Origin of the sequence: Parasphingorhabdus sp., assembly GCF_036568145.1 — a bacterium.
Classification (GTDB): Bacteria; Pseudomonadota; Alphaproteobacteria; order Sphingomonadales; family Sphingomonadaceae; genus Parasphingorhabdus.
Map to the genome: position 1 here is coordinate 1 of NZ_DATCTC010000013.1, position 101,148 is coordinate 101,148.

The following is a 101,148-nucleotide window of genomic DNA, read 5'->3' on the forward strand; positions in this document are numbered from 1 at the left end:
GGGGGGGGGGGCAGACGCTAAACGCCGCTATACCAGGCTGTGCCGTCCTTCATTTCATGCTTCGCCCGGCCGGTATATTCCAGATGCCGGAGCGTCGCCATGGCTTCACCTGTCGCCATGCCAATCACATCCGGACCAATCGGGCGAGAGAATAAAAGCGGGAAGCTGTCCACCACGCGCATCGGTTCCCTGGCCAGCGCGTCGGCAACGTCGTCCAGCGCTTCATTATGCCGTCGCGCCAATGTGTCCAGCCGCTGATGCGCGCCCTTGAAAGGACGGCCATGCGCGGGGAGCACCAGCAAATCGGGATCGATTTCGGCGCGGAAACGGTCGATACTGGCCAGCCATTCGCCCAGCGGATCGGCGGTAGGTTCACTGAGCATGACCGAGATATTGGAAGTGATACGTGGCAATATCTGGTCGCCGGAAATCATCACGCCGTTCCTGTCATCGATCAAACAGGCATGTTCCGGCGTATGGCCGCGCCCGATCATCACGCGCCAGTCATTATCGCCGATGGTCAGGTGATCGCCCTCGTCCATGCGGATATGCCCGATGGGCAGCCGTGACACGGCGCGGGCAAACCGCCCCCAGCCCCCTTTGGATCTTTCCTCGATCAGCGCCTCGTCCCAGCCCGCAAAGCGCCATTCCTCAATCGCTTCGGCCGGCACATCGGCACTGGTATCCGCTATCAACATGCGCGCCAACAGCCATTCGGTGCGGTTCATGTGGACAGGAGCCTTGAACCGGTTGGCAAGCCAGCCTGCACAGCCGACATGGTCGGGATGGTAATGGGTCACGACAATCTTTGTCGCGGTTTTGCCATTGAGGCCGGTTTCAAACAGTTGTTTCCAGGACTCAATGACGGCTGGCATGAAAAGGCCGGTATCGACAATCGCAAAGCCCGGCTCACCCTTATTGGGGCCATCGGTGTGCACATCGTCCAGCACCCAGTTGTTAATATGACCCAGCGGCCCCGGAACCGGCGTGCGGGTCCAGCCGATACCGGGCATCAATTCAAAATATTCGCCATATTTGGGCTCATAATCGCCCAGCGGATAGGTCAAGCCTTCCGCGATTATGGGTTCAAAGCCATGATCGGCCAGCGTTTCATCATAGGTGGTGGTTTTTATCGGTGCATCCATAAAGCGTTCATAGCCCCAGGCGGAGAAGCGGCGCAACCATATTTAACCGTGTAATTAACGCGCGCGTATATAATGTCGGTGGCCAAAGAAACACCGTTAATGCTGAGCCTGTCGAAGCATGTCTCTAACCCAGGCACGGTGCCCGGCCCATGAACGTCCTTCGACAGGCTCAGGACTGACGGTTTTCTCTCTGTAAAAGAGACCGCCAGCCCGGTAGAAAGTCAGCTATCCTTGAACAGGGTTTCCGCTGTCAGGTCTTGAGACGCGATCTTTTCTTCACCGGATTCGGCAGCCAGTGCCGCTTCGGCATCCCGTTCGGCTTTTGCCCGCTCTTCATGCAATTCGGCAATAAGAGCTTCGCGATCGCCGCCCAGTTTCTTGTCTTCCTGCACTTCCGGTTCAATGCCTGCTTTCTTGGCAGCCTTGGCAACAACGGCGTCCAGCTCGCGCTGGGAACACAGGCCCAGTGTGACAGGATCTTTGGCAACGATATTGGCGATATTCCAATGCTCCCGGTCACGGATCGCGTTGATCGTGGTGCGGGTCGTGCCGATCAGCTTGCCGATCTGGGCATCGGAAATTTCCGGATGGTTACGCAGCAACCATGCGATGCCGTCCGGCTTGTCCTGACGCTTGGAAACCGGCGTATAGCGCGGTCCTTTTGTACGGCGCACCTGATCGGGACCTTTTCGCAGCTTCATGCGATATTCCGGATCGGCTTCTGCCTTGGCAATTTCCTCGTTGGTCAGCTCATGCGCTTGCACGGGATCACGGCCAGTATATTTGGAACCGGCGAGGTCATCCGCCATCGCGTTCACTTCCAGAATATGGATGCCGCAAAAATCGGCAATCTGCTCAAAGCTCAAGCCGGTATTGTCAACCAGCCAACTTGCGGTTGCATGCGGCATCAGCGGGGTCGGTTTGTCTTGGGCCACGGCGGCGTCCTTTTCACTACAGCTTTTCAAAAATACAGTTTTCAAAAAACAAAAAATAAGGGCCGCCCCTTGCGGGAGCGGCCTGTTGAACCATTCATTGTAGGGGATAACGAAAGAGTCGGCAAGATATTTGGTTCGGCTCGGGTTTTTTAGGAAATTAAGCCAGATTCCCGCCTTCGCGGGAATGACTGTGGGGTGGCGAAGGGCGTGGACGAACCCCTCACTCGACTTTCAAAATAATCTTCCCGATATGGTCGCCCGCTTCCATGTGGGCGTGCGCTTTGGCGGCATCTTTCAGGGCGAAGACCTCGTCCATGACCGGTTTTACCTTGCCCGCTTCGACATCGGGCCAGATATAGCGATAGATTTCATCCGCCAGTAACGCCTTGCGCTCGGCCGATTGCGGGCGAAGGGTTGATCCGGTCAGGGTCAGCCGCCGCATCATGATCTGCGCCATGTTCAGGGTCGCTTTGGCCCCGCCCTGCACAGCTATTGTCACGTGCCGTCCATCTTCTTTCAGGCATTTGAGATTGCGCGCCACATAGTCGCCCGCAACCATGTCGAGCACCAGTTCGACCCCCTGCCCGTCGGTGATTTTCTTGATTTCCTCGACAAAATCCTGCGTTTTATAGTTGATCGCGTGATCGGCGCCGATGGATTTGGCGGCGGTGCATTTCTGATCGGTGCCGCAGGTCACGATGACCTTCAAACCGAACAGCTTACCCAGCGTGATCGCCATCGTGCCAATCCCGCTGGTTCCGCCGTGGATCAAAACCGTTTCGTCTTCCCGCGCAAAGCCGCGATTGAACAGGTTGCTCCACACGGTGAACAGCGTTTCGGGCAAGGCCGCAGCTTCCTCCATCGTCAGGCTTTCCGGAACGGGTAGGCATTGCCCGACCGGAGCCACGCAATATTCGGCATAGCCGCCGCCATTTGTCAGCGCACATATTTTGCGCCCCATCCATTCCGGCTCTACGCCAGAGCCCAGGGCGACAACCGTGCCCGATACTTCCAGACCGGGAAGCGGGGATGCGCCGGGCGGCGCGGGGTAAAGCCCCTTGCGCTGGACCACATCGGGGCGGTTCACCCCGGCGGCGGCCACCTTGATAAGCACTTCCCCCGCCTCGGGTTGTGGAACCGGCACCGTTTCGGGTTTCAGGACATCCGGCCCACCCGGCTCGCTGATCGCGATGGCTGTCATTTCCGACTGCAAAATCTGTGAAACTGTCATGGCGTGCCCAACCTCTTAAAAGTGCGTGAATATTGTGCGCTTTTTCCTGTCGGCCTTATTGACAGCAAACGGGCGGCGGTCAACATTACCGGTGAAAATGGCCGAAAAAGACAGGAACATGACATGGATGACGACGATAATTTACCGCGGAGCGCCAATGACCCGCTCAACCTGCTCGTCAAACAGGATCTCGACCCGTTATCCGTTGATGAACTGGACAAGCGGATCGCGGTTCTGAAGAATGAAATAAGCCGCTGTGAGGCAAAGAAAAACTTCGCTGTCTCCCACCGCGCCAGCGCCGACAGCCTGTTCAAAAAAACATAGCCGGAAAGCATGGCCAGAAATCAGGGACGATAAATAGTGTCATGCGCCGCGAAGCTAAGCTTTTGTTAACCCTCTTCCTTAATAGTTAGGCTTCAGTTGCCCCTGACCGGGCTGGAAAGGACGACAGGAGAAAAAATACGCTTATTTTGGGCACAATACTTGCAGTTCATGGTATATGCCCTTGATGTTTTGCGCCTTACGCATAAATTGATAGTGACGCCGAACAGTTAAGGTCGGAGAAATAAGAGGCTCCATAGGCTTTTGGCGAACGGGACTACCCCTGTCCCATCAAGGAGTTAAGTACATGCCTTCATTCGCAGAATCACTGGAAAAGACCCTTCATCAGGCGCTGACAAATGCGGCTGACCGGTCACATGAATATGCGACGCTGGAACATTTGTTGCTGGCGTTGATTGACGACAGTGATGCCGCACAGGTGATGAATGCCTGCGGAGTTGATCTGGGCGAGCTGGAAGATGCGGTTGTGCTGTATCTCGATAGCGAGCTGGATTCTCTGAAAGTGCAGAAATCCATCGACCCATCCCCGACATCCGGCTTTCAACGGGTGGTTCAGCGGGCCATCCTGCACGTCCAGTCTTCGGGCAAGGACGAAGTCACCGGAGCCAATGTGCTGGTCGCCCTGTTCTCTGAACGGGAAAGCTATGCGGTCTATTTCCTCCAGCAACAGGATATGAGCCGCCTTGATGCGGTCAGCTATATCAGCCACGGCGTCGGCAAGGCCGGGCACACGGTTGATCCTGTCGAGCTGTCCGGCAGCGAGGAAGCCGAAGAGAAAAAAGACGCGAAAAGCAAAAAGGAAACCGCGCTTGACCAGTTTACCGTCAATTTGAACGAGAAAGCCAAGGAAGGCCGGATCGATCCCCTGATCGGGCGGCAGGCAGAGGTTGACCGCACGGTGCAGATCCTGTGCCGCCGTTCCAAGAATAACCCGCTTTATGTGGGCGAACCGGGCGTCGGCAAAACCGCGATTGCCGAAGGACTGGCGCTGCGCATTGTCGAAGGCAATGTTCCCGAGGTCCTGAAACCGGCGGTGATCTATTCGCTCGACATGGGCTCGCTGCTCGCCGGAACACGCTATCGCGGCGATTTTGAGGAGCGGCTGAAACAGGTTGTTTCCGAGCTTGAGAAAATGCCGGACGCGATTTTGTTCATCGACGAGATCCACACCGTCATCGGTGCCGGTGCGACCAGCGGCGGCGCGATGGATGCGTCCAACCTGCTGAAACCGGCCTTGTCGGGCGGCGTCATTCGCTGCATCGGATCGACCACCTATAAAGAGTTTCGCAATCATTTCGAAAAAGACCGGGCACTGCTGCGCCGGTTCCAGAAAATCGATGTGAACGAACCCAGTGTCGAGGATACGATAAAGATCCTTGCCGGGCTGCGCGGTGCGTTTGAGGAGCATCACAAGGTGCGTTATGCGCCCGATGCCCTGAAATCCGCAGTCGAGCTTTCCACGCGCTATATCAATGACCGTAAATTGCCGGACAAGGCGATTGACGTGATTGACGAAGTTGGCGCCATGCAAATGCTGTTGCCGCCATCGCGCCGCAAGAAGATGATCACGACCAAGGATATTGAAGCGGTTATCGCGACAATGGCGCGTATCCCGCCCAAATCCGTGTCGAAGGATGACAAGAAAACGCTCGAAAATCTTGATCGGGATCTGAAGCGCGTTGTCTTTGGCCAGAATGCGGCGATCGAAAAACTGTCAAGCGCGATCAAATTGTCGCGGGCTGGCCTTCGTGAGCCGAACAAGCCGATCGGCAACTACCTGTTTTCCGGCCCCACCGGCGTCGGCAAGACCGAGGTTGCTCGCCAGCTATCTTCGATCATGGGCATCCCGCTCCAGCGGTTTGACATGTCCGAATATATGGAGCGCCACAGCGTATCACGCCTGATCGGTGCGCCTCCGGGCTATGTCGGCTATGACCAGGGCGGTCTGCTCACCGATGCGGTGGATCAGAACCCGCATTGCGTGCTGCTGCTCGACGAGATCGAGAAGGCCCATCCGGACCTTTTCAACATCCTGTTGCAGGTAATGGACAACGGCAAGTTGACGGATCATCATGGCAAGACGGTCGATTTCCGCAATGTCATATTGATCATGACCACCAACGCCGGTGCGTCCGACATGGCGAAGGAAGGCATTGGCTTTGGCAATGTGTCCAAGGAAGATGCCAGCGACGAAGCGGTGAAGAAAATGTTCTCGCCGGAATTCCGCAACCGTCTGGACGCGATTGTGCCCTTTGCTTACCTGCCGCCCGAAGTTGTGGCGCGGGTTGTCGAGAAGTTCATCCTTGAGCTTGAACTGCAACTGGCGGAACAGAATGTTCACATCACGCTGGACGATGACGCAAGCAAATGGCTGACCGACCGCGGCTATGACAAGCTCTATGGCGCGCGCCCGATGGGCCGTTTGATCCAGGAGAAGATCAAGCAGCCGCTTGCCGAGGAACTGTTGTTCGGCAAGCTGGTCAATGGCGGTGAGGTCAAGGTGCATCTGAAAGACAACGAACTGACGTTCGAGGTCACTCCGGCAGCGCCAGCAGGCAAGTCGAAAAAATCGGACCCGAAGAAAAAGGCCCCGACGAAAACCAAATAGTCTGGCGGGGTGAAAGCTTCGCTTTGAAAACAAAACGGCGTGACTAATCCTCACGCCGTTTTTTTGTTTCTCGCTTCGAGATACCTTGGCTCGGCGGTTGGTAGGAACGCGAGCGCAAATTTCTAAAACACTACTGACAATATGCTGTCAGTAGGCTTATGACATAACGTGCATGTACCCAAAGCAGAAAGGCACAAGTACATGATCGAAGCAAAGCGGAGACGGCTTTACTGGACCGAGATTCCGGTTACCGATTTGAACCGGGCAAACGCATTTTATGAAATGCTGCTCGAAGCGCCGTTAACTGAAGATGATGGCGGATCACAGAGAATCCTGCTTTTGCCTGATCTTGGCAGCGAAGCTTTTATTGGCCACCTGTACGAGGGAAAACCGGTATCAGAGGGTGACGGGATAACCGTGCATCTTGCAGTGGACGGCAATTTGGAAAATGTAATGGAACGCATTAAAAAAGCGGGCGGTGAGGTTATTTCCCCGGTGATCACGATCCCGTCTGGCTCTTTCTTTTATGCGAAAGATCCGGATGGCAATTCCCTTGGTATCTTCAAATAGTCAATCATGCGTAGAGCCGACCGCCTGTTCCAGATCGTTCAATATCTGCGCGGTGGCAGGCTTGTAACTGCGACTATGCTCGCCGAGCGTCTGGAGGTTTCCGAGCGCACCATCTATCGTGATATGGCGGACCTGCAATCTACCGGCGTGCCAATCGACGGTGAAGCGGGAATCGGTTATATTATGCGTAGCGGCTTTGATCTGCCCCCGCTGATGTTCACGCGCGAGGAGATTGTGGCTCTGGTGACCGGCGCACGGATGGTCAAGGCCTGGGGCGGCACCGCCATGATTGCGGCGGCTGAGGAAGCCTTGGTCAAGATCGAGACGGTATTGCCGGACGAGGAACGCTGGCGTGTTGGTAACACGAAAATTTTTGCGCCCCGTACAGGATTGGCTGGGCAAGCGAGAGAGTTGATTGACGCTTGCGAAACCGCGGTTGAAAATCGTGAGATATTATCCCTCGAATATAATGACGGGGATGGTGCCATTACGAAGCGCGATGTTCATCCGCTGGGCCTCTGGTTCTGGGGAAAGGTCTGGACGCTGGTCGGCTGGTGCGAACTGCGTGGTGATTTTCGCATGTTCCGGCTGGATCGCATTTCCACTATGGTTCCGACCGGGCAGACTTACCGGCCGGACTCCGAACGCTCTCTCGATATGTTCATGGAGCAGTCCAGAGCGAAATATGAGCAAAGATTGTCAGAAATCGAACCAAAATGAAGGAGAAAAACATTATGTCCCTGACATTCTACACAAACCCCATGTCACGCGGCCAGATTGCCCGCTGGGCACTGCATGAAGCGGGCGCACAGTACGATCAGGTTCTGCTTGATTATGACACGACGATGAAGGGGGAGGATTATCTGGCGATAAACCCGATGGGGAAAGTCCCTGCCATTGTGCATGACGGGCGCATCGTAACCGAATGTGCCGCGATCTGTGCCTATCTGGCCGATACATTTCCTGATTCCGGCCTTGCCCCGACCGAAGATGAACGCGCTGACTATTATCGCTGGATGTTCTTTGCCGCAGGTCCGGTTGAAGCTGCGGTGATGCACAAAACACTGGAACTGGAAGTCGATCCGGAAAAAGAAAGGATGCTCGGTTATGGCAATTTCGATCGGGTTATAGATGTGCTCGACCAGAAACTGTCGGATAGCGATTATATCTGCGGAGACCGTTTTACCATGGCAGATGTATATGTCGGCTCACATGTGGATTGGGGCCAGCAATTCGGCTCCATGCCCGAACGTGATAGCTTTCAAGCCTATGCACAGCGCCTGAGAGACAGGGAAACCTATAAAGCATCAAAAGCCGTGGATGCCGCTTTGATGCCCGAACAAGCGGCAAGCTAGATCTGCCCTACTCCCTCTCCCTTTCAAGGGAGGGGGATATTATCTGAGCTATAGCTTTACTCGCCCGTAGGAGGCTCAATAACTTCAGTGGGCGTGCCTTGCGTCGCCGGAGGCACAGGCGCGGGGTTTGTAGCCGTCGGCGCGGCATTACTGGCGGGAAGTTGCTTGTCCACAAGCGGCGCGTTTGCAGGAGGCGCGTCGGGATCAACCAGTCCGCCTGTCAGGCCGGTCGTGTTGATAGTCTCGTCAACCGCATCGCGTGCCTGTTCCGGCGCATATTGCACGCGCCAGGCATCAAGCGCCTTTTCATATTCCTCATAGGCCAGATAGAAATCCACAAACGGTTTCTCCAGCTCCATCAGTGCCTCCGCACCGAACGCTTCCATTTCCTCCGTGGGCGTTACAATCGCACGCTGGCTGATCTGGACCGCCTGATCACAGAATGGACGGCGCAGGGGCGAGAATGACCAGAAATTATACAGGTTTGTCTGGTGACGGTCATGGACTTGCCGATAGCCGTTACCCTCTTCGCGGCGGTATTTGCTGATGATGGCATTATTCGCGTTACGCAGATATTTTTCATTCTTGGCAAGGAACGTATTATAATCGCTGACAAGGCGCGCATATTGCGGGGCAGTGCAGCTAAGCGCAGCGACATTCAGCGCGGCACGGACATGCCATACCGTTTCCAATGGCCCCAGATCACGGTTAATCGTCTGGCGCAAACCATCCACACCCAGCGGCGGTATGATCGTAAGGCTGCTTGCGCCAAAGGGCGGCGTTGGTGCTCGCGGGGTATATTGCGGGACAACCACCGGCGGCGGCGGAGGGGGAGGAGGGGTTTGACAAGCGGCAAGCGCTGCAACGGCCACAGTGACTACCAATACACGTAGATTCATTATACCGCGGAACACTTCATTCTCCCTAAGATACTGGAGATTACTTATGCGCCGACCGTTCTCTTGTCCAGCGATAGAAATCCAAAAGGCGACAGAATGCCTAAAGAAAAAGCCCAGCAATTTCTTGCCGGGCTTTTTCGTAAAATAGTTTGTCTGAATAGACCTTATTCCTGGTTGCCCATGAAGGCGAGCAGGAACTGGAACATGTTGATAAAGTCCAGATACAGGTTCAGCGCGCTCATGATGACCACTTTGCCGACCATATCGGTTCCGGCAACATAGGCATACATGCTCTTGATCCGCTGCGTATCATAGGCCGTCAGACCAGCGAAGATCAGAACACCGATCGCGCTAATCACGAAATGCATCATCGTCGATTGCAGGAAGATGTTGATCACCATCGCAACCAGCAGACCGATGACACCCATGATCAGGAAGCTACCCCATGCCGACAGGTCTTTCTTGGTCGTGTAACCATAAAGGCTAAGTCCCAGGAAAGCCGCCGCCGTGGCGAAGAAGGTCTGGGCAATCGAAACGCCGGTATAGACCAGGAAAATCGTCGACATGGAAAGGCCCATCAGGGTCGCAAAGGCCCAGAACATCGCCTGTATCGTGAATGTCGAAAATTTATTCTGTCCAAAGCTCATCGCAAAAACAATGGCCAGCGGGGAAAGAATGATTACCCATTTCAGCGGTCCACCGCCCAGCATGATGTCTGCCGCCATGCCGGAACTGGCAAAGAGCATCGCAACAATACCGGTAAGCAGTACGCCGCTTGCCATGTAGTTATAAACTTTCAGCATGTAGGACCGCAATCCGGCGTCATACGCGACATCGGTTTGCGCCGTCGTGCCAACTTGTGTCCGCGACATTGCCGCTCGTGGGTCAGGCCAAGCCATGATTATTTAAACTCCTCAATGTTTAAGCTGCAAAGCATCTGCCTTGCAAAGCTGTCTTCATCAATATCGGTTGAAAGCGTGAAGAATTCAAGAAAAACCGCGTATTGAATCGATAAATTATATGCCCACGCCAATAGATAGTATCTATCAATCGGCTGTGAATCGCTAAAAAGTCACGCGCCCGTTCCCGGCAAGCGGTTCAGGACAGTTTAGCGACAATCGCTTTCGCCCCGGCCACCACGTCCACCCATGTCGTATCAAATGCTGAATCGGTGTCATAATAGGGGTCGGCGACATCCTGCCCGGCCCGGCCCTCGACCAGATCGAACAATAGCGACAATGTTGCCAATCCATCAGGGGGCTGTATCGCCGCCAAATTCTCCAGATTGGCATTATCGAGCGCGATGATATGGTCAAACGCATGGAAATCCGCCGCGCTGACCGGGCGAGCGCGCAAATGGTCAATCGGCGCGCCATTGCGAAGCGCCACAGCCTGCGCACGCTCATCCGGAGGCTTGCCGGTGTGCCAGTCATGCGTTCCCGCAGAATCGATAACCATTGTCAGACCGGCGCTCTCGCACTCCTGACGCAAAGCGGCTTCGGCCATGGGCGATCGGCAGATATTACCCATGCACACAAACAGAACAGAAACAGCCATGCGGCCTCCGGAAAATTACGAACTCAACGCAGTTGCCTGACTAAGTAAGGCTGCTCAATCCACAGGTTTAAACTGCTGCATTTCAAAAACGCCGCAGGCAATCCGACCACCGCTTTCACCGGAGGGATCGGTTTTCTGGTCATCCGGTCCCGCGTGGATCACAAAGGCAGCGCCATCAGCATCCATCAAGGCGTTCGCGCCCTCTTTCAAGCTGGCCCCCTCAATCCGTGCCTCAACCGATCCCTTTCCATCTTCGCCGATCTCAAGGTTGAAGAAGTCACCCATATGGGCGCCATTCGGATTTTCCAGTCCATGCTCGTTCTCGGTCGGGTTCCAATGCCCGCCGGCGGATGTGAAATCCGGGCCTTCGCACTGTCCCACTTCATGGATATGCACGCCGCGCGGTCCCGGCTCCAGGTTTTCTGCGTCTATTTTCACTAACAGGCCGCCGTCGCCCTCGCCAATTATCACTTCGCCATAGCGGGTGCCATCCGCACCGGTCAGCGTCGCGCGGGCAATATCCTCTACCGGCTCAACCGCAGTTTCGGTTTCGGCAGTTTCGTTGCTGCCACAGGAAGCCAGAGAAAGGGCCAATCCAGCCAACAATATGCTTGCCCCGCTTTTACCAATATTATGACGGCCCATAAACTATCTCCTCAATTATCCTTGGTTTGCCTTACGTGTGTTCCATGGTAGCAGCGCTTTTCGGGTGTTGGAACCGTAAGTTTCCAATGTTTTGCAACAAATATATGAAAAAGACAGAGAAAAGCCCCTCGTGCCGGAAACCCGCTTCCTGATCGCCCTAGGCTCCAACCAGCGCCACGTCCGTCATGGTTCGCCGCGCAAGGTCATTTCCGCCGCGCTGACCACGCTGGACCAAAAGGGGCTGAATATCATCAAATTCTCCGCAACCCTGTTGTCACGGCCGGTCGGACCTTCAAACCGCACCTATGCCAATGCCGCCGCCATCATTGAAACAGGCCTTGCCCCCGGCGATCTGTTGACGCTTTTAAAGTCCATCGAATCGGATTTTGGCGACAGGCGCGGACAGCCATGGTCGCGAAGAGTGCTCGATCTCGACATTATTTTATGGAGCGAAGGCCCCTATGCCGGAGATAATCCGCCGCTCACAATCCCGCACGCCATGATGCGCGAACGCGCCTTTGTCCTGCGCCCCGCCGCGGAAATAGCGCCCAAGTGGCGCGATCCGGTAAGCGGATTGACCATCACACAAATGGCCGCAATATTGGCATCACACAAAGGATGACCAGAAATTCCTGTTAAAACATCGGAAAGCCGCTTGACCCCAAAGCCAAGCCCCACTAGGGAGGCGCTTCTCACGGGCATTATGCAATGCATTCGATGTCAGAGGGCCCTTAGCTCAGTCGGTAGAGCAACTGACTTTTAATCAGTAGGTCGCTGGTTCGAATCCAGCAGGGCTCACCATTGTTTTCAATAACTTATGGATGATTGAGGCCGTGCGGGGCGCTGGAACGCTCCGTTAGGGTACCAATGGGGGAACAGATTTGCATTGGAGGGCCATGCAACATGTTGGCCGGGGCAGGACCAATGGCTCGTCGCTGTGATTCCCGAAGATTCATTCCTGAACTGCAGTTACGATGTTTTGATCATTGATGTAGACATAAACATTGTCATCGTAAACCAACTGAGATGAGTATGCGTTTTTCGTATTAGTTTCGTTAAAATCTCTTGGATTACCCTTCGATAGAAGTACCTGCTCAAGCGTCATTCCTACTACAACGCGCTCCAGCTCGATATTCCTCCACACAGCCTCTGACCAATTATGCTGCAAGCGCGGATTATCTAGAAGAAATATCTCGTCGAATCCACACATCGTTGCCCGTGTCTTCCGGTAATTTGTGATCATATCAGCAGATACGTTACTAACGCTAACTGACGATGGAACGAGAACCGTTTCATGGTCGTTAGTTTCTATAACGAAGTCAACGGGATCATACTGAAATGTCCCAGGAACCACATCTACGACCTTTACAGCAGAGAATTTTCTAATCTTTGTACCATCATAGGTTTCAGTATCTTGACTCTCACGGACTGAGCGAGTTTTTATCCAAAGTGTCTTTCCAACGTAGCGGGATTTTGCAAAATCGATATCGTTTAGCAAGACAACATCACTTATCGTGTCGTGAAGAGCTCGCGTCGTTACAAGCCTGCCATTGTCGTCCATCTTAACAATGACGTCCTTGAACATTGCGTCAGCACCGTTGGACATATCAATGGCAATGATGGTCCCTATCTTCCCCGCTAGGGCTTGGTAATTTGGAGAATTAAAGCGATCTTCTTGATAGTGCCAAGACGAATAACCAAAGCGCTGAAACTGCAAAGTTTTGGCAAGAAAGGCTACCTTCATTCCTACGAAGTTGCTAAACTGCATTGTTGCATTACAGTTAGGGCTTTTCTGAGGGTCGGCCTCGGCCTGCGCGGCAGTTGAAGGCTTATACAACAACGACTGAGAATGTGCGGCGCCACTTCCAAAGAGGATGCTGGCAGCGCCGACAATTGGCAAAACGTGTTTCATGAAATTCCCCCCGGAAGCGACATGCGGTACGCCCCCGCTGTCGACTTCACACCTGATCCTTGGTGATCGGGGAGTTAGTAAACCGACATAACTCGGCCCTGTGGCCTTTAGTTCGGGTGAACCTGTTGCATACGCCACAGGCTCCCCGACCATAAGGACAAGGAGTGTGACGCTGTTGCGGTCAGCATCAACCGGTTATGTCGGGGTTACTAATCCCCAATGCCGTGCGTAGCGGCATCAAGAAGCTGTATGGGATAGGTACCGCTTTAAGGCAATAAAAAGCTGTATAGCCGGGGTTTAACCTGATCTTCGCCAGACTATTTCGTATAATCACCCAGTATCAGCATCACAGAGAGGCCATCATGGGCGGTAGCAATTCTGGACGGCGGCGCAGCGTCCATCGCGGGGCAGTCGAACAATTTCCATGTATCGACTTGCGCATATTGCGGCGCGCTGGGCTAGTTAGGCACGGTGAATACACGTATGACACGTTGTGCTGGCGAAATCAGGGCCTAGAGGCGCTTAAGGTAAGAATTTTCATCAATTTGAGCGACGTTGACGATGCATCAGTGCGCATTGCCGGTGATGTCAACGACCAGCGCGTATCGATTGAGTGCGTCCACTGCCACTACGGTGGCTATCGCTACTACTTTCTCTGCCCACTGATTGGTACTCGATGCGAGCAGCTTTTTCTCGTCGATGGCATTTTCGCGTCGCGCAAAGCTCATAAGCTAACCTATGCCAGCCAGAGCGAGGATGAATTGTCCCGCGCACAGCGCAAAGTCCGCAAGCTGCATAGACAGGTCGAAGGTGATAGCCGCTATGTCCGCCCTCGTGGCCGCAAAAGATACGCCAGGGTCCAAATGCACAAACGGGCGACACGCGTCGTCCAAGAACTCTATCGTGCACGGCTATACGGCATGGTCGGCGACACGGAATGTGATCCCAATCAAAGTAGACTATTCCGCGATCCAGTCTCGCAGGACGGTTAGATGAATGGCGAGTTGGCGTCCTTCTTTCGGTCCGCCCTTATGGACGATTCCTATTCTCGTTTGCTGCGGGTCGATGCCATCCGTGACATCACGGAGGATGGCGATCGCTTCGGTTCTTGCTTTGTAAAGGGAGGTTATGGGATAGATACCGATCGCCGCTGATTGATGCCGTAGCGATAGGAGACGAAAAGGTCTTACGACCATTGGGTGAAATCCGAACCCCAAAAACGGGACAATAGATATCCATAGCAGCACCTCCTTGACGCCACCCCTGAATCACAAATTATATGTTTTGGGAATCCCTTTAATAGGTCCTGACCCTAGATAACTTGGAACCGCTGCCTAAGAAAACATAAAGGAGCAACAGCTTAGTACCACCGTTGCTTATGTATCGGAAACACCCAACAGGGCGGTGAGTGTCATGACTAGTTTTTAGCACGATTTTCTTTTATTACCGCAGATTGGGGGTTCCGGTCAGCCGGACTCGATGCCATTGACTCTCCAACAGGGAGTGAAAAAATGGCAGAGATAGCAACTACGGCTGAAGTAATTGAAGTAGCCACAGAACATCTTAATGACTTGTCGGGACACATCTTCGACCTCCTCACCGTGTCGAAACCGATCACTTCCGACGCTGCGGTTAATCTGTCTAAGGTCGTTTCAAAACTGTCGCCTATATTGGGAAATTTGATTGAGTTTAACGCGGTAGAATTTTTGAATGACAAGGAGGAGTTTCACGGCGTAGGTGAGTGGGAGCGGCAAGATCCAGGATTCCCTGACACCGTTTTTCGAGGCATTGAACCAACACCCGGTTTTGAGATCAAGGCATGGTTTCCTTTGGCAACTGAAATTACGGCAAGGTTCAAGGATTCGCAAAACCATTTTGCAGACGATAATACCTATGTCTGCCTTCTCGCTTGGTTACCTGAGTTCTTGATTTACGGAAAACCATATATCCTGGACGTTGTGGTTATGTCGGGTGCTTCTGTTGCTAAGTCACGAGACGATCACTACCATAACCCACCGGACTATATAGTTCTTGAACCCGAGGACACAACCGCTCGAACCGCCAATCTTCAACAGACCAATACAAGTGGGCATAAATTGCAAGAAACTGATCCTGCGCGTATCGCAGCAGCAGAAGCGTTGGTCAGAAGTTGGGGACCGCAAGGGAGAGCCTATCAACCGACTCCTGACTATCAGCTCAAACTAAGAGTCTTACAGGGTCAGTTTAATTATAGGCTCGACACCAACTATGCGAAGATGGACCGGATTGTTCACCAAGGATTGGAAGCGTTTAAGACTAAAGTGATGGCAACTCAAGTGCACGGACTGAAGGTACGCCAATGGGAAAGACTTTTTCGGTCGCCGGATACAGATCTTATTAAACAGACTCTCCGCGATCATTTGAACATAACAGAAGGTGATCCTGACGACATAATCGAGTAAGCCTCTCAACACCGTAGTGGTAATAGGTTGGATCAATCTCGGCACCATACGATTTAAGTCCCAAGTTTCGGGCCGCGACTGACGCGGAGAACAAGCCGCCAAACGGTTCCCAGACAACACCGTCCGAAGTTGTTGAAGCTTGAATAATAGTCTCCATCAGATCGAGAGGTTTCTGATTAAGGTGAACAGCCTTGCTTGTACTACCGACCGTTTTGATCCTTTCTGCACCTCGGAGTGGCGGGCGTTGCCATACGTTGGTGACGCCGTGCGGACAGTTGAACGTTGAACGTGTTTGGGCCCAGTCGTCGCCTGTCATTGGTCGCTTTCCGTCCCGTGAAAAATAAGGCCGTCCTTCTGGGCTACCAAATTCGTTTGCATAACTGACCATCTTTTCGAACATTTCTATCGGCATCCAATACCAGAGATGGCCTTGATCGAGATACTTACGCACCGCAGCATCTGCTACACCACATGCTTTGTTAGCCTCACGTACTGGCATTCCTGTCCGCTTCCACTCTTTTAGAAGCCAGTGCTTCAAAATCTGTCCATCAATTCGAGGTTCAAAAACGTACTGAACACACAATTCCGAAACAACAGGGAAGCGTCTAATCCTCTTGGTGTTTACGTTTCCGGCAATATGTCTAAGACCTTTATCCCAGACGTTAGCATTGATGTATCGCCAGCCATATTTTTCGAGAACCGGATGCACTGTCGCCCAACCAATTTCTGAGTTCCAAAACCAAAGAGTTGTTTTCGGTGTTGCACGTTTGGACCAAGCTTCGATGTGGGGTTCGTACCATTCAGGCATACCAATGTGATCCGATGTATCGCCTTCAAATCCCAAAACGCCATATGCCCCATCAGAAACGATGCAGGTTGGAGTTTCCCAATCGTCGTAACAATCCAGACTATCGGAAAGTGAAACGTTTGTTGGTCCGTCGGCAAACGATCCTTCGGTTGGGACATACAATAGGGTTACGGGCTTCTTACGTCCGACCGTTGACGTCGACTCTCGTTTCCTTGGCTTGACATCAACTAGTTCGCTCATGCGTATACTCCGGTTCAATTTGAAAATTAGCGAAGGGTTCACTGATTGTTCCCGTACGTAACGAAAGGCTGATTCCTATGTCAACAAGCATCCGCATTTTATAGACTATCGTCGATGCGATTAGTGGTTACCAAGGTAAGGTTGCCTTTCTTAAATATTCCAAACGCCGCTAGCTTCCCAGTATCGGATTGCGGCCACAATATCGACCATGTCTTTCTTATCAACCATTCCACTCTGGATGTCCGGAATAATTACTGTATCGACAATGGCAAATTCAGAGACCAAGCACTGATTGCATTTCTAGCAAATACTCGTTCTGGTACCCGTCAGATTCCCGAACTGGGTCGAGGGTAGCAAATAAAGGCGGAATAGTCAGCTTGAACGGCCATCGATAGCCTCATTTAATATCAGTGGGTCGCTAGGCTGCTTTTCAAGCCAGAAGCTGCCCTTCGAGTTCAGCGTACTCCTCGATCGATAGAAGGGCGCGATGGACGTCTTGGTGTGACAATTCGAAAACCGAAACCAAATGCCATGCCGCCTCGAATAGCAGACCCATCCGTTGGTCGGGGTGGTTGCGCCATCGGGACTCCGCGGCTCCTAATGTGATCCCGTACTGACTATCTCGGCGGTCGCCCCGTGCCAAAACTACGACTTCTTCAATCTTGCCGTCAGACTTCTTGTTTGCCGCGATCACGGCGTTTGCGATTGGAATTCTATTCATCTTTGCCTCCATTTCTCACCAAATATGACATGAAATTCTGAAGAGAAATCGCGGAAGAGCTGGGATTTTTCCTGACATGCCTCTCGGAAGAACCTTAATGGAAATGTCGGTCCCAACCGAAGGAGATGACCGACATGACTACTGCCAAAACCACGAAACCCGCTGCGACTCCAACCAACGCAAACAAAGCCGACAGCGGCGAGCCTGAATTGGTCACGCTCGACCAGCTTGCCCGCGAAATGAAGATGGCACCCCGTGACGCCCGAATGCTGCTTCGCCTTGCCGCAAAGCAGACGAGGCAATATCCTAACCTTGGCAACGACCATGTCGCCCGCCAGCGGTGGCAATGGGAACCGGGTTCGAAGGCGCTGGAAGAGGCAAAGAAGGCGCTGATCGCACCAGTGGAAAGCTGACGGAGATCGAGAAAGAGCGCCAGCAATTGATATATACATCGTTGGCGCTCTTTTGCCCTTCTGAAGTAAATTGCCCCCAAAGAACGCCAGCGATGCATGTACGTGTCACTGGCGATCTTTCGACCGTCGGATCGTCCATGTGGCCCCTGGCCCTCGACCGGCCTTGACCTCAGCCAAATCCTTGGCGCGATCGATCGTGCGCTTGGCAAAGCCCATCTTGATCAGCTGATCTAAAGCGTCCCGCGCCCTTATCGGACCCCGAACCAAAAGTTCTCCGATCTTTTCCGCGCAAACCTCGACCACCTTCTCTTTGCTTGCCCCCTTTAACAGCTGATCGGCCGATTCCTCGATCTCGGCCAGCCAGGAAATCGTTGGCACCGATGCATCTGATTTCGACTCCAGTTCGAATGTTAGAGAGGGTCCGTTCTTTGCCCAGTTCGATTTGGGGTGTGAGAAAACTCTAGTTTGGTCGTCGACTGGATGGCGGAAGATCATCAGCCCGGATCGAACTGCCGCGATAAAGTCCATCGAGCCTTGTCCTGCCTCGATCGCAGTGTCCGAACCTCCCTTACGCAAATGTCGTACGATAAGGATTGCGATATCCAGTTCGCGAGCGAGCATCGCTAGCGGCTGCATGAACCCGCGAACTTCAGTTGCCCGATAGGTATTTGTCTCGGGCGATACGAAGGCTGGAATTGGGTCGATAGCGACCAGCTCTACGGGGTGTTCGATGATTTCATTGCGTAGCTTCAACCGCCCATACTCATCGAGATATTCCGGGCGCGCCATGAAGCGAATTCGATCGATGTCAGCTCCTTGAGCTTCCAGGCGCGGCCTGAGCACACGATCCGGATCATCCTCTGGAGACATGAAGAGCACATTGCCTTTAGACATTTTGTACTTGTCGGCAAAGCGCCCTCCGGTCGTGATTGCAGCTGCAAGGTGGTTGGTAATCAAGGATTTTCCTTGGCCGGGATGCCCGTCCAAGATCGTCAGTGCTCCGCGTGGGATGTAGGGATTGATCAGGAACTCCGCCTCACGGCTTTCAACCTTTGACAGATCGCAAAAGGTCTCTACCTTGCTATCAGCTTTGACGATTGCCCATGCTTTCTTAAAGACGTGTTCGAATTCGTCCTCGACAAGCTGTGGTGAGTTGAACTCGGCGTTTTGTGCCTCTGCCAGCTCCCGCGCTTGCACTCTGGTCGCGCCGCGTGCACCCCATGTTCTGATGGATGCGGTCAATTCCCGGCTTCGCGCAATTCCCTTGAATACCAAACCACGCTGTTTCTTGGAGCGACTCATTGATCGTCTCCCATCTTGGCACGGATAGTCAGGATTTCGCGTTCGGCCATTGCGATGTTGGAACCATGCTTTTCGAGGAAGTGTGGATTGCTGATTAGAATACATCCGATTTCGTCGTTTTCGGCCTTTGCAATTACTAGGTCTGAGACGATTACATATATGGCTGCTGACCGGTCGGGATAGATGACACGGTTCGCTTCCATGAGCGTTCGGGCAAAGAGCGATACCTTGCGACGGTAGCGCCTTATCAATACAGTAGCTTCAAAGCGCGTTGGGTCAAATTTGCCAGTTTTGGTATCAACTAACGTATCGGCCAGCCCGATTGGGAAATCCGGAACCGGCTGTGATCGTTCATCGAACCGCAAAAGGCGAACACGGTCGCGATTGCGCTCGGGCTTGTGATTGATCGTGCCGGGTACCCGCAAATATTTGGTAACCGACCACCCGCCTTTGTCGCCACCGTACCGAAGTAGCCCTTTCGAGATCTGCTCGGCGGTGTAAGGGTCAAGTGTTTCGTTCCAAATCCAAATACTTTGATATCGACCAGCAGATGTCTCCCAGAGGATATTGGGGCGAGGCCTGAACGCCTTTGGGTCGTCGTCATCCACGTCGCACCAACCGAGGCATGTGCTCATCGCGAATCGAGATTTGCGCAACTGTCCTTCAAAACCGTTCGCACAAAAGTATGTGTCCCAAGAGAATGGGGGATGGTCGTCGAGTATCCTCAACGCTGCTGCCTTGCGATCACCTGAAATCGCATGCTCGATCCAGCGCGACCCTTGGCGAGAAGCCATAAAGGTTGTAGCATTGGGGGATAGGTGTCCCCATAGCTGCGCGACAAACTTAGCGGCAGCTTTAGGCATGTGTGGGTGGTTCGCCTCCGCGGCAAGCGGAGCGAAGCGATCAGAAATTCGCATGATGTCTACTCACTTTATATGGTGAAATAAAATTGCCCCAGTGCCCTCATGTCATTCTGGCACTTTGCAATGGCGCATTATCGCGCATCGCATGCGAAGAGATTGCTCAGAGGAAAATGCGTTGGTACCGGGGCAAATCGACGACTAACTTCTCTTACGCCTCGATTTCGTGTGCTCTTGGGCACTCAATCTGCGCTCGTCATCTTCTAAATCCACTCGCCTGTCGAAGGCTTTCCATCCGACTTCAACTGAGAACAATCTTTCGATAGTCTCTTCAAAAACCCAGGGATTGAGGTATTTATCCATCCGATCCTGCGACCAAGGGACATGTAATTCAAGGTAGCCCTCATCATCCGGTGTCACGAAATCGAGGATCACCTTTTTGTCCATTATCTTGAGATAAAGATGCGCATGAGTTTCTGTCTCATCGCGGCTTGTAAATTTATCGCTGACGCTTGTTTTAGGAGTGCTCATTCCTTGTCTCCCCGGCTAGCAGCCAATTCGGCAATGTGACTATCCACTTCGCTTTTGAGCCAAGCTACAGAATGGTCGCTGATGCGAATGCGCTTAGGCCAACGATTCTTTGCCTCAAGCCTCAATAACGTGCTTGCCGACTGGGTAACACCGAGCCGGTACAGGTGCTCTCGAGTATAGAGAACACGCGTTTGTTCAATGTTCGAATTGCCTTGCTTCATAATTCTGTCCTTCTGCTGATTAGGAAGGTGGCCACCTTGCATCTTACCTCCGAGCAAACTTGGGCTACTCAGCGGCTTTTTGATATATATGGTGAAGAATGAAGCGCTAGTAGTGCAACAAAGCATCCAAACTTGGATTGTCTCTTGGCACCTGAAATCTTCGGCAAGCCGCTACGATTGCTTTCCGGTTCGGTCGTTTGAATGGGCCAAAGGGCTGTCCAATGGCCTTGTAGGCCGAATCAAACGCATCTCCCAATTCATGAAGCATGCGCTGGAAGGGTCCGGCGCCAGCTCCACCAAAGGCTGGCTTCCTATCCGTCAATTCCCAGTAGATGCGCGCCATGCGGTAAGCGAATGCGGTTTCTGCCCACGTTCCTGGGTTTTCAATCCGATCCGTCGAGAATCCTTTGATCGACAGCTTTACTATCTTGTCTCCGATTGGGGCGAACTCAGCAATGCTTTGAATTATCTGCTCAAGTTTGCCTACGGAATCGACCAAGTTGTCGTAGTCCTCCTGAAACCACGACGACTCTGGTCCGCGCGCCCCATAAAAGAAGGCTTCGTAGTGCATGGACATCAGGAATGGCTGATAAGCTTCGAGCTCCGGTCGCAGGCGTTCTAGATTTCGGAGCATTTTTTCTATGCTTTTACGACGCTTAGAGCGATCTAGACGTGTTGGGTCGCCCTTCATAGTGCGAAGGTGGTCTTGGAATTCAAACGCAAGTTTCAAGCGCAGATCAACCAGAATACGCGCCTCTACGCCGCCTAAGGCATCACCTATGGCTCGCATTTTGGCGGAGGTGAGATGCTCGAGAACATCGGCCATGCAATGGGACGCGCGAAGCTCTGCCTTTGCGTCAATCCGATTGGAGGAAGCTACCTGTCCGAAATAAAGTCTCAAGATGCTTCCCCCATTTGTCCAGCGCAGCGCGTTTTTCGGCATCGTAACCGTATCGGTTGTATACCGCAGCAACACCCGAAATCGTACCCGAAATATGATTGAGCACCTTTTCGATCACGTGAGGCGGGACGCTGGCACGCGCCATTCCCGAAGCCGCGGTTCGGCGTAAATCGTGAAGCCGCCAATTTGCGGTCTCGGACCCATCCTGAAGCCGCCCCAGGAATTTGCTGAAGCCGTTAATGGGCGAGGTTCCATTCGTCGTGAAGATGAGATCGCTGCCCTCAAACCTTGGCATCTCTTCGAGCATCTGCAATGCCATCTCATTGAGCGGCACCGCGTTTTCTTCGCCATTCTTCGATCGCTCGGCTGGGAGTGTCCAAGTCTTGGTTTTGAGATCGATCTCGCTCCAACGCATATTGGCCACTTCGCTGCGACGCTGCGCGGTTGCAAGCAGCATTGGCACAACATAGCGATAAGGGAAGGCAAGATTGATACTGGCGGCCAAGACCCGTGTGATTTCATCATCTGTAAGAATGCGGCGGCGCTTGGTCTCTACCGATGGCGCGCTAACTCCATTCAATGGCGATAGGTCGATAATACTGCGCTCCACGCACCAATTCATAAGCTTGCGCAGATGAGCATGAATACGGTTTGCCTGATATTTCGAGCCGCGAGCAACAGCAGCATCCATCAACGCCAATAGATCGCAGCGCTTGATCTTTCTGATGTCCATTTCGCCATACGCTGAGACAAACTCGCGCTGGAGAATGCGCTCTGCTTCCCGATAGCTGCGATTGCGCGGCTTGGCGTATTGCTCGATGAATTGAGCGCAGACTTCGCATACCCGCATATCGAGTTGTCTTCGCGTCGTAGCAGGATCAATTCCTTCATCGACCAACCGCAAAACCTCGATTGCTTTGTTACGGGCTTCGGCAAGCGAAATGCGTGGGTAGACGCCTAGTTTGTGGCGACCCTGCTTGAGACCAAGCCGGAACTTTTGTGTGAAGGTTCTTTGTCCATTGGTGCTCACCCTGACAGCAAATCCAGGTAGCGAGGCATCGCGCACTTCATAGCGCTTCTCACGCGGTTTGAGCGCGTCGATTGTTTTGGCTGTAAGTACCTTGCGCATATGCGACTTCCTTTCGTCGCATCTTCATAAGAGAGTTGGATTGCCTATCTCAAATAAAAGCCTAGCTCGTGCGGCGGCCTGCAGCAGAAAAGTTGTCCCTGCTTCGATCTGCAAATGACCCGCCCGGCCCAAAGAACCAAAGCTTAGGTGCGATTCACGAATCAAGTGCCTTGATACTGAGCTTGGAAATTGGGGTCTCATTCGATCGCGTGTTAGTCTACCTCGGCAAGCGATATTCTATCGTCAATGAGGCTCCAAAATCCTTCATGGGTTTCTCGACAATCCGATCACCATGTGTTTGCTCTTCATACATCGCTTTGCAGCACATCGGCATTCGATTGAAGGGAGTTGGATATCCCCCAACCAATCGATGTAATTTGCCCGCGTTAATGACCACGCTAGAGATGCCTTCAGACCGAGCTTCCAATAGGTAGTCTTTCAAAGCTGCTCTAAAATCGTCCATTTTTGGTGCGCTCAAACGGTCTTGGTTTTCATTGCTTGGCATTTCGGTCGCTCCTTCTTCGGTGTGCTTTTTGAAAGTCAAAGTCGCATCGTCCATGTCGACCGAGGAGGATTTCCAACCAGCTAGTGTCCAGGACATTGATTGACTGTGAGCCGCTCCCCGATCGTTTGCCCACCAAGGGCGATACATGTGTGCGCTGTTTGGCAGGGAAAACCCGAGTATATTCTCCAGTTCGCTAAATGTAGTTTGCCACTCGGTGCCATCGCGAGTGAGGAGATGCCTATAGAGTGGAGCATATTTACCCCGCTCGACGGCTTCTAAAAGCAATTCGCGTCTCGACATCAAAACCTCCAAGTGGACAAGTTAGTTAGTACCTTTTGTCTTTTTGGTTTTAGTTAGTCAAGCTCTGCTCACCGAATCTCACTCATGACCTGAAGTATCAGGCCTTTAGCGACCGCTTGGGATAGTCAATTAGCCGAGAGACCTTAGCGATAACGGCCTTGCGAAACGAATCACGATCTTCCGCATGATGCAAACGGCGATGGCAATTTGGACACCCAGCAATAGCATTGTCTGGGGTATCGGGCCCGCCCTCCGCTAAGAGGCGAATATGATGGACCTCAAGATACGGGGAACCATCGGCGCGATTGAACGGAGCGACTTCTTCGCAGGCATCGCAATGGCCATCTGCTTCATCGCAAACCCAAGCTATCACATTTGGATCGCGGACAAATTGATTTGAGCTTGAAGTTGTGCGGGCCGGAGCTTTTGACCCGGATGGTTGTGGCAATTTGCCTTTTTCAAACTTTTGGGTTGCCGATTCAACTCTCGTCGCAAGCTCGTCAGGATCAGAGGTTGGCGCCTCAGGCTCTGCAGTCCGATCCCAGTGCTCATTTATCAATTCGATTATTCGGTCTTTGGCAGCGCCAACGTTTCTCAGCGGCAAATAGCCCTGAACGTAGCCCAAACCCAATTCGTCGATGACGGCGGAGATGTTTTGCATTCGGAATTCATAAGCGCTTTCGCCGCGTGCTTGCAGAGCAGCTTTGACGACTGCCCTCCTTAAAGCAGACTTGTTTACCTTGGTGCCAGCTTCTTGGGCCAGCCACAGCTCTCTGTAAGCCGCGACACACGCCGCCAATTCTTGGTCAGTCCAACCCTCGCCTTTGGATGAGGCGATTGGCTTGGTACGTACGCCTTCGGCTAAGAATTCTCCCGTCTCCGGATTGAAATCCAACAGGGTCATGGTCAAATTATCGTCAGGCCAGCGTTCCTTTGCAGACCTAGTCTTGGCGTCCACATCCTTCGCTTTGAGCATGACAACTTTGAAAGTCTTGTCTCCCTCCCAAATGTTTTGGAGATGACGCTTTCTACCTTTGTTGTTTGGCTGCTTCACCCAGTGCTCTAGCTTAGGATGATTAAAGAAGTCGGCTCGAACTTTGGTACCATCATCCTCAATCTCATCCTGCCATAAGGTGATGACAGTCGTTGCCCCATCTGCGCTTTGCGCCGACCACGCATAAGAATTGTTCGTTTCCGCACCAAAATGGGCGAACGCATCGATAACTTTCCACTTCGGCATTCAAACACCTCATAACTAGCAAAAAATTACGCCATATCGGCGCACAGCATAGCCACCCTCAATTTGCGCGCAGGAAAGATCTGTCTCGCCTGTTTTGCAGCGCGCAACAACTCGACCATAAACGTCCGTGTCAGTTTGACGGCATTCCAGAATGCCCGAGTTTGCGAGATCGCGAAGGTTCTGAGTGCTCGCGTAGGGGTCGCCAGGTGTGCACTCTCGGCCAGGTCGACAATGGCCAGGAAGCTCCGGTGCATCGATCCCGCCAAGTCGCACGCGCTGCACGCCGCAATCAATGGTGTCACCATCCAGCACGCTAGGGGACGGGCAGGCAAAAGTATTTTCTGCGTTCCCGTCCGCCATCCAGCTAAAACCGGCTAAGCCAACCAAAACACCGACGCTAATTCCAATTATCGCCAGCTTGAGTTGCTTGTATCCCCACCAGCGGCGAGATTTGGATCGACGCTTTGCGTGAAATTGCGACGCAGATTTACGCCCACGAAACTGCCCGGTATTTTTAGGGCGCCGCTTAAACTTGTGAACCGATCCCATTTCTCAACCAATCGCCTAATTCTTTAATCTCGACAATCTATAAGACGGTCTGCACACTACGATTAGTACTAGAAAAATTGAGGAATTACAAAAGATGAGCAATCATCTCGAACAACTAACCGCAGAATGGCTCGAATATCGAGGCTACTTTGTCAGAAAATCTGTTTTAGTCGGGCCGAGACAGAATGGCGGCTATGAAGGCGAACTTGATATCGTTGCTCTCAAACCCTCCACGGGGCACCTTCTCCATGTTGAGTGCTCATTAGATGCACTTTCTTGGGCCAATCGAGAGGACCGCTTTTCCGCGAAGTTTGAGCGTGGGCGTAAGTATATTCCAGACCTGTTCGACGGACTACTAATCCCCGAAAGTCTCGATCAGGTCGCTTTGCTCCTGATGGCTGGCACCGAAAAAAACTCAGTTGGCGGAGGCCGCGTAATCCGTGTGGCAGATTTCGTTTCACAAATTTGCTCGTTCTTAAAACGATACCGTCCTGAAAAATCGGCCGTCCCATCAAACCTCCCACTGCTTCGGACGATGCAACTTGCATCGCATTTTGCGGATATCAAACCGAACTGCTTGCCATTAATTCCTCGCGAGGAACCTGAATGATGACGGGGGTTATAAGCAGACGTTAGATGCGTCCATGACCTACGGCCGGAATTGGGCCGATGGCGGACTGTCCGGTTCTGGGTAGCTGACCCAATTAGCGGACATTAAACGGGGAGCGAATGCAATGTCCGCTTCCGCCGGGTGATTTCAACTGATCGACGCAACACTTTAATCTTTTCAGATAAGATGGAGTGTTGGATATGAAGCAGAGGAAGCGAATATATTTCAGTGCTGTGCAGAAGCGAGAGATATGGGATCGCTGGCAGCGAGGGGAGTCGATGAGCAGTATCGGGCGTAGTTTTGAAAGAGACTCGTCCTCAATACATCCGTTGATATCTCGAACGGGTGGCATCCGTCCTTTGGAACGTAAGCGATCCCGCCTGGCACTGACATTGGCGGAGCGAGAAGAGATATCTCGCGGCCTTTAGACCGGAGTGTCATTGCGCTCGATCGCACGGCAGTTGCAGCGCTCGGCATCAACGATCAGCCGTGAAGTTAGACGCGGTAGCGGGGCAGCTCGAATCCGAGCTGCAGCATCTGACAAGGCGGCTTGGAACCGGGCACACCGCCCCAAGCTGTGTAAGCTGGCTGGCAATCCGGTTTTACGGCGGACTGTTGCCATCAAGCTAAAGCGGCTTTGGTCGCCGCAGCAGATTGCAGGATGGCTCAAAAGACAATATCCCGGCCAAGTGTCCAATCAGATATCCCATGAGACAATCTACCGAAGCCTGTTCGTGCAAACACGCGGTGTGCTCAAGAAAGAGCTGCTGGTTTATCTTCGATCTCCACGTTCTATGCGTCGTTCGCGGCATTCCAGCCTGAAGGGCAATGGCTTGGGCCAGATCAAGAATATGGTCTCTATCCGCGAACGACCCGCGTCTGTTGAGGATCGAGCTGTGCCAGGCCATTGGGAAGGTAATCTGATAGCTGGGCCGAAGAACAGCTATATCGCTACATTGGTTGAACGGCACTCGCGTTATGTGATGCTGGTCAAAGTGAAAAACAGAGATACGCAAAGCGTTGTCTCGGCCCTCATCAAACATGCCGGCAAATTACCAAGTGAACTCTATAAATCTCTGACGTGGGATAGAGGCAAGGAGTTGTCCGATCACGAGCGCTTCAAGATGGCGACGAATATCGATGTTTACTTCTGTGATCCCAAAAGCCCGTGGCAGCGAGGCTCTAATGAGAATACCAACAGGCTGCTGCGCCAGTACTTCCCAAAAGGAACCGATCTATCGGTTCATAGCCAAACAAAGCTAAATGCTGTAGCCAGACAGCTTAACGAGCGTCCCAGAAAGACCCTCGACTATGAAACACCGGCCCAGCGGTTCGGTGCTTGTGTTGCGTCGACCGGTTGAAATCACCCCGCAATTCCAGACGTTTACGAATTAGTTGGTAACGCTTCAAACCGGTCGTTTGTTCGGCATTGGCTCGAACGGCCGTTATCGTTAGCGATTTCAACCGTTCCCAAGCCAGTCTACGGTAAGTTGTATGCGCGCCGCACCATCAGACTTCTTTTGGCTTTGATAAAATTGATCATAGAATTCCCCTGAAATCTAGCCGATTGTCACTTGCTCTCCAGGGCCAGGTATCGTGACTTCGCTGCTCAGGATGCTACGGATGCCCCCGCTCAACGCAATTGATGCATCTGGTTCGCCATGGGTGACAAATATCTGTTTTGGCGCCTTTTTGAACGCTGACACCCATGCAAGAAGCGCAGTGCGATCCGCATGTGCAGAAAAGCCGCCAATGGAACGGATTTCTGCACGCACCGGTATCTCGTCACCGAAAATCCGGACTTTGGCAGCACCTTCAACAAGCCGCCGTCCCAGAGTTCCTTGAGCCTGATAGCCAGCGATCAAGACGGTATTATTGCTGTTTGGCAAGCCGTGACGAAGATGATGGAGAATTCTTCCTGCTGTGCACATTCCGCTTGCTGATATTATTATTGCGCCGGATTTTATGGTGTTTAACGCAATCGATTCTTGCACGCTTTCGGTATATTTGAGCAAAATCGATGAAGGTGATTTGCTATGCCACTTGACGAGTTTTGTCGCCTCTTCATCAAATATTTTCATATATCGTTTCGTTAGGTCAGTTGCCTTCTGTGCCATCGGAGAATCAAGGAAAATACTGAGATTATTCAGGCGACCTTCACAGGTCAGATGGTGAAAATAATATATCAGTTCCTGCGTTCGTCCCACAGCAAATGCGGGAATAATAAGATTTCCCTTTTTGCGCGCCAGCGTGTCGTTGGTAATTTCAACCAGTTCATCGAGGGATGGTACTAGCGCCTTGTGCTCGCGATCTCCGTAAGTTGATTCGATGATCAGATAATCTGCGTCTTCGACGGTATATGGATCGCGAATTATCGGGCGACCAGGTTGGCCAAGATCCCCAGAAAACACCAGCTTCCTTTTTCCGCCACTCGTGTTGATCCAAATCTCGAGGATCGCCGATCCCAAAATATGTCCTGCATCACGCAGGCACAGTTCGATTTCCGGGTGCAGGGAAATGACTTCATCATAGCTATATGGCACAACCTGAGAAAGGGCCTTCTCGGCGTCAATCATTTTGTACAGAGGCTCCAGATCTTCTTTGGCATGATTACGTTTTTTTGCTGCCCGTTCTGCTGCGCTTTCATGAATGTGAGCGCTATCACGGAGCATTATCTCCAATAGTTCAGCGGTGGCGTTTGTGGTGTATATTGCCCCATCAAACCCATCCCGACATAGTTTGGGCAATAGCCCGCTATGGTCAATATGCGCATGAGACAGAATTACGAAGTCGAGAGAGGACGGATCAAACGCAAATGGTTTACGGTTCTTGGGTCCGGCATCGCTCCCGCCCTGAAACATCCCGCAATCGACGAGAAACCGAAAGCCATTTCCTTCGACCAGATAGCAGGAACCGGTAACTTCCCCGGCAGCACCCAAAAACGTAATCTTCATAATATTCTCTCCGTTTGAAATTACGCCAATGCCTATTCGGGCGGTATTTCGTTATAAAACTGGCAAATCAGATGTACCGCTTCGCGCGCATTATCCACGATCTGAAAAAGATTGAGGTCTTCCCGGTCAATATATCCTTCATCGACGAGAAATTCGAAGTTGATCGCCTGGGCCCAATATTCGCTGCCAAGCAGAATGATGGGAATAGCAACGATTTTGCGGGTCTGGACAAGCGTCAACACTTCCAGAACTTCGTCCAGCGTTCCAAATCCGCCCGGGAAAGCGACAAGAGCTTTTGCCCGCATCAGAAAGTGCATCTTGCGAATACCAAAATAGCGAAACTGGAAACATAATGCCGGCGTGATGTAGGGGTTAGGATTCTGCTCTTTAGGCAGATTGATATTGAGGCCGATAGAGCGCGCACCAACATCGTTGGCTCCCCGGTTGGCCGCCTCCATGATCCCGGGGCCACCACCGGTAACGACCAGGAAGTCTGATCGCCCCTCCTGCTGAAATCTCCGTGAAACTATGGCCGCAAACTCACGGGCTTCCTCATAATAGCGGGATTTTTCGCAAGAGCCTGCCGCTGCCACCCGCGCGCTGCCAAAAACGACAACGGTCGAATTGACTCCTTCTTTCTTCATGATCAGGTCCGACTTCAGAAATTCCAGTTGCAGCCGGGCAGAACGTAGATCGTTAAGATTCAGGAATGCCGGATCGTCGGTTGCGGGCCTATATGCTTCGCTTTCGAGCAGAGCCTGAACCATTGCTCGTCTTGATGAGGTATCGCTTTCCGGCTTGTCAGTCATTTCTAGTCGATCCTTCCATCGATGTGTTGCTGAATGGTCATCAAAACCAGTTGAAGATTATGTCCCGTATGTGGGACTTGACGAAAATGCGTATTTTCCTCGGTCAGCCTTTCGATATTGCTATGTAATCGATTCATTATCTTTCCTCTCTTGCATGACAATCAAAGATGCTTCGCTTGTTGCGCTACAAGCCAATCAGTTTGATCAGAAATCAACTCTCTGACACAAAGTTAGTGACTGGTTACTATCTTTTATGTAAGGCTGCAATATGAATCGCAAAAACCTCACAGCAGATCAACGTCGCAGCGCAACCGTCGAGGCAGTGGTGGCGCTCGCGGCATCGTCGAACCCGGCCGATATCACGACCGCACAAATCGGTGCGCATATGGATGTGACGCAAGGCGCCTTGTTTCGTCACTTTGCGAGCAAGGAGGAAATCTGGACTGCTGTTATGGACTGGACGGCCAAAAACTTGCTGGCTCGGCTGGACCAGATTGAAACCGATAATCCAATTGACGGGCTCAAGGCCATGTTCACCGCACATGTTGAATTTGTCATCGCCCATCCGGGCATCCCCCCTATTCTCTTCGGTGAACTGCAGCGCAGCGGCGAAACGCAGGCAAAAGCGCGGTTACAGGAATTGATGGCGGAATATGGTGCCCGGCTGGCAGCGAGACTCACAGCGGCGAAAGCGGCGGGGATGGTTGCGGATGACATAGACATACCGGCAGCGGCCATACTTTTCCTCGGTATCATCCAGGGCCTGGTGATGCAGGTCATGATGACCGGCGACTTTGGCGCTATGCGCGAAATGTCGGGACGGATATTCGACATTTATTTGAACGGGATCGGAGCTAAGAGATGAGTCTTGCCGCTGCCTTCAACCACCAAAACCCGCGGATTGATGATAATTCCGCTCAATCGCCACCACTCTTCCGCTATGTGGTGCTGCGCGCGCATGTTAACACATCAACCTCGGAGAATGCCCAGTGAACCGGAAACGTTTGATTGTCATCGCGGCAATAGCTGCCCTGCTGATCGCCGCCGTCGCCACGCGCGGCTTTGGACTGTTTGGCAATGACGACGACGGATCGCTCACACTCTATGGCAATGTCGATATCCGCGAGGTCGATCTGGGCTTCAGGGTCGGTGGACGGATAGAGAGCATCGTAGTCGAGGAAGGCGAAAAAGTAAAAGTTGGTGAATTGCTGGCGACACTGGACAGTGCGAGCCTCGAAAGTCGAGCCAGTCTGGCCGATGCCGAAATCTCTGCAGCCCAAGCCAATTTGACCAAGCTGCGCAATGGCAATCGCGCGCAGGATATTGCCCAGGCCCGGGCAAGGCTCGCCGCAGCCCGGATCAGTGTCACTGAGGCGGAAAAAGACTATCGCCGTCGTGCGCGGCTGGTTGAACCGGGCGCGATCAGCCGTGATTTGTGGGATCAAACCGTTGCCGCGCGCCACCGTGCAAGAGCGCAAGCGGCAGAGGCGGGTGCGGCTTTATCCCTGCTGCAGGCTGGCGCGCGGCGCGAGGATATTGCGGCCGCAGCGGCGCAGGTAGAGGCGGCCAAGGCGCAGCGGACCGGCGCCGAGGTTGATCTTTCCGATACCCGACTATTTGCCCAGACCAGCGGAACGGTGGTGACGCGCGCGCAGGAACCGGGCGCGATTGTGCAGCCGGGTGCAACGATCCTGACCTTGTCCATAAACAAACCCATGCGCGTGCGTGCTTATATTGGTGAACCGGATCTCACCCGGATCAGCCCGGGAATGGCGGTCGAAGTGCTGGTTGACGGCAATCCCCGCACCTACAAGGGCACGATAGGCTATATTTCACCGCAAGCTGAATTTACGCCGAAGTCGGTGGAGACACAGGATTTGCGTACCGATCTGGTTTACCGCCTGCGGATCATCGTGGCAGATCCCGACGATGCGCTGCGTCAGGGTCAGCCGGTTACAGTGCGTGTTCCCGATGCTCGTTTGTCCAGAGCGCAGTGATGCGCGATCAACAGCAAATTGCTGTGGCTGACGGCCTGACCAAAATATTTGGTGACGCGCCGCCCGCTCTGAATAATGTGAATATCGAAATCAAGGCTGGAGCCATGACCGGGCTGGTCGGCCCGGATGGTGCGGGAAAGACGACCCTGATCCGCATATTGGCAGGGTTGATGAAACCCACCGCTGGCACCGTCCAGATATTTGGCGGGCTTCCCGGTATCGCGCTGGAAGATATTGGTTACATGCCGCAGCGCTTTGGCCTTTATGAAGATTTAAGCGTCATCGAGAATCTCAACCTTTACGCTGAATTGCGGGCACTACCAAAAGAAGATTATGGCGAGACATTTGGTCGTTTGCTCGAATTTACCGATCTGAAGCGTTTTCAAACCCGGCCTGCCGGAAAATTGTCGGGCGGAATGAAGCAGAAACTCGGACTGGCTTGCGCGCTGGTCCGAACGCCAAAATTGCTGTTGCTGGACGAGCCGGGCGTGGGCGTTGATCCGATCTCCCGGCGCGAGCTTTGGGCAATGGTCAGCGATCTGACTGATGAAGGAATCGGCGTTCTGTGGTCCACCGCCTATCTTGATGAAGCGGAAAAATGCGATTATGTCTATTTGCTCAATAACGGCGAGCCGTTGTTTGACGGACCGCCTCACGAACTGACCGACAAGATCGAGGACCGCGTCATCAAGGTGACAGACTTTGACGGCAATCGGCGGCATGTCCTGACCCGCGCGCTCGACCGCAGTGACATTATCGATGGCACATTGCAGGGCCGGGCGATCAGATTGCTGGTAAAATCCGGCAGCCTGAAGCCGGATAGCAATGCGCTGAATGAGGGCAGCAAGACAATTGTCGCGGACGCCCGCGCTCGCTTCGAAGACGGTTTTATCGAAATACTGGGCGGCGGCCCCAAAGGTACAAGCCAGCTTGCCCAGCGTTATCGCGAAGTTCCCGAAAGTGATGTGCCAGCCATTTCGGTACAAGGCCTGACCAAGACATTCGGCGACTTCACCGCTGCGGAAAATATGAGCTTCGAGATCGGACGCGGCCAGATATTCGGACTGCTTGGCCCCAATGGCGCAGGAAAATCGACCACTTTCAAGATGCTGTGTGGTTTGCTGACTCCGACTTCGGGGACAGGCGCAGTGGCCGGCAATGATATCGGGCATGGCTCCGCCAAAGCGCGCGCGTCGCTGGGTTATATGGCGCAGAAGTTTTCGCTTTATAGTGACTTGAGCGTAGCGCAAAACCTCGCCTTTTTTTCCGGGGCTTATGGTCTTGGCGGCAGCGCAGCCCGCGAAGCCATCGAGCAAATGACCGAGCTGTTTGACCTTGGCGATAAACTGAAATTCAATGCAGGAACATTGCCGCTGGGTTTCAAGCAACGTCTGGCGCTCGCCTGTGCGGTCATGCACCAGCCCCCGGTATTGTTTCTGGATGAACCGACATCGGGCGTTGATCCGGTCACAAGGCGCGAATTCTGGACGCATATAAACGGTCTCGTCGAAAGGGGCGTCACGGTGCTGGTGACCACGCATTTCATGGATGAGGCTGAATATTGTGACGACGTGACGCTGATTTACCGTGCGCAGCAGATTGCGACCGGAACCCCTGATGATCTCAAAGCCAAAGCAGCGCAACTGACGAACCAGACCGATCCGACGATGGAAGATGCGTTCATTGCCCTGATCGAAGAATCGGAAAAAGAGACCAGCGAGAAAATAGCGGCGTGAGCGGATATTTATCCTTTGACAGGCGCAGGCTTACAGCCTTGGTGACCAAAGAATTCACACAAGTTGTCCGCGACCCCTCAACCATATTGATTGTGTTGGTGTTGCCGCTGATCCTGTTGTTTCTATTTGGCTATGCGGTGTCACTTGATGCATCGCGCACCCGCGTCGCGGTGGTGCTGGAAGATAGCAGCGAACCGGCGCTCAGTCTGGCGATGGCATATCAGAATTCTCCCTATTTCGACGTGACTATGGCGCGCTCGCTCAAGCCGGTCCGGAACATGATGATCGATGGCGAGGCCCGCGCAATACTGGTCATCCCACAAGGCTTTGGACAAGGAGTCAAAAAAGGCCAAATACCTCCGATCCAGATCATAACGGACGGGTCGCAACCCAATACGGCGAATTTTACGACCGCCTATGGCAATGGCGTATTGAACAATTGGGCGGCGTCTCGGCAACTGGAGGCACCGCGCGGGCAAGCAACAAGCCAGCCGCTCCAGATTTCTACCCGTTATTGGTATAATCCCGCGCTCAAGAGCCAGTTTTTTCTGGTTCCGGGTTCCATCGCTATTGTCATGGCCATGATCGGTACCTTGCTGACCGCGCTGGTTGTCGCGCGCGAATGGGAACGCGGAACGATGGAATCCCTGATGGCGACGCCGATGCAGATGAGCGAATTTATTGCCAGCAAGGTCATCCCCTATTTTCTGCTCGGTCTGGGCTCCATGGCGATTTGCAGTCTGACCGCAGTCTTCATATTCGGCGTACCGTTCCGCGGTTCGATTTTCGCGCTGCTTGTCCTCTCATCGGCCTATCTGATGCCGTCGCTGGGCATGGGACTGTTTATTTCGGCCGCCACAAAGAACCAGTTTGTCGCAAGCCAGATTGCTCTGCTCAGTTCGTTCCTGCCGAGTTTCCTGCTGTCAGGATTTCTGTTTGAGATTTCATCGATGCCTTTGCCAATCCAGTTTATCACCAATGCGGTTCCCGCCCGCTATCTCATTCCCTCTTTGCAAACCGTGTTTCTGGCCGGCGACTTCTGGTCGCTGTTCCTGCCGAACATCCTGATCATGCTGGCATTTGGTATCGGGTTTTTCCTCCTGTCTTTCCGGACCACGCACCGGAGTCTCGACTGATGAGAAGTTGCCGCTAATGGAGCGTCTTAGAGCAATCATACTCAAGGAGATTTGGGCGCTTCTGCGCGACCCCAAAGGACGGATTATTTTGTTTGCGCCGCCGTTGCTGCAACTGCTCGTTTTCACCTTTGCCACCACATTGGACGTGAATGACGCCAGAATAGGTGTTTTGGACCGGTCGGGCGGAGTGCAAAGCAGCGAACTGGTGCAGCAGATTTCCGCCAGTGATAATTTTGCTGAAATCCGGCGGCTATCTTCTCATGATGATCTGGCGCGCGCCATCGATGACCAGGAGATCATCGCCGCAATCATTTTCGAGCCGACATTTGATCGAAATCTGACCAAGGGAAAAACCGCAACCGTCGGGATCGTTCTGGATGGCCGCCGTTCGAATGCCTCACAAATAGTCGCAGGCTATATCAGCAGCATAATTGCGAGTGCCAATGTCAGTGCCGATAAGCAGACAGCGACTATGACCAGCGGCGCTCGCAGTATTGCTACCAACTGGTATAACCCCAGCCTTGATTATATCTGGTTCACTTTGCCGTCACTGATCGCGATTGTGTCGGCGGTTGCCGGGCTTTCGGTAACAGCGCAGAGCGTCGCGCGCGAGCGTGAACTTGGCACATTCGACCAGCTGATGGTCAGCCCGTTGAGAGTGCATGAAATATTGATCGGTAAAATGATTCCGCCCTGGTTATTGGGAATGCTGAACGGCACGATCTTCCTAGCTGTTGCGACACTTTTCTTTCAGGTTCCCTTCACCGGATCGCTGATCCTGTTCTATCTGTCGCTGGCCGTCTATATGCTGGCGCTGATCGGGGTTGGCATGTTTGTTTCCGCTGCCTCCACAACACAGCAACAGGCATTTCTGGGTTCGTTTCTCGCTATGGTTCCGATCATATTACTGTCCGGCTATGCCAGCCCGATCGAGAATATGCCCGAATGGTTGCAAATGACGACACTGATCAATCCAGCCCGTTATTTTGTCGTGCTCGTCCAGGGTCTTTTTCTGAAGGCGATGCCGTTTGATATGGTGGTGCAACAGCTATGGCCGCTTGGTCTAATTGCGCTTGCTACACTCAGCGCATCGGCCTGGCTTTTCCGTGCCCGTATGGAGTGAAGAAAATATGTTGAGACATCGAACCTTCATCGTCACCGCTTTGCTCGTCAGTGCGACCACCGCGTGTACGACCGTAGGGCCTGATTATCAGCCGCCGAAAGCCGGAGACACGGCAAGTTCTGGCTGGATTGAGCCAACGGCCATCGGCGCGGTTGATTTGCAATGGTGGCACCAGTTCGGTGATCCGCAGCTGACGCGGCTTGTTGAACAGAGCATGGCAAACAGCCCCGATATTCGTATTGCCGAAGCCCGCCTTGCAGAAGCGCGAGCCAATCGCGATGCTGTTGCCGGGCGGCAGCTCCCGAATGTCAATGCCAGCGGCACCGCGACCGAAAATAGAATCAGTGAAAATGGCCTGTTGCCGACTAACAATATCCCTGGCCTGTCGCGCGATTACAGCCTGTTCGATCTGCGTTTTGATGCGAGCTGGGAAATTGACCTGTGGGGCCGTAACCGGCGCAGTCTGGAAAGCGCTAACGCGCGCGCGTATGCTGCACTGGAAGCCAAGCGAGATATCCAGATTGCTCTGGCAGGAGAGGTTGCGCGAAGTTATTTTGATCTGCGCGAAGCACAAGCAACCGCCGCGAGTGCCAGACAAAGTCTTGCCAGCAATCAGGCGCTTGCCCGGCTTACGTCATTGCGGTTCGAAGCAGGCGAAGCCAGCCGCCTTGAAGCGGAAAGAGCCGAAGCAGCAAGCGAAGCCAATAGCGCGGCCCTGAGCAATGCCGAAGCGGCTGCCGCAGCAGCAGCCTACCGGATCGCCGCATTGATGGGTGTCGCACCGGAAGCCATTGTGCCCGAATTGCGTGACGCCAAACCGATACCGACAAGCCCCGACAGGATATTGGCCGGAGTGCGTACCGATTTGCTTGAGCGCCGCCCGGATATTCGCAAAGCGGAACGCGATATGGCCGCTACCAGCGCCGATATCGGAGTGGCCACAGCGGATCTATTCCCTCGCTTCTCCCTGTTTGGTTCGCTTGGCCAACAGGCACGCAGTGTTGGAGACCTAGATTCATCCAACAGCACCCGGTTTTCAATCGGTCCGAGCTTTTCTTGGCCGATTTTTTCAGCCGGCCGCATCCGCGCGCAAATCCGCGCGGCCGATGCCCGGAGCGATGCGGCGCTCGCGGCATATGAAAAAGCTGTCAACGGCGCGCTTTCCGACAGTGAAAGTGCAATCAATCGTTTCGCCAACGCTCAGGCGGCGGCCAAGGCGGCCAAGGCAGCACTCGGTCGCGAATCCAAGGTTTTTGCCTTGGCCGAGCAGCGGTTAAGGGCGGGCGAGGATGATCGTCTTGTACTTGAGCGCGCGCGCCTCTCGCTGATTGCGGCAACAAACGCAAATAATGCCGCACTCGCGCAAGAAGGTCAGGCCGCCGCTGCTCTATACAAATCGCTGGGCGGAGGGTGGCAGTGATTTGCGAACCGCTATCGTAGTCTGTTCTGGCAACGGCGTAGCGGGGTTGGTGAACCTCTATCGTCAAAAGCGTGTACTGCTATTTGCCAAGATAACGTGCGGCAGTTTCATCCGCTTTCCACATGATATATACGGTTTTGGTATCCCTGATACTCTGTGAAAAATGTTCGCCGGTGCCGGCCTAGTGTGTGCGAAACGTGCGAATGCCGCTAGTTTTCACGAAAACATGACGCCCCTTGAACTTGTATGCGTCTGGAAGTGGTGTCGCCGCCTTGACCGTTGGGGGAGGGACAGGGAGGGGCCATTGCGGCGACACCTTCGCTACGAGCTAGTTTAAAAGGAGCGACCCGCTAGCATTAACCGCAGCGAAAACTCTGGATTGCTAAATCGTGATGAACTGAAGCGTATAGGCAAGGTCGCTCGTGATTGTGACTGCCGCTTTCGAGAATGACGGCCTGCCCTTTGGGCGGCCCTGCAATTGACCTTTAACCGAGAGGCCTATTGGTTCCTTTGGCATTCCGATAATGTTCCGGTTCAATTTCCCGTCACCGTTTAGATCGGCAAAACCGCTAATGGCATAAGTTCCAGCCGGGATACCGGAAAACGATACTCTCCATTTTCCACCTGACTTTTTCGCCGCTGCGTGGTGGCTTGCGGTTGGAGAACAGATTGGAAATCCTTCCTTGTTTTTCCACAGACAGATATGCACCGATTTCGCATTGGCGGGAATGGCGGTTGCTGTGACTGTAACGGACACGAACTTGGCTGGCTGCGCATTTACAATGCCATGCATCGTGAACATACCGAGCACAAACGTCGCACCAAATAACGCCAGAATTACAGAAGAATCAGCAATTAATTTGATTATTCTATTCATGGGAAACTTCCCTCACAATGGGGTGACCAGGTTGCTCGCGCAAGAACAAGAATCTCTCGTGCATACCAAAAGCCAGCAATAGGTCCGCAACAATATTTGCCTTGCCCCCAGCCATTTCTTTTTACTTCCTTATCCTTTTGGAAAATGGGCCTGTTTGCTGCGTTCCAACAAATGGTTGACCGTTCAAAATCATTCTTGCGAATCACATAAGATAGTGACCGGTTACTTTCTTTTATGTATAGGTGCAATATGAATCGCAAAAACTTTATATTCACGCAGCACTCCCTGTGGCTTCGCCGTCGTTCAGTCGGCCTGATCCGATGCGATCCGGCAGCTGGTGACCGGCGGCGCCAAGAGTCTGCCGCAGGCCGGTTCCGCTCAACAATTCTGATCGTCTGCATGACAGCCATGCTGGCTGGTTGCGCGACATGGCCGGATCGCCCCGCGATCTCGCCCGAGACCGCGGCCGCAGCGTCAATAAATGGCTTTGCTGAAATCCGTATCTACGCGGACGCTGATGTCGACCAATGGTTGCGATGGCGAAAAAAATGGGAACATGACCGGAAAAGTGCAGATGCTGTGGACCCCATCCGGATGTTGGCGATTTCCAGTGGCTCGGACAAGGGCGCGTTCGCTGCCGGGTTGCTCAACGGTTGGAGCGAAGGCGGAAACCGACCAGATTTCTCCCTTGTCACCGGCACGAGCACAGGCGCGCTCATAGCACCGTTCGCCTTTCTGGGCAGAAAACATGACGTAACGCTTCGCACTCTGTATACGACGATTTCCGCAAAGGACATTTTCCGCAAACATCCCATTGAAGGTGTTCTGGGCGGAGTGAGTTTGGCAGATTCCGCCCCTCTCTACAGCCTCATCGACCAATATCTGACTACGCAAATTGTTGAAGAAATTGGCATCGAGCATCGCAAAGGCCGGCGATTGCTCGTTGCAACAACCAACCTCGATGCGCAACGCGGTGTCGTGTGGGACATTGGTGCCATCGCCATCAGTTCCGATCCGAGGAAAGCCACACTGATAAGGCAGATATTGTTAGCATCCGCGAGTATCCCAGGCCTTTTTCCACCAGTGTTGATGAATGTTCAGAATAATGGTCAGCGACTAACCGAGATGCATGTTGACGGTGGAACAACTGCGAGCATGTTCGTAGTGCCAACGGCGTTGCTGCGGTCAAACTCGGGCGGTACAGACGTCGAGGCACCACGCTCAATCGATCTCATTTACAACGGAACGCTGCAATCGAGATACGAAGTGATCGAGCCGCGCACCTTCACTATCATGGAACGTGCGCTCTCGACGGCGATATTGGCGGCGGACAAGCACAGCATCGCTGCATATGATGAATTTGCCAAACGGCACGATACCCGGTTCTCAGTATGGACGATCGACCTTGATTTTGCTGACGACGAGCACGCCCTTTTTGATCAGAAATTTATGACGATGCTATTCGATTACGGCCATCAAAAAGGTTTGGGTATTCGTCCGATTGCGAAATCTTCGGATCCCGGCTTCTCATTGCGAGAAAGGTTAAACCCTATGCAGCAGTGACAGGGCAAACATAGTTGGAAGATGCACAGGCATCAATTAAAAGCATTAAGATCCCGAACTGTTGAACCGGTTAGAATTTGACAATTGAAATCAAACAGCTGCGCTAAGCTGTCATGACAAACGCCCGCGTCGGCTAACGGCTTAGGTAGAGGGACTGAAACGTAGCCGTATAAGCATTTTCCTTGAGATCATTCGCCTTCGTCGCCTTTTCCTAGCTATTTGCTCGTCACTTTGACGACCGGAATATCCAACCCAATTATACTAATTTGCGAAATGGACTCCTCCTTGTAATGGTGTTCAACACCTCCATTATGGCACACTAATGCCGTCGGGGGGACGTCCACCCCATCACCCAATTGTTGCCACTCAAGCGAGAAAGGATGGTGCGCGCTGAACGGCTGCTTTTTGGGAGCAATCTTCGATCGAGACAATGACGACAATTGGGCGCAAAGCGGACGTAGGATCATGCGGATGTGAATGTCAGCAAGTGAAGCGGAATGTCTGCGATAATCCGCAACGACGGCGATCAAGATTAGGTTTTTGTCCTGACAACCTGAATGTCATTTGGTACTTTCATATGCGCCCGGGGGGTTGTTTAGACCAACACCCCCTGCCCAATCACGCATCAAGTCCCGCGCGACATTTTCCGGAAATTCAATCCACAATGAATTACATGTCACATGGGGTACCAATAGGGTACCAGACGCCTGCTATTGCATGATTTGACCTGCAAGAGCCTGCTACAGCTTGATACCCCAGAGAGATTCCAAAACATTGAATTATGGTCAGTATGCGTCTATTTACAGAGACTTGCATAGACATCAAGGCACACTTTTAATCAGTAGGTCGATGGTTCGAATCCATCAGGGCTCACCATTGTTTTTCAATGGCTTAACTCCCTTTGACGTATCTTTCCGGCGCTGTTCCGACTGTTATTCCGGCAATTTAGCCAGCATTATATGGTTCATCCACATCAGGAAGAACGGACAGAATCTTTGCGGCCACGTCTTCAGGGCTGCCGCTGCTGTCAACGGTGTTCCAGCCGCCAAGGTCTCCGACTCTGGTGTTCGACTGCTTTTGGACGACGGCCACATCTGCATCAGAGGCGTCGCCCTTTCTCTTTTCGACACGTCGTTTGAGGATTTCCACCGGTGCTTCGAGCCAGATGCCGCTGAACGGCACGTTCTGCTCTCTCGCCATTCCCTCGATTTGATCGCGCATCTTCTGATTTGCAAAAACACCATCAGCGATGACTGTAAAACCGCTCTCTAAGGCGCTGGAAATTTCGTCCATGAGCCCGGCGTAGACCTTCTCATTTTGTTCAGCGCTATAGGCTTGCTCTTCCAGATGTTCTTCCGGCGCTACACCGAGCATCCGTTTGCGAAGGACATCTGTTCGCAATAATCGCGCGCCAATTGGTGAGCCGAGTTTGGGCGCAATCAACCGTGCCAGCGTTGACTTCCCCGTACCGCTGAGCCCGCCAATGGCGATCAGCCGCGCCGGCGACGTATGAAGGAGCTGTAGCGCAGTAGCCAGATAGTGTTTTGCACTTTCGGCGAGCTTGTTCCTTTTGCCTTTATCCGTCTGCAACCCTGATTGAGTGGCTGTGACATGCGCGCGAATGGCAGCGCGCATCGACAGGAAAAGCGGGATCGAGGCGATGCCGCCTGCCTCCCCGGTCATGTCGAGATAACGATTGAGCAGCCCGTTGGCCTCCGGATAAAGACCGCGATGGCACAAATCCATCAACAGAAACGCAATGTCATACAACATATCGATTGTTGCCATTTCCTGGTTAAATTCCAGGCAATCGAACAGGGTTGGCTCGCCATTCCAGAGGCATATATTGGCAAGATGCAAATCGCCATGACAGTGGCGAATATGCCCCGCCTCCCCCCGGACATCCAGTAGCGGCGCCAGTTTCTCCAGCAGCAGCTCGCTGGATATCAAGAGCTTCTCCACCTCGAAAGACGGGAAGATTGTTTCGATATGATCGGAAAGGCAGCGATCATTTTCCTCGATGATAGCGCGCAGCCTTTCATGGCTATCCTGAATAATGACACTATGCAGCGAGCCATGAAACTGCGCGATATTATCGGCAAGACGGTATATAAGAGGCTGCGAAAGTTCGCCGCGATCCGCAACTGCGCTCAACAATGCATCATCGTCAAAACGGCGCATCACCACAAGCCAGTCAATCGGTTCGCCATCACCAAAACCGATCGACCCGTCAGGCGCCTGATTGACACTTTGTACATCGAGATAAAGTTCGGGAGCCGTCCGGCGATTGAGGCGCAATTCCGTCAGACAGGCATACCGCCGCTTTTCCAGAGTGGAAAAGTCAAGATAGTCGAGCTTGACCGCACGTTTCAATTTATAGGCACGGTCCCCGACCAGAAAAATATGTGAAATATGAGTGTCAACGCGGTGCACCGGAATATCCCGTCCGTAACTGCCCGAAGCTTCGAGAAACGCGATTGTCTTCGCTTGCTTATCCGATTGAGGTGACGTTCCAGCCAAGTGCATCATCCTATCCCAAACATCAGCGCACCGCTTCGCCCCCAGCTTCATCAATCTGCGTAGCTGTAGAGTCCGGCGGCCTGTGCAAGTTTTCCCGTAACATCGACATCATCGATAGTGTCACAGTGACGATGATTGGCCCCAGCACAATCCCTGACGGTCCAAGCAGGACAAGACCGCCCATGATCGCCAGAAAAGAAACGGCAGAATGAAGCTGCAATCGCCCACCGACCAGGATCGGATAGATTATATTGTCGATCAGGCCGACTACGATAGTGCCCCAGAGGGTCAATATGATGGCCGCCACAAAATTTCCGGACAATGCCAGAAACACTGCGGCTGGCACCCAGATAATGAACGCGCCTAGAAATGGAACGATTGCCAGCAATCCCATCAGCACACCCCAAAAAACAGGCGACGGCAGTCCAAGCCACCAGAACATCAGGCCGCCTAATGTTCCCTGAAGCGCTGCAACCGCGAGTGTTCCGTACACAGAGGCAAATACGGTATCGACAACGCGCCCTTGAAGGATCGCAAACTGGTTGTCCGAGAACGGCAAAATGTCTTTCAGCGTTTCGCGGACTTTGTCCCGGTCGCGCAGCATATAGAAAAGAAAGAAAAATGTTATCAGCAAGGTGATCAGTCCCATGATCGAACCCTGGATGAAATTACCGCTCCAGTCAGTGAGCGAAGCTTGCACATTCTCCACAATCTGAGCCATGTTCATCCATCCACTCGCCCTATCTATCGTCGCCGCGATTGCCGGGCTTTGAGATGACAATTCCGCCAAAGTACGGGACCCCAGTGTTTCGGAAATTATCGTCAATCCGTGAAGTGCTTCTCTCAGCAGAATAGTTGAAACGATAATCGCCGGAGCCACAACGATAATGGCTGCCACACATATCGATATGCTGGCTGCAATACTCGGCCAGCCTATGATTTTCTCAAGCCGCACCTGAAGCGGAATGAAGAGCAAAGCCAATGTCGCGGACCAGACAATTGCCGGGATGAACGGAACGGCAAGAAGGTAGCACAAGACCAGCCCGCCAACGACGCCGACGGCGAGTATCACCTTCGAAACTGTTAATGGAAATACGAACTTGTCATGTGCAGCGACCTTGGGACCGTCCATAACTTTCCTCGTGGTTTACATTCCGGGATATAGAATAATGTGAAGCGGGGCTGTGTTACCATATATACAGCGCTATGTCAGACAATCCCCTCATGAAATAACCCGCAAAACATTCCGAGTGTTCAGGCCAATGCACTTTTAGTGTCATCAAGCCGGGCAATCCGTTCTCGCTTCGCTTTGTGCAATTTCGTTGCTATCCCGGCGATACACGTCGGGCAAATACCGGATGGAGCCATCGTCCGCCCCTTCGGCTGTGAAATAGGTGATATAAATCGGGATGGATTCATTCATGCTGACAGTAGTCGTTTCTCTACTGGTTAGAATGTCGTCGACTTCTTCAGCGGTCGCCACATCATTCAGCAGGAATTTGGCGAAATCAATAGCACCGCCCACACGAATACATCCGTGACTATATGTTCTTACCGGATTGGCAAATAGGCTCTTGCTGGGCGTATCATGCAAATAAACACTGTAAGGATTGGGCATAACCAGCTTCATCTGTCCGAGCGAATTGCCCGGCCCGGGCCGCTGGCGATAGCGCCCGTTCTGGATGACATAGCCTCTGCGCCGAGCCTCCGCAGGGCGATTGCGGAGCATGGAACCAACACTCTCTGCGACAATCGAGGCTGGAATTTCCCACCAGGGGTTCAGAACGACGCCGCTGACACTGGCTTCGAATACCGGGGATTTTGTCTGTTGTTTGCCGACGATGACGGGCCAGGTTTCAATCTTTTGATCATCTTCCCACATGGACACTTCAAAGCTGGCTATATTGACCATCAGATATTTACGGCCAAGATACATCGGCATCCACCGCCAACGCTCCATATTCTCGGCAAGAATCCGGCGCTTTCCGGGGTCCTCTTCTTTCGCGTAAGCATCCCGTAATTGCCCATAATTCGGGTTATAAGGCTGCAGGGCATTGAAAAATGGCTTCACCTGATCGGTTATCAGGGCAAGCATCAACAAGGGCTGCATTTCCATCAATTTGTCGTCATCCTCTATATGCCAATAGAGGCGGTCCGAATTTGATGAACAGCCAAGTAAATGGGCCTGGATCAATTGATTGGCGGCAAGGGTGGCATCACGTGATCGCCGCATTGGTTCACTGGAAGAGTTGGGGGTAGAAAAATCGGCTATGTTACAATGGCCAAGTCCTTGAGAGGGAAGGCTATCCACGATTTCCTGAAGGTCATCGAGCTGTTTGTCAGACCAGAAAAAATAATCGTCTGATTGTGCCAAAGCTGCGGGGGAAATAAAAAATACGGTAAATAATACAATGAAATATCTCATGTCCTGCTTGTTCCAACTCATTTTCCACCCCACAATAAGTATAGTTACTTAATGCAAGAGAAAGCTTTGATAGGATAGGGTTGTTTTATGAATCGCCGTAATTTTATAGGCGCGTCGCTGGTCGGATTGACCGGATTGATGGCTCGCCCCGCATGGGCTGCATTGCCCAATTCGCTAAATCCCCGCCTGCTTGCGAAAGCCAAGGCCGCAATGGCGCAGCATCGAAAGTCGCTGCTCCACACGGATATCATTGGTATCGCCGACTATTCCCTTCATTCCGCGAAGCCGCGTTTTCATATCGTTGATCTGGAAAGCGGAAAAGTTTCGTCACTGCTGGTTGCACATGGTAAGGGATCTGATCCCAAGCATACCGGCTGGCTCAAGAATTTTTCCAACGTGCCAGGATCAGAAGCTTCGTCGGGCGGCGCTTATCTGACGAGCAACACCTATACTGGCAAACACGGGCTGTCCCAGCGCCTGAAGGGTCTGGATCCAAGCAATGATTTGGCAGAAGCCAGAGCCATCGTTATTCATGGCGCCTGGTATGCAGAGCGGAAAATGGTCAAAGCGCATGGCAAGCTGGGGCGAAGCCAAGGCTGTTTTGCTTTTTCCGAGACCGACCTTGATCAGGTATTGGCCAGACTGACACCGGGCCACCTCATCTACGCGGGCAAGGCTTGAACCGCTTACGTATCGAGCACGGCGAGCATTTTTCGTACTTCGACCTGATCGCGTTCGCTCGACGCCCTTCGGTATAGGCGCAGGACATCCTCACGGCGGCACAATTGTGTGCCAGTCGTGATGACTGCGGCTGACCCTGCCGCAATGCCAAGATGAAACGCCTCCTCGACGCTAATTCCATTTGCGAGCGAGAACACCATTGCGGCGACAAAGCTGTCCCCTGCCCCGACCGCTGATCCCGTCTTCACTTTTGGTGCAGATGCATGGAAATATCCGGATTTTCTTGCCAGAATCGCACCGTCAGCCCCCAGGGATACAACGATATTCTCGCACGACCCGCGATTGATGATTTTCATCGCTTCAGCCCCTGCCTGATCCCGGTCCAAACGCCGTCCGACAAGTTGTTCCAGTTCTTCCAAACTGGGCTTGGCAAGATGAATTCCGCCATGGCTCAGCGCGCTGCTCAAAGCCCGACCACTGCTATCCAGAATGACTTTTGCACCGCGTTCGACCGCGATTTTGGCAAATTGTGCATAGGCATCAAGCGGGGCATTTTTTGGCAGGCTGCCAGTTAGAACGATATACTCATAATCAAGCTCATATGCCAGATTCAGGGCCTGCTCGAACTCCGCATCCTTTATTTCCGGCCCTTCCGGGATGAAGCGATATTCCAGCCCCTGTTCAAGATCTCTTACCGTATAGGATATACGTGTCGCACCCGACGCGCGGATCGGATGCCCGATGACGGATAGCTCGCCAATAATCTCCTGAAGCATGGCCCCGGTTACACCGCCGGCCAAATAGAGCAGATCCGGCTTTCCGCCCAAACGCTCGATCACTCTCGCGACATTGACACCGCACCCGCCCGGATCATTTACCTGATCGTGAGTCCTGATCTTCACGGTTGGCTTGATATTTTCTGCCGTACAAGAAACGTCAATCGCCGGATTGAGCGAGACGGAAAGGGTTTTCTTCATCATATTATGACCTCAACAATCCGCTCGGAACCATCTTTTGGAAATTCGATCAGCCCTTTGGACTGTGGTTTGCCATTGACGAAATATCGCGGTGCGCTTGCCATCTCTTCGCCTCTCTTAACAATTAAGGATATCGATCCATTCGGCTGCCGAATTGTTGCGGAATAACCTTCCCAATGTGTGGGAACAACAGGGCCTATCTCCAGTTTACCGTCCTTCAATTTCAGCCCTAATATATCTTCTACGGCAAACCGCCATGTCCATGCCGCAGCGCCGGTATACCAGCTCCAGCCTCCCCGTCCTCCATGGACCTCTCCACTCGCAATATCGGCTGCTACCACATAGGGTTCGACCAGATAGGCTTCAGCCTGTTCAAGATTGGCAACGCGGCTGACCGGGTTGAGCATGTTGAAAACAGCCATCGCTTTGTCGGGTTCGCCTGATCGGGCAAGGGCGATGCCAAACCAGGTCGCTGCATGGGTATATTGCCCTCCATTCTCCCTGATCCCAGGCGGATAAGCCTTGATATATCCAGGGTCGCGTGGTGCCTTATCGAATGGAGGCCAGAGCAATCTCGCGATATTATGCTCCTCATCGATCAATTCCCGGCAGGCTGCATCCAGAGCAGTTTTTGAACGCTCCGCATCGGCACCTGCAAATACAGACCATGATTGCGATATGGAATCGATCTGGCACTCCATATTGATTGAGGATCCCCAGGGATGTCCATCATCATCAAAGGCGCGCCGGTACCAGCCTCCGTCCCAGCCGCATTCCTCCACAGCGTTCAGCATGTCACCGGCTCGCGTCGACCAATATTCCGCGACCCGGTCCTGCCCTGTCCTGCGACTGAGCGCTGCAAACGCATTGGCCGTGACGATCACGAACCAGCCGAGCCAGATGCTTTCCCCGCGACCTTCATCACCGACACGGTCCATACCGTCGTTCCAGTCACCCGCCCCTATCAGCGGAAGTCCGTTCTGGCCGCTGGTATATCCGCGTTCCAGTGCGCGCTGGCAATGGTCAAAGATACTGAAACTCTCTTGTGTCCGTTCAAATTCGGAATATCTGTCCTCTTCTTCCGCCGCCAGTTCGGGCGCACGTAGATAGGGCACTTTTTCCTGAAGGATCGTGTCATCACCCGTGACCTCGACATATTGGCAGGTCGCGAGCGCTAACCAGACCAAATCATCGGAACATCTTGTCCTCACGCCGCGATCAGATGGCGGATGCCACCAATGCAATACATCGCCCTCTTCAAACTGATGGGCGGCGCAGTCCAGTATGTGTGCGCGTGCGCGTTTCGGATCGCTATGCAAAAAGGCCAATACATCCTGCAATTGATCCCGAAAACCAATGGCCCCGCTTGCCTGGTAAAACCCTGCGCGGGCCAACAGGCGCGAGTTCATGGATTGATAGAGCAGCCAGCGGTTCACCATGAAGTCAAAGCCACTATCCGGCGTATGGACCTCTATTGCGCCCAAAAGATCATCCCATTTGGTGGCCAGTTTTTCAAATTCCGGACCTATTTTCGCTGGATCTTTCCATTCCGCTATGAGCGCTCTTGCCTGCTTCTCGTCGGTGCCTTGTCCCAATATAAACGTGACTTCTTCCGTTTCACCGGGGTCCAGTTCAAGATGCACCTGATAAACGGCGCATGGATCGTGATCTGATTGGCCTGAATGACCAAAACCCCAACGCTCTAGACCGGCCGGATTACGCAGATCGCCTTCGCGCCCGATAAACTCCGTTCGGTCGGTTGTAACACCATGCGCAGATCGATTGGCGGTCAGGAAAGCGAGTTGCACGGCAAAATCGGGGTTCCAGCTGTTACGGGCGAAGATAGCACCCTGTCCCGGATCATAATGGGTGACGACCGCGTTTCGCGATACTCTGCGCAGTGCACCGAGCAGCCAGTCGGCATAATAGGTGGCCGTCACCCTGCGGTGGCGTTTGCTATGATTGGTCAGGCGTAATCGGATAATCTTGACCGGGTCATCGACCGGCACGAATATGAGCAAGTCCTGTTCCAGACCATGGGATATTTTTTGCCAGCGCGTATAGCCCGCGCCATGATGAATCTCGCAGCTGGTCTCGCGCCCGTTCGGACCCGGTGTCGGCGTCCATATCTCTGCCGTTTCCTCGTCGCGGAGATAAAGAGCTTCGGCAGGTTCATCTGTAACCGGATCATTGGTCCACGGCGTAATCCGGTTTTCGCCGCTATTAATAGCCCAGCTATAACCGCCACCCGTTTCGGTAACGACACATCCGAAATCATCATTTGCGAGTATATTTACCCATGGTGCCGGTGTTGACTGGTCCGGATCAAGATGGATGCAATATTCCCGTCCGTCCGGCGTAAACCCGCCCAAACCATTGTCGAACATCAAATTGTCGGGGCGGGTCAATTGCGGCACGTCTTCGTCATCAACGGGTGAAGTGGCGGGCGCAAAATGCGGCAAGGCCTGCGGAGGACGAAAGGCACGATCCAGCTGCTCTTCAAGTGAACCGGCCCGGTCATCCAGCACGACGCGGGCAAGAGCTTCGATCAACCGGGCCTGATCCGCTCCGATCTGATCCAGAAACAGCAGGTGAATACCGCCGTTTCTGCCCAGCATCCACTGCGCGTCGATGTCCTGTAGCAAATCGATCAAATCATCCCGCACGGGCTGGATATAGCCGGTTGCAGCCGATTGCATGATGACCAGATCGATTTCCACACCCTGTCTTCGCCAAAACTGGTGCGCCGAGATCAGCAGCGGCAATAGCTTGTCCGCCCCCTGATCTGCCTTATACAGCAATATGGGGTAATCACCCGATATTGCCATACCCCAGAGGCTGGGCTGACCAATCCGGTTTTCCCGGATCTTCTCTGCCGCTCCGCGTAATTTTCCGTAAGGATACACGATCAGCGAACCAAGCGATTGGATTTCGGCAAGTTGACTGGAAATGTTCAGCCGCTCGGTTTCATGGACGGCGGCAGAGGCTGCATCATCAATCGCCCATTCGAGCGAGGGTAAACTGGCATAGCGTTCCGCAATTTCCATCGCCCCTTCCCGGGTCGCCGCTGCAATCGTGACAAGACAAATTTCCTTGCGTTCATAGGGTTCCAGATCGCATTCAATCTGCAATGACATGATGGGATCAAGTGTCCACCCGCTGCTGTTTGATAGATCAGCACTCGCGCCTGTGGGTCTTCTCAGGCTGCCATTGCGACCAATAAATTTGCGCCTGTCCGATTCATAGCGCACCTGCTGCATTGGCCCATCTTCGCAAACAATGAAATGCAATAATACAGGTGAAGCATCCTGGGGCTTACGGGGACGGCGCTTAAACAAAAGTCCGCCCAGATGCGGAACAAACTCGCTGCCGACAAATAATTTGCTGAACGCCGGGTGCCTGTCATCATCAAGAGCAGGAGCCAGAACCGGCTCCCCATAGCTAGTCAATTTCAGCGAGCGCGGACTATTGCCAAGGTTGGTGACTGAAAGTCGTCTGATTTCCAGATCATCACCTGCTGCGACGCAAACCTCCATCCCGACACTGATGTCATGATCCCGCCTGTGAAACTCGGCGAGATGAGAATGATATGTGACCTCATATTGCTCTGGAAGCCGGTTCGTGGGTTGTCGCGTTGCCGACCAGATATTCCCGCTTTCATTGTCGCTGAAATATACCCACAGACCATCACCATCCCGCGTTCCATCCGGCAAAAACCGGGTCAGTGCATTGTGCCGCCAACACAAACCGCCGCCGCCGCCCGTTGAAATGCAGGCAGAAAGACTACCGTTGCCAAGCAAAAGCGATTGCGGAGAAACGGTATCCAGCGCTGGCACCCATGTCTGGGGTTTCAGGCCAGCTCCCAATATGCGGCTGGCGAGATCGGCACTCTCGATCCGCTCGACTTCGGAGGGGAGTTCCTGCGGAACCCTTTCGTGCAACAACAGCGATACAGCCCGCATCCGGGGATCGCCCTCGAACCGCTTGACCAGAATGTCATCACACAAGATATTTCCAATGGAACATAGCGCCATTCCTTGATGATGGGCCATATAGGCTCGGACCGGATTGACCCGTTGCCCGCTTTCCAGTCGCTCTTCGGTATAATCGGCCGCTTCGAACAAGCCGTATAGCCCTGACAATCCTGCACTGACCATATTTCGCATATTATCAACCGAATCGGCAGGAAAGACATGGAGCGCCAAAGCAGAGGCATAAGGCGCAATCACTGTGTCCTTGGCCAGGCCGCGGCGCAGTCCAAGTCCGGGAACACCGAAAGCCTGATACTGATAGCGGTTTTCGGGATCGCGCGCAGCAAAGGCAGATTCCGATATACCCCAGGGAGTTCCGGTTTCCCGGCTATAATCCTGCTGAGCAAGAACCGCGACTTTCTCGCTCTCGTAAAGCAGCGTCTCGGGTCCGCTTCGCATCAACAGGCGAGGCATCAGATATTCAAACATCGAGCCATTCCACGATACCAGGGCCAACCCTTTGCCGTGACGCATGACCGGGCGGCCAAGATGGAACCAGTGTTCCATCGGTACCTGACCATTTGCAATCGCGATATAGCTGGCTAACCGGGCCTCGCTGGCAAGCAGGTCATAATGATGCGGGTCGATCTTGTCCGCGCTGGCATTGTAACCGATATTGAACAGGCGGCGGTCGCGGTCATATAGCGGCGCGAACTGCATACTATCCTTATAGACGGCAGTGCGCTGGGACAGTTTCTGCAACTTTTTCACGAGCGTACGATGATGCTTTTGTCCTGATTCTATGGCCGCCAGGCAAGATCCTGACCAACTCTGGTCCGCTTCATTTCCTGCCGCTGAAAGCAGCATTGCCCGCGCTTGTTCAAACCGCAGTTCTTCGCGATTGCCGCTGAGAAGGGTGACAATCTCCGCGAAAACTGTTTTCAGACTTGATGGCGGAGACTCCAGCATGAGCCATGGCGCAAATTTTTCTATATCGCGCTGAATAGACAATAAATGATATCGCAATCGATCAAACCACGAATGTAATTCTCGCAAGGTTTCGGTTGAGATTGATCCGGGTGTTGCGGCCAGTTCCGCAATTTCCTTTTCTATCGCGGCTACGTGGCTTTTGCATATTGCGGTCAGCCCGGAATGCAAGGCCACCGGATCTTCCGCCAGACGGGGTAATTTATCCTGTAGCGAAGCGATGATCGATTTAAGAGCCGTCGCGCCGCTTTCGACCCGACCGGCTCCTGCCGCCAACAACCGCAGAACATCGTCTATTCCCGACCATCTTTGCGGTTCAATAGCCGGCGCCTTCTCCATTTCCCGAAAGAGCGATATCATCGCGATAAAACAGCCCGCGAGATTGCCACTGTCCACAACCGAAACATAGCGTGGTTCCAGAGGTTGCAGGCTGAGGGTATCATACCAGTTAAGGAAATGGCCGCGATGCATTTCCAGCCGGTCCAGCGTATCATAACAATTGTCTGTCCTCGCAGCCAATTCCTCGGCGCCTAGAAACCCCAGATCCCATGCGGTCGCACTAGAAAGCATCATCATTCCGATATTGGTCGGTGATGTTCTGTGCGCTATTTCGGGATAAGGTTCACCCTGATAATTATCAGGCGGCAACCAATTGTCCATTGGTCCCGCGAACGTCTCGAAATACAACCATGTTCGCCGCGCGATTTCTCGAAGGAAAAGACGGTCGCCATCCTGAAGGGGCCGGACAGGTTTATGACGCAAACGCCCCAGCCGCACCGTGATCTCAGGCGCAATGAACCAGAGTAATAATATCGGTATTGCGGCGGGTAAGGAGCTGGGATTGTGCCAGAAAATTGCCACTCCCAAGCCGGTTGCTACAATCGGCCCCGACGACATTTGCTTCCAGATTGCGCTACGAGAATTGCGCTTGGATTGCCGAATGGATTCATGGGCGGCGGAGGTCCACTGCAGCATGTTGCGGCGGGATATAATCTGCCGCCATAGCGCGAGAATTATTGCATGGACGGCGACAAAACTTTCAAAGGGAAGATAAGCAACCGCAAGGAACCAGCGGCCGCCTTGATCCGCCAACTGGGCAAATAACCCACGCACTACCCCGCGTCTTCGGCCCTGGGCAAGACCTGTCACCAAATCGGTGAATAATTGCGTGCCATGTGCGAACACGGCCAAAAATGTCCAGAACCAGGGGTTTCCAGGCAGGAAAAGCCAACCGATCGTGACCATGAGCAACAAGGAGGGCGCGACAAGACTGCGGCGCAAATTGTCAATAATTTTCCAGCGGTCCAGTCCGTCAAGTATGTTGCGGATTTTCTGACCATCGCTCCCCGGAACCAAGCGATTAAGCCATGGCAATAACTGCCAATCTCCACGAACCCAGCGATGCCAGCGCTTCACATATTCCAGGTAAGTGTCCGGAAACCCTTCATACAGAACAACGTCCGAAACAAGCCCGGCCCGGCCCAGTGAACCTTCAAGCAGGTCATGGCTGAGTATCGTATCTTGAGGGATACGGCCGTCCACACTGCGGTGAAAAGCGGCTACATCATAAATGCCTTTGCCGACGAAAATGCCGGATCCGAACAGGTCCTGATAGACATTGGAAACCGCGCGGCTGTATATATCAATTGCGGTATCTCCAGCAAAAAACCGGGTAAAAAAGGTTTGCCCGACACTCTGCGGTGCCATTTCCACGCGCGGCTGCAATATGGAATATCCCGATATGATCCGACCGGTTTGCGGATCAAATCGGGCAATATTTTGCGGATGTGCAAGCGTACCGGCAAGTTTGGCCACCGATGCCGATGGCAGCATGGTATCCGCATCGGCAGTGACAACGAAACGGATATTATTCAACGATGGGCGATTACCCACATGAACCGAAAAACCGCTATCGTCGCCGTCAACCAACAGTCTGTTAAATTGCTCCAGCTTGCCTCGTTTACGTTCCCAGGCCATCCAGCAATTTTCACATTCATTAAATTTGCGAGGGCGCATAAGAAAATGAAAACGCCCTTTCCCGCCACTGCCGTGCTTGCGCTCGAGCCTGTGAAAATCGCTTACGAGCAGATCGATAATCTCTTGATCACCCTCCATGATCTCGGTTTCGGAATCGGCCAGGTCAGCGAGCAACGCGACCTGTAAATTGTCGTCATTGTTCGAAAGCCAGTGCGCTTCAATCTGTTCAACCAGCCCGCGCACTTCCTGTTTTGAAGCAACGAGCGCTGGAATAACCACTATTGTGGGGCAATCCTGTGGCAGGCCATCTGTAAAATCCAGCTTGGGCAAGCTTCTTGGCGGTACGATCATGGTCGCCAACCGCTGCACCAAAGACATGGAGATAACGGAGGCCGGGATGAACATCACGAGCAATGATCCGGCAAAAGCCAGTGTATTGGCTTGAATAAGGTAGAGATAGATGGTCGGAACCATCAAAGCGCCTGCCAAAAACACAAACAACGCCAAGGCATATAGCTTACCGGCATTATCAATGGCCGCGCGCCTGATCCTTAGCCCCAATGGCGGCACTATGCTCAGATGTTTCTCGAAAAGTGAGCGGCCTTCGCCAATTAACCAGTGCCCGACATGTTGTCCCGCGGTTCCGGTGTTTGCCAAAGCCGACTGATTGACGGCCTCTAGCGCAATGCTCGGCTCGTCACGCTCGCTATAGGACGCCAGATTTTCAACAGCACGGCGATATCTATTGCGGGTTTCAAAATCCATTTTCGAATAGAAACCGGAAGGGTCGCTACTAAGATTGCGCTCTACGAGGCTAGTTCGGTCGAAAAAATCCTTCCATGAAATCGACCCGATGAGGGACAGATTGGAGATAGATCTTGCGACGAGTTCGGTATCGTCGAGCGAATATTCTATGGTCGCGGCATCCGATGGCGCGAACGGCGGATCAAGGCGCTCGTCAAATATCGTACACAGGGAATTCACCATGATTTCGAGGCACGCAATCCTCAACATGGTGGGGAAGGCCCAAAGTTCGGCAATGCTTAGCGGATGAGCGCGCTGATAAGCACATATGAATTCAACGGTTGAAGAAAGCGTAATCTGCAGATGCGTGGTTTGGATCAGTGCATGGGCCAGAGAATAAACCCGCGGATATCCCGCCTCGCCATCAACCTCTAGTGCAGGCAGTTGCTTGTAGAAGCTCGTCGGCAAATCTTCCTTGATCTGGCGGATCGTCCGGTAAACCTGATAGTCATTATCGAGCAACCATTCAGCCGCTTTTGCCGCTTCACTAGACGCATTAGCGCACACCTCCCGCGCTTCGTCCAGCCAGTCATCAGCCTTCCCGATTTCCTGCCACGCGGGAACCTGTTTGGGGGGATTTGAAGATAAGCTGCGCGATTGATGAAGATCGCTGGCGATCCGCTCCAATATACCGGATATTTCTGTCTCCGTGTGACCCGCTTCGGAAGGCTTCCGATGCAGGTCGTCACCATCCGGATTTAAAGGATCAGAAACACTATCATCTGTCGTTAGCGTTTCTGGCACGATTTTAATGCGCCGACTTCCAAAATAGGCCGGGGCCGCGGCTTTGACGGGGCGACTTGTCGGGATTGCGGAAGTCCGATCCCTGCTGACGGATCATCAGGAGCGGAATATTCGAATGGGTGGCCACATGGCGCGCAATATTACCGCAGGAAATATCCGTCAGCCCGCTACGTCCGCGAGCCGACATGACAATGAGGTCAGCTTGATGATCATTGGCTATGGCCAATAAGCGATCCCGCGGATCACCTTCACTGCTAATCACGGCCTTTATGGATACGGATTCATCGTGCAACCGAAGCTTCAGGCTATCAAGATAGCTACGGACATTCTGCTCATTATATTGCCGCACACGCTTCAGCAGTTCACGCGCTTCCTTGTCATCAGTGCTCGATTCCAGAATTTCCGGCTTTGGCACGACATGGACAAGAACAAGTTCAGCGCCATGATGACGGGCTATCCGGATGGCGATCGGCAAAATGCTTTCCGCCCGGCATGATCCATCAAGGGGGATGACAATGCGCTGATAGCGCACAAATTCATCCCCTGTGGCTTCCGGCGGAACAAAGAGCATGGAAGCCGCGCTGCTATCGAGCAATTTCTGGGCGGCACTACCCAGATGGTGATATGTGTGACCATGATTTTCTGTCGGATCGCACCTTGTGGTTATCGCCATCAAGCTGCCGCTATGTTGCCGGGCCCAGCGCGCCAACTCGTCATCAACAAGGCCACTTAATAGAATTTGATCCTGAGTCAGCAAATTCTCGTTCTCTTCGCCAAGCATGTGACGCAAATGATCACAGGCTTCACGATGTTGCAGTTGCCACTGGATCGGATCGCTGGGGCCGTTTTGCGGGTTAGCACATTGCAGGACGTGGATAATCTTGATCGGTATCTGCAACCCGTCCGCAATAGCCTTGGTATGCCGAAAGACTGTTGACCCATGGGAAGCATCATCAAGGCACGCAACCGCACTTTGAAATCCTAGTCGGTCACTATTTTTGCGCGATGAACGATCCAACTCGTCAGCGTAAAACTTAGCGGGTTTCAGCGGACTGCGGATGGACCGCTTTACAATCGTAGATGACTTAGTCTGCATGTTACGGATCTTTCCAATCATAGAATGATCCCCCCTGTGATGCCTGCATAGCGAGTCACGCGATCGGGCGCGTTGACCACGGTCAAGTTTAATAAAAAAATTACATTAAATCGCGCGGTTAACGTAATAATATTACGCGTTTAAGTTACTATTTCCGCATGCAATTTCCTGTAAACGCGCAATGTCGGCAATCGCAAGCGCACCCCTAATATTGCCGGATATTTGCGGCTGCAAAATTTGCGCGTCGCGAAACTTGCGCAATGTCCGGCTATATGTTTCGGGGGCGATGGCAAGATAGGTGGCAATGTCGCGCTGGGTCATCGGCAAATGGAGAAGTGCGGAATTTCCGCTGCTGGAAAATTGCTTTCTGGCAATACCCACAAGGAAAGCCGCCACGCGGGAATTTATCTGTGCTATCGCCAACAAGGAAATATGTTCCTCGTGCGCCATTTGCTGCACCCCGATCCAATCGAGCAATTGTACAATGCCCCTCTGATCGAGAACAGGTTTTCCGCTCATGGTCCATCGCACAATGGGGCGGAGTTTCGCTGCGCTGACGGTTTCAGCAGTATGCTGATATTCTGTAACACCGGCCAACCCGATAATATCCCCAGTCGAAGGAAAGCCCAGAATGAGTTGGCGACCATCTTCGGTAACTTTAGACAGTTTCAAAGTTCCGCTCTGAACCTCGAATATAAATTCCCGCCTGTTTCCTTCATGGAAAACCGTCTGGCCAGATGACAGAGTTAGTAATTTCTCCGGAACATGCTTGTGGTTCCATCCGAACCTGTCGCTTGGTTTCTGCAAATCATCAAAGAGCGGAATTTGCTCCATTGCACCATTAATCCTCCATTCCAAGCTCAGCGCGATAGCCGTTGCAATACACCCACCACGCTGTCCGGGCTCAGGCTGATGCTGTCGATTTTCTTTTCGACCAGCCAATCTGCAAAACCCGGCCGATCCGAAGGTGCCTGTCCGCAAATACCGCATTTCACGTTATTGCGATGTGCACCGGCAATCGCCTGTTCGATCATTTTTGTCACCGCAGGATCCTCTTCGTCAAAATCATCTGCAAGCACTTCGGAATCCCGGTCTACGCCAAGCACCAGTTGGGTTAGGTCGTTTGATCCGATTGAAAAACCGTCAAACAATACTGCAAATTCATCAATCAGTATGACGTTGCTGGGGATTTCACACATGATGTAGAGCTGAAGACCATTTTGCCCTTGCTTCAATCCCTGCTCAGCCATGGCTGCAATGACTTTCCGAGCTTCCTCTATTCGTCTGCAAAATGGTATCATGACAATGATGTTGGACAAACCCATATCATCGCGAACACGGCGGAGCGCCTGACATTCAAGTCCAAATGCCTCGCTATAAGCCGGATGAATATAGCGCGAGGCACCGCGAAAGCCGATCATTGGATTATTCTCGGCATCCTCAAAGTCTTCCCCGCCGATCAACGAGGCATATTCATTACTCTTGAAATCCGACGTTCTGACAATGACCGGGCGCGGGTAAAATGCTGCGGCAATCATTGCGATGCCTTCGGCAAGGCGCGAAACAAAATAGTCAGTGCCATCGTCATATCCTGCCGTCAGTTTTTCAATCTGCTTGCGCGTCTTGCGGTCTTTGATCCGGTCCGGTTCAAGCAGAGCCATTGGATGGGCTTTAATCTCATTCGCGATGACAAATTCCATTCGCGCCAAACCAACTCCGGCGACGGGCAATGCTGCGGTTTTGAAAGCTTCGCCGGGATTTGCAATATTGACCATGATATCGACATCAGGGGACAACATTTCACTTATATCAATTGTTTCGACGGAATATTGTACCAGTCCATCCAGCACGCGACCAGTCATGCCTTGCGAACAATCAACGGTGACATCTTGCCCATCCGCCAGCAAATCCCGGGCACCCGCTGCGCCGACAATGACGGGAGTGCCCAGTTCGCGGGCAACAATTGCAGCATGGCATGTGCGGCCACCATGTTCGGTGATAATCGCGGCGGCGCGTTTCATTGCCGGCTCCCAGTCGGGCGTGGTTGCCTCTGCGACCAGTATGTCACCTGGCTGGACCTTTTCCAGCTCACCGCTTTTCCCGATAATCCGCACCGGACCAGAGCCGATCCGGTCGCCAACTGCTTGGCCTGTGGCGAGGACTTTGGCGTCTCCCTTCAAATGATATTGCGTCAGCAAATTCGCATCGGAAGTCGCGTGTATTGTCTCTGGCCGGGCTTGCAGGATATAAAGATCGCCATCAGGTCCGTCCTTGGCCCACTCGATATCCATAGGCGTGGGCCGGTCATGCAACTTGCTATAATGATCTTCTATGGTGACGGCTTGTTTTGCGAGCAGCACGATTTCTTCATCGGACAAACAGGCTTTGGTCTGTTCTTTTCGCGGAACAGGACGCCACAAAGTTGGGTCCTCGGACTTTGCGCGCGCATCTCGCGCATAGATGAGTTTTACTTTCTTGCGGCCGATCCGGTGACGGATCACTTGTTCATAACCCTGTTTCAGCGTCGGTTTGTGGACAATATATTCATCGGGATCGACAACGCCCTGAACGATTGCTTCGCCAAGACCCCAAACTGCAGTGACCATCACCACATCCCGGTTTCCACTTTCCGTATCAAGCGTGAAAATCACGCCCGATGAAGCCTTGTCCGCTCGGATCATGCGTTGGACGCCGACCGACAATGCAACATCCTGATGATTAAAGCCCTTGTTTTTCCTGTAGGAAATAGCGCGCTGGGTGAATAGCGAGGCAAAACATTTGCGAACCGCCTCTACCAGATCATCGCCCCCGCGAACGTTGAGATATGTCTCATGCTGCCCAGCGAAAGAAGCCTCGGGTAAATCCTCTGCCGTTGCACTGCTTCTCACGGCAACGGCAGTATTGCGGCCATGATCCTTGCATAGCGATTGATAGGCAGAACGGATGGTATCTTCCAGCCCGTCGGGCAACTGTGCCGACACGACCATATCACGCAGGCGCGCTGACATGGTCGTCGCCAATTTGATGTCCGACCAGTCAGTATTGCGGAGGATCTCATCCATTTGAGGCCAAAGATCATTATGGCTGATAAGATCGCGATAGGCCTGAGCAGTGACCGAAAAGCTCTCCGGTACCTTGATATGTTCGGATAGCGCATTGGCCAGTTCACCCAGAGATGCGTTTTTCCCTCCGACAAGCGATAAATCGCCAAGGCCGGTATCTTTTAGCCAGCGTACATATCGGTCACTCATCGCCGGGCCTCTTGATCGTAGGCCCAAGGTCGCTCATCACCGTGCGTGCATCAAAGACACGCGTTTTGTTCGTCCGAATGGGTCCGCGATGCATGATAATTTCCGCATCCGCTTCGAACCGTTCTACGGTCCGGACATAGTCCTGCCGGCCCCAAAAGGGATCGCTGCCATAAGGATGCCAGATCGTCCATCTACCATCGCGGTAATAGCGCCAGTGAGGCCGCCAATTATAGTAAGCCGGTCCATACCAGGGATCGTAGCGCGGACTGCGCTCAATATAAGTCTGCCGTTCGCGCTCAGTTGTATGATCGGTGATCTCGAACCAGTCATAGCCACTCTGAATTGTGAGTTCGGCCGCCCGATAGAGCAAGTAACCTTCCACTGTGTCCCGCGAAGTCAGCGTGTTTCCAGAAAAATGCACCCTGTAACGGTCATCCGCAAGGCGAACTTCTGAATATCCGCCTGAAACACGCTGCCCGGCATATTCCGGTTGATAGGGTGTAGCACTGGCACAGGCGACTAGACCCAGTGTAAGCACCAATCCCAATCCCCTGAAAATGAGATTTGCGAAGCTTTTTCTTTCTGCCATCTAACCGTCCTCTTGATTCTGGTCATGTTCATGGCAATGTCGTCCGGCACGGAACTAATGTCTTTACGTATTTATTCGTATGAGACGATCCGGTTACGGATGATTACGGATTTGCTGACGCCAGCCACTATTCCATTGAATATATGAACAATCGGAATTCGGAAGATATGGAATATGGCGGATTTCCCTGAACATTATCATGCAATGGTCCTGGAGATGCCAGGTGCTCCTCTCAAAATGGTCGAGCGCGCTATGCCGTCAATTGGGACTGATGAATTGCTTGTCGAGGTTCTGGTCTGCGGTGTTTGCCGGACCGATCTTCACATATTGGACGGTGAAATTCCTTCCGCTCTATATCCCGTTGTACCGGGACACGAAATCATCGGCAGGATTCTTGCCATTGGAAACGAGGTCACGGGTTTTGCAGTGGGTGAACGCGTGGGTATTCCCTGGCTTGGCCATAGCTGCGGAACATGCAGCTATTGCGTGAACGGGCAAGAGAATCTGTGTGACCAGCCTGAATTTACCGGCTGCACCCGCGATGGTGGATATGCCAGTCACGTTGTTGCCAACGCACAATTTTGTTTTCCTATTCCGGACCGGTTTCCTGACGCAGAGGCCGCACCGCTTTTGTGCGCTGGCCTGATAGGCTGGCGCGCTTTGCGAATGACGGAAGAGGCAAAAAAGATCGGTTTCTACGGTTTCGGAGCCGCCGCTCATCTATTAGCTCAGATAGCGGTGTGGCAAGGGCGAGAGGTTTACGCCTTCACCAAGCCGGGCGATGAAGCCGGACAGGCCTTCGCACAGCGCCTTGGGTGCGTTTGGTCCGGTGGTTCGGATGAAGTTCCTCCCGCCCTGCTCGACGCGGCAATAATTTTTGCCCCTGTCGGCGAACTGGTGCCTGACGCACTCCAGATCATACGCAAAGGGGGCCGGATAATCTGCGCAGGTATCCACATGAGCGACATTCCCGGCTTCCCCTATGCTGATTTATGGGGTGAACGCGCAATCATGTCCGTCGCCAACCTGACGCGAACCGATGGAACAGAGTTCCTTGCCGCTGCAGACGCCTCTGGCATCGTGCCGACAGTCAAAACTTTCAAACTGTCGGAAGCTAACGAAGCGTTGCTTCTCCTGCGCGAAGGCAAGCTGCAAGGCGCCGCGGTGTTGGTGCCTTAGCTCATAGCGTTTCCGTAACAATACCTATCCAGCGTTTTCCTTTGATGTTCTAGAAAGCCAAAAGAGGTTTTTTGTGTTTGAAAGGAAATATCATGCGGGTTCGCAATGGCGCCTATATAGTTGCAGTTGACGGCGGGAAACTCTCGATTTTTCGCAATATCGGCGAAGCATTTGAACCGGTATTGGAATTGATCGAGGAGCTTAGAAATCCGGTACCGACAACGGCAGAAATCGGCGACGACAGGCCTGGTCGCAGCTTTCAAAGCGCTTCAATGCGCAGAAGCGCCCATGAACGCACAGACTTGCACCAAAAAGAAGAGGACCGGTTTGCGAGACAGGCAGCAAAACGTATTGAATCCTTGGCGAAAACCAATCAAGAAGATCTGGTTCTGGTTGCTGCTCCAAGAATGCTGGGCGAAATTCGAAAATTGATCGACTCAGAAACCAAGGACAGACTAACGGCTGAAATTTCAAAGTCTTTTGATCCGAGTGCTGCCGAGTCCTTGGCAAAAATGTTATCGCAGCATCAGGAATAATGGCAAACTCTGCTACTCGGGGAGCAGAGGCAGAAAGCCTGTATTCCATCCATGGGCTAACAAAAATATATGGAGAAGGACCGACAGCGGTTAAGGCCCTGCGCAATGTCGATCTGGAGCTTCCCAAATCCGCAATGGTTGTTCTTCTGGGCGCGAGCGGTTCGGGGAAATCCACATTTCTGAATATTGTCGGTGGTCTGGATGATGCCACCAGTGGTCAGGTCTTTTTTGAGGGGCTTGAATTGACCGCTCTCGACTCGACCGCACTAACCGAATATCGCCGCAATTCGGTTAGTTTTGTGTTCCAGTTCTACAATCTGGTCGCTTCTCTCACTGCCCGTGAAAATGTCTCGCTAATCACCGAAATCGCCGAAAACCCTATGACACCAGAGGAAGCGCTGGCGATGGTCGGACTGGAAAGTCGTATCGATCATTTCCCGTCCCAGCTTTCTGGCGGAGAGCAGCAGCGTGTTGCCATTGCCAGAGCTATAGCCAAACGTCCTAAAGTCATGCTGTGCGATGAACCCACCGGGGCGCTGGACAGCCAAACAGGCGTCAAGGTGCTTGAAGCACTGGACCAGGTTAATCGCGAGTTGGGCACAACGACATTGTTGATTACGCATAATGTCGTAATCGCAGACATGGCTGACCGGATTTTACGCTTCGCCGACGGAGAGCTGGTCGAAGATCGTGATAACCCGGACCGGTCCGCGCCGGCAGAGCTGCAATGGTAACCTTGCCCGTCTGGATTGGTTCACTCGACCGCAAGCTGTTCCGCGATATCTGGCGCTTACGCGCACAGGCATTTGCCATTGCCTTGGTCATCGCGGCAGGTGTTGGCATGGTGGTCATGTCATTCGGCATGATCCGCTCACTCGAGGCAACCCGCGACGCCTATTATGATCGCTATCGCTTCGCCGATATTTTCGCGACCGCTACGCGAGTTCCGGATGCGGTTTTGGAAGATATTCAGGCAATTGACGGCGTGAGCATTGTCGAGGGACGGCTCAATGCAGGTGCGACGCTCGATATTCCCGGGATTTCGGAGCCGATCACCACGATTATCCATTCGCTCCCGCCCTCCGGTATGCCGCGTGTCAACGCATTGGTTTTGCGAAGCGGACGACTGCCTGATCCGTCCCGGCCGGAAGAAGTCATTGCCAGTGAAAAATTCGCAGACGCTGCTCGTATTGGTCTGGGCGATACCATTAGCGCACTACTATACGGCAAAAGACAGAAAGTCCGGATTGTCGGAACTGTCCTCTCACCGGAATATATCTATGCCATTGGTCCTGGTCAGATCATCCCCGACAACCGCCGGTTTGGCGTTTTGTGGATGGGGCAAGAACATCTGGCGGCTGCGCTCAATTCGAGAAATACTTTCAACGAGGTCCTGATCCGCACCGAACGCGGAGCCAATGCACAGGACATTATCGACAGGGTTGACGTTTTGCTGGAACGCTATGGCGGGCGGGGAGCAAGACCGCGGAAGGATCAGATTTCCGATCGCTTCCTCGAGAGCGAGTTGAGCGAACTGCGCAGCATGACCGGGATATTGCCGCCAATATTCCTTGGCGTTGCGGCGTTCCTTATCAACATGGTGCTGTCACGGCTGGTTGAATCGGAACGCGAGATCATCGGTCTATTGACCGCTTTCGGTTATCGCAGCAGAACGATTATGCTGCATTACGCCAAGCTGGCTTTAGTCCTTTCTCTTCCAGGATTGGCCCTCGGTCTAGCGTTCGGTTACTGGATGGGACGAGGCGTGGCCGGGATCTACCAAAATTTTTTCGTCTTCCCGTTCCTCACCTATCGAGCCGGTTTTGATGTTTATCTATTATCCTGCGCTATTGCTATCGGTGTAGTTATACTGGGCGCGGCACAAACCGTCCGCAAAATCGGCAAGCTGACGGCTGCCGAGGCGATGCGTCCTCCAGTGCCGCCCAATTACTCCGGTGGAATTGCCAAGATTATCGGGCGGATCAAGAGACTGGACGAACCGACCAGGATTATTTTGCGCGGCATCGTTCGGCGCCCGTTGCGATCGGCCCTGGGGTCAGTGGGTATTGCAGGAGCGCTAGGCCTCTATATCACCTCGGCCGGGTCAAGTGATAGTATCGGCCAGTTGATGAGTCTCATTTTCGATCAAACCAATCGCGCTGATGTCACGATCACATTTACCGAACCACGTGACGAACGGGCCTTGTTTGAATTGTCAAAATTACCCGGCGTTATGCGTGTTGAGCCAGTGCGCAACATCAGCGCAACATTCACATCGGGATACCGGTCTAAATCAGAGAGCCTGACCGGCTTGCCGCAATCGGGAGACCTCAATCGGCTGGTCAATATTGACGGTCAGGTGATTTCACCCCCTGTCAAAGGACTTATCATTTCTCCCGCTCTTGCCAGGGATTTGGCCGTGGAAACCGGCGACCCGGTAGATATCCAGATCACGGACGGAAGGCGGCCCAGCCTCACGATGCCGGTGGCTAGCATCATGGAAAGTGCCATTGGTAACCCCGCCAGTATGGATTTGGCCAATATGGGCCCCATGATGCACGAGGCTTCCTTGTCATCAGGCGCCTATCTCTCTGTCGATCCGGCTGAAATGCAAAATCTGTACAGGCGGCTGAAAGAAATGCCGATGGTTGCAGGATTTTCCCAGCGTGCTGCGGCATTACGGGGCATTGATGAAACCATCGGTGAAACACTGGGCATTGTCAGGCTGTTCAATACCGGTTTTGCAGCTCTGATTGTATTTGGTGTTGTTTATAACAACGCCCGGATCAGCCTCGCCGAACGCGCTCGTGATCTGGTCTCGCTGCGGGTGCTTGGTTACCGCAGATCAGAAGTTTCTTATGTGCTGTTGGGGGAGATTTCCTTGCTGGTTCTGGGAGGTTTACCTTTGGGAATATTGTTCGGATATTATCTGTCAAAAATGATCAGCTCAACCTTTGGTGGAGATCTTTTCACAATCCCATTCGCATTATCGGTTGCCACAGTCGCGACCGCAATATTAGTGGTACTTATAACTTCGGCTGTTTCCGCTTTATTTGTACGTAACCGTCTCGATCAGTTGGATCTGGTCAGTGTCCTGAAGACGAGGGAGTAAGGAAATGGCCCAAAAACTGCGTCAACGTCTTGGTCCGAGAATTTTATTCGGCGTGATTGCGATTGTGATTATTGCCGCGATTTTCTGGTCGCTCAGAACACCCCCTATTGATGTGGACGCCGCCGATGTGATCGAAGCGCCGTTGATGATCACAATTGATGATGAAGGCGAAACACGGGTTCAGGACATGTTTGTCGTGTCCGCACCGATAAATGGCCGATTGCTGAGGATTAATCTTGATGCCGGTGATCCGGTTGTTGCTGGTCAAACGATTGTGGCGCGAATCATGCCCGCACAGCCCGATTTCCTGAACCTGCGCAGCGAAACAGAAACGCGGGCACAAGTGCAGGCACTGCAGGCCGCTGTTCAATCCTCCGCATCCCGGATTTCGCAGGCAGAGGCTGATCGCAAACTGGCTGCGGCTAATTTTGAACGGATCGATACCATTTATAAACGGGGATTTGCGACCAAAACGGCCCATGATGCATCTCGTGCTGCTCTTGACAGCAGTGCGGCCCGGCTATCCGAAGCAAGGGCTGCGCATGCCGCTGCACAGGCGGAATTACGAGCCACTCAGGCTAGGCTGATCATTCCCTCTGGCGCAGGTTCCAGCGATAAGGTTCTTGAGGTGAAATCACCGGAAAGCGGGGCCTTGCTGCGCAGAATCCATGAAAGCGAAACGCCGATTGCTGCCGGCGCGCCTATTGTAGAAATCGGCAATCCCTCGGATATCGAGATTGTTACAGACTTGCTTTCCAGCGATGCGGTCAAGATTAAACCCGGCAGCGAAGTCCTGATCGATAATTGGGGCGGCGACAAGCCGTTGAAGGGCAAAGTCCAGCGCATCGAACCCTTTGGTTTTACCAAGATATCCGCGCTCGGCGTCGAGGAGCAACGGGTCAATGTGATTATAGACTTCGTGGAGCCCGAGAAAGCACGGGAAAGGCTTGGTCATGGCTACCGGGTCATTGTCCGCGTGGTTGAATGGTCCGGTGACAACATATTGCAAGTACCGATTAGTGCCCTTTTCCGTGACAAGGGCCAATGGTCGGTGTTCGCCATGGAAGGCGGCAAAGCACATCTGGTCCGGGTCAAAGTCGGGCGGATGAACGACGAGCGGGCACAGATACTGGATGGGCTGAAAGCCGGCAGTTCAGTTATCCTGCACCCGAGCGAGAAGATCGAAGACGGTAAGCGCGTCCGATTGAGAGATTGAGCTCAACCCGCGTCGGGACTGGCCGTCAGGTCAAATTCCAGCAGCACCAATGTTGAATCGCCCGGACAGGCTTTGGCGGAAAAGCCCATTTCCTTTTCCAGTTCGATGGCATCGTGATTGTCGCGGCTCTCTAAGGAGGTCAGTTTTTTGATACCTTTGCGCCGTGCTTCCCCGATTACATATTTCAGGAAGGTCCAGCTCATTCCCCTTTGCTTGTAATCGCTACGCACAACGATTGCGACTTCGGCCTCCGACTTGTCTTCCTTCGCGCCGATCATGGCGCTGGCGATGATCGTCTTGTCGTCTATATCAAAGGCCAGATAGTCTTCCTTGGTATCATGATCGACATTGATGAGGCTATCAAGCAGCGATTCCCTGACTTCCGGCATTCCGGAAAAGAACCGAAAGCGAAGGTCTTCCTTGGAAACATGGGTAAAGAATTCCGCGAATGCTTCCTTGTCGGCAGGCTCCACCGGACGGACATGAAATTCAAATCCGGAACGCGCAGTGAGCGGTGTGCTATTGCTAACAGTTACCGAATGATGGGGCTTGATGGGAGCAGCTTGTTGAGGCTGACTTCCAGACCTAGTTTCCGATGGCATAAGACGTCCTTTCATAAACGGTGATATGATAATAATATCCGCTTAACAGGCAGCTTTGGCCCGGTGCTATCCGTAAACCTCCCTATCCGTTTAGGATAAGGCTGGCCTCAGGCGCCATCGATAAAATTTCCAGACTTCCGAAAGTGCCAGCCCCGCTAGTGACGCTATCAAACAGATTCCCAGTTCGCGCATGGTGAGTGGCTGGGTGTGGAACAGTTCTTGCCCGATGGGCGCATATATGATCAGCAAGTGCAGTGCTGCGCTGATCAGGATCGCACCGATCAAGAACGGATTGCTGAAAGGATTGGACAAGAAAGCGGAACGCTTCTCCGATCGAACCGCGAAAACCTGACCCAATTGCAAAAATGTCAGGATGGTGAAAACCATTGTCTGCCAGTTCTCGTTTCCCGCAGATAAAGCGCCAAATTGAGCCGCAATGGTGACCGCTGCCATAAATCCCCCGAAAATGGAGATATGTAACCACATATCCCGGTCAAATAGCCCCTCAACAGGCGGGATTGGTTTACGCTGCATAACATCTGGCTCCGCCTTCTCGGCGGCAAGTGCTAGGCCGGGCAGTCCATCTGTAACAAGATTGATCCAAAGTATCTGTAGCGGCAGCAACGGCAGAGGAAGACCCAGCAAAGGCGCAATGAATATTGTCAGAACCTCGGCAAGATTACAGGCAAGGACATAACGGATAAACTTGCGTATATTATCAAACACACGGCGTCCTTCACGAACACCATATACGATCGACGCAAAATTATCGTCGAGCAGGATAAGGTCTGCTGCCTCCCGCGCAACATCGGTTCCACCACGCCCCATGGCGACCCCGATATTGGCCGCCGACAGGGCCGGCGCGTCATTAATACCGTCACCCGTCATGGCAACATATTGCCGGTGACTTTGTAGAGCTTCGACGATCCGGATTTTTTGGGCAGGATCGACGCGTGCGTAAGCTTTAGTCGTAAGGACTTTGGCCGCCAGTTGTTCATCGCTCATCATTGCCAGTTCGGGCCCGCTGATGACTTCATCGCCCTCCTCAGCCAAACCAATATCAACCGCAATAGCGTGTGCGGTTTCCGGATGATCGCCAGTAATCATAACCGGAGTAATTCCGGCCGACCGGCAAGAAGCTATGGCAGCGGCAGATTCCTCTCGCGGTGGGTCCTGGAGAGCAACAAGACCGAGTATTTCCATTTTATCATCAATTTCATCGGACTCCGGAACATGCGAAGATACCCGGCGGGAAAATGCCAGCACACGCATCCCGTTTTTCGCCAAATTATCGGCTTTAAGGCGCCATTCCGGAAAGGAAGCGAGCAGAGTTTCGGGCGCACCTTTTGTATAGGAAACAAAGCCTGTCGGGGTGCGGTGGACAGTCGTCATCCGCTTGCGCTCCGAAGAAAAAGCGAAGGTTTTTACGCGTGGTAGCTCGTCTTCCAAGGCATAGCGCTGATATCCAGTCTCGCTGGCATGAGCTGCCAGCGCCAATTCAGTGGGTTCGCCAGTGGGGCCATCCGCCCCATTGTCATCCACTTCGTTACACAGCGCCATCGCCTGCAACATTTCTTGCCCGCTATCACTGACAACTTCGGTGACGTGCATTTTATTCTGGGTGAGAGTGCCGGTCTTGTCGGCACAAATATATGTGACAGAACCGAGCGTTTCGACCGCATGCAATCGGCGGATCAGCACATTTTGCTTCACCATTTTGCGCGCGCCGAGTGCCAGAACAATCGTCACGACCGCTGGTAACGCTTCGGGCATAGCGGCCACCGCGACACTTGCAGCGGTCATAAACATGATAAGAGGCGGATGGCCTTCCAACAACCCGACAGCGAAAATAAGGATGCACACAAACACTGCCGCAATGGCCAGCTTTCTGCTGACTTCGGTAAGGCGTCGCTGCAAGGGCGTAGGCGGTTGTTTTCCTTTTTGCATCAAATCTGCGATTTTACCGATTTCGCTTTGCAGCCCCGTTGCGACAACCAGTCCTGTCCCTTTGCCACGAGCAACCGAAGTTCCGGTAAACGCCATATTTATCCGGTCACCTATCGGGAGAGTATCGCCCGCGACAATGTCCGTTGTTTTTCCGGTGCTGAGAGATTCTCCAGTTAGCGCGGATTCATCGATTTCGAGATCAGATATTTTAACCAGCCGTAAATCCGCCGGGACCCGGCAACCTGCATCTATCTGGACGAGATCACCAGGAACAAGGCTGCTAGCGTCTTTGATTTCTGGCGTGCCAGAGCGGATCACCGTCACATTATTGGGCACCAGCAATTTGAGCGCATCAACAGCCTTTTGTGCACGTATCTCATGAAATACACCGATTGCGCCATTGATCAGTAATATAAGAGCTATCATCGCCGCATCGCGTATTTCACCGGCCAGAGCGGCAACCACGGCGGCGGCCAACAGCAATATGATCATCGCATCGTTAAACTGCGCAAGGGTAATTTGAGCAATATTTCTGCCGCGACGCTCAGGTAGCTGGTTGGGACCGTATTTTACCAGCCGCTCTGCGGCATTGGCCTGCGACAAACCCGATTCAAGATTGCTGTCGAGCAGTTGCTCTGCTGTCCGGCTATCTGTATCTGTCCACAAGACTTGCTGTGCAGAGAAATTCGTGTCGGACAAGGATGGTGGATCTTCATTCGGTTCCCAAAAACGCAATATGTGATTGGAAATCGACCTGAATACCACGTATACTTTCCTTCTTTTCTTTCCTTCTTTCGAGAAGAATTGTGATCCTATGGCGGGTTCGCGACAACGGTAATACGTAATGCTGCGTATTGAAAGTTATACTATATTGCCGCTCTTTGCTGATCTGGTTTCTATCCGATCTTTGCTAAGCCGAAGATATAATTTGAAGGTAAAATATGTCGGTTATTGATGACTACCAATCCAGACTTATGACGGCCGGAGAGGCTATCGACGGGCTGGGTTCGAACGCGAATATTGCCATGGGTATGGCGACTGCCGAGCCGCCTGCCCTGCTTGCTGCCATCGCATCCTATGTAAAGAGCGAAGCTCTTGAAGATATCAAACTATGGTATTTTCATTCGATGGAGCATGCAGGAAAAACCGTCCTCATGCCCGATATGCTCGACCGTATTCGTCCGCGATGCATGTTCCTCAGTTCAATCGAGCGCAGATTAATCAAATCTCATGCGATCAAACCTAATGCGATTGAATTTGTACCGATCGCGTTTAGTGAATCACCGCGATTACTATCCGAAAAAGTACCGCTCGACCTGTTTGTCACATCAGTCTCGCCTATGGACAAAAATGGCTGGTTCACCTTTGGCACGAGTAATGACTATTCGTCGACCGCAGCCCGCAGCGCCAAAAAACTTGTGGTCGAGGTCAATCCCCACATGCCAAGGGTATTCGGTGAATCGCTGCTCCATGTGTCGGAAGTGGACGCCATCGTAGAAAACAAGTCACGCCTTGCGGAAGTGCACCTGCCGGAAACGTCACCCGAAGAAAGAATTGTGGCAGAAACCATAGCCGGGATGATCGATGACCGAGCCTGCCTGCAAATGGGCATCGGATCACTGCCCAGCGCAGTTTGCTCCCTGCTCAAGGATCGCAAGGATTTAGGTATTCACACCGAACTGATGACCCCCGCTCTCGCCAGTCTGATCGAATGCGGCGCAGTGACCAATCAGGCCAAGACTACTTACAAAGGCCGCAGCGTGTTTACCTTCGCGATGGGTGACCAGGCGTTTTACGATTTTCTCGATGACAATCCGGCAATGCACAGCGCGCCAGTGAATATTGTCAATGATCCCCGGCTTATCGCCAAAAACGACAATGTCGTGTCAGTCAATGCAACGCTGCAGATTGATCTGGGCGGAGCCTGTAACTCTGAACATCTGATGGGCAAACAATATAGCGGGTCCGGCGGACAGCTCGATTTCGTGCGCGGTGCGACTGCATCAAAAGGAGGAAAGTCGATTATCGCCTGTCAATCAACTGCCTGTGACGGGACGGTTTCGCGCATCGTTCCCAAATTAAATGGCCCGGTGACAACGCCGCGCAACGACACCCATATCATCATAACCGAATATGGCTGGGCGGACCTGAAAGGCAAATCTATGAATCAGCGGATCGATGCTTTGATCGGCCTAGCGCATCCCAAATTCCGGGCCGAACTCGCCAATCAACTGTGATCCCCGAACCATCAATCGCCGAGCCAATCTCTAACACCATTTCCAGTATGTTAAGGGTTGATTCGATCGCAAAATCTTTCGGTCGGAAAACTGTTCTTCGCGATGTATCTCTGGATGTTGCCTGCGGTGAAATTGTCGGGCTTCTTGGTCCCGACGGGGCCGGAAAAACGGTTACTTTTTTCTCTATCCTGGGTTTGCTGAAAGTGGATTCCGGACATGTTCTGTTGGGAGGCGAGGATGTGACCCGGCTGTCACTCGATAAACGCGCCCGGCGGGGCCTCGGCTATCTTCCACAGGAATCTTCGATATTTAAGGGGCAAACAGTTTCACAGAATATCATGATGGTTCTTGAATTTTTCGAACGGGATAAAATCGAACGGGAACGGAAACTGGATAAATTGCTGGCTGAGTTTCACATCGAATATATCCGCGACACTCCGGCCAGAGCCCTGTCCGGCGGTGAAAGGCGGCGCTGTGAAATTGCGCGTGCGCTGGCAGCCAGCCCTTCTATCATGCTGCTTGACGAACCGTTTGCCGGCATAGATCCTATGTCGACCAGAGATATCAAGGCGATGATAGAAGGCCTGAAACAGAGAAATATCGGCGTCCTTATTACCGATCAGAATGTGCGCGAAATGGTCGGGCTGCTCGATAGGGTCTATGTGCTGCACCAAGGCCGGATTGCATTTGAAGGAAGTCCGGCTGCGATGCTCAATGATCCCAATGTCCGGCATTTCTATCTTGGAGAAGAATTTGTGCAATAGCAGGGACATAGCCTTCCGTAATCTCCCGTATCGACGTTGATTGATTGGCGCGATATCATCCTGTCACCAAGATTAATCTTAAGCATGGCTTATGGAGAGACATTATGAGTGCGCTTGGACTACCGATATTCGACAAAGCCATCCAGGACGCGAACATCTGGGTCAATGAAGTCATGGATGAGCTGGGCTGGGACGATAAACAGCGTGCCTATAACCTGCTCCGCTCGACACTGCATGTTTTACGCGACCGGTTGAGCGTAAACGAGGGCGCTCAACTTGCGGCACAGCTCCCTACTCTTATTCGGGGTATTTATTTTGAAGGATATCGCCCCTCCAATCCGATGACCAAGATCAGGCGCAAAAATGAATTCGTTTCTGCTGTGCAGGAAGCCATTGGACCCGGTGCGGGTGATAACCTGGACGAGGCCGTTACCGCCACCCTCAATGTCATTGCCGATCATGTTTCAGAAGGTGAAATGGATGATATCAAGGCAAGCCTGCCAAAGGAAATGCATGATTTGTGGGACTAGACCAACTTGATCAAAAAGGTCTGCAATCAGACATATTCAGATTTCCTCACCCACGACATACCGGCAGGCTGTCACAATCTCTCAAGATAAAGAACGTAAGAACTCAGCAAGAAAACCATTATCAACGAGATGCTGACCCAGCTGATCGTCCCAAAAAAACGGTTGTCGGGGCGGTAGAGCAATGCCACCATAAATATTCCCGACATCATGATAGCAGCAAAAGCTGAAACCGCATGGACCGGTGATGCAGCGGCAAAAATCGATCCATCAGTATAGGCGATATCGTCCAGTGCAATGATTAATATGTCGAACAGGTTACTGCCCAGCAATCCGGCAATGGCCATGTCAATCCGGCCAAGACGAATGGCCGAAATAACGACAACCAGTTCAGGCAAAGAGGTGGTACCCGCAATTAACAATGTACCAACAAAACTGGTCTCCCATGACATTGTTACGGCAATCTGTTGTCCGACAAATGGTAGCCAGATACCAATTGCGACTACAACTAGAGCCGCGATCACATAACCGCGAACCGCCCGGCCCAGGGCCCCGGGAAGAGATGGAGGCGGGGGATCAGAACCGATAGCAAGGCGTTTATCATAAAAATATGCCGCTCGCATCGCGACGAAATATATAATGATCAGGAAGGGTGAATAGATACTGACATGAAAGAATCTCAGATCCAGATCATCCCGCGCCACAAGAATCAACATACCCACGAGGGCAAGCAACACCACCCCAAATCCTGCAGTGAGAATATGTCTCTGGTCTATCTGGCCATATACGGACTTATCACGGGTTAGCGCATCCAGAAGAACAAGCAGGAGCAAATTATAAACGCAGCTTCCCAGAGCGTCACCAAGCGCAATATTTGGTGCGCCAGCGACAGTGACCGAACTCATCCCAATGACCAGTTCCGGCAGTGAGGTCGCGGTCGCGAGCAGAAAAAGACCGATCCAGCTTTGCGATAGTCCAGTTATACCGGATATCCGCTCGGCATAGTGCACCAGAAATGGGCCAGCCAATATTATGACCAACGCGCATCCGCCCAATTGCAACCAGACCATCATGTTCGGCGTCATTATCCCCTGCCGTCTTTAACAATTAGGTTGTTTCAAACTGTTAGATCTTCTTAGCCTTAGTGGATGCTCGTCCTTTGCGAAGGCCGGTTATACGCCGCTTTGATAGCTAGTGGAATTTTACTAAACGCAAAGGGACCATCAAGCACCGCACCATTGGATAAACGCTGTTTTACTCGAAAGGAATCAGAAGTAACCATTAAAACAGGAACATCTCGTTTCTCACATATTCTGCGCGCCGCTTCAACCGCGTCTCCAGTTTCGAGATTATCTCCGACAAGGATCAAATCTGGTGGGCGCATGTCCGCAACGGCAACCGCGTCCTCTTCCGTCCAGACATGATCGAAACTATCAAACCCAAAGTTAGATAGACGCCTCGACAGCTCGCTGCCAATAATCATATTTTTTTCAATTATCAGGGCATGGCTCATGGGCTTATCCTTGCGGGTCGGGGTTGCTGTTCGACTCTATTTCTAACTTGGCTCCACAATAAATTCGCTAGGTAGAGTCCCTAATCACATAATTCGCAGGGGAATACCGGCGGGCGATCCGGTTATGACAACCAGCCAACTCGCAAGGCCTGGATGCTGAAATAATAAATTTTACCTTGGATTTACTGGGTCGCCATGCTCAAATGCCGTTAATGGCTTGAAAACCCGAAATGAAGTCAGCAGTCTGGCCTGATAGGGGCGACCAATGATAACAACGCAAAAAATAGAAGCCGGAAAATCCAGATTGTCACTGGCACGATATTTTCCAATCCTTGATTGGGGCGCCCGCTATAACCGGGACATCCTGACCAGCGATCTGGTCGCTGCACTGATTGTAACCATCATGCTCATCCCGCAAAGTCTGGCCTATGCCCTGCTTGCCGGACTGCCGGCCCAGGTAGGGCTTTATGCATCGATCCTTCCCATCCTTGCCTATGCGATTTTCGGCACCAGTAGCACTTTGGCTGTCGGTCCAGTCGCGGTAATCTCGCTTATGACCGCTGCGGCAGCGGGACAGGTAGCGGCGCAGGGATCACCTGAATATATCGCTGCAGCTTTGATACTGGCACTACTTTCCGGAGCCACCCTGATGGTCATGGGTCTGCTCAAGCTCGGCTTTCTGGCGAACCTTCTCTCTCATCCGGTCGTCTCGGGCTTTATCTCTGCAAGCGGGATCATCATCGCCACCAGCCAGTTCAAACATATATTGGGGATTAGCGCGTCAGGGGAATCCATGCCTCGACTGTTAGACACGCTCTATGCCAATATCCTTGACCTTAACGTCACTACTCTGATCATTGGCTTGGCATCAATGGCATTCCTGTTCTGGGTACGTAAAGGTTTGAAACCGCTTTTAATAGGTCTCGGACTGTCCCAGCGCCCGGCTGATCTGATTGCCAAGGCCGGGCCTGTAGTGGCCGTGATTATTTCCATTCTGGCTGTCGTCATCCTCGATCTTGCAGAATATGGCGTCAAAACCGTCGGCATAATTCCAACCAGCCTGCCGCCCATTTCCGCCCCGATGTTCGATGCGCAATTATGGCAAGAGCTGGCCATTCCCGCACTTCTTATTTCCATCATCGGCTTCGTCGAATCCGTCTCCGTCGCGCAGACACTGGCAGCCAAGAGACGCCAGCGCATAGATCCGGACCAGGAGCTGATTGGTCTGGGATCAGCGAACCTGGCGGCAGCCTTTTCGGGTGGTTATCCGGTCACCGGCGGCTTTGCCCGTTCGGTGGTGAATTTCGACGCGGGCGCGGAAACCCCTGCCGCTGGTGCATTTACCGCAGTTGGCATTGCATTGGCAGCACTGTTCCTGACGCCGTTTCTCGCCTCTCTTCCGATCGCCGTTCTGGCTGCCACCATCATAGTCGCCGTACTCAGTCTGGTTGACCTGAAAACGCCCTTCATCATCTGGCGCTATTCAAAGAGCGATTTTTCAGCGATGGCAGCAACGATTTTAATCACCCTTATCCTCGGCGTCGAAAGCGGTGTAATTGCAGGCGTGTTGCTGAGCCTTGCGTTATTTCTGTGGCGTTCGTCACGCCCTCATGCTGCGGTCGTTGGCCGTGTTCCGGGCACCGAGCATTTCCGTAATATTGAACGCCACAAGGTCATCACCCTGCCCCATCTTCTGATGATCCGTATTGATGAAAGCCTGACCTATCTCAATGCCCGCTGGCTGGAGGAATATGTGCTGGAGAAAATCGCAGGCCGGGATGAATTGCGCCACGTTGTGCTCATGTGCTCTGCTATAAACGCGATTGATGCTTCCGCACTCGAAAGCCTTGAAGCCATCAACCACCGACTGTCAGATGCCGGGATCACGCTCCATCTCTCGGAAGTAAAAGGCCCGGTGATGGACAGGCTGAAGCGCTCGACATTTCTGGATGATCTGACTGGCGACATATTTCTGTCTCAGGACAAGGCTTTTGCGGATCTGGCGGTACGGACAGAAGATGGGGATAGTCCGCAGCAAACCGGTGATATTTGGCAGGCGCGTGGCTTGATATAGCCTGTTCAGGAAAATTTCTGCACCATTGCTTACCGTGGCGAGTCAGCAGTGGACTCAGAAAAGATAAAGCGACCGAATAGCGACGAAATCGATTGAGAGGTAAACTACGCAATATTGCGTATCGCAACAAAAATTCAGACACGGCAAATAGGCCGCATGACATGGAAAACAATACGCCTTGAGCTCGCCCGAACCGCGGAATATCCCAACGGATCTTCTGCCCACGCTTACGTCTTTCGCGTTCCGCTGGACGAAGATGGAATCATTGACCAAAAAGCGCTGCGCAAAGCAGAGAAACGTCCGGAGGTTCGGCGTTTCTGGCGTGGTGAGCCGGAACAGAAGGGCGTCGTAATCGCTACCGGTAAAAGCTGGGCCTTTTCTTATGAGGTGGGAGACGATGATGATGAAACCATATTCCGGCTGAAAGACCACCCCCTCAAACCGGGTGAGTATCTCACCATTACAGAAACTGACGGCAGTGAGCTGCCGTTTAAAGTGGTGAGCTGTGAGGAATAGACCGCCACAGGCTGGATCGATATTCCATGAATGTGGGAGTAAGAATAATGGCTTGTGGTAAGAATATCCGGACAAAATTGATCATTGGTTTGAGCCTGATGGTTCTCACCAGCACCTCTGCTGCGGCGCAGTGCGTTGTCGGCAAGGATGAACTGCTGGACCCATTGAAATTTAACCAAGGCGCATATGAAATCGTGCACAAGGACAGCGGGTTCACCTTTCCCTCTGTCATTGCCGGTTTCCAGCGCGAGTGCGAGATGACGACGGATTTTACCGGCAATAATTTCGAGATTGGCTATGTCAAAGACATTGGCGGCAAGACGGTCGATGTAAAAATCGCTGTCATTCACCTCGAAGACCTAACTGCCCGTGATCATTATCTGATTGTGAAGCCCGACGTGATGTCTCACTATTCCAGTGCCTCTATTATATCGGAAGGAGACTATTTTGTCTCCGGTAGGCCGGATCTGAATTCCTATCAGGGAATATTTGACGGCGAATTTGAAAATACGCCGTGGCATTTCAGCCTTACCACCATTGATTATGGATATTGGGATGCGCGCCTGATCGCTTCCTACCCGCAGGAAATTGACAAGCTTGCACAGGAAGGCCTGATGGAACTGATCACCGCCTTTCAGTGGCAAACGCCTGTTAAAGCGGATCAGGAACAGGAAAAATGAAACGCATCACGATTATAGACGGTCATCCTGATGCAGATCCCGCACGCTACGGCCACGCGATTTGTGCCGCCTATGCCAGCGCAGCCAGGGATGCCGGACATGAAGTACGTCTGTTCTCGCTCGCCAACCTTGAAATCCCCATCCTTAAAAGCCGTGAACAATGGGAAGATGAAGAAATTCCCGCCGCACTCAAACCCGCACAGGAAGCCGTTAAATGGGCAGAACATGTGGTGTTCTATTATCCGCTCTGGCTGGGCGACATGCCGGCCTTGCTCAAAGCCTTTCTGGAACAGGCATTTCGTCCCGGCTTCGCACTTGATGAGGGCGACGATGGTGACGGAGAGCTTCTTGAAGGCCGATCGGCCCGGATCATTGTCACCATGGGCATGCCGGCGTTTTTCTATCGCGCATTTTTTGCATCCCATAGTGTCAGGAGCTTCAAACGGAATATTCTCAAATTTACCGGTTTCGAGCCGGTCTCGACCTCGCTCATCGGCAATGTTGATGGCAAGGAAGAGCACCGTAAGCGGTGGCTGAAAAAAATTTCCCAACTTGGTGCTTCGGGACAGTGACGCTGGATTTGATGAGCATCATTCATCCGTATTTACCCTGATAGTATCAATTCAAACATCAGGCATAATTGCTTTCATATTCTATTTTCAGTTTGGAATTCGACCCATAAGGAGACGTCCCATGAAATCCGTACTGCTATTTATCAATGATGATCCGGGTCTGGAGGCGCGCCTTCAGGCATCACTGGATCTCACTCGGTCACTACATGGCAATCTATACTGTCTCCGCACCAATCCCTATCAACCGCAGATGGCGTTTGACGGTGTGACCGGAATGTCGGTGACCTATGACATCGCCCAATTGACGCTGGAAGAAAACAAGAAGCTCCGTCAGCAAATCGAAGCACGGCTGAAGGAAGAAGATGTCCCTTGGAGCTATATGGAATATAATGCTGATTTCGCCCGCGGAATTGCGCGTAACTCCGCATTGATGGACATTATTGTACTCAGCTCGATGAGCGGGGACAAGGACAATACAATCCCGCTGGGAATATTGGGTGACGTGCTTTTCAACACGCACACTCCGGTTCTTGTTCAACCCAATAGCATGAAGAAATTCGATGCAAACTGCCCGGCAGTTGTCGCCTGGAACGGTAGCTTCGAGGCTGGTAATGCGCTGCGCGCATCCGTGCCTTTGCTGAAACTGGCAAGCGAAGTTCATATTGTCACCATCGCGGAGGAAAAGAAACACGATCTCCCGCCGATGGATGCATCCGAATATCTTTCGCGCCATGGGATCAAATCGGAAATTCACGAACATGAAGCATCAAAGAAAGCCATCCAGTCCGTTTTACTGTCCGTGGTCGATGCGCTGGGTGCCGGATATATCGTAATGGGCGCCTATGGCCACAGCCGCGCGCGTGAATATTTGCTCGGGGGCGTAACCCGAAACCTGTTCATGGATTGCCCGGTACCTTTAATCGTATCGCATTAATCCAGTTAACAATCTTTCGAGACAAAGGGTCGAGATGAGTAGAGTAAGTCTGAAATTTCACGGGGCAGCGGGTACTGTTACCGGTTCATGTTTTGAACTAACCGGTGCGGGCAAAACCTTTCTCGTGGATTGCGGTATGTTTCAAGGCACCAGGTCACTTGAAAAGCTGAACTATGAAGAGCTTCCTTTTGATCCCAAAAAAATCGATGCGGTCTTCCTGACCCATGCCCATCTCGATCACAGCGGGCGGTTGGCCTATCTATATGCCAGCGGCTGCAAAGCGCCAACATATTGCACTGCGCCAACTGCCGACATCCTGAAACCATTATTACAAGATGCTGCAAAATTGCAGGCTGCGGAAGTCGAACGACGCAACCGGCGTGCAGACCGGATGGGGTTGCCGCCCTTTGTCCCGCTTTATGGAACGCAGGATATCAACACGCTCCACAAGAATATTGAAGCGGTTAATTATTGCGATGAATTAGATCTTGGCCATGGAATTTCAGTCCGGTTCTGGGATGCGCGCCACATTGTCGGTTCCGCTTCGGTGGAAATCAATATCGGTGGACAGCGGCTGCTCTTTTCCGGCGACGTTGGCGCAGGCAAAGCTATCACATGTGCCGCCGGCGAGATAGGCGGCTATGACCATATAATCTGCGAATCCACTTATGGTGACAGGGATCGGGAACCGGTCCTGATACGCGACCGGCGGGAAGCCCTAGCCCGCCACGTCGAACAAGTAATAAGCGCCGGTGGCAACCTTCTGATCCCGGCCTTTGCCCTTGAGCGGACCCAGGAAATATTGGAGGATTTTGACGCGCTCTTTGCATCCAGGCGACTGGCGCCAATCAATGTCTTTCTCGACTCTCCCCTCGCCCAGAAAGTAACCTACGCTGTTTTGCGCCACCGAAGTAGCGGGATTGATTTCGAAAAACGTCCCAATATCCGCTTCACCCAGAATACAGCGGAATCGAAAAAGCTAAACCGGATGAGCGGTATTGTGATTATAGCCGGATCCGGCATGTGTGAAGGTGGACGGATAAGACATCACCTGATCCGCAATCTCCCCAACAGAAAATCGCGTCTATTGCTTTGTGGGTTCCAGGTTGCAGGTACACTGGGTTCGGTTTTACGGGACGGAGCCAAGCGGGTTCGCATATCAGGAGTTGATGTTAACGTTAACGCCGAAGTTGCATCGCTGGACGGTTATTCCAATCATGCCGATCGCAGCGGGCTCGTCGAATGGCTGGCGGAGCGTACGCCTGTCACCGGCTCGATTTTCCTGGTGCATGGTGAGGGTCGATCACTGGATGGTCTGTCGGCGGCAATACAAGATAATGGGCAATTTCCAGCGACCATAATCCCTGAACTCGGCGAACAATGGGAATTGCAGGCGGCTCAGCCAGCAATGCGCCTGACTTCTGGTCGCGCCAATGCAGCAGAACTCACCGCCTCCAGAGACTGGACATCGAAACTTGCCGCGTTGCGGGCAGAGGTTGAAGCGAAAATCCTGGCGCAGAAAAACAATCAGGATCGGGAAAAATTGCTGGCAGGGCTCAAACGCGCTTTGGAAGAGGCTGCCTAGTAGCCAAGTTATTTGCGCTCGCGCACCATCAAGACATCCTGTTTCGCCCAACCCAATATGGATTTTGCCTTGCTGCCAATTGTGGCCGCGGAAAATCCGCTACGTCCATGGGTGCCAAGCACAACCAGTTCCGATTTGGTCTGTTCGATCTTATTTTGCAGGACCTGACCCAGATCACCCTTTTCAATCGACGCATTGAGCCGTTGAAAAATTGCCTCGTCAATCCCGGGCTTTGCCAGAAACCTGTCCATCAATGTCTGCTCCTCGGACTTGACATCAAGCTTGAAATCTTCCGACTTCAGCCAGGATTCATAGGGTTCATGATAAGCATGTACCAGATGCAGATTATTTTCCGGAAAAAGCTCTGCCGCCTTATTCAATGCGAATAGCGAGCCGTCGGAAAAATCGGTTGCAATGACAATGTTATTGTAAGAGCGTATCGGCTTCTGCTTGACGATCAATACAGGTTGCTCTGCATATTGGACCAGCTGGTCAACGGGATTGCCAAGAAATATGTCGCCAACGCTGTCATATCGCGCAACGCCGGTGACGATCAGGCCGCAGTCTTTTTGCGTGGCAGTCTCTGCTATGGTGTCTGCAACTTGTCCCGCCGCTGTCAATATTTCGACATCAAGCCTGCCCTTTGGCAACTCGGTGCGAATTTGCGCTTCTATATCTTCCTCATTGATGCCCAGACCCTCCATTTTTTTAGGGTCCGTTACGTGGAGGATGTACAGCTTAACCTTCCATTCCATCGCCAGCATCCACGCCCGGTCGAGCGGTCTGTCGCAGCGGGCCGAGAGGTCGGTGGCAATTAATACGGGTTTATGATTCATCAACTACAATTTCCTACTGGTACTTTAGTAAAAGCAGGCCGCCCTCCCTATCATGATGCTTTTCGGGGGGAGGATTAGCATCATAGCGGGACGACGACCTGCTATCCAATCAAGCCGGTCAGCTTGCCTGAATGGGTATTTTACGTTCCTTCTGGCGCGCTTCTGCGCTTTTCGGGATATGCACTATCAGCAAACCATCCTTGGAATCGGCGCTGATTTTGTCATGATCAATGCCGCTGGGCAGTTTGATCGCGCGCTCGAAGCTTCCATAATGCCGCTCGGAAAACATGAAGCTTTCGCCTTCTTCCTCGTGGCTTTCGGATTTCTCTCCGGACAGGCGCAGCATTCCGTCTGACAGCTTGATCTCGATATCATCGCTGCTCATTCCGGGCACTTCGGCGACTAGTTGAAATTCATCCTTCTTGTCGCGAAGTTCGACCACGGGAGTTACACTATCGTACATTTTTTGCATCAACCGCGAGCCAAATGCATTGCCCGATACATCATCAAACATCCGGTCAAATTCTTCACGAAAACGCGCCAACGGTTCCCAGACATTGCTGGTACGAACAGCAGCTCTTGAAGGGCGGGATAGTTCTTTTCCCGTAGCTGTTTTTTTCTTTGTCATCTCGAATATCCTTTGTACCAATAAGTCTCGAATCGGTTTTTGAAAGACATTCACAAATTACAAACCAGCCAATTTTGAAGAAATCAGTGGTGTCCCCTACGTAAAATTACCTAGCCTATATTGGTGCAACGGCGTATCTGCTCTCGGTTTGAAAGACTATATGGCTGGAAGTTATAGAGAAAGTCGGCTAGAGTGAGAAATTCAGCGGAGTCATTGAGGGGTTTTGCAATGCCCGATGGGACTACCATAGATTTTCAGCGAGAGGCTTATCTAGAAGCCCTTCTGGCAACGCTACCTGAAACAATTGCAGTCTTCGATTCTGATTTACGGATTCTCGATCTCAATCAGGCCGGGATGGACTTACTTGATATCAGCGATCTGGATGAACTCTCAGAAAATCCGCCCCTATACGTTATTTCCGAAAAGAGTCGGCCAAAGTTTAAAGAGATTACGGACAAGATTTTCAACGGCGATTTGACAATCGTAAGCGACGCCTTTCTGTTGGAAATACTTCCCGTTTCCGCGCCACACCAGCTTCACGAATGTCGGCTAGCCCCGCTGAAAGACCCAAATGGCCGGATCATCGCGGCGGTCATGAGTGGGCGGGATGTGACAAGACGGTACAAAGCGCTTGATCAGGCAGACCGCACATTGTCCATATTACACTCCATTCAGACGACCGTTCCTGATGCTATGATCGTCATCGACGAACAGGGACTTATTGCTTCCTGTAGTGATACGGCTGTGAATCTGTTCGGATATTCGGAATCCGAAATGATCGGCAAAAATGTCAATATTCTGATGCCGTCTCCCTATCGGGAGGAACATGATGGTTATATCGCACGCTATCTGAAAAGCGGTGAAAAACGCATTATCGGAAAAGGCCGTGAGGTTAAGGCCAAACGAAAAGATGGCACGATCTTCCCCATGCGTCTGGAGGTAGGAGAAGCCAATTTGGGAGATTACCGCCTCTTTACCGGGTTTATCCATGATCTGACTCGTCGCCACAAAACCGAAGAGCGGATGCAACAGATGCAATCTGAACTGATCCACGCATCCCGGCTAAGTGCAGTCGGCACGCTGGCATCGTCGCTGGCGCATGAACTTAATCAACCGCTGACTGCAATCGCCAACTATCTTTCCGCCGGACGCGACATGTTGGAGGATAATAGTCCGGAAACCCAGAAACTGGTGCAACAAGCATTAGATGAAAGCGTCACGCAAAGCATCCGCGCAGGGAAAATTGTCCATCGGTTGCGCGAATTTGTATCCAAGGGTAAAGTCTCTATGGAAGTTTTGTCGATGGCGGAACTTGTGAACGAGTCTAAAACCCTGGGGCTTATTGATGCACGGCTGAAAGGAGTTGACTATATAGTCGATATCCACCCTGATATTAATTATGTTCTCGCCGATAAAGTCCAAATCCAGCAGGTGATGGTAAACCTGATGCGTAACGCGATTGAAGCGATGGAGGACAGTCCGGTTAAACAATTAACCGTTGCCGCCCATAACACGAAAAACAACCGTGTAGAATTTATCGTTCGGGACACCGGGGCGGGCATCCCGCCAGAAATAGGAACACGGCTATTTGATCCATTTGCAACATCCAAAACCGATGGAATGGGGCTGGGCCTCTCGATCTGCAAAAAAATTATCCAAGCCCACGAGGGCAAATTAACCGCTAAACCCGCACCGGACGGGGGCACAATTTTCCGTTTCACTTTGCTAAAAGCCCCAAAGGAGAAGTCTTTTGCCGAATGAACGTCTGGTCTATATTGTCGATGATGATGATGCCGTCCGTAGGTCTGCCTCTTTCATGCTCAAACATGCCGGTTTTCAAACGCGACCGATAGAGTCGGGTATCGAATTCCTGCGGCAATGCAAGGGAGCGGAACGGGGCTGTGTGCTGCTTGATATCAAAATGCCTGAAATGGACGGTCTAGAAGTCCAGCAAGAAATGATAAGCAACGGAATCAATATGCCTGTAATCGTGTTGACCGGACACGGCGATGTTGGACTCGCCGTCCGCGCAATGCGTGCCGGGGCGGTTAGCTTCATTGCCAAGCCATACGAGAAGCAGGAATTGATTGCTGCTCTGGAAGAGGGTTTTGAGCGATTGGAGAATCGAGACCTCAAGGAAATGGCCGCGTCCGAAGCCCAGGTGCGTCTGGCTTGCCTGACCGGCCGAGAACGCGATGTGCTCGATGGTTTGATGACCGGCTATCCCAACAAAACCATTGCCTATGATCTTGGCATATCCCCACGCACGGTTGAAATATACCGGGCCAACATGATGGAAAAACTTCGTGTCCAAAGCCTAGCCGAGGCGCTTCGCATTGGCTTTGCAGCAGAAAAGGCACCAACCATCGAAGCAGGACCTATTCAGGCAAAGTGACGTATCAAATCCGGTAACCCCAGGGATGCGTCGAAGAAGACGAAACCGCCATTTTATTCAACAGTTCTGGCGCACCTGCTTCGGTCGCCTGCCTGACATGCGGCCACATCGTCACGCCACTGGCGCATTCTCTCCTCATGTTCTTTTTCACGGCTTCTTATTCTCTCCTCGCGGCTTTTCAGAGTAGCCTCATACTCCCTATGAGCCTGCGTTGCCTGTCGCGCCCTATTCTGATGGGTTTGATTTTGTGCAGTCGCAAAATGCTGCACTTTTCTGTTTTCCACGCAGGATCTTACCATTTCTGATTTGATCTGGCCTCTCCGATATTCATCGGAATAGGATGACCAGCGATCCTCTATGATCGAAATACAATCTCTTTCCATTGCTTGAAGAGTCGCAGGATCGGGGCTCTGTGGCGCATTCTGTGCCGAAACTGGAACAGCCAATAAAGAAACCATCGCTCCCATTGCACATAGATGAAGAATAGACTTCTTTTTTGCGAGTTTCATAATCTTCTCTCTCCAATAGTGAATATTAGTTTCTACCCTAATTACAGATGTCTAAGCGGCATCCAATACGTGAAAATACTATGTATCACGCCCGCGCGTTAATCTTCGGCTTCAGTTCTTTTGATCTTTTCGATCTTCTGAAATTTGCCAAGGCCACAGGCACCGCGCGTCTCTAGTCGGCCAGCTGTAGAGTCCAATGGCTTGATTATATCGACATTGCACAATTGATTGATCGAGGTGCGATAGGAAAAGCTTTGCTCAAACGTCAATCCAGGGCACTTGTTGGGCAGATTGTTGCGATAGATATCGCCGTTGTTCATTTTGAAATCGATGGTCTGGTTATCGATCACCTCTGTCGATCGGATGTTCGAGCTCATGATGCAGTTTATTGGCTCACCAATCTCGGTGATGATATATTTGTCATCCTTGGATGACATGACATCTGCATCAGCGCCGGTATGAACGCAGCCACCTGTAGCAATAATTACGCTGATCATGATTGGAGTAAGGAAACGCATCAATATTCTCCGCTGATTGAATGACAATTTGATATTATAATAAAAGATTAATACAGGTCAGTTCAACGGTCAGTAATCAGGAATTTCCCTTATCCAAGGTTCGGGGCACTCCATCTTGAATCCCTGCAGATAGGCCAAGGCACTGCTTTCGTTCGAAAGACTGGTGCCTAGAAACCAGATAGTATTTTTCCTACGAAATATGCCACTGCTGCGGCGATACCACCGATGAAAAGGGTTTCCAATCCAGAGCGCCACCAAGGGGCGGTTGCCCAATGGCTCTTCATTGCTCCGATCAGGAAAAACACAAAGCCTGTCATACCCATCGCCACCATGAACGCATTGGGAATTTCGAACAGAAACGGTAACAAAGGCACTGATCCGCAAAGCAGGAAAGCCACAAAAGTAGCTAGGCCTGCCTTGATCGGCTTGGGCTGAATAACCGGCATCCCGTATTCTTCAACAAGCATGAAATCGATCCAGCCTTGTTTATCGGATGTTATGGATTGAACACCACTCTCCAGCGCTTCTCCTGTCATCCCCTTTTTTTCGAGTATTTGTCTGACTTCTTCCCTTTCGCCGTCGGGATCTAACTCAATATGCTTTTGCTCGACAAGTTGCAGTCGAGTGAAATTGTCGGTCACCGTTTTCGTGCCGCTATAGTTACTTGCCGCCATCGAAAATCCGTCAGCCAAGAGATTGGCCAATCCCAGAATCAAAATGACGCTCGAAGACAAAGAGGCTCCCACCACCCCTGCGACAATTGCAAATGTGGTTATCGCACCGTCTATTCCGCCATAGACGAAGTCGGCCAGATATGATGCCTGTCTATCGCCATTCAAACGCGCGGCAATGGCGGCGGGGTCATGGCTATGTTCAAGCTTTTTATGCCTTGGACCATCCCTCATGTTGCCCTCCTTATACCCCGTTGATTGTTGAGCTTCTATGATTTGGACAGTGTATCAATCACCTTCGACAGCTTGTCCTGTACAGTCTGTGCAGCCTTGGTGAGGTCCGCGTTGCTGATCGCCTGCATCGACGCAACCGGGTCTATGGCTGCCACTTCAATTTCCCCGTCATCCTTTTGCTGTACGACGACATTGCATGGAAGCATTGTTCCAACCTTGTCTTCGATCTGTAATGCCTGATGCGCCAAGCTAGGATTACAGGCACCCAGAATTGTGTACGGGCGGAAATCTACGTCAATTTTATTCTTCAAAGTCTCCTGCACATCCACGCGAGTAAGCACGCCAAAGCCTTCTGTTTTGAGGGCTTCTTCCGTGCGCTTGATGGCTTCGTCAAAAGACGTCTGCAATGTTGTGGCCATATAATAGCTCATAATTACCTCATTTCCTTGGTTGTTCGGGTCACTCGTCCCCGTCTCCCTGCTCGCTTCATCTTAGTCATTAACTCGCAGTCGGGTGCTTTGTTTCATTTTTCATGCCCAGCCGCTTCAATAGAAGGGTAACAAAATCCGGAAGGCCGATTATCAGGGCACCTTAAACCGCAGCAGCTATATCAACAAGGCCGATCAGATATGCGAAAAACGTCAGGGGGGAAGAACTGAAAAAGAGTCAGTGTAGAGATAGAGAAATCAAAATTAAGCCGCCGCTGACCGATATTCACGGGTGAGCGGCGGCTTATTCTTTTTCTGAAGATCAATTTCCTCAGGCGGCTTTGAGTTGGCTCTCAGCTTCGATTTTCTCAATCAATCCGGAAATCGCACCTAGGGCGAAATCCAGTGACGGACGATCGATGAGGCGACCATCGGCGATCTTGTTATGCACTTCGCCTATTACGACTTGCGCTCCGCCTACTAACTGCGACTGGGTGGCCAGTAACGTTTCGTTAAGCTGGGCCTGTGCGCGAACACCGCCGGTGAAGGCAGGCGAAGCGCTGATCGTTACCACCGGCTTGCCAATCAACGGAGCGGTGCCATAGGGACGCGATGCCCAGTCCAGCGCATTTTTGAGCACGCCGGGAAGGCCGTAGTTGAACTCTGGCGTCACGATAACAAGCCCATCGGCCTGTGAAATCGCATCGCGCAGTGCGCCGACGGCGGGCAAAGGAACTTCTGTGTCTAGATCCTGATTATAAAGCGGAACATCGCCGAGCGAATGCAAAGCCAGATCCGCACTAACCGATAGCTCATCCGTCAAGGTTTCAAGGATTGCTGTGGTGAATGAACCCGCGCGTAGACTGCCCGAGATACCCAATAGATTTATACGTGACATTATTTATCTCCTTTATCTGTGTTCGCAGTGGCTTCGGACTGAAGCTTGAATTCCGCTTCCATGTGTAGCGTCACTTCATCGCCTAAAAGCGGCAAGCCATAGGAAATTCCGAAATCCGACCGTTTGATACGGGCATGGCCATCAAAGCCTACCGTATATTTCTTGTCAGCCGGGCTGATGCCTGCCTGATTGAAATCTGCGGTCATCACGATCGGCTTCGTAATTCCGCGTAGCGTGAGGTTGCCGGTAAGGCTGGCGGAATCCGCATCAATCATACGGATACCGGTTGCCTGGAATGTCGCCGTTGGATGGTTGGCAGTATCGAGGAAATCTGCGGTCTTCAGGTGAGCGTCAAGTCCATCACTGAATGTTCCGGCGCTGTCGGTATTCACTTGGGCGGTAAGCTGGCTGGCCGATGGATTGGCTACATCTAGGTCTAGCGTCGCGGAGAGGTCGGAGAACTGCCCGACATAGGTGGAAAAGCCCATATGATCGACCGACCAGGTGATCTTTCCATGCGATGCGTCCAGCACATAGCTACCGGATTTGACCTCTGCGGGGGAATGGACAAAGCCAAGGTCGGCTTGCTGCGCGATTGCGCCTACGGAAACACCAGCCAAAGCGATTGCGGCGGTAAAAATTGTTATGCGTTTCATAAAATATACTCCTCTAAAAAATTGGTTTAGTGCTTGCGTTCACAGTGCATCCCGGCCGTGGGGCGCTGAAAAATCGGGAGCGGGCCCAACGGGAACGACTCCAGTGGGATTGATAGTGTCATGGCTCTCATAATAATGGCGCTTGATATGCTCCATATTCACCGTCGCCGCGACGCCGGGAAGTTGAAATATCTCCCGCGTGAAGGCCCAGACATTGGGATAATCGACTATCCGCCGGCGGTTGCATTTGAAGTGGCCGTGGTAAACTTCGTCAAAACGAACAAGCGTTGTGAACAGACGGATATCCGCCTCGGTCAACTGCCCGCCAACAAGATAGCGCTGACGCGACAAGCGCTCTTCCAGCCAATCGAGCGTGTCAAACACCTGCGCTACCGCTTCATCATAAGCGCTCTGACTAGTTGCAAAACCCGCCTTGTAAACGCCGTTGTTAACGCCGTCATAAACCCGCGCGTTCACCGCATCGATTTCCTCGCGCAGTTCTTCCGGATAATAATCGCCCGGTTTCGCGCCGACCGCATCAAAAGCGCCGGTGAGGATCCTTATGATTTCTGACGATTCATTGTTGACGATAATGCCTTGCTGTTTGTCCCACAAAATGGGCACGGTGACACGCCCGCTATAGTCGGTCTGGGCGGCGGTATAGACTTGATGGAGATACTTGGCATTGTTCAGATTGTCGGGAATGACCCCCGGCCCTTCCGCAAAGGTCCAGCCGTCTTCGCGCATCAGCCAATGCACGACCGACAGTGATATCATGTCCTCTAGGCCCTTAAGGACCCGCATGATAAGCGTGCGGTGCGCCCATGGACAGGCAAGGCTGACATAGAGGTGATAGCGACCCGGTTCCGCCCTGAACCCGCCTTCGCCGCTTGGACCGGCGCTGCCGTCTGCAGTTATCCAGTTGCGGAACTGGCTCTCGCTACGAATGAAGCGACCGCCGCTTGATTCCGTATCATACCACTGGTCATGCCATTTGCCGTCGATCAAAAGTCCCATCTGACTATATCCTTTCGCTACGAAGACTTGGACGCATTGGGAATAACCGGTGTTGCACCGCGCTTTTCCTTCATTCTGGTCCTTCATACTGGCCTTCATTTTCTGAAAACATATCTATCAGAAATCAACATTTATGATTATACGTATAAAGTTGATCGAAACATTCTAGGAAATAGAAATGTCAGAGCCGGGAATCCCCACTTTCGACCAGTTGAAAATCTTTCTGGCTGTCGTGGAAACCGGCAGTTTCGCAGCGGCGGGGCGGCGACTTAATCGCGCGACTTCGGTCATCAGCTATGGCATCACCAATCTTGAGGCGCAGCTTGGGCTATCGCTTTTTGACAGGGAGGGAACCCGAAAGCCCCGCCTGAGCGCCGCTGGACGCGCCGTGCTGGCAGAGGCTCGCGCGGTCAGCAAAGATATGGACGGGTTGCGCGCGAAGGTGCGCGGGCTGCTTGGCGGTTTGGAAGCGCAGGTCGATCTGGCGATTGATGTCATGATGCCATCCGCATGGTTGGCGGAAACATTGCGGGCTTTTTATACCGAGTTCCCGACCGTAGGGCTGAACCTTCATGTGGAGGCGATTGGTGCAGTGACGGCGCTGGTGCTGGACCGAAAGGCGGTGATCGGTATCAGCGGGCCGCTGGGCGCCGAAATGCCGGGGGTTGAGAATGTTGTCATCGGCTCGGTCCAGCTGGTTCCCGTCGCTTCGCCGGACCATCCCCTGGCAAAGGCTCAGCCAATAAAACCGGGGATGAGCCGCGAACATATCCAACTGGTGCTGACCGACCGGTCCCCGCTGTCCAAGGGCCGCGAATTTGGCGTGCTGAGCCCCCATACATGGCGGCTGGCTGACCTTGGCGCAAAACTGGCGCTGCTAAAAGAAGGCATAGGCTGGGGCAATATGCCAAAGCCGATGATCGAAGGCGAACTTGCCGCGGGCCATCTGGTCGAACTGGCCATGCCCGACAACAGCGGAGGAGATTACCGCCTGTCAGGCATCTACCGGACCGACACGCCGCCTGGCCCAGCCGCCTCCTGGCTGCTGGAGCGATTCCGCGAGGCTGGGTCAAGCGAGCGATAGGACTGGCGGGGCCCGGATCAGGTTCCGGTTCCAGGTACCAGCCCGTTAATGACCTCGGGATATTACGTATACTCGGCCCACATTCAGGGATATAGCGTTCTGCGTTAAAGGAGATTTATCATGACCGAAGTTCTGGATCAGACGGGCTCACGCGAGGCAGTGGCGGTGTTCAAGAACGCCGAGAGTCTTGAGGGTGCAATCGATGCGCTTCTGACCTCCGGCTTCGACCGTGCGGATATCAGCCTTCTCGCCAGTGAAGAAACCGTCGTGAGCGAGCTTGGTCACAAGTATCGCAAAGTGTCTGAGCTTGAGGATGATCGCGAAGTTCCGCGCGAAGCTTATGTGGCCCGTGAGGATTTAGGCGCAGCCGAAGGCAGCTTGATCGGCGGCTTCACCTATGTAGGTGCCTGCGCGGCAACCGGTGCGATTCTGGCCTCGGGCGGGACGCTGATCCCGGCCATTGTCGGCAGCGTGCTTGTCGGCGGTGCCGGTGCGTTAGTCGGTAGCGCCCTGGCACGCATTGTTGGCAAGCATTATTCCGAGCATCTTCAGGAACAGATTGAACATGGCGGGCTGCTGCTCTGGGTACGTGCCCACGATCCAAAGCATGAGCAGCATGCTGTTGAGATCCTGAAAGAACATTCCGGCGCCGACGTGCATGTCCATGGAGTTCCGGATGATGACTGATGGCGGACCCAAAGACATCATCGAAGAAGCGGGACAGGAGTCATTCCCGGCAAGCGATGCCCCTTGCTGGACATTGGGAAGCACGGGGCAGAATAAGTCAGCCAATAGGATCGAAGGAGAAACGTCAATGAAGGGTTTTGTCGGAAATATAGAAGAACTGACCGAGGAGAACGGAGACTTCCGCCGCGTTCTCTATACCGGGCACAATCTCCAGCTTGTACTGATGGCGATCAATCCCGGCGAAGATATCGGTGAGGAAGTACATCCCGACCGCGACCAATTCTTTCGTATCGAGGCGGGAGAGGGCGAAATCTGGATCGACGACGTATGCAACAAGGTGAAAGCCGATGACGGCGTCATCGTCCCGCAAGGCGCCAAGCATAATGTCATATCGACGGGAAGCGAACCACTCCGGCTCTATACGATCTACGGTCCGCCCGAGCATGTCGACGGCACGGTACACAAGAGCAAGCCGGATGCCGATGCGCACGAGGAGCATTTCGACGGTAAAACGACCGAATAAGCTCTGCTATGCGGCTTTATTGACAAACTATCGACATCGGCATAGACGCCGCGGCGTGACTGAAGCTCGCAAATTCTTTGTTCGGCACCATTGGCTATGTGCGATGCTTTTCGGGGCAGCATTACTGATGAAAGCGGTAATCCCTGCTGGCTTCATGCCGGTTGTTTCGCAAGACGTTATCCTCGTTCAACTCTGCACAGGTCAAGGTGCTCAAACGATTGCTATGACGGTGCCGGGCAAAACGGATAATGGCGAGCACGACAAGTCGGAAATGCCGTGCGCGTTTACCGGCCTGTCTTCGCCGGCACTCGCGGCTGCTGATCCGCTTTTGCTCGCTATCGCGATTGCCTTTGTCATCGCGGCGGGTATCCGTCTTCAATCCCATATAGTCCTCTGGCGCAGGATTTATCTGCGCCCGCCCGCGATAGGTCCGCCGTCCGCCTGATTCACTCGACTTTTCACGTTAAATGCGCCCCCTAGGGGCGTGTCATTTGAATCAGGATTCCGACATGATAACTATGCCTTATGCTGCGCCATGCGTGGCTCCCGCTACGCGGGCCACTAACGGTGCAACCGAAAAAAACTCTATATTCCTAGCCCGCCTGAACCGTGGCTTTTCTCTCTCTGCCTTCGCCGCAGCGCTGGCATTTTTCCCGATTTCTCCTGCCTCTGCCCAGGACCAGATCATTTTGCCGGAAATCGACGTGGACTCCGTCAACGTGGAAGCCCCGACAATATCGGGCGAAAGAATTTCTTCATCCCGTATTCGTGACCACCGGGCCAGTTCAAGCGACACGGCGGCGATCCTCCAAAGCGTGCCGGGTGTCAGCGGCTTCGGGGCCGGAGGCTTTTCCACCCTGCCGGTGATCCGCGGTCTGGAGGCGCAGCGACTGACCGTTCTCGTCGATGGCGTCGCAATCGCCTCTGCCTGTCCGAACGACATGAATCCCCCGCTGTCCTATACCGATCCGCAGACCGTGGAAGCGATCGACGTTATAACGGGTGTATCGCCCGTCAGCTATGGCGGCGACAGCATCGGGGGCATCATCCGCGTCGAAAGCGCGCCGCCGCGCTTCGCAAAACAGGGCGAAACGTTGCTGACTGGTGAAGTCTCGGCCTTTTATCGCAGCAACGGTGACGGCTTCGGAGGTTCGCTGGCGCTGACGGCGGCGAACGACAAGCTCAGCCTGACCTACAATGGCTCCTATACCCAGGCTGACAATTTCGAGGGCGGTGGCTCGCTGGGCACTGTGCGGTCGAGCGAATATGCCAAGACCGACCACAGCCTGAACTTCGCTGCCCAGCTTGGCACCGGCCTTCTGGAGCTGAAAGGCGGCTATCATTCCGCGCCTTACGAGGGGTTTCCCAACCAATATATGGACATGACGTCCAATAAGTCCTGGTTCCTGAACGGACATTATGCGGGCATTTTCGACTGGGGCAACCTCGATGTGCGGGCGAACTGGCGCGACACCGACCACGTCATGAACTTCCTAGACGACAAGGGAGGGACGGCCACTGGCGGTATGCCGATGAACACAGAAGTCCACAGCGCCGGCTATGCGGTGCAGGCCGACATATTACTGGGCGGTGCCGGTACGCTGCGCCTCGGTAACGAATTCCAGCACCAATGGCTCAATGATTATTGGCCGCCCGTCGAGGGCCATATGATGATGGGACCGAACAGTTTCATCAACGTCAACGGAGCAAAGCGTGATCGCCTGGGCACATTTCTAGAATGGGAAAAGAGCTGGGATCGTGGTCTCACCCTCATCGCCGGTATCCGTAACGATCAGGTCTGGATGAATACCGGGACCGTCTCGCCCTATGGCACCGGCATGATGCAAATGCCCGATGTTATGGCCGCGGCCGCGTTCAATGCCGCCGACCGCAAGCGGCACGACAGCAATTGGAGCGGTTCTCTGCTTGCTCGCTACACGTTATCCAGCCACGCGGAAATCGAGTGGGGCTATGCCCGCAAGGTGCGTTCGCCCAATATATACGAGCGTTATAGCTGGGGGCGAGGCGCTATGGCGAGCCGGATGATCGGATGGTTTGGCGACGGTAACGGCTATGTCGGCAACCTCGCGCTACGTCCGGAAAAGGCGGACACGCTCAGCGCCGCATTGTCGATTCACGGCGGCGGAAAGGATGGCTGGTTGCTGAAGATTGCGCCCTATTACACCCGCGTTGACGATTATATCGACGCCGTAAAGCTGGCGGATTTCACCGACATGATGGGTAACCCGACCCCGTTCGACCAGTTGCAATTCGTCAACCAGAAAGCGGAGATCTATGGCATCGACCTTTCGGGCTCTGTGCCGCTCTGGACGTCGTCTTCGGCGGGCACCGCGCGTCTGACCGCACGCGCAAGCTGGCTGCACGGCGAGAACCTGACGGATGGTGGGCCGCTCTATCACCAGATGCCGTTCAATGCCGCGCTGGGACTGGAGCATCGGATCGGCGACCTCGAAACCCGGATAGACCTTTCCTATGTGAGCGAGAAGGATCGTGTCGATCCAACCCGCAACGAGCCGCAGACGGAAAGCTATGCGCTGCTTGATGTCCAGCTTGCCTATCGCATCGACAATGTGCGGTTGACGCTCGGTGCCAACAATCTGTTCGACAAGGCCTATTTCGCGCCTCTCGGAGGCATGTCGCTCGGCGATCTGAAGGCAACCGGTGCCCTGCGCCCGGTTCCGGGTCGCGGGCGATCGGTCAATGCGGGCGTCACGCTCTCATTCTGACGGCAATGCGTTCGGGTCGAATATACCTGACGGAAGGGCGGGGGACAGGCTATGGCCAGTCCCCCGCCTGGCCGCAGCGCTGGGGTGCGGGCCTTGCGGCTGCATCGTGCTGCCTGCTTATGCTGGCCGCTATTGATGCCAATCTTTCGGGGTTGGTGCAATCCGTGCCGCACCGCGAAGTGAACAGCATCAAACTGTTCACCCCGCCGCCAGTGGTCCCGCCAGAGCCGCTATCCCAGCGAATCGAGGTCGAACGTCCTCCCGCCTCTCAGGCTGGAAAATCAGCGTCTGAGGCCAAAAAGACTCGCATTCAGGAACAAGTGGCAGGCAAGGCCATTTCACGGCCCACAACTCTGTCACGATCAGCCCCGGCGGCACCAACAATCTTGCAGCCGTCAATATTGCCCTCACAAACCAAGCCATCCCCGCCCAAACCGGAAGTTAATCCGGTGCAAGTTGCTGACGACAAGAAAGCCAGCGCACTTGCGTCCTATCAGAGACTGATTTGGGCACGAATTGCGGCGCGTAAGCCCAAGGGCCTACACCTGTCCGGGCTTGCCATGGTGCGTTTTGCTGTCAGCCGCGATGGCAATCTGACATCAGTTGAGCTTGCCTCATCGAGCGGGAACAGTGCGCTGGATAAGCTGGCGCTCCGCACTGTGCGCAACGCCAGTCCCTTTCCAGCGCCTCCTGTAAACTTGGAAACGGATCAGCTGATCTTCACGATACCCTTCAGCTTTCACTGACGCCGCTGATAAAGCCGATCAAGCCTTCGCACTTACCAGCCATGCCTTTGCACCCATGCGAACGCCGTCGGCATCGCGGTTGCGCTCGAACAGGTCGACCAGGCTCCGGTAAATGGACGCGCGTACTTCTGCTCCGCCCGGCCGAACGAGATCACCGATATGCATTCCGTCGAGCACGAAGCTGGCGGCGCTCTCGGGATCGCTGCCAGGGCCGCCAACGCGCTGATCGCCTGTCCAAGCATCGAACGTAATGTCAGAGAAACCGGCGCTTTGCAGAAGGTCGATCACATAGTCCTGTTCGCCCATCGCAAACGGTCCCGGCGCACGCGGCTCAGGCTTAGGCAAGTCGATATGCTCTTTGATGATCCCCATAATGCTGCGCTGCCAGGGATTATTTGCAATGGGTGCCCATAAAGCGATGTCGAGCCGCCCGCCTTCGCGCAGCATCCGGCGCAGATTTTCAAATGCGGGATAAGGCTGCGGAAAGAACATCAAGCCGAAACGCGAGAACAGCCGATCGAACGGCGCTTCGGCCGGCATGACTGTCGCGGCGTCGCCCTGATCGAAACGAATATTGGCAAGACCGGCGCGCGATGCCCGGTCGCTGGCGGTCGCCACAAGATCGGCCGATATATCGAGGCCTAGCGCAAAGCCGGTGTCCCCGACCATCGCGGCGATCTGCCTCGTCGTCCAGCCTCCACCGCACCCGATGTCGACCACTGTTTCACCCGCCGTATAGGCGGCCTGGTCCAATAGCGCCTTGCCAATCGGTTCGATCATGCTCTCGAAGCGGTCGAGCTGGGCTAGCCAGCGTGTTCCTGCTTCGCCTGCCCAATCGTGCGCGGCCAGTCCATCCGGATTCTTGCCAGCTTCGGCCATCAAAATTCTCCCATTATTGTTCACAAAAACCAAGACGACGAGGGTCGACCCGCGCCCCTTCACTGGGCCAAGCGTCAAGCCTACAAGCGAACCCGATACAGTGCCAAGAGGTACTGGACGGGTTCGAAAATCAGGGCGTTAAAGCCTGTCGACCGGCAGCTTCAGGTAAGTGGTGCCGTCGTCCTCCGGCTCCGGCATATGACCGCCGCGCATGTTGACCTGAATGGATGGCAGGATCAGCCGGGGCATCCCGAGCGTCGCATCGCGCTCCTCGCGCATGGAGACGAATTCGTCTTCGCTAATCCCGTCACGGACGTGGATATTATTTTCGCGCTCCTCTCCAACCGTCGTCTCCCAGGCATAGGTGTCCCGGTCAGGGGCCTTGTAGTCGTGGCAGAGGTGGAGGCTGGTCTGATCGGGGAGCGAGAGCAGGCGCCGGATGGAGCGATAAAGCGTGCGCGCGTCGCCGCCCGGGAAGTCCGCACGGGCAGTCCCATAGTCGGGCATGAATAGCGTATCGCCGATAAACGCTGCATCACCGATCACATAGGCCATGTCAGCGGGAGTGTGGCCCGGCACATGCAGTGCAATCGCTTCGATCGATCCGACCGTGAAGCGGTCGCCATCGTCGAACAGCTTGTCGAACTGTGAGCCGTCGCGAGCGAAGCGCGTGCCCTCGTTAAAAATTTTGCCAAAGACCTCTTGCACCTTGAGAATATTGCGACCGATGGCCAGCGTCCCGCCTAGCTTCTCCTGAAGATAAGGCGCGGCCGACAGATGGTCGGCATGGGCGTGCGTTTCAAGCAGCCATTCGACTTCCAGGCCTTCGCTTTGAATATAGTGGATCACCTTGTCAGCGGATTCAAAGGACGTACGTCCCGACGCCGGATCAAAATCAAGCACGCTGTCCACGATCGCTGCCTTGCCGGTCGCGGGATCGGAAATGACATGGGTGACGGTGAAGGTGTCATCATCAAAGAAACTGCGGATGACCGCTGGATTGCTGCTCGCGGCCTCGATGATCCTGGTGGCTTCACTGATTTGCGGGTCGGTCATAGAGTTGTCCTTTCCTTTTAAAATGGTGTGCCAGCTTCGCGAAAAAGGAGGAAATTGATCGCGAAGCTGGCCGTTTGGCTCAGAGTGTTTTCTTGCTGAAATACCATTCAGTATAGTCATACCCCTCGTCGGCGCGCGCCTTGGCTGCTTTGGCGGTGGCTGGTGGCGGCACGATCACGGGTTCACCAGGCTGCCAGTTTTCAGGCGTTGCCACATTGTTGGCGTCGGACGTCTGAAGCGCGATGAGCAGACGAAGGAACTCGTCGACTGACCTGCCGTTTGACATCGGGTAATAGACCATCGCCCGGATAATACCTTCGGGATCGATGATGAAGGTAGCCCGCACGGCGGATGTATCCGACGCGCCGGGATGAATCATGCCGAACGACTTCGCCACATTCATCGACAGATCCTCGATAATCGGGAACGGGATCTCGACGCCGAACTTCTCCTCGATGCTACGCATCCAGGCGATGTGCGAGTGCACCGAGTCGATTGAAAGGCCCAGCAATTCGCAATTAAGCTCCTTGAAGCTATCCGCTGCCTTGGCGAAACCCATGAACTCTGTCGTGCAGACGGGCGTGAAGTCGGCGGGATGGGAAAAGAGGATAAGCCACTTACCCTTGTAATCATCAAGCGAGCGTTCGCCGTCGGTAGTTTTCGCCTTGAAAGCGGGTGCCGGCTCGTTGATCCGGGGCATGGGGGGATAACCTGTTCTGTCTGTTCTGTCTGTTCTGTCATTTTATCGTCTCCTGTGTTTGTTGGGGTGACAGACATTAGATACACGCTTTTATTAATCGTGTTAACAAGACAAATCTAATAGCTCTGATCGTATTTATCAATCTATGCCAAAAATGGCTGGTTAGTCAGGATTTACCGTGCGCAAGAACCGGGAGAGCGCATGAAATTTACACATCATATAGCATGTTTATCGGGTGAATCAGAACCGAATCAGTGTGCATCGAGCGTTTGTTTTACCCATCCGACGAGTCGGGCGCGGTCCATCGCTCCGGCCTGACGCGCGATCTCGCGGCCGTCCTTGAACAGGATCATCGTCGGAATAGAGCGTATGCCATAGCGCCCCGCAATGCCTTGCTCGGCCTCGGTATCGACCTTCAACAGCCGAACTTCTGGCTCCAGCTCAGCAGCGGCGGCCTTGAAAGCCGGGGCCATCGCACGGCATGGTCCGCACCAGCTCGCCCAAAAATCGACGAGAACTGGGATGCTTCCGCGACCTACATGACGATCGAAAGCGGCTGCATCAACATCGATAGGTTGCCCCTGAAAAAGCGGCATCGAGCACCGCCCGCAATTGGGCGAGGAGCCGATTTTCGCAACCGGAACCCGGTTGATACTCGTGCAGGACGGGCAAATCACAAGCTGAGAGTCAGGCATAGGGAAATCTCCTTGTAGGACGTAAATACAGCTTAAACGTTTACGTGCATAATGTAACCGTGTAAGAAAGGAGGTTCAAGACTTGTCGTTTTCAGGAGTAAGAAATTTGAATTCGAGCGCAGATGTAAATGCCGCTGATCCCGCCAGACCTTTACAAATCGGCGATGCCGCGCCCAATTTTCAGGCGCGCACGACGATGGGAGAAATGAACCTGTCCGATTATCGCGGACGCTGGGTGGTGCTGTTTTCGCATCCGGCGGACTTCACGCCGGTCTGCACCAGTGAATTTGTCGCGTTGTCGCGCGCCAGCGATCAGTTCAAAGCGATGAACTGCGATCTGGTTGCGATCTCGGTCGACAGCCTTTATTCGCATCTGGGGTGGATCCGCGCCATTTATCACCATTTCGGCGTCAAAGTCAGCTTCCCCATCGTCGAAGATCCCTCGCTGGTGATCGGCCGTGCTTACGAGATGCTTGCGGAAGACGCCCCCGATGCGTCAACGATGCGTTCGACATACTTCATCGACCCCGAGGGCATTATTCGCGCCACGCTATGCTATCCGGCCACAATTGGACGGTCGGTTGACGAGTTGCTTCGTGTGCTGGCTGCGCTGCAACGGGCTGATAGCGGCAATGTGGTGACACCCGAAGGCTGGCACCCGGGCGATGACGTGCTGCTCCCGCCCTATAAGGATCAGGATTCGGCGCTCGATGCGGAAGGCGATAGCTGCTGGTTCCATCGGACTTTGCCCGATAAGCAGAAAGAGGAAGGAAAATGACAACCTTCACCGATACGCAACTCGAAGAAATCACTACTGTGCTCAAGGCGCTGGCCCATGACGTCCGGCTGAAACTCATGCGCACGTTGCTCGAAAATGGCGAGAAGTCAGTGGGCGAACTCGAAGCCATGACCGGCATCGGTCAACCCGGGCTGTCGCAGCAACTTGCCATCCTGCGCAAAGCAGATCTGGTGCAGCGGCGCCGCGATGCCAAGCTGGTTTTCTACAGCCTTGCGCCTAATAACCTCGAAGATACGGCGAATCTGCTCTGCGCCTTTGCAGGGGTTTCCGCAAAAAATGTGCAGCCAGGAGCAAAGACTGCTGAGACGCGCAAGCGGGGATCGGCTGCGACCTTCGCCAAGATATTGTAATCGCGTGGGCTCAAGGGTGACTTTGATTAGCCGCTTCTTCCCGAGAAACCGTCCATAAAATAAGCGGCATGATGACACGAGACAGCGAAAGGACACGATGATGGCCTCGACAGACTTGACGAAAATCCTGCTTGATGCCCTGGAAGACGAGCGAAAGGCAGAGGCGACCTATGCGGCCGTGATCGACAAATTCGGCCCCGTCCGGCCTTTTTCCAATATCATTGAAGCTGAACAGCGCCACGCTGCCGCGCTCGAACGCCAACTGCGGCGATTGGAGATACCCGTGCCGCCTAATCCGTGGACGGGAAAGGTCGCTGCACCAGCGACATTGGCAGAAGCCTGGGAAGAGGCAGTCCAGGGTGAGATCGAGAATATCGCACTCTACGATCGGCTGATTCCCATGATCGAAGATCCTGAGGCGCGTCAGGTCATGGAAAACCTACAAGCCGCATCGCGTGATCGCCACCTTCCGGCATTCAGACGCAGATTGGAAGGTGGTTGGGGGCGCGGCCCAAGAGGGCGAGTATAGACGCAACTAACAGCGCATCGGCGCTGAAACGACTGCTTAATGCCAGACAATCAAGGAATGATGACGCTGGTGGCGTCAACGCCTGTCGCGCCTGTCTTTGTGTCGATGGCGGTCACGGTGATGACATGCGCACCGGCCTTTTCGGCGGGAATCTCACCGATAAAATAGCCGGTATGGCCACCATAGGACAGGCGGAACTCACCAACAGGCAGATCATCACGCCGGACTGTGGCCCGCACGTCAAAGCGCGCTGCATCCCACGTACCGCCTGGCTCGATCGGGCACCCGCACATCAAGGCAACATTGGCCGCGAGAGTGATGTTCGTTCCTGCGTTGGCGCGCTGGTGCGCAGCCGGCTCGACAAGATCGACGACGAGGCCCGGCAATTCGAGAACCCAGCCATCGCCTTGCGTTGCGACACGCCCCGGAACAACCCAGCGCTGGGCGGTGACGCGCACCGCCGCCTGAGGCTGTGCCAGCGGGCCAAAGGCCTCAACTTCAACCAACGTCGGTTCGTCGATGTCGATCCGCGTCCTGAAGGCAGCCGCCGCCTTATCGGCAAGCGACGTTCCGCGCGGTCCTCCGTTCATGATCCGGGCCGTATCGCCGGTCGTTCCCGCCGTGCGGCCGCGTGCCAGCACTTCGCCGCTACGCACGTCCCGTACAATAATCTCGGCTCCGCCCATCGATGTGCCGACAAATTTGCCGCCTTGGCTGATGACGCGGATGACAAGATCAGTCGGTTCTGCCGCGGCTGGCATGGACAGCCCCGCAAGGACGAGCGCGGACAGATAGGCAAGAGCGCGAAACCTCATGGCCTTGCCTCCCCGTTGCTCATCGCTCGCGACAAAGCCGCTTCATCCCATCGGATCGAAAATGTACCGCGCAGTTGGCCTTGGGCAAAACCGGTCGCCTGATCTTCCGGATAATGTTTACGAATCTCGGCCGTTACTTCTGGAGCGATGTTCTGACCGTGGCAGGCCAGGCACATGGGCATGGTCGGTATGGCGCGCATATAGCGATATTCGCCCCCCTCATGCGCCACCCAGCGCTTGGGGCTACCATTCTCATCCAGCGGCGCGGATGACCAGCCCTCCATGACGCGCTGTTCGGTCGCATCGGCCTTGGCGGCCAAGTTGCGGGTACGAAGCGCGGTGCGCCTGACACTCGCGCCGCTTTCTTCCGAGAGCTGCACGGCAAGCGCCGGGGCGATGCTCGCACAGACGCCGATTGCGCCTTCCGGTCCCTCCGCCTCCATCGCCGCCGTGAGCGCGGTCAGCAATTCTTTCTGAAAGCGATCGGCAAGAATCTCTGAACGGGCCTCTGCCTCGCGGGCCATCGCTGTGTTGTCATGGCCCGTCTTGTCATTTCCCGGCTTGTCCGGCGCACAAGCCCCAAGCGACAGCGCAGCCAGCATCGAAAGGGCAGCGGCACGGGTCATGACACTGGCGCCAAGTCAATGGGCCGCCCAAATCGATCGCAGAGCATGTCGATCAGCTTGAGAACGCCGTCATCTGCCAGACTGTAGTAGATGGTCGTTCCTTCGCGGCGAGTCTTGACCAGACCGCCTTCGCGCAGCCGCCCCAGATGCTGGGATACGCTGGATTGCGATTGCCCGCACAGGTCCACCAATTGTCCGACCGAAAACTCACTCTGCGCCAGCCGGCAAAGTATCAGCAACCGCTGTTCATTCGCGACCAGCTTTAGCACGCGCGCGGCATGGGAGGCGTGCTTGGCAAGTTCAGCAAGAGGCGTATCAAGAGGCATCATCTGGTCGCGGGCTTCCCATCATCCCGAAGCACAATGTAAATGGCCGGAATAACCAGCACGGTCAGCAGTGTCGAGGACGCCAGACCGAACAGCAGAGAAATCGCGAGGCCCTGAAAGATTGGGTCGGTCAGTATCACGGCTGCGCCGATCATGGCGGCGGCGGCGGTCAGGACGATCGGCTTGAAGCGGATC

General features: G+C 53.2%; 95 protein-coding genes, 1 tRNA gene and 1 pseudogene. 45 read left to right on the plus strand and 52 right to left on the minus strand.

The genetic code is table 11. From position 1 onward, the window contains the following. Positions 1 to 17: 17 nt before the first annotated feature. From VIN76_RS02975 to VIN76_RS02985, 3 genes are all read right to left on the minus strand, one after another. Positions 18 to 1,145, minus strand: a complete 1,128-nt coding sequence (locus VIN76_RS02975; RefSeq protein WP_332040332.1) for an MBL fold metallo-hydrolase — start codon at positions 1,143 to 1,145, stop codon at positions 18 to 20. Between the two features lie 221 nt (positions 1,146 to 1,366). Beyond that, positions 1,367 to 2,053: a DUF1013 domain-containing protein gene (locus VIN76_RS02980; protein WP_332040423.1), complete on the minus strand. Its 687-nt coding sequence runs from the start codon at positions 2,051 to 2,053 to the stop codon at positions 1,367 to 1,369. A gap of 247 nt (positions 2,054 to 2,300) precedes the next feature. Further along, on the minus strand, positions 2,301 to 3,311 hold the full coding sequence (locus VIN76_RS02985) for an NAD(P)H-quinone oxidoreductase (RefSeq protein ID WP_332040333.1): 1,011 nt from the start codon (positions 3,309 to 3,311) through the stop codon (positions 2,301 to 2,303). A 123-nt stretch (positions 3,312 to 3,434) separates the two neighbouring features. Here VIN76_RS02985 and VIN76_RS02990 point away from each other — a divergent pair, with 123 nt between their 5' ends. The 5 genes from VIN76_RS02990 to VIN76_RS03010 all read left to right on the plus strand — a co-directional run bounded on the left by VIN76_RS02990 (position 3,435) and on the right by VIN76_RS03010 (position 8,186). Then, positions 3,435 to 3,635: a DUF1192 domain-containing protein gene (locus VIN76_RS02990; RefSeq protein WP_332040424.1), complete on the plus strand. Its 201-nt coding sequence runs from the start codon at positions 3,435 to 3,437 to the stop codon at positions 3,633 to 3,635. Positions 3,636 to 3,939: 304 nt separating this feature from the next. Next, positions 3,940 to 6,261: an ATP-dependent Clp protease ATP-binding subunit ClpA gene (gene clpA / locus VIN76_RS02995; RefSeq protein ID WP_332040334.1), complete on the plus strand. Its 2,322-nt coding sequence runs from the start codon at positions 3,940 to 3,942 to the stop codon at positions 6,259 to 6,261. 201 nt (positions 6,262 to 6,462) lie between these two features. Further along, entirely contained in the window at positions 6,463 to 6,831 is a 369-nt protein-coding gene (locus VIN76_RS03000; protein ID WP_332040335.1) for a VOC family protein, read from the plus strand. A 6-nt stretch (positions 6,832 to 6,837) separates the two neighbouring features. Next, the gene (locus tag VIN76_RS03005) at positions 6,838 to 7,551 is read left to right on the plus strand and encodes a YafY family protein (protein ID WP_332040336.1); all 714 of its coding nucleotides are present in this window, start codon (positions 6,838 to 6,840) and stop codon (positions 7,549 to 7,551) included. Positions 7,552 to 7,565: 14 nt separating this feature from the next. Next, positions 7,566 to 8,186 (plus strand): glutathione S-transferase family protein, encoded by a 621-nt coding sequence (locus tag VIN76_RS03010; protein ID WP_332040337.1) that lies wholly within the window; start codon positions 7,566 to 7,568, stop codon positions 8,184 to 8,186. Positions 8,187 to 8,242: 56 nt separating this feature from the next. Here VIN76_RS03010 and VIN76_RS03015 read toward each other — a convergent pair whose 3' ends face one another. From VIN76_RS03015 to VIN76_RS03030, 4 genes are all read right to left on the minus strand, one after another. Further along, complete coding sequence (locus VIN76_RS03015; RefSeq protein WP_332040338.1) at positions 8,243 to 9,100, minus strand: hypothetical protein; 858 nt, start codon at positions 9,098 to 9,100, stop codon at positions 8,243 to 8,245. A 149-nt stretch (positions 9,101 to 9,249) separates the two neighbouring features. Further along, the gene (locus VIN76_RS03020; protein ID WP_414696264.1) at positions 9,250 to 9,984 is read right to left on the minus strand and encodes a Bax inhibitor-1/YccA family protein; all 735 of its coding nucleotides are present in this window, start codon (positions 9,982 to 9,984) and stop codon (positions 9,250 to 9,252) included. A 199-nt stretch (positions 9,985 to 10,183) separates the two neighbouring features. Next, positions 10,184 to 10,642 (minus strand): low molecular weight protein-tyrosine-phosphatase, encoded by a 459-nt coding sequence (locus tag VIN76_RS03025; RefSeq protein WP_332040339.1) that lies wholly within the window; start codon positions 10,640 to 10,642, stop codon positions 10,184 to 10,186. A gap of 54 nt (positions 10,643 to 10,696) precedes the next feature. Continuing rightward, positions 10,697 to 11,287, minus strand: coding sequence for a superoxide dismutase family protein (locus VIN76_RS03030; protein ID WP_332040340.1), 591 nt, complete (start codon positions 11,285 to 11,287; stop codon positions 10,697 to 10,699). Between the two features lie 130 nt (positions 11,288 to 11,417). Between VIN76_RS03030 and folK the strand changes: the two genes are divergently transcribed. Then, complete coding sequence (folK, locus tag VIN76_RS03035; RefSeq protein WP_332040341.1) at positions 11,418 to 11,909, plus strand: 2-amino-4-hydroxy-6-hydroxymethyldihydropteridine diphosphokinase; 492 nt, start codon at positions 11,418 to 11,420, stop codon at positions 11,907 to 11,909. Between the two features lie 103 nt (positions 11,910 to 12,012). Then, positions 12,013 to 12,088, plus strand: a tRNA-Lys gene (locus tag VIN76_RS03040). A 151-nt stretch (positions 12,089 to 12,239) separates the two neighbouring features. Here the strand turns inward: VIN76_RS03040 and VIN76_RS03045 are convergent. Then, on the minus strand, positions 12,240 to 13,199 hold the full coding sequence (locus VIN76_RS03045) for a hypothetical protein (protein ID WP_332040342.1): 960 nt from the start codon (positions 13,197 to 13,199) through the stop codon (positions 12,240 to 12,242). Positions 13,200 to 13,744: 545 nt separating this feature from the next. Between VIN76_RS03045 and VIN76_RS03050 the strand changes: the two genes are divergently transcribed. After that, on the plus strand, positions 13,745 to 14,191 hold the full coding sequence (locus tag VIN76_RS03050) for a hypothetical protein (protein WP_332040343.1): 447 nt from the start codon (positions 13,745 to 13,747) through the stop codon (positions 14,189 to 14,191). Here VIN76_RS03050 and VIN76_RS16240 read toward each other — a convergent pair. Next, positions 14,159 to 14,395 (minus strand): integrase arm-type DNA-binding domain-containing protein, encoded by a 237-nt coding sequence (locus tag VIN76_RS16240; RefSeq protein ID WP_414696266.1) that lies wholly within the window; start codon positions 14,393 to 14,395, stop codon positions 14,159 to 14,161. The two genes, VIN76_RS03050 and VIN76_RS16240, sit on opposite strands and share 33 nt — an antisense overlap. A gap of 315 nt (positions 14,396 to 14,710) precedes the next feature. Between VIN76_RS16240 and VIN76_RS03055 the strand changes: the two genes are divergently transcribed. Beyond that, positions 14,711 to 15,640: a hypothetical protein gene (locus VIN76_RS03055; protein WP_332040344.1), complete on the plus strand. Its 930-nt coding sequence runs from the start codon at positions 14,711 to 14,713 to the stop codon at positions 15,638 to 15,640. Here the strand turns inward: VIN76_RS03055 and VIN76_RS03060 are convergent. Together VIN76_RS03060 and VIN76_RS03065 are read right to left on the minus strand one after the other, a co-directional pair. Then, the gene (locus VIN76_RS03060; protein WP_332040345.1) at positions 15,576 to 16,688 is read right to left on the minus strand and encodes a DNA methyltransferase; all 1,113 of its coding nucleotides are present in this window, start codon (positions 16,686 to 16,688) and stop codon (positions 15,576 to 15,578) included. The genes VIN76_RS03055 and VIN76_RS03060 overlap by 65 nt on opposite strands. Positions 16,689 to 17,118: 430 nt before the next feature. After that, positions 17,119 to 17,409: a hypothetical protein gene (locus tag VIN76_RS03065; protein WP_332040346.1), complete on the minus strand. Its 291-nt coding sequence runs from the start codon at positions 17,407 to 17,409 to the stop codon at positions 17,119 to 17,121. A gap of 134 nt (positions 17,410 to 17,543) precedes the next feature. Between VIN76_RS03065 and VIN76_RS03070 the strand changes: the two genes are divergently transcribed. Next, the gene (locus tag VIN76_RS03070) at positions 17,544 to 17,822 is read left to right on the plus strand and encodes a hypothetical protein (RefSeq protein ID WP_332040347.1); all 279 of its coding nucleotides are present in this window, start codon (positions 17,544 to 17,546) and stop codon (positions 17,820 to 17,822) included. 105 nt (positions 17,823 to 17,927) lie between these two features. On the opposite strand, the gene VIN76_RS03075 is transcribed toward VIN76_RS03070, so the two are convergent. The 8 genes from VIN76_RS03075 to VIN76_RS03110 form a co-directional block, all read right to left on the minus strand. After that, entirely contained in the window at positions 17,928 to 19,124 is a 1,197-nt protein-coding gene (locus tag VIN76_RS03075; protein WP_332040348.1) for an AAA family ATPase, read from the minus strand. Next, a complete protein-coding gene (locus VIN76_RS03080) occupies positions 19,121 to 20,041 on the minus strand; it encodes a DNA-primase RepB domain-containing protein (protein WP_332040349.1) in 921 nt (306 codons plus the stop codon). Before VIN76_RS03080 ends, VIN76_RS03075 begins: the two co-directional genes overlap by 4 nt. Before the next feature lie 144 nt (positions 20,042 to 20,185). Then, on the minus strand, positions 20,186 to 20,515 hold the full coding sequence (locus VIN76_RS03085; RefSeq protein WP_332040350.1) for a hypothetical protein: 330 nt from the start codon (positions 20,513 to 20,515) through the stop codon (positions 20,186 to 20,188). Beyond that, positions 20,512 to 20,736: a helix-turn-helix transcriptional regulator gene (locus VIN76_RS03090; protein ID WP_332040351.1), complete on the minus strand. Its 225-nt coding sequence runs from the start codon at positions 20,734 to 20,736 to the stop codon at positions 20,512 to 20,514. Before VIN76_RS03090 ends, VIN76_RS03085 begins: the two co-directional genes overlap by 4 nt. A gap of 106 nt (positions 20,737 to 20,842) precedes the next feature. Continuing rightward, positions 20,843 to 21,562, minus strand: a complete 720-nt coding sequence (locus VIN76_RS03095) for a hypothetical protein (RefSeq protein ID WP_332040352.1) — start codon at positions 21,560 to 21,562, stop codon at positions 20,843 to 20,845. 31 nt (positions 21,563 to 21,593) lie between these two features. Continuing rightward, complete coding sequence (locus VIN76_RS03100; RefSeq protein WP_332040353.1) at positions 21,594 to 22,766, minus strand: tyrosine-type recombinase/integrase; 1,173 nt, start codon at positions 22,764 to 22,766, stop codon at positions 21,594 to 21,596. A 217-nt stretch (positions 22,767 to 22,983) separates the two neighbouring features. Continuing rightward, positions 22,984 to 23,571, minus strand: a complete 588-nt coding sequence (locus tag VIN76_RS03105) for a DUF7662 domain-containing protein (protein ID WP_332040354.1) — start codon at positions 23,569 to 23,571, stop codon at positions 22,984 to 22,986. A gap of 97 nt (positions 23,572 to 23,668) precedes the next feature. Next, positions 23,669 to 24,811: an HNH endonuclease gene (locus VIN76_RS03110; RefSeq protein WP_332040355.1), complete on the minus strand. Its 1,143-nt coding sequence runs from the start codon at positions 24,809 to 24,811 to the stop codon at positions 23,669 to 23,671. A 643-nt stretch (positions 24,812 to 25,454) separates the two neighbouring features. On the opposite strand from VIN76_RS03110, the gene VIN76_RS03115 reads away from it, so the two are divergent. Both VIN76_RS03115 and VIN76_RS03120 read left to right on the plus strand, forming a co-directional pair. Further along, positions 25,455 to 25,970 carry a hypothetical protein gene (locus tag VIN76_RS03115; protein WP_332040356.1) on the plus strand — a complete coding sequence of 172 codons (516 nt, stop codon included), beginning with the start codon at positions 25,455 to 25,457 and terminating at the stop codon, positions 25,968 to 25,970. A 200-nt stretch (positions 25,971 to 26,170) separates the two neighbouring features. Then, positions 26,171 to 27,331 (plus strand): annotated as a pseudogene (locus VIN76_RS03120) (IS30 family transposase). A 198-nt stretch (positions 27,332 to 27,529) separates the two neighbouring features. On the opposite strand, the gene VIN76_RS03125 reads toward VIN76_RS03120, so the two are convergent. Both VIN76_RS03125 and VIN76_RS03130 read right to left on the minus strand, forming a co-directional pair. Further along, entirely contained in the window at positions 27,530 to 28,924 is a 1,395-nt protein-coding gene (locus VIN76_RS03125; RefSeq protein ID WP_332040357.1) for an MBL fold metallo-hydrolase, read from the minus strand. A 32-nt stretch (positions 28,925 to 28,956) separates the two neighbouring features. Next, positions 28,957 to 29,733: a TIGR00730 family Rossman fold protein gene (locus tag VIN76_RS03130; protein WP_332040358.1), complete on the minus strand. Its 777-nt coding sequence runs from the start codon at positions 29,731 to 29,733 to the stop codon at positions 28,957 to 28,959. Between the two features lie 268 nt (positions 29,734 to 30,001). On the opposite strand from VIN76_RS03130, the gene VIN76_RS03135 reads away from it, so the two are divergent. From VIN76_RS03135 to VIN76_RS03160, 6 genes are all read left to right on the plus strand, one after another. After that, positions 30,002 to 30,598 carry a TetR/AcrR family transcriptional regulator gene (locus tag VIN76_RS03135; RefSeq protein ID WP_332040359.1) on the plus strand — a complete coding sequence of 199 codons (597 nt, stop codon included), beginning with the start codon at positions 30,002 to 30,004 and terminating at the stop codon, positions 30,596 to 30,598. A 124-nt stretch (positions 30,599 to 30,722) separates the two neighbouring features. Continuing rightward, entirely contained in the window at positions 30,723 to 31,730 is a 1,008-nt protein-coding gene (hlyD, locus tag VIN76_RS03140) for a secretion protein HlyD (RefSeq protein ID WP_332040360.1), read from the plus strand. Next, complete coding sequence (locus VIN76_RS03145) at positions 31,730 to 33,466, plus strand: ATP-binding cassette domain-containing protein (RefSeq protein ID WP_332040361.1); 1,737 nt, start codon at positions 31,730 to 31,732, stop codon at positions 33,464 to 33,466. The genes hlyD and VIN76_RS03145 overlap by 1 nt, the downstream gene beginning before the upstream one ends. 41 nt (positions 33,467 to 33,507) lie before the next feature. Continuing rightward, on the plus strand, positions 33,508 to 34,602 hold the full coding sequence (locus tag VIN76_RS03150; RefSeq protein ID WP_332040362.1) for an ABC transporter permease: 1,095 nt from the start codon (positions 33,508 to 33,510) through the stop codon (positions 34,600 to 34,602). A gap of 16 nt (positions 34,603 to 34,618) precedes the next feature. Next, positions 34,619 to 35,725: an ABC transporter permease gene (locus VIN76_RS03155; protein ID WP_332040363.1), complete on the plus strand. Its 1,107-nt coding sequence runs from the start codon at positions 34,619 to 34,621 to the stop codon at positions 35,723 to 35,725. 7 nt (positions 35,726 to 35,732) lie between these two features. Continuing rightward, complete coding sequence (locus tag VIN76_RS03160) at positions 35,733 to 37,145, plus strand: efflux transporter outer membrane subunit (RefSeq protein WP_332040364.1); 1,413 nt, start codon at positions 35,733 to 35,735, stop codon at positions 37,143 to 37,145. Between the two features lie 382 nt (positions 37,146 to 37,527). Here the strand turns inward: VIN76_RS03160 and VIN76_RS03165 are convergent, their stop codons facing one another. Next, a complete protein-coding gene (locus tag VIN76_RS03165) occupies positions 37,528 to 38,022 on the minus strand; it encodes a DUF2141 domain-containing protein (RefSeq protein ID WP_332040365.1) in 495 nt (164 codons plus the stop codon). Between the two features lie 249 nt (positions 38,023 to 38,271). On the opposite strand from VIN76_RS03165, the gene VIN76_RS03170 reads away from it, so the two are divergent. Next, complete coding sequence (locus tag VIN76_RS03170) at positions 38,272 to 39,585, plus strand: patatin-like phospholipase family protein (protein WP_332040366.1); 1,314 nt, start codon at positions 38,272 to 38,274, stop codon at positions 39,583 to 39,585. Between the two features lie 945 nt (positions 39,586 to 40,530). Here VIN76_RS03170 and VIN76_RS03175 read toward each other — a convergent pair. From VIN76_RS03175 to VIN76_RS03185, 3 genes are all read right to left on the minus strand, one after another. Then, complete coding sequence (locus tag VIN76_RS03175) at positions 40,531 to 42,105, minus strand: AAA family ATPase (RefSeq protein WP_332040367.1); 1,575 nt, start codon at positions 42,103 to 42,105, stop codon at positions 40,531 to 40,533. 22 nt (positions 42,106 to 42,127) lie between these two features. Continuing rightward, entirely contained in the window at positions 42,128 to 43,237 is a 1,110-nt protein-coding gene (locus tag VIN76_RS03180; protein ID WP_332040368.1) for an AI-2E family transporter, read from the minus strand. A 147-nt stretch (positions 43,238 to 43,384) separates the two neighbouring features. Next, positions 43,385 to 44,551, minus strand: coding sequence for a L,D-transpeptidase family protein (locus tag VIN76_RS03185; protein ID WP_332040369.1), 1,167 nt, complete (start codon positions 44,549 to 44,551; stop codon positions 43,385 to 43,387). Between the two features lie 66 nt (positions 44,552 to 44,617). Between VIN76_RS03185 and VIN76_RS03190 the strand changes: the two genes are divergently transcribed. Then, positions 44,618 to 45,211, plus strand: coding sequence for a murein L,D-transpeptidase catalytic domain family protein (locus VIN76_RS03190; RefSeq protein ID WP_332040370.1), 594 nt, complete (start codon positions 44,618 to 44,620; stop codon positions 45,209 to 45,211). Between the two features lie 5 nt (positions 45,212 to 45,216). Here the strand turns inward: VIN76_RS03190 and VIN76_RS03195 are convergent, their stop codons facing one another. The 6 genes from VIN76_RS03195 to VIN76_RS03220 form a co-directional block, all read right to left on the minus strand. Next, positions 45,217 to 46,191: a 1-phosphofructokinase family hexose kinase gene (locus tag VIN76_RS03195; protein ID WP_332040371.1), complete on the minus strand. Its 975-nt coding sequence runs from the start codon at positions 46,189 to 46,191 to the stop codon at positions 45,217 to 45,219. Then, the gene (locus tag VIN76_RS03200; RefSeq protein WP_332040372.1) at positions 46,188 to 54,671 is read right to left on the minus strand and encodes a GH36-type glycosyl hydrolase domain-containing protein; all 8,484 of its coding nucleotides are present in this window, start codon (positions 54,669 to 54,671) and stop codon (positions 46,188 to 46,190) included. The genes VIN76_RS03195 and VIN76_RS03200 overlap by 4 nt, the downstream gene beginning before the upstream one ends. Positions 54,672 to 54,675: 4 nt before the next feature. Next, entirely contained in the window at positions 54,676 to 55,788 is a 1,113-nt protein-coding gene (locus tag VIN76_RS03205; RefSeq protein ID WP_332040373.1) for a universal stress protein, read from the minus strand. 111 nt (positions 55,789 to 55,899) lie between these two features. Further along, positions 55,900 to 56,601 (minus strand): Crp/Fnr family transcriptional regulator, encoded by a 702-nt coding sequence (locus VIN76_RS03210; protein ID WP_332040374.1) that lies wholly within the window; start codon positions 56,599 to 56,601, stop codon positions 55,900 to 55,902. Positions 56,602 to 56,627: 26 nt separating this feature from the next. Beyond that, a complete protein-coding gene (gene ppsA / locus VIN76_RS03215; protein WP_332040375.1) occupies positions 56,628 to 59,018 on the minus strand; it encodes a phosphoenolpyruvate synthase in 2,391 nt (796 codons plus the stop codon). Then, positions 59,011 to 59,607, minus strand: a complete 597-nt coding sequence (locus tag VIN76_RS03220) for a CC0125/CC1285 family lipoprotein (protein ID WP_332040376.1) — start codon at positions 59,605 to 59,607, stop codon at positions 59,011 to 59,013. The genes ppsA and VIN76_RS03220 overlap by 8 nt, the downstream gene beginning before the upstream one ends. A 174-nt stretch (positions 59,608 to 59,781) precedes the next feature. Here VIN76_RS03220 and VIN76_RS03225 point away from each other — a divergent pair, with 174 nt between their 5' ends. From VIN76_RS03225 to VIN76_RS03245, 5 genes are all read left to right on the plus strand, one after another. Then, the gene (locus tag VIN76_RS03225) at positions 59,782 to 60,786 is read left to right on the plus strand and encodes a zinc-dependent alcohol dehydrogenase family protein (protein WP_332040377.1); all 1,005 of its coding nucleotides are present in this window, start codon (positions 59,782 to 59,784) and stop codon (positions 60,784 to 60,786) included. Positions 60,787 to 60,878: 92 nt separating this feature from the next. After that, positions 60,879 to 61,322 (plus strand): host attachment family protein, encoded by a 444-nt coding sequence (locus VIN76_RS03230; protein ID WP_332040378.1) that lies wholly within the window; start codon positions 60,879 to 60,881, stop codon positions 61,320 to 61,322. Next, the gene (locus VIN76_RS03235; RefSeq protein ID WP_332040379.1) at positions 61,322 to 62,056 is read left to right on the plus strand and encodes an ABC transporter ATP-binding protein; all 735 of its coding nucleotides are present in this window, start codon (positions 61,322 to 61,324) and stop codon (positions 62,054 to 62,056) included. The genes VIN76_RS03230 and VIN76_RS03235 overlap by 1 nt, the downstream gene beginning before the upstream one ends. Further along, a complete protein-coding gene (locus VIN76_RS03240; RefSeq protein WP_332040380.1) occupies positions 62,050 to 64,434 on the plus strand; it encodes an ABC transporter permease in 2,385 nt (794 codons plus the stop codon). Before VIN76_RS03235 ends, VIN76_RS03240 begins: the two co-directional genes overlap by 7 nt. A gap of 4 nt (positions 64,435 to 64,438) precedes the next feature. Then, entirely contained in the window at positions 64,439 to 65,650 is a 1,212-nt protein-coding gene (locus VIN76_RS03245) for an efflux RND transporter periplasmic adaptor subunit (RefSeq protein WP_332040381.1), read from the plus strand. A gap of 2 nt (positions 65,651 to 65,652) precedes the next feature. Here VIN76_RS03245 and VIN76_RS03250 read toward each other — a convergent pair whose 3' ends face one another. Both VIN76_RS03250 and VIN76_RS03255 read right to left on the minus strand, forming a co-directional pair. Continuing rightward, entirely contained in the window at positions 65,653 to 66,252 is a 600-nt protein-coding gene (locus VIN76_RS03250) for a GNAT family N-acetyltransferase (RefSeq protein ID WP_332040382.1), read from the minus strand. A 90-nt stretch (positions 66,253 to 66,342) separates the two neighbouring features. After that, positions 66,343 to 68,964 carry a cation-translocating P-type ATPase gene (locus tag VIN76_RS03255; protein ID WP_332040383.1) on the minus strand — a complete coding sequence of 874 codons (2,622 nt, stop codon included), beginning with the start codon at positions 68,962 to 68,964 and terminating at the stop codon, positions 66,343 to 66,345. A gap of 176 nt (positions 68,965 to 69,140) precedes the next feature. Here VIN76_RS03255 and VIN76_RS03260 point away from each other — a divergent pair, with 176 nt between their 5' ends. From VIN76_RS03260 to VIN76_RS03270, 3 genes are all read left to right on the plus strand, one after another. Continuing rightward, positions 69,141 to 70,436, plus strand: a complete 1,296-nt coding sequence (locus tag VIN76_RS03260; protein WP_332040384.1) for an acetyl-CoA hydrolase/transferase family protein — start codon at positions 69,141 to 69,143, stop codon at positions 70,434 to 70,436. Positions 70,437 to 70,483: 47 nt separating this feature from the next. Then, entirely contained in the window at positions 70,484 to 71,200 is a 717-nt protein-coding gene (lptB, locus tag VIN76_RS03265) for an LPS export ABC transporter ATP-binding protein (RefSeq protein ID WP_332040385.1), read from the plus strand. Between the two features lie 104 nt (positions 71,201 to 71,304). Then, positions 71,305 to 71,730, plus strand: coding sequence for a DUF2267 domain-containing protein (locus VIN76_RS03270; protein ID WP_332040386.1), 426 nt, complete (start codon positions 71,305 to 71,307; stop codon positions 71,728 to 71,730). Positions 71,731 to 71,801: 71 nt separating this feature from the next. Here the strand turns inward: VIN76_RS03270 and VIN76_RS03275 are convergent, their stop codons facing one another. After that, a complete protein-coding gene (locus VIN76_RS03275; RefSeq protein ID WP_332040387.1) occupies positions 71,802 to 72,812 on the minus strand; it encodes a sodium:calcium antiporter in 1,011 nt (336 codons plus the stop codon). Between the two features lie 56 nt (positions 72,813 to 72,868). After that, on the minus strand, positions 72,869 to 73,240 hold the full coding sequence (locus tag VIN76_RS03280; RefSeq protein ID WP_332040388.1) for a hypothetical protein: 372 nt from the start codon (positions 73,238 to 73,240) through the stop codon (positions 72,869 to 72,871). 265 nt (positions 73,241 to 73,505) lie between these two features. On the opposite strand from VIN76_RS03280, the gene VIN76_RS03285 reads away from it, so the two are divergent. The 6 genes from VIN76_RS03285 (at position 73,506) to VIN76_RS03310 (ending at position 79,601) form a co-directional block, all read left to right on the plus strand. After that, positions 73,506 to 75,314, plus strand: coding sequence for a SulP family inorganic anion transporter (locus VIN76_RS03285; RefSeq protein WP_332040389.1), 1,809 nt, complete (start codon positions 73,506 to 73,508; stop codon positions 75,312 to 75,314). 156 nt (positions 75,315 to 75,470) lie between these two features. Continuing rightward, a complete protein-coding gene (locus tag VIN76_RS03290; RefSeq protein WP_332040390.1) occupies positions 75,471 to 75,830 on the plus strand; it encodes a hypothetical protein in 360 nt (119 codons plus the stop codon). A 47-nt stretch (positions 75,831 to 75,877) separates the two neighbouring features. Then, positions 75,878 to 76,510 carry a hypothetical protein gene (locus tag VIN76_RS03295; RefSeq protein ID WP_332040391.1) on the plus strand — a complete coding sequence of 211 codons (633 nt, stop codon included), beginning with the start codon at positions 75,878 to 75,880 and terminating at the stop codon, positions 76,508 to 76,510. Beyond that, positions 76,507 to 77,082, plus strand: coding sequence for an NAD(P)H-dependent oxidoreductase (locus VIN76_RS03300; protein ID WP_332040392.1), 576 nt, complete (start codon positions 76,507 to 76,509; stop codon positions 77,080 to 77,082). Before VIN76_RS03295 ends, VIN76_RS03300 begins: the two co-directional genes overlap by 4 nt. Positions 77,083 to 77,203: 121 nt before the next feature. After that, the gene (locus VIN76_RS03305) at positions 77,204 to 78,016 is read left to right on the plus strand and encodes a universal stress protein (RefSeq protein ID WP_332040393.1); all 813 of its coding nucleotides are present in this window, start codon (positions 77,204 to 77,206) and stop codon (positions 78,014 to 78,016) included. Positions 78,017 to 78,050: 34 nt separating this feature from the next. Then, complete coding sequence (locus VIN76_RS03310) at positions 78,051 to 79,601, plus strand: MBL fold metallo-hydrolase (RefSeq protein ID WP_332040394.1); 1,551 nt, start codon at positions 78,051 to 78,053, stop codon at positions 79,599 to 79,601. Between the two features lie 8 nt (positions 79,602 to 79,609). Here VIN76_RS03310 and VIN76_RS03315 read toward each other — a convergent pair whose 3' ends face one another. After that, positions 79,610 to 80,437, minus strand: a complete 828-nt coding sequence (locus VIN76_RS03315) for a universal stress protein (protein ID WP_332040395.1) — start codon at positions 80,435 to 80,437, stop codon at positions 79,610 to 79,612. A 118-nt stretch (positions 80,438 to 80,555) separates the two neighbouring features. After that, positions 80,556 to 81,065, minus strand: a complete 510-nt coding sequence (locus tag VIN76_RS03320) for an Hsp20/alpha crystallin family protein (RefSeq protein WP_332040396.1) — start codon at positions 81,063 to 81,065, stop codon at positions 80,556 to 80,558. Between the two features lie 228 nt (positions 81,066 to 81,293). Here VIN76_RS03320 and VIN76_RS03325 point away from each other — a divergent pair, with 228 nt between their 5' ends. Both VIN76_RS03325 and VIN76_RS03330 read left to right on the plus strand, forming a co-directional pair. Next, positions 81,294 to 82,826 (plus strand): PAS domain S-box protein, encoded by a 1,533-nt coding sequence (locus VIN76_RS03325; RefSeq protein WP_332040397.1) that lies wholly within the window; start codon positions 81,294 to 81,296, stop codon positions 82,824 to 82,826. Then, positions 82,816 to 83,460 (plus strand): response regulator transcription factor, encoded by a 645-nt coding sequence (locus VIN76_RS03330; protein ID WP_332040398.1) that lies wholly within the window; start codon positions 82,816 to 82,818, stop codon positions 83,458 to 83,460. Before VIN76_RS03325 ends, VIN76_RS03330 begins: the two co-directional genes overlap by 11 nt. Before the next feature lie 53 nt (positions 83,461 to 83,513). On the opposite strand, the gene VIN76_RS03335 is transcribed toward VIN76_RS03330, so the two are convergent. From VIN76_RS03335 to VIN76_RS03365, 7 genes are all read right to left on the minus strand, one after another. Then, entirely contained in the window at positions 83,514 to 83,969 is a 456-nt protein-coding gene (locus tag VIN76_RS03335) for a hypothetical protein (protein ID WP_332040399.1), read from the minus strand. A 98-nt stretch (positions 83,970 to 84,067) separates the two neighbouring features. Beyond that, positions 84,068 to 84,487, minus strand: coding sequence for a hypothetical protein (locus VIN76_RS03340; RefSeq protein WP_332040400.1), 420 nt, complete (start codon positions 84,485 to 84,487; stop codon positions 84,068 to 84,070). A 167-nt stretch (positions 84,488 to 84,654) separates the two neighbouring features. After that, positions 84,655 to 85,326: a VIT1/CCC1 transporter family protein gene (locus VIN76_RS03345; protein ID WP_332040401.1), complete on the minus strand. Its 672-nt coding sequence runs from the start codon at positions 85,324 to 85,326 to the stop codon at positions 84,655 to 84,657. A gap of 101 nt (positions 85,327 to 85,427) precedes the next feature. After that, positions 85,428 to 85,823, minus strand: coding sequence for a DUF302 domain-containing protein (locus VIN76_RS03350; RefSeq protein WP_332040402.1), 396 nt, complete (start codon positions 85,821 to 85,823; stop codon positions 85,428 to 85,430). Between the two features lie 328 nt (positions 85,824 to 86,151). Then, complete coding sequence (locus VIN76_RS03355) at positions 86,152 to 86,718, minus strand: NAD(P)H-dependent oxidoreductase (RefSeq protein WP_332040403.1); 567 nt, start codon at positions 86,716 to 86,718, stop codon at positions 86,152 to 86,154. Further along, on the minus strand, positions 86,718 to 87,374 hold the full coding sequence (locus tag VIN76_RS03360) for a YceI family protein (RefSeq protein WP_332040404.1): 657 nt from the start codon (positions 87,372 to 87,374) through the stop codon (positions 86,718 to 86,720). Before VIN76_RS03360 ends, VIN76_RS03355 begins: the two co-directional genes overlap by 1 nt. A 39-nt stretch (positions 87,375 to 87,413) precedes the next feature. Continuing rightward, positions 87,414 to 88,391 carry a glutathione S-transferase family protein gene (locus VIN76_RS03365; protein WP_332040405.1) on the minus strand — a complete coding sequence of 326 codons (978 nt, stop codon included), beginning with the start codon at positions 88,389 to 88,391 and terminating at the stop codon, positions 87,414 to 87,416. Positions 88,392 to 88,569: 178 nt separating this feature from the next. Between VIN76_RS03365 and VIN76_RS03370 the strand changes: the two genes are divergently transcribed. The 6 genes from VIN76_RS03370 (at position 88,570) to VIN76_RS03395 (ending at position 94,178) form a co-directional block, all read left to right on the plus strand. After that, positions 88,570 to 89,475: a LysR family transcriptional regulator gene (locus VIN76_RS03370; RefSeq protein WP_332040406.1), complete on the plus strand. Its 906-nt coding sequence runs from the start codon at positions 88,570 to 88,572 to the stop codon at positions 89,473 to 89,475. Positions 89,476 to 89,595: 120 nt separating this feature from the next. Further along, a complete protein-coding gene (locus VIN76_RS03375) occupies positions 89,596 to 90,162 on the plus strand; it encodes a hypothetical protein (protein ID WP_332040407.1) in 567 nt (188 codons plus the stop codon). After that, complete coding sequence (locus tag VIN76_RS03380) at positions 90,152 to 90,685, plus strand: cupin domain-containing protein (RefSeq protein ID WP_332040408.1); 534 nt, start codon at positions 90,152 to 90,154, stop codon at positions 90,683 to 90,685. Before VIN76_RS03375 ends, VIN76_RS03380 begins: the two co-directional genes overlap by 11 nt. A 55-nt stretch (positions 90,686 to 90,740) precedes the next feature. Continuing rightward, positions 90,741 to 91,130, plus strand: coding sequence for a hypothetical protein (locus VIN76_RS03385; protein WP_332040409.1), 390 nt, complete (start codon positions 90,741 to 90,743; stop codon positions 91,128 to 91,130). 64 nt (positions 91,131 to 91,194) lie between these two features. Next, entirely contained in the window at positions 91,195 to 93,432 is a 2,238-nt protein-coding gene (locus VIN76_RS03390; protein ID WP_332040410.1) for a TonB-dependent receptor, read from the plus strand. A 5-nt stretch (positions 93,433 to 93,437) separates the two neighbouring features. Next, complete coding sequence (locus VIN76_RS03395; RefSeq protein WP_332040411.1) at positions 93,438 to 94,178, plus strand: TonB family protein; 741 nt, start codon at positions 93,438 to 93,440, stop codon at positions 94,176 to 94,178. Between the two features lie 18 nt (positions 94,179 to 94,196). Here VIN76_RS03395 and VIN76_RS03400 read toward each other — a convergent pair whose 3' ends face one another. The 4 genes from VIN76_RS03400 to trxC all read right to left on the minus strand — a co-directional run bounded on the left by VIN76_RS03400 (position 94,197) and on the right by trxC (position 97,508). Then, on the minus strand, positions 94,197 to 95,057 hold the full coding sequence (locus tag VIN76_RS03400; protein WP_332040412.1) for a class I SAM-dependent methyltransferase: 861 nt from the start codon (positions 95,055 to 95,057) through the stop codon (positions 94,197 to 94,199). A 138-nt stretch (positions 95,058 to 95,195) separates the two neighbouring features. After that, on the minus strand, positions 95,196 to 96,113 hold the full coding sequence (locus VIN76_RS03405) for an MBL fold metallo-hydrolase (RefSeq protein ID WP_332040413.1): 918 nt from the start codon (positions 96,111 to 96,113) through the stop codon (positions 95,196 to 95,198). A gap of 79 nt (positions 96,114 to 96,192) precedes the next feature. Continuing rightward, positions 96,193 to 96,813, minus strand: a complete 621-nt coding sequence (locus VIN76_RS03410) for a peroxiredoxin (RefSeq protein WP_332040414.1) — start codon at positions 96,811 to 96,813, stop codon at positions 96,193 to 96,195. A 251-nt stretch (positions 96,814 to 97,064) separates the two neighbouring features. Continuing rightward, the gene (gene trxC / locus VIN76_RS03415) at positions 97,065 to 97,508 is read right to left on the minus strand and encodes a thioredoxin TrxC (RefSeq protein ID WP_332040415.1); all 444 of its coding nucleotides are present in this window, start codon (positions 97,506 to 97,508) and stop codon (positions 97,065 to 97,067) included. 106 nt (positions 97,509 to 97,614) lie between these two features. Here trxC and VIN76_RS03420 point away from each other — a divergent pair, with 106 nt between their 5' ends. The 3 genes from VIN76_RS03420 to VIN76_RS03430 all read left to right on the plus strand — a co-directional run bounded on the left by VIN76_RS03420 (position 97,615) and on the right by VIN76_RS03430 (position 99,186). After that, positions 97,615 to 98,286, plus strand: coding sequence for a peroxiredoxin (locus tag VIN76_RS03420; RefSeq protein ID WP_332040416.1), 672 nt, complete (start codon positions 97,615 to 97,617; stop codon positions 98,284 to 98,286). Next, the gene (locus VIN76_RS03425) at positions 98,283 to 98,657 is read left to right on the plus strand and encodes a metalloregulator ArsR/SmtB family transcription factor (RefSeq protein WP_332040417.1); all 375 of its coding nucleotides are present in this window, start codon (positions 98,283 to 98,285) and stop codon (positions 98,655 to 98,657) included. Before VIN76_RS03420 ends, VIN76_RS03425 begins: the two co-directional genes overlap by 4 nt. A gap of 97 nt (positions 98,658 to 98,754) precedes the next feature. Then, positions 98,755 to 99,186, plus strand: a complete 432-nt coding sequence (locus VIN76_RS03430; RefSeq protein ID WP_332040418.1) for a DUF2202 domain-containing protein — start codon at positions 98,755 to 98,757, stop codon at positions 99,184 to 99,186. Between the two features lie 50 nt (positions 99,187 to 99,236). On the opposite strand, the gene VIN76_RS03435 is transcribed toward VIN76_RS03430, so the two are convergent. The 4 genes from VIN76_RS03435 to VIN76_RS03450 form a co-directional block, all read right to left on the minus strand. Continuing rightward, positions 99,237 to 100,001, minus strand: a complete 765-nt coding sequence (locus tag VIN76_RS03435) for a hypothetical protein (RefSeq protein WP_332040419.1) — start codon at positions 99,999 to 100,001, stop codon at positions 99,237 to 99,239. Further along, positions 99,998 to 100,627 carry a DUF3365 domain-containing protein gene (locus VIN76_RS03440; protein WP_332040420.1) on the minus strand — a complete coding sequence of 210 codons (630 nt, stop codon included), beginning with the start codon at positions 100,625 to 100,627 and terminating at the stop codon, positions 99,998 to 100,000. The genes VIN76_RS03435 and VIN76_RS03440 overlap by 4 nt, the downstream gene beginning before the upstream one ends. Beyond that, positions 100,624 to 100,956: a metalloregulator ArsR/SmtB family transcription factor gene (locus VIN76_RS03445; RefSeq protein WP_332040421.1), complete on the minus strand. Its 333-nt coding sequence runs from the start codon at positions 100,954 to 100,956 to the stop codon at positions 100,624 to 100,626. Before VIN76_RS03445 ends, VIN76_RS03440 begins: the two co-directional genes overlap by 4 nt. After that, positions 100,953 to 101,148 (minus strand): hypothetical protein (locus VIN76_RS03450; RefSeq protein WP_332040422.1); only part of this gene is annotated, 196 nt, incomplete at its 5' end. The genes VIN76_RS03450 and VIN76_RS03445, both read right to left, overlap by 4 nt.

Bases quoted from the DNA above. Each gene is read 5' to 3' on its own strand.
- VIN76_RS03365 (WP_332040405.1), bottom strand. From the start codon at position 88,391: ATGGGACTTTTGATCGACGGCAAATGGCATGACCAGTGGTATGATACG.
- VIN76_RS03095 (WP_332040352.1), bottom strand. From the start codon at position 21,562: ATGGCCGATGTTCTCGAGCATCTCACCTCCGCCAAAATGCGAGCCATA.
- VIN76_RS03000 (WP_332040335.1), top strand. From the start codon at position 6,463: ATGATCGAAGCAAAGCGGAGACGGCTTTACTGGACCGAGATTCCGGTT.
- VIN76_RS03170 (WP_332040366.1), top strand. From the start codon at position 38,272: ATGAATCGCAAAAACTTTATATTCACGCAGCACTCCCTGTGGCTTCGC.
- VIN76_RS03155 (WP_332040363.1), top strand. From the start codon at position 34,619: ATGGAGCGTCTTAGAGCAATCATACTCAAGGAGATTTGGGCGCTTCTG.
- VIN76_RS03320 (WP_332040396.1), bottom strand. From the start codon at position 81,065: ATGACAAAGAAAAAAACAGCTACGGGAAAAGAACTATCCCGCCCTTCA.
- VIN76_RS03245 (WP_332040381.1), top strand. From the start codon at position 64,439: ATGGCCCAAAAACTGCGTCAACGTCTTGGTCCGAGAATTTTATTCGGC.
- VIN76_RS03325 (WP_332040397.1), top strand. From the start codon at position 81,294: ATGCCCGATGGGACTACCATAGATTTTCAGCGAGAGGCTTATCTAGAA.
- VIN76_RS03315 (WP_332040395.1), bottom strand. From the start codon at position 80,437: ATGAATCATAAACCCGTATTAATTGCCACCGACCTCTCGGCCCGCTGC.
- VIN76_RS03220 (WP_332040376.1), bottom strand. From the start codon at position 59,607: ATGGCAGAAAGAAAAAGCTTCGCAAATCTCATTTTCAGGGGATTGGGA.
- trxC (WP_332040415.1), bottom strand. From the start codon at position 97,508: ATGCCTGACTCTCAGCTTGTGATTTGCCCGTCCTGCACGAGTATCAAC.
- VIN76_RS03225 (WP_332040377.1), top strand. From the start codon at position 59,782: ATGGCGGATTTCCCTGAACATTATCATGCAATGGTCCTGGAGATGCCA.
- VIN76_RS03395 (WP_332040411.1), top strand. From the start codon at position 93,438: ATGCGTTCGGGTCGAATATACCTGACGGAAGGGCGGGGGACAGGCTAT.
- VIN76_RS03275 (WP_332040387.1), bottom strand. From the start codon at position 72,812: ATGACGCCGAACATGATGGTCTGGTTGCAATTGGGCGGATGCGCGTTG.
- VIN76_RS03085 (WP_332040350.1), bottom strand. From the start codon at position 20,515: ATGAGCACTCCTAAAACAAGCGTCAGCGATAAATTTACAAGCCGCGAT.
- VIN76_RS03440 (WP_332040420.1), bottom strand. From the start codon at position 100,627: ATGACCCGTGCCGCTGCCCTTTCGATGCTGGCTGCGCTGTCGCTTGGG.
- VIN76_RS03110 (WP_332040355.1), bottom strand. From the start codon at position 24,811: ATGCCGAAGTGGAAAGTTATCGATGCGTTCGCCCATTTTGGTGCGGAA.
- VIN76_RS02980 (WP_332040423.1), bottom strand. From the start codon at position 2,053: ATGCCGCATGCAACCGCAAGTTGGCTGGTTGACAATACCGGCTTGAGC.
- VIN76_RS03380 (WP_332040408.1), top strand. From the start codon at position 90,152: ATGATGACTGATGGCGGACCCAAAGACATCATCGAAGAAGCGGGACAG.
- VIN76_RS03160 (WP_332040364.1), top strand. From the start codon at position 35,733: ATGTTGAGACATCGAACCTTCATCGTCACCGCTTTGCTCGTCAGTGCG.
- VIN76_RS03135 (WP_332040359.1), top strand. From the start codon at position 30,002: ATGAATCGCAAAAACCTCACAGCAGATCAACGTCGCAGCGCAACCGTC.
- VIN76_RS03165 (WP_332040365.1), bottom strand. From the start codon at position 38,022: ATGAATAGAATAATCAAATTAATTGCTGATTCTTCTGTAATTCTGGCG.
- VIN76_RS03240 (WP_332040380.1), top strand. From the start codon at position 62,050: ATGGTAACCTTGCCCGTCTGGATTGGTTCACTCGACCGCAAGCTGTTC.
- VIN76_RS03295 (WP_332040391.1), top strand. From the start codon at position 75,878: ATGGCTTGTGGTAAGAATATCCGGACAAAATTGATCATTGGTTTGAGC.
- VIN76_RS03045 (WP_332040342.1), bottom strand. From the start codon at position 13,199: ATGAAACACGTTTTGCCAATTGTCGGCGCTGCCAGCATCCTCTTTGGA.
- VIN76_RS03430 (WP_332040418.1), top strand. From the start codon at position 98,755: ATGATGGCCTCGACAGACTTGACGAAAATCCTGCTTGATGCCCTGGAA.
- VIN76_RS03250 (WP_332040382.1), bottom strand. From the start codon at position 66,252: ATGCCATCGGAAACTAGGTCTGGAAGTCAGCCTCAACAAGCTGCTCCC.
- VIN76_RS03425 (WP_332040417.1), top strand. From the start codon at position 98,283: ATGACAACCTTCACCGATACGCAACTCGAAGAAATCACTACTGTGCTC.
- VIN76_RS03030 (WP_332040340.1), bottom strand. From the start codon at position 11,287: ATGGGCCGTCATAATATTGGTAAAAGCGGGGCAAGCATATTGTTGGCT.
- VIN76_RS03210 (WP_332040374.1), bottom strand. From the start codon at position 56,601: ATGGAGCAAATTCCGCTCTTTGATGATTTGCAGAAACCAAGCGACAGG.
- VIN76_RS03205 (WP_332040373.1), bottom strand. From the start codon at position 55,788: ATGATTGGAAAGATCCGTAACATGCAGACTAAGTCATCTACGATTGTA.
- VIN76_RS03230 (WP_332040378.1), top strand. From the start codon at position 60,879: ATGCGGGTTCGCAATGGCGCCTATATAGTTGCAGTTGACGGCGGGAAA.
- VIN76_RS03070 (WP_332040347.1), top strand. From the start codon at position 17,544: ATGACTACTGCCAAAACCACGAAACCCGCTGCGACTCCAACCAACGCA.
- VIN76_RS03340 (WP_332040400.1), bottom strand. From the start codon at position 84,487: ATGCGTTTCCTTACTCCAATCATGATCAGCGTAATTATTGCTACAGGT.
- VIN76_RS03270 (WP_332040386.1), top strand. From the start codon at position 71,305: ATGAGTGCGCTTGGACTACCGATATTCGACAAAGCCATCCAGGACGCG.
- VIN76_RS03020 (WP_414696264.1), bottom strand. From the start codon at position 9,984: ATGGCTTGGCCTGACCCACGAGCGGCAATGTCGCGGACACAAGTTGGC.
- VIN76_RS03010 (WP_332040337.1), top strand. From the start codon at position 7,566: ATGTCCCTGACATTCTACACAAACCCCATGTCACGCGGCCAGATTGCC.
- VIN76_RS03125 (WP_332040357.1), bottom strand. From the start codon at position 28,924: ATGAAGATTACGTTTTTGGGTGCTGCCGGGGAAGTTACCGGTTCCTGC.
- VIN76_RS03195 (WP_332040371.1), bottom strand. From the start codon at position 46,191: ATGATGAAGAAAACCCTTTCCGTCTCGCTCAATCCGGCGATTGACGTT.
- VIN76_RS03300 (WP_332040392.1), top strand. From the start codon at position 76,507: ATGAAACGCATCACGATTATAGACGGTCATCCTGATGCAGATCCCGCA.
- VIN76_RS03310 (WP_332040394.1), top strand. From the start codon at position 78,051: ATGAGTAGAGTAAGTCTGAAATTTCACGGGGCAGCGGGTACTGTTACC.
- VIN76_RS03235 (WP_332040379.1), top strand. From the start codon at position 61,322: ATGGCAAACTCTGCTACTCGGGGAGCAGAGGCAGAAAGCCTGTATTCC.
- VIN76_RS03400 (WP_332040412.1), bottom strand. From the start codon at position 95,057: ATGGCCGAAGCTGGCAAGAATCCGGATGGACTGGCCGCGCACGATTGG.
- VIN76_RS16240 (WP_414696266.1), bottom strand. From the start codon at position 14,395: ATGGTCGTAAGACCTTTTCGTCTCCTATCGCTACGGCATCAATCAGCG.
- VIN76_RS03075 (WP_332040348.1), bottom strand. From the start codon at position 19,124: ATGAGTCGCTCCAAGAAACAGCGTGGTTTGGTATTCAAGGGAATTGCG.
- VIN76_RS03185 (WP_332040369.1), bottom strand. From the start codon at position 44,551: ATGAGTTGGAACAAGCAGGACATGAGATATTTCATTGTATTATTTACC.
- VIN76_RS02985 (WP_332040333.1), bottom strand. From the start codon at position 3,311: ATGACAGTTTCACAGATTTTGCAGTCGGAAATGACAGCCATCGCGATC.
- VIN76_RS03360 (WP_332040404.1), bottom strand. From the start codon at position 87,374: ATGAAACGCATAACAATTTTTACCGCCGCAATCGCTTTGGCTGGTGTT.
- VIN76_RS03190 (WP_332040370.1), top strand. From the start codon at position 44,618: ATGAATCGCCGTAATTTTATAGGCGCGTCGCTGGTCGGATTGACCGGA.
- VIN76_RS03055 (WP_332040344.1), top strand. From the start codon at position 14,711: ATGGCAGAGATAGCAACTACGGCTGAAGTAATTGAAGTAGCCACAGAA.
- VIN76_RS03350 (WP_332040402.1), bottom strand. From the start codon at position 85,823: ATGAGCTATTATATGGCCACAACATTGCAGACGTCTTTTGACGAAGCC.
- VIN76_RS03335 (WP_332040399.1), bottom strand. From the start codon at position 83,969: ATGAAACTCGCAAAAAAGAAGTCTATTCTTCATCTATGTGCAATGGGA.
- VIN76_RS03305 (WP_332040393.1), top strand. From the start codon at position 77,204: ATGAAATCCGTACTGCTATTTATCAATGATGATCCGGGTCTGGAGGCG.
- VIN76_RS03025 (WP_332040339.1), bottom strand. From the start codon at position 10,642: ATGGCTGTTTCTGTTCTGTTTGTGTGCATGGGTAATATCTGCCGATCG.
- VIN76_RS03105 (WP_332040354.1), bottom strand. From the start codon at position 23,571: ATGTCGAGACGCGAATTGCTTTTAGAAGCCGTCGAGCGGGGTAAATAT.
- VIN76_RS03290 (WP_332040390.1), top strand. From the start codon at position 75,471: ATGACATGGAAAACAATACGCCTTGAGCTCGCCCGAACCGCGGAATAT.
- VIN76_RS03145 (WP_332040361.1), top strand. From the start codon at position 31,730: ATGCGCGATCAACAGCAAATTGCTGTGGCTGACGGCCTGACCAAAATA.
- VIN76_RS03280 (WP_332040388.1), bottom strand. From the start codon at position 73,240: ATGAGCCATGCCCTGATAATTGAAAAAAATATGATTATTGGCAGCGAG.
- VIN76_RS03370 (WP_332040406.1), top strand. From the start codon at position 88,570: ATGTCAGAGCCGGGAATCCCCACTTTCGACCAGTTGAAAATCTTTCTG.
- VIN76_RS02990 (WP_332040424.1), top strand. From the start codon at position 3,435: ATGGATGACGACGATAATTTACCGCGGAGCGCCAATGACCCGCTCAAC.
- VIN76_RS03355 (WP_332040403.1), bottom strand. From the start codon at position 86,718: ATGTCACGTATAAATCTATTGGGTATCTCGGGCAGTCTACGCGCGGGT.
- VIN76_RS03375 (WP_332040407.1), top strand. From the start codon at position 89,596: ATGACCGAAGTTCTGGATCAGACGGGCTCACGCGAGGCAGTGGCGGTG.
- VIN76_RS03065 (WP_332040346.1), bottom strand. From the start codon at position 17,409: ATGAATAGAATTCCAATCGCAAACGCCGTGATCGCGGCAAACAAGAAG.
- lptB (WP_332040385.1), top strand. From the start codon at position 70,484: ATGTTAAGGGTTGATTCGATCGCAAAATCTTTCGGTCGGAAAACTGTT.
- VIN76_RS02975 (WP_332040332.1), bottom strand. From the start codon at position 1,145: ATGGATGCACCGATAAAAACCACCACCTATGATGAAACGCTGGCCGAT.
- VIN76_RS03405 (WP_332040413.1), bottom strand. From the start codon at position 96,113: ATGACCGACCCGCAAATCAGTGAAGCCACCAGGATCATCGAGGCCGCG.
- VIN76_RS03115 (WP_332040356.1), top strand. From the start codon at position 25,455: ATGAGCAATCATCTCGAACAACTAACCGCAGAATGGCTCGAATATCGA.
- VIN76_RS03100 (WP_332040353.1), bottom strand. From the start codon at position 22,766: ATGCGCAAGGTACTTACAGCCAAAACAATCGACGCGCTCAAACCGCGT.
- VIN76_RS03435 (WP_332040419.1), bottom strand. From the start codon at position 100,001: ATGAGGTTTCGCGCTCTTGCCTATCTGTCCGCGCTCGTCCTTGCGGGG.
- VIN76_RS03180 (WP_332040368.1), bottom strand. From the start codon at position 43,237: ATGGACGGTCCCAAGGTCGCTGCACATGACAAGTTCGTATTTCCATTA.
- VIN76_RS03390 (WP_332040410.1), top strand. From the start codon at position 91,195: ATGATAACTATGCCTTATGCTGCGCCATGCGTGGCTCCCGCTACGCGG.
- VIN76_RS03260 (WP_332040384.1), top strand. From the start codon at position 69,141: ATGTCGGTTATTGATGACTACCAATCCAGACTTATGACGGCCGGAGAG.
- VIN76_RS03005 (WP_332040336.1), top strand. From the start codon at position 6,838: ATGCGTAGAGCCGACCGCCTGTTCCAGATCGTTCAATATCTGCGCGGT.
- VIN76_RS03130 (WP_332040358.1), bottom strand. From the start codon at position 29,733: ATGACTGACAAGCCGGAAAGCGATACCTCATCAAGACGAGCAATGGTT.
- VIN76_RS03090 (WP_332040351.1), bottom strand. From the start codon at position 20,736: ATGAAGCAAGGCAATTCGAACATTGAACAAACGCGTGTTCTCTATACT.
- VIN76_RS03285 (WP_332040389.1), top strand. From the start codon at position 73,506: ATGATAACAACGCAAAAAATAGAAGCCGGAAAATCCAGATTGTCACTG.
- VIN76_RS03445 (WP_332040421.1), bottom strand. From the start codon at position 100,956: ATGATGCCTCTTGATACGCCTCTTGCTGAACTTGCCAAGCACGCCTCC.
- clpA (WP_332040334.1), top strand. From the start codon at position 3,940: ATGCCTTCATTCGCAGAATCACTGGAAAAGACCCTTCATCAGGCGCTG.
- VIN76_RS03060 (WP_332040345.1), bottom strand. From the start codon at position 16,688: ATGAGCGAACTAGTTGATGTCAAGCCAAGGAAACGAGAGTCGACGTCA.
- VIN76_RS03410 (WP_332040414.1), bottom strand. From the start codon at position 96,813: ATGCCCCGGATCAACGAGCCGGCACCCGCTTTCAAGGCGAAAACTACC.
- VIN76_RS03080 (WP_332040349.1), bottom strand. From the start codon at position 20,041: ATGCGAATTTCTGATCGCTTCGCTCCGCTTGCCGCGGAGGCGAACCAC.
- ppsA (WP_332040375.1), bottom strand. From the start codon at position 59,018: ATGAGTGACCGATATGTACGCTGGCTAAAAGATACCGGCCTTGGCGAT.